110 protein-coding genes, 1 tRNA gene and 1 riboswitch (2 of these 112 only partly in view) are annotated in these 112392 nt (G+C 65.4%); of the genes, 48 read left to right on the forward strand and 63 right to left on the reverse strand.

Annotated features, from left to right (window positions below):
- Positions 1-445 carry the 3' portion of a symmetrical bis(5'-nucleosyl)-tetraphosphatase gene (locus D7S89_RS07285; protein WP_121276959.1) on the forward strand. 404 nt of this gene lie to the left of the window's left edge, so the window shows 445 of its 849 coding nt (coding positions 405-849); its start codon lies off the left edge, out of view; it ends in the stop codon at positions 443-445.
- A 52-nt stretch (positions 446-497) separates the two neighbouring features.
- Here D7S89_RS07285 and D7S89_RS07290 read toward each other — a convergent pair whose 3' ends face one another.
- The 8 genes from D7S89_RS07290 to D7S89_RS07325 all read right to left on the reverse strand — a co-directional run bounded on the left by D7S89_RS07290 (position 498) and on the right by D7S89_RS07325 (position 7220).
- A complete protein-coding gene (locus D7S89_RS07290; protein ID WP_121276960.1) occupies positions 498-1355 on the reverse strand; it encodes a lysophospholipid acyltransferase family protein in 858 nt (285 codons plus the stop codon).
- A 39-nt stretch (positions 1356-1394) separates the two neighbouring features.
- Entirely contained in the window at positions 1395-2672 is a 1278-nt protein-coding gene (locus D7S89_RS07295) for a dihydroorotase (RefSeq protein ID WP_121276961.1), read from the reverse strand.
- A gap of 55 nt (positions 2673-2727) precedes the next feature.
- The gene (locus D7S89_RS07300; protein ID WP_121277342.1) at positions 2728-3759 is read right to left on the reverse strand and encodes an aspartate carbamoyltransferase catalytic subunit; all 1032 of its coding nucleotides are present in this window, start codon (positions 3757-3759) and stop codon (positions 2728-2730) included.
- 136 nt (positions 3760-3895) lie between these two features.
- Positions 3896-4411, reverse strand: coding sequence for a bifunctional pyr operon transcriptional regulator/uracil phosphoribosyltransferase PyrR (gene pyrR, locus D7S89_RS07305; protein WP_121276962.1), 516 nt, complete (start codon positions 4409-4411; stop codon positions 3896-3898).
- Positions 4404-4832 (reverse strand): Holliday junction resolvase RuvX, encoded by a 429-nt coding sequence (ruvX, locus tag D7S89_RS07310; RefSeq protein WP_121276963.1) that lies wholly within the window; start codon positions 4830-4832, stop codon positions 4404-4406. The genes pyrR and ruvX overlap by 8 nt, the downstream gene beginning before the upstream one ends.
- Entirely contained in the window at positions 4829-5407 is a 579-nt protein-coding gene (locus D7S89_RS07315; protein ID WP_121276964.1) for a YqgE/AlgH family protein, read from the reverse strand. Before D7S89_RS07315 ends, ruvX begins: the two co-directional genes overlap by 4 nt.
- 248 nt (positions 5408-5655) lie before the next feature.
- On the reverse strand, positions 5656-7002 hold the full coding sequence (locus tag D7S89_RS07320) for a hypothetical protein (RefSeq protein ID WP_121276965.1): 1347 nt from the start codon (positions 7000-7002) through the stop codon (positions 5656-5658).
- A 47-nt stretch (positions 7003-7049) separates the two neighbouring features.
- Entirely contained in the window at positions 7050-7220 is a 171-nt protein-coding gene (locus tag D7S89_RS07325) for a rubredoxin (RefSeq protein WP_025527884.1), read from the reverse strand.
- Between the two features lie 198 nt (positions 7221-7418).
- Here D7S89_RS07325 and D7S89_RS07330 point away from each other — a divergent pair, with 198 nt between their 5' ends.
- Positions 7419-8285 (forward strand): hydroxymethylpyrimidine/phosphomethylpyrimidine kinase, encoded by an 867-nt coding sequence (locus tag D7S89_RS07330; RefSeq protein WP_121277343.1) that lies wholly within the window; start codon positions 7419-7421, stop codon positions 8283-8285.
- 73 nt (positions 8286-8358) lie between these two features.
- On the opposite strand, the gene D7S89_RS07335 is transcribed toward D7S89_RS07330, so the two are convergent.
- From D7S89_RS07335 to groES, 4 genes are all read right to left on the reverse strand, one after another.
- Positions 8359-8883 carry a helix-turn-helix transcriptional regulator gene (locus D7S89_RS07335; RefSeq protein WP_121276966.1) on the reverse strand — a complete coding sequence of 175 codons (525 nt, stop codon included), beginning with the start codon at positions 8881-8883 and terminating at the stop codon, positions 8359-8361.
- A gap of 2 nt (positions 8884-8885) precedes the next feature.
- Positions 8886-9167 (reverse strand): hypothetical protein, encoded by a 282-nt coding sequence (locus tag D7S89_RS27735; RefSeq protein WP_121276967.1) that lies wholly within the window; start codon positions 9165-9167, stop codon positions 8886-8888.
- Between the two features lie 335 nt (positions 9168-9502).
- On the reverse strand, positions 9503-11143 hold the full coding sequence (gene groL / locus D7S89_RS07345) for a chaperonin GroEL (protein WP_121276968.1): 1641 nt from the start codon (positions 11141-11143) through the stop codon (positions 9503-9505).
- Positions 11144-11187: 44 nt separating this feature from the next.
- The gene (gene groES / locus D7S89_RS07350) at positions 11188-11478 is read right to left on the reverse strand and encodes a co-chaperone GroES (RefSeq protein ID WP_085223724.1); all 291 of its coding nucleotides are present in this window, start codon (positions 11476-11478) and stop codon (positions 11188-11190) included.
- 577 nt (positions 11479-12055) lie between these two features.
- On the opposite strand from groES, the gene D7S89_RS07355 reads away from it, so the two are divergent.
- From D7S89_RS07355 to D7S89_RS07395, 9 genes are all read left to right on the forward strand, one after another.
- Positions 12056-13024: a metallophosphoesterase family protein gene (locus D7S89_RS07355; RefSeq protein ID WP_121276969.1), complete on the forward strand. Its 969-nt coding sequence runs from the start codon at positions 12056-12058 to the stop codon at positions 13022-13024.
- Positions 13021-13485, forward strand: a complete 465-nt coding sequence (locus tag D7S89_RS07360) for a cupredoxin domain-containing protein (protein WP_245982740.1) — start codon at positions 13021-13023, stop codon at positions 13483-13485. Before D7S89_RS07355 ends, D7S89_RS07360 begins: the two co-directional genes overlap by 4 nt.
- Before the next feature lie 109 nt (positions 13486-13594).
- The gene (locus D7S89_RS07365) at positions 13595-14251 is read left to right on the forward strand and encodes an RNA polymerase sigma factor (RefSeq protein ID WP_121276970.1); all 657 of its coding nucleotides are present in this window, start codon (positions 13595-13597) and stop codon (positions 14249-14251) included.
- Positions 14241-15152, forward strand: a complete 912-nt coding sequence (locus D7S89_RS07370; RefSeq protein WP_121276971.1) for an anti-sigma factor family protein — start codon at positions 14241-14243, stop codon at positions 15150-15152. Before D7S89_RS07365 ends, D7S89_RS07370 begins: the two co-directional genes overlap by 11 nt.
- A 203-nt stretch (positions 15153-15355) precedes the next feature.
- Positions 15356-15742, forward strand: coding sequence for a carboxymuconolactone decarboxylase family protein (locus D7S89_RS07375; RefSeq protein WP_121276972.1), 387 nt, complete (start codon positions 15356-15358; stop codon positions 15740-15742).
- Positions 15743-15951: 209 nt separating this feature from the next.
- On the forward strand, positions 15952-16761 hold the full coding sequence (locus D7S89_RS07380) for a CoA transferase subunit A (protein ID WP_245982742.1): 810 nt from the start codon (positions 15952-15954) through the stop codon (positions 16759-16761).
- Between the two features lie 189 nt (positions 16762-16950).
- Positions 16951-17628, forward strand: coding sequence for a 3-oxoacid CoA-transferase subunit B (locus tag D7S89_RS07385; protein WP_121276973.1), 678 nt, complete (start codon positions 16951-16953; stop codon positions 17626-17628).
- On the forward strand, positions 17625-18263 hold the full coding sequence (locus tag D7S89_RS07390; protein WP_121276974.1) for a 2-hydroxychromene-2-carboxylate isomerase: 639 nt from the start codon (positions 17625-17627) through the stop codon (positions 18261-18263). Before D7S89_RS07385 ends, D7S89_RS07390 begins: the two co-directional genes overlap by 4 nt.
- A 61-nt stretch (positions 18264-18324) precedes the next feature.
- Positions 18325-18996 carry a Crp/Fnr family transcriptional regulator gene (locus D7S89_RS07395; RefSeq protein ID WP_121277346.1) on the forward strand — a complete coding sequence of 224 codons (672 nt, stop codon included), beginning with the start codon at positions 18325-18327 and terminating at the stop codon, positions 18994-18996.
- Positions 18997-19033: 37 nt separating this feature from the next.
- On the opposite strand, the gene D7S89_RS07400 is transcribed toward D7S89_RS07395, so the two are convergent.
- The 5 genes from D7S89_RS07400 to D7S89_RS07420 form a co-directional block, all read right to left on the reverse strand.
- Positions 19034-20191: a DUF1501 domain-containing protein gene (locus D7S89_RS07400; protein ID WP_121276975.1), complete on the reverse strand. Its 1158-nt coding sequence runs from the start codon at positions 20189-20191 to the stop codon at positions 19034-19036.
- Positions 20188-21597: a DUF1800 domain-containing protein gene (locus D7S89_RS07405; RefSeq protein WP_121276976.1), complete on the reverse strand. Its 1410-nt coding sequence runs from the start codon at positions 21595-21597 to the stop codon at positions 20188-20190. The genes D7S89_RS07400 and D7S89_RS07405 overlap by 4 nt, the downstream gene beginning before the upstream one ends.
- Before the next feature lie 127 nt (positions 21598-21724).
- Entirely contained in the window at positions 21725-22207 is a 483-nt protein-coding gene (locus D7S89_RS07410) for an RES family NAD+ phosphorylase (RefSeq protein WP_121276977.1), read from the reverse strand.
- A complete protein-coding gene (locus D7S89_RS07415; RefSeq protein WP_183085117.1) occupies positions 22204-22776 on the reverse strand; it encodes an antitoxin Xre-like helix-turn-helix domain-containing protein in 573 nt (190 codons plus the stop codon). Before D7S89_RS07415 ends, D7S89_RS07410 begins: the two co-directional genes overlap by 4 nt.
- A gap of 136 nt (positions 22777-22912) precedes the next feature.
- Positions 22913-23263: a YbjQ family protein gene (locus D7S89_RS07420; protein WP_121276979.1), complete on the reverse strand. Its 351-nt coding sequence runs from the start codon at positions 23261-23263 to the stop codon at positions 22913-22915.
- Positions 23264-23587: 324 nt separating this feature from the next.
- Here D7S89_RS07420 and D7S89_RS07425 point away from each other — a divergent pair, with 324 nt between their 5' ends.
- Positions 23588-24070 (forward strand): aminoacyl-tRNA deacylase, encoded by a 483-nt coding sequence (locus tag D7S89_RS07425; protein ID WP_121276980.1) that lies wholly within the window; start codon positions 23588-23590, stop codon positions 24068-24070.
- Between the two features lie 75 nt (positions 24071-24145).
- On the opposite strand, the gene D7S89_RS07430 is transcribed toward D7S89_RS07425, so the two are convergent.
- From D7S89_RS07430 to D7S89_RS07440, 3 genes are read right to left on the reverse strand one after another with little or no spacing between them, the layout of a single operon-like run.
- Entirely contained in the window at positions 24146-24640 is a 495-nt protein-coding gene (locus tag D7S89_RS07430; RefSeq protein ID WP_121276981.1) for a periplasmic heavy metal sensor, read from the reverse strand.
- Positions 24637-25104 carry a hypothetical protein gene (locus tag D7S89_RS07435; protein WP_425470754.1) on the reverse strand — a complete coding sequence of 156 codons (468 nt, stop codon included), beginning with the start codon at positions 25102-25104 and terminating at the stop codon, positions 24637-24639. Before D7S89_RS07435 ends, D7S89_RS07430 begins: the two co-directional genes overlap by 4 nt.
- A gap of 7 nt (positions 25105-25111) precedes the next feature.
- Complete coding sequence (locus D7S89_RS07440) at positions 25112-25729, reverse strand: RNA polymerase sigma factor (protein WP_121276983.1); 618 nt, start codon at positions 25727-25729, stop codon at positions 25112-25114.
- Between the two features lie 544 nt (positions 25730-26273).
- Between D7S89_RS07440 and D7S89_RS07445 the strand changes: the two genes are divergently transcribed.
- Both D7S89_RS07445 and D7S89_RS07450 read left to right on the forward strand, forming a co-directional pair.
- Positions 26274-26489, forward strand: a complete 216-nt coding sequence (locus D7S89_RS07445; RefSeq protein ID WP_121276984.1) for a DUF3311 domain-containing protein — start codon at positions 26274-26276, stop codon at positions 26487-26489.
- Positions 26486-27961, forward strand: a complete 1476-nt coding sequence (locus tag D7S89_RS07450; RefSeq protein ID WP_121276985.1) for a sodium:solute symporter family protein — start codon at positions 26486-26488, stop codon at positions 27959-27961. The genes D7S89_RS07445 and D7S89_RS07450 overlap by 4 nt, the downstream gene beginning before the upstream one ends.
- A 124-nt stretch (positions 27962-28085) precedes the next feature.
- On the opposite strand, the gene D7S89_RS07455 is transcribed toward D7S89_RS07450, so the two are convergent.
- Positions 28086-29141: a glycosyltransferase family 4 protein gene (locus D7S89_RS07455; RefSeq protein ID WP_121276986.1), complete on the reverse strand. Its 1056-nt coding sequence runs from the start codon at positions 29139-29141 to the stop codon at positions 28086-28088.
- Positions 29142-29448: 307 nt separating this feature from the next.
- Between D7S89_RS07455 and D7S89_RS07460 the strand changes: the two genes are divergently transcribed.
- On the forward strand, positions 29449-30237 hold the full coding sequence (locus tag D7S89_RS07460) for a sulfite exporter TauE/SafE family protein (RefSeq protein ID WP_121276987.1): 789 nt from the start codon (positions 29449-29451) through the stop codon (positions 30235-30237).
- A 134-nt stretch (positions 30238-30371) separates the two neighbouring features.
- Here the strand turns inward: D7S89_RS07460 and D7S89_RS07465 are convergent, their stop codons facing one another.
- From D7S89_RS07465 to D7S89_RS07475, 3 genes are all read right to left on the reverse strand, one after another.
- The gene (locus tag D7S89_RS07465; RefSeq protein WP_121277347.1) at positions 30372-32120 is read right to left on the reverse strand and encodes a S10 family peptidase; all 1749 of its coding nucleotides are present in this window, start codon (positions 32118-32120) and stop codon (positions 30372-30374) included.
- 613 nt (positions 32121-32733) lie between these two features.
- The gene (locus D7S89_RS07470; RefSeq protein ID WP_121276988.1) at positions 32734-33804 is read right to left on the reverse strand and encodes a glycosyltransferase family 4 protein; all 1071 of its coding nucleotides are present in this window, start codon (positions 33802-33804) and stop codon (positions 32734-32736) included.
- Positions 33804-35021, reverse strand: a complete 1218-nt coding sequence (locus D7S89_RS07475; protein WP_425470755.1) for an oligosaccharide flippase family protein — start codon at positions 35019-35021, stop codon at positions 33804-33806. Before D7S89_RS07475 ends, D7S89_RS07470 begins: the two co-directional genes overlap by 1 nt.
- Positions 35022-35251: 230 nt before the next feature.
- Here D7S89_RS07475 and D7S89_RS07480 point away from each other — a divergent pair, with 230 nt between their 5' ends.
- Entirely contained in the window at positions 35252-36631 is a 1380-nt protein-coding gene (locus D7S89_RS07480) for a glycosyltransferase (protein ID WP_245982743.1), read from the forward strand.
- 72 nt (positions 36632-36703) lie between these two features.
- On the opposite strand, the gene D7S89_RS07485 is transcribed toward D7S89_RS07480, so the two are convergent.
- Positions 36704-37930, reverse strand: a complete 1227-nt coding sequence (locus D7S89_RS07485; RefSeq protein WP_121276990.1) for an acyltransferase family protein — start codon at positions 37928-37930, stop codon at positions 36704-36706.
- A gap of 334 nt (positions 37931-38264) precedes the next feature.
- On the opposite strand from D7S89_RS07485, the gene D7S89_RS07490 reads away from it, so the two are divergent.
- Positions 38265-39746, forward strand: a complete 1482-nt coding sequence (locus tag D7S89_RS07490) for a hypothetical protein (RefSeq protein WP_183085118.1) — start codon at positions 38265-38267, stop codon at positions 39744-39746.
- An 83-nt stretch (positions 39747-39829) separates the two neighbouring features.
- A complete protein-coding gene (locus D7S89_RS07495) occupies positions 39830-41035 on the forward strand; it encodes a glycosyltransferase (protein WP_121276991.1) in 1206 nt (401 codons plus the stop codon).
- A 21-nt stretch (positions 41036-41056) separates the two neighbouring features.
- Here the strand turns inward: D7S89_RS07495 and D7S89_RS07500 are convergent, their stop codons facing one another.
- On the reverse strand, positions 41057-42781 hold the full coding sequence (locus D7S89_RS07500) for an FAD-dependent oxidoreductase (protein WP_121276992.1): 1725 nt from the start codon (positions 42779-42781) through the stop codon (positions 41057-41059).
- A 148-nt stretch (positions 42782-42929) separates the two neighbouring features.
- Entirely contained in the window at positions 42930-43559 is a 630-nt protein-coding gene (locus tag D7S89_RS07505) for an LbetaH domain-containing protein (RefSeq protein ID WP_245982745.1), read from the reverse strand.
- A gap of 193 nt (positions 43560-43752) precedes the next feature.
- Between D7S89_RS07505 and D7S89_RS07510 the strand changes: the two genes are divergently transcribed.
- Positions 43753-44241, forward strand: coding sequence for a hypothetical protein (locus D7S89_RS07510; RefSeq protein ID WP_121276993.1), 489 nt, complete (start codon positions 43753-43755; stop codon positions 44239-44241).
- A 47-nt stretch (positions 44242-44288) separates the two neighbouring features.
- Here D7S89_RS07510 and D7S89_RS07515 read toward each other — a convergent pair whose 3' ends face one another.
- The 9 genes from D7S89_RS07515 to D7S89_RS07555 form a co-directional block, all read right to left on the reverse strand.
- Positions 44289-45587, reverse strand: coding sequence for a glycosyltransferase WbuB (locus D7S89_RS07515; RefSeq protein WP_121276994.1), 1299 nt, complete (start codon positions 45585-45587; stop codon positions 44289-44291).
- On the reverse strand, positions 45584-46780 hold the full coding sequence (locus tag D7S89_RS07520) for a glycosyltransferase family 4 protein (RefSeq protein WP_121276995.1): 1197 nt from the start codon (positions 46778-46780) through the stop codon (positions 45584-45586). Before D7S89_RS07520 ends, D7S89_RS07515 begins: the two co-directional genes overlap by 4 nt.
- Positions 46781-46795: 15 nt before the next feature.
- Positions 46796-47740 carry a GDP-L-fucose synthase family protein gene (locus tag D7S89_RS07525; protein ID WP_121276996.1) on the reverse strand — a complete coding sequence of 315 codons (945 nt, stop codon included), beginning with the start codon at positions 47738-47740 and terminating at the stop codon, positions 46796-46798.
- Positions 47741-47757: 17 nt separating this feature from the next.
- A complete protein-coding gene (gene gmd, locus D7S89_RS07530) occupies positions 47758-48876 on the reverse strand; it encodes a GDP-mannose 4,6-dehydratase (protein ID WP_121276997.1) in 1119 nt (372 codons plus the stop codon).
- A 90-nt stretch (positions 48877-48966) separates the two neighbouring features.
- The gene (locus D7S89_RS07535; RefSeq protein WP_121276998.1) at positions 48967-51213 is read right to left on the reverse strand and encodes a polysaccharide biosynthesis tyrosine autokinase; all 2247 of its coding nucleotides are present in this window, start codon (positions 51211-51213) and stop codon (positions 48967-48969) included.
- Positions 51214-51287: 74 nt separating this feature from the next.
- On the reverse strand, positions 51288-52436 hold the full coding sequence (locus D7S89_RS07540; RefSeq protein ID WP_220702127.1) for a polysaccharide biosynthesis/export family protein: 1149 nt from the start codon (positions 52434-52436) through the stop codon (positions 51288-51290).
- Between the two features lie 56 nt (positions 52437-52492).
- Positions 52493-53944, reverse strand: a complete 1452-nt coding sequence (locus D7S89_RS07545; protein ID WP_121276999.1) for an undecaprenyl-phosphate glucose phosphotransferase — start codon at positions 53942-53944, stop codon at positions 52493-52495.
- Positions 53937-55586 (reverse strand): mannose-1-phosphate guanylyltransferase/mannose-6-phosphate isomerase, encoded by a 1650-nt coding sequence (locus tag D7S89_RS07550; protein ID WP_245982748.1) that lies wholly within the window; start codon positions 55584-55586, stop codon positions 53937-53939. Before D7S89_RS07550 ends, D7S89_RS07545 begins: the two co-directional genes overlap by 8 nt.
- Before the next feature lie 17 nt (positions 55587-55603).
- On the reverse strand, positions 55604-56605 hold the full coding sequence (locus D7S89_RS07555) for a GlxA family transcriptional regulator (protein WP_121277350.1): 1002 nt from the start codon (positions 56603-56605) through the stop codon (positions 55604-55606).
- A 530-nt stretch (positions 56606-57135) separates the two neighbouring features.
- On the opposite strand from D7S89_RS07555, the gene D7S89_RS27135 reads away from it, so the two are divergent.
- The 4 genes from D7S89_RS27135 to D7S89_RS07570 all read left to right on the forward strand — a co-directional run bounded on the left by D7S89_RS27135 (position 57136) and on the right by D7S89_RS07570 (position 61790).
- The gene (locus D7S89_RS27135; protein ID WP_147426610.1) at positions 57136-57492 is read left to right on the forward strand and encodes a hypothetical protein; all 357 of its coding nucleotides are present in this window, start codon (positions 57136-57138) and stop codon (positions 57490-57492) included.
- 491 nt (positions 57493-57983) lie between these two features.
- A complete protein-coding gene (locus D7S89_RS07560) occupies positions 57984-60026 on the forward strand; it encodes a hypothetical protein (protein ID WP_245982750.1) in 2043 nt (680 codons plus the stop codon).
- A 45-nt stretch (positions 60027-60071) separates the two neighbouring features.
- On the forward strand, positions 60072-60542 hold the full coding sequence (locus D7S89_RS07565) for a GDP-mannose mannosyl hydrolase (protein ID WP_121277352.1): 471 nt from the start codon (positions 60072-60074) through the stop codon (positions 60540-60542).
- A gap of 219 nt (positions 60543-60761) precedes the next feature.
- Entirely contained in the window at positions 60762-61790 is a 1029-nt protein-coding gene (locus tag D7S89_RS07570; RefSeq protein ID WP_183085119.1) for a GlxA family transcriptional regulator, read from the forward strand.
- Here D7S89_RS07570 and D7S89_RS07575 read toward each other — a convergent pair.
- From D7S89_RS07575 to xdhA, 6 genes are all read right to left on the reverse strand, one after another.
- On the reverse strand, positions 61784-62734 hold the full coding sequence (locus tag D7S89_RS07575) for a LysR family transcriptional regulator (RefSeq protein ID WP_183085139.1): 951 nt from the start codon (positions 62732-62734) through the stop codon (positions 61784-61786). The two genes, D7S89_RS07570 and D7S89_RS07575, sit on opposite strands and share 7 nt — an antisense overlap.
- A gap of 44 nt (positions 62735-62778) precedes the next feature.
- Positions 62779-63420 carry a 2-hydroxychromene-2-carboxylate isomerase gene (locus tag D7S89_RS07580; protein WP_121277002.1) on the reverse strand — a complete coding sequence of 214 codons (642 nt, stop codon included), beginning with the start codon at positions 63418-63420 and terminating at the stop codon, positions 62779-62781.
- A gap of 67 nt (positions 63421-63487) precedes the next feature.
- Positions 63488-64879, reverse strand: coding sequence for a TAXI family TRAP transporter solute-binding subunit (locus D7S89_RS07585; protein ID WP_121277003.1), 1392 nt, complete (start codon positions 64877-64879; stop codon positions 63488-63490).
- Between the two features lie 113 nt (positions 64880-64992).
- Entirely contained in the window at positions 64993-65565 is a 573-nt protein-coding gene (xdhC, locus tag D7S89_RS07590; protein WP_121277004.1) for a xanthine dehydrogenase accessory protein XdhC, read from the reverse strand.
- Positions 65562-67928, reverse strand: a complete 2367-nt coding sequence (gene xdhB, locus D7S89_RS07595) for a xanthine dehydrogenase molybdopterin binding subunit (protein ID WP_121277005.1) — start codon at positions 67926-67928, stop codon at positions 65562-65564. Before xdhB ends, xdhC begins: the two co-directional genes overlap by 4 nt.
- Before the next feature lie 73 nt (positions 67929-68001).
- The gene (gene xdhA, locus D7S89_RS07600) at positions 68002-69558 is read right to left on the reverse strand and encodes a xanthine dehydrogenase small subunit (protein WP_121277006.1); all 1557 of its coding nucleotides are present in this window, start codon (positions 69556-69558) and stop codon (positions 68002-68004) included.
- Positions 69559-69936: 378 nt separating this feature from the next.
- On the opposite strand from xdhA, the gene D7S89_RS07605 reads away from it, so the two are divergent.
- The 3 genes from D7S89_RS07605 (at position 69937) to D7S89_RS07615 (ending at position 73521) form a co-directional block, all read left to right on the forward strand.
- Positions 69937-71154, forward strand: coding sequence for an MFS transporter (locus D7S89_RS07605; RefSeq protein ID WP_121277007.1), 1218 nt, complete (start codon positions 69937-69939; stop codon positions 71152-71154).
- A gap of 314 nt (positions 71155-71468) precedes the next feature.
- Positions 71469-72863 (forward strand): selenium-binding family protein, encoded by a 1395-nt coding sequence (locus D7S89_RS07610; protein WP_121277008.1) that lies wholly within the window; start codon positions 71469-71471, stop codon positions 72861-72863.
- A gap of 19 nt (positions 72864-72882) precedes the next feature.
- Positions 72883-73521, forward strand: a complete 639-nt coding sequence (locus D7S89_RS07615) for a hypothetical protein (protein WP_121277009.1) — start codon at positions 72883-72885, stop codon at positions 73519-73521.
- 108 nt (positions 73522-73629) lie between these two features.
- Here D7S89_RS07615 and D7S89_RS07620 read toward each other — a convergent pair whose 3' ends face one another.
- On the reverse strand, positions 73630-74847 hold the full coding sequence (locus D7S89_RS07620; RefSeq protein WP_121277354.1) for a pyridoxal-phosphate-dependent aminotransferase family protein: 1218 nt from the start codon (positions 74845-74847) through the stop codon (positions 73630-73632).
- 233 nt (positions 74848-75080) lie between these two features.
- Positions 75081-75569, reverse strand: coding sequence for a plasmid fertility inhibition factor family protein (locus D7S89_RS07625; protein ID WP_121277010.1), 489 nt, complete (start codon positions 75567-75569; stop codon positions 75081-75083).
- Positions 75570-75741: 172 nt separating this feature from the next.
- Here D7S89_RS07625 and D7S89_RS07630 point away from each other — a divergent pair, with 172 nt between their 5' ends.
- A complete protein-coding gene (locus D7S89_RS07630) occupies positions 75742-76569 on the forward strand; it encodes a crotonase/enoyl-CoA hydratase family protein (protein ID WP_121277011.1) in 828 nt (275 codons plus the stop codon).
- Positions 76570-76617: 48 nt separating this feature from the next.
- On the opposite strand, the gene fahA is transcribed toward D7S89_RS07630, so the two are convergent.
- From fahA to D7S89_RS07655, 5 genes are read right to left on the reverse strand one after another with little or no spacing between them, the layout of a single operon-like run.
- On the reverse strand, positions 76618-77916 hold the full coding sequence (gene fahA, locus D7S89_RS07635) for a fumarylacetoacetase (RefSeq protein WP_183085120.1): 1299 nt from the start codon (positions 77914-77916) through the stop codon (positions 76618-76620).
- Complete coding sequence (gene hmgA, locus D7S89_RS07640) at positions 77913-79253, reverse strand: homogentisate 1,2-dioxygenase (RefSeq protein ID WP_121277013.1); 1341 nt, start codon at positions 79251-79253, stop codon at positions 77913-77915. The genes fahA and hmgA overlap by 4 nt, the downstream gene beginning before the upstream one ends.
- A gap of 15 nt (positions 79254-79268) precedes the next feature.
- A complete protein-coding gene (locus tag D7S89_RS07645; RefSeq protein ID WP_121277014.1) occupies positions 79269-80645 on the reverse strand; it encodes an MFS transporter in 1377 nt (458 codons plus the stop codon).
- A gap of 3 nt (positions 80646-80648) precedes the next feature.
- Positions 80649-80927, reverse strand: coding sequence for a DUF2783 domain-containing protein (locus tag D7S89_RS07650; RefSeq protein WP_121277355.1), 279 nt, complete (start codon positions 80925-80927; stop codon positions 80649-80651).
- Between the two features lie 25 nt (positions 80928-80952).
- The gene (locus tag D7S89_RS07655) at positions 80953-82671 is read right to left on the reverse strand and encodes an FAD-dependent oxidoreductase (RefSeq protein WP_121277015.1); all 1719 of its coding nucleotides are present in this window, start codon (positions 82669-82671) and stop codon (positions 80953-80955) included.
- A 193-nt stretch (positions 82672-82864) separates the two neighbouring features.
- Here D7S89_RS07655 and D7S89_RS07660 point away from each other — a divergent pair, with 193 nt between their 5' ends.
- Together D7S89_RS07660 and D7S89_RS07665 are read left to right on the forward strand one after the other, a co-directional pair.
- Complete coding sequence (locus D7S89_RS07660) at positions 82865-83686, forward strand: EAL domain-containing protein (RefSeq protein ID WP_121277016.1); 822 nt, start codon at positions 82865-82867, stop codon at positions 83684-83686.
- Between the two features lie 172 nt (positions 83687-83858).
- Positions 83859-85058, forward strand: coding sequence for an ATP-binding protein (locus D7S89_RS07665; protein WP_121277017.1), 1200 nt, complete (start codon positions 83859-83861; stop codon positions 85056-85058).
- A 44-nt stretch (positions 85059-85102) separates the two neighbouring features.
- Here D7S89_RS07665 and D7S89_RS07670 read toward each other — a convergent pair whose 3' ends face one another.
- Positions 85103-85930: an IclR family transcriptional regulator gene (locus D7S89_RS07670; RefSeq protein WP_121277018.1), complete on the reverse strand. Its 828-nt coding sequence runs from the start codon at positions 85928-85930 to the stop codon at positions 85103-85105.
- Between the two features lie 91 nt (positions 85931-86021).
- Between D7S89_RS07670 and D7S89_RS07675 the strand changes: the two genes are divergently transcribed.
- The 4 genes from D7S89_RS07675 to D7S89_RS07690 all read left to right on the forward strand — a co-directional run bounded on the left by D7S89_RS07675 (position 86022) and on the right by D7S89_RS07690 (position 88883).
- A complete protein-coding gene (locus tag D7S89_RS07675) occupies positions 86022-87212 on the forward strand; it encodes an acyl-CoA dehydrogenase (RefSeq protein WP_121277019.1) in 1191 nt (396 codons plus the stop codon).
- Between the two features lie 251 nt (positions 87213-87463).
- Entirely contained in the window at positions 87464-87766 is a 303-nt protein-coding gene (locus tag D7S89_RS07680) for an ElaB/YgaM/YqjD family protein (protein ID WP_121277020.1), read from the forward strand.
- A gap of 170 nt (positions 87767-87936) precedes the next feature.
- Positions 87937-88329, forward strand: a complete 393-nt coding sequence (locus D7S89_RS07685) for a phage holin family protein (RefSeq protein WP_121277021.1) — start codon at positions 87937-87939, stop codon at positions 88327-88329.
- A 59-nt stretch (positions 88330-88388) separates the two neighbouring features.
- Positions 88389-88883, forward strand: coding sequence for a DUF3318 domain-containing protein (locus D7S89_RS07690; protein ID WP_425470758.1), 495 nt, complete (start codon positions 88389-88391; stop codon positions 88881-88883).
- 114 nt (positions 88884-88997) lie between these two features.
- Here D7S89_RS07690 and D7S89_RS07695 read toward each other — a convergent pair whose 3' ends face one another.
- From D7S89_RS07695 to glyA, 7 genes are all read right to left on the reverse strand, one after another.
- Positions 88998-89459, reverse strand: coding sequence for a type IV pilin protein (locus tag D7S89_RS07695; RefSeq protein WP_121277357.1), 462 nt, complete (start codon positions 89457-89459; stop codon positions 88998-89000).
- Complete coding sequence (locus tag D7S89_RS07700; RefSeq protein WP_245982752.1) at positions 89456-89929, reverse strand: pilus assembly PilX family protein; 474 nt, start codon at positions 89927-89929, stop codon at positions 89456-89458. The genes D7S89_RS07695 and D7S89_RS07700 overlap by 4 nt, the downstream gene beginning before the upstream one ends.
- Positions 89930-90027: 98 nt before the next feature.
- Positions 90028-90864, reverse strand: coding sequence for a PilW family protein (locus tag D7S89_RS07705; RefSeq protein WP_121277358.1), 837 nt, complete (start codon positions 90862-90864; stop codon positions 90028-90030).
- A 12-nt stretch (positions 90865-90876) separates the two neighbouring features.
- Positions 90877-91320: a type IV pilus modification PilV family protein gene (locus D7S89_RS07710; RefSeq protein ID WP_121277023.1), complete on the reverse strand. Its 444-nt coding sequence runs from the start codon at positions 91318-91320 to the stop codon at positions 90877-90879.
- The gene (locus D7S89_RS07715) at positions 91317-91895 is read right to left on the reverse strand and encodes a GspH/FimT family pseudopilin (RefSeq protein WP_121277359.1); all 579 of its coding nucleotides are present in this window, start codon (positions 91893-91895) and stop codon (positions 91317-91319) included. The genes D7S89_RS07710 and D7S89_RS07715 overlap by 4 nt, the downstream gene beginning before the upstream one ends.
- 157 nt (positions 91896-92052) lie before the next feature.
- Complete coding sequence (gene nrdR, locus D7S89_RS07720) at positions 92053-92535, reverse strand: transcriptional regulator NrdR (protein ID WP_121277024.1); 483 nt, start codon at positions 92533-92535, stop codon at positions 92053-92055.
- A 3-nt stretch (positions 92536-92538) separates the two neighbouring features.
- Entirely contained in the window at positions 92539-93786 is a 1248-nt protein-coding gene (gene glyA / locus D7S89_RS07725) for a serine hydroxymethyltransferase (RefSeq protein ID WP_121277025.1), read from the reverse strand.
- Between the two features lie 160 nt (positions 93787-93946).
- Positions 93947-94046: riboswitch (ZMP/ZTP riboswitch) on the reverse strand.
- A gap of 216 nt (positions 94047-94262) precedes the next feature.
- On the opposite strand from glyA, the gene ybgC reads away from it, so the two are divergent.
- From ybgC to D7S89_RS07785, 11 genes are all read left to right on the forward strand, one after another.
- Complete coding sequence (ybgC, locus tag D7S89_RS07735) at positions 94263-94736, forward strand: tol-pal system-associated acyl-CoA thioesterase (RefSeq protein WP_121277026.1); 474 nt, start codon at positions 94263-94265, stop codon at positions 94734-94736.
- Positions 94737-94890: 154 nt separating this feature from the next.
- Complete coding sequence (gene tolQ / locus D7S89_RS07740; protein WP_121277027.1) at positions 94891-95568, forward strand: protein TolQ; 678 nt, start codon at positions 94891-94893, stop codon at positions 95566-95568.
- 10 nt (positions 95569-95578) lie between these two features.
- On the forward strand, positions 95579-96028 hold the full coding sequence (gene tolR, locus D7S89_RS07745) for a protein TolR (RefSeq protein ID WP_121277028.1): 450 nt from the start codon (positions 95579-95581) through the stop codon (positions 96026-96028).
- The gene (tolA, locus tag D7S89_RS07750) at positions 96025-97005 is read left to right on the forward strand and encodes a cell envelope integrity protein TolA (protein ID WP_121277029.1); all 981 of its coding nucleotides are present in this window, start codon (positions 96025-96027) and stop codon (positions 97003-97005) included. Before tolR ends, tolA begins: the two co-directional genes overlap by 4 nt.
- An 84-nt stretch (positions 97006-97089) precedes the next feature.
- Positions 97090-98382 (forward strand): Tol-Pal system beta propeller repeat protein TolB, encoded by a 1293-nt coding sequence (gene tolB, locus D7S89_RS07755; protein WP_121277030.1) that lies wholly within the window; start codon positions 97090-97092, stop codon positions 98380-98382.
- A 19-nt stretch (positions 98383-98401) separates the two neighbouring features.
- Entirely contained in the window at positions 98402-98905 is a 504-nt protein-coding gene (gene pal, locus D7S89_RS07760) for a peptidoglycan-associated lipoprotein Pal (RefSeq protein ID WP_121277031.1), read from the forward strand.
- 25 nt (positions 98906-98930) lie between these two features.
- Positions 98931-99680 carry a tol-pal system protein YbgF gene (gene ybgF / locus D7S89_RS07765; RefSeq protein ID WP_121277032.1) on the forward strand — a complete coding sequence of 250 codons (750 nt, stop codon included), beginning with the start codon at positions 98931-98933 and terminating at the stop codon, positions 99678-99680.
- Between the two features lie 142 nt (positions 99681-99822).
- A tRNA-Lys gene (locus D7S89_RS07770) sits at positions 99823-99898 on the forward strand.
- Between the two features lie 309 nt (positions 99899-100207).
- On the forward strand, positions 100208-100387 hold the full coding sequence (locus D7S89_RS07775) for a type II toxin-antitoxin system HicA family toxin (protein WP_121277033.1): 180 nt from the start codon (positions 100208-100210) through the stop codon (positions 100385-100387).
- A 74-nt stretch (positions 100388-100461) separates the two neighbouring features.
- Positions 100462-100881, forward strand: a complete 420-nt coding sequence (locus D7S89_RS07780; RefSeq protein ID WP_121277034.1) for a type II toxin-antitoxin system HicB family antitoxin — start codon at positions 100462-100464, stop codon at positions 100879-100881.
- Positions 100882-100921: 40 nt separating this feature from the next.
- On the forward strand, positions 100922-101212 hold the full coding sequence (locus D7S89_RS07785) for a helix-turn-helix domain-containing protein (protein ID WP_121277035.1): 291 nt from the start codon (positions 100922-100924) through the stop codon (positions 101210-101212).
- 32 nt (positions 101213-101244) lie between these two features.
- Here D7S89_RS07785 and D7S89_RS07790 read toward each other — a convergent pair whose 3' ends face one another.
- Genes D7S89_RS07790 through D7S89_RS07805 form a run of 4 tightly spaced genes read right to left on the reverse strand, consistent with a single transcriptional unit; the run spans position 101245 to position 106117 of the window.
- On the reverse strand, positions 101245-102381 hold the full coding sequence (locus D7S89_RS07790; protein WP_147426611.1) for a hypothetical protein: 1137 nt from the start codon (positions 102379-102381) through the stop codon (positions 101245-101247).
- Positions 102382-102426: 45 nt separating this feature from the next.
- Positions 102427-103506 carry a hypothetical protein gene (locus D7S89_RS07795; protein ID WP_121277037.1) on the reverse strand — a complete coding sequence of 360 codons (1080 nt, stop codon included), beginning with the start codon at positions 103504-103506 and terminating at the stop codon, positions 102427-102429.
- The gene (locus D7S89_RS07800; protein WP_121277038.1) at positions 103503-105728 is read right to left on the reverse strand and encodes an FAD-binding protein; all 2226 of its coding nucleotides are present in this window, start codon (positions 105726-105728) and stop codon (positions 103503-103505) included. The genes D7S89_RS07795 and D7S89_RS07800 overlap by 4 nt, the downstream gene beginning before the upstream one ends.
- 17 nt (positions 105729-105745) lie before the next feature.
- Positions 105746-106117, reverse strand: coding sequence for a DUF805 domain-containing protein (locus D7S89_RS07805; protein ID WP_147426612.1), 372 nt, complete (start codon positions 106115-106117; stop codon positions 105746-105748).
- A gap of 169 nt (positions 106118-106286) precedes the next feature.
- On the opposite strand from D7S89_RS07805, the gene D7S89_RS07810 reads away from it, so the two are divergent.
- On the forward strand, positions 106287-107297 hold the full coding sequence (locus D7S89_RS07810; protein WP_147426613.1) for an alpha/beta fold hydrolase: 1011 nt from the start codon (positions 106287-106289) through the stop codon (positions 107295-107297).
- Positions 107298-107312: 15 nt separating this feature from the next.
- Here the strand turns inward: D7S89_RS07810 and gntR are convergent, their stop codons facing one another.
- Complete coding sequence (gntR, locus tag D7S89_RS07815; RefSeq protein ID WP_121277041.1) at positions 107313-108341, reverse strand: HTH-type transcriptional regulator GntR; 1029 nt, start codon at positions 108339-108341, stop codon at positions 107313-107315.
- Between the two features lie 166 nt (positions 108342-108507).
- Between gntR and D7S89_RS07820 the strand changes: the two genes are divergently transcribed.
- The 3 genes from D7S89_RS07820 to D7S89_RS07830 all read left to right on the forward strand — a co-directional run bounded on the left by D7S89_RS07820 (position 108508) and on the right by D7S89_RS07830 (position 111773).
- Positions 108508-109050, forward strand: a complete 543-nt coding sequence (locus D7S89_RS07820) for a gluconokinase (protein ID WP_121277042.1) — start codon at positions 108508-108510, stop codon at positions 109048-109050.
- Positions 109051-109135: 85 nt separating this feature from the next.
- On the forward strand, positions 109136-110458 hold the full coding sequence (locus D7S89_RS07825) for an MFS transporter (RefSeq protein ID WP_121277043.1): 1323 nt from the start codon (positions 109136-109138) through the stop codon (positions 110456-110458).
- A gap of 97 nt (positions 110459-110555) precedes the next feature.
- Positions 110556-111773 carry a porin gene (locus D7S89_RS07830; protein ID WP_121277044.1) on the forward strand — a complete coding sequence of 406 codons (1218 nt, stop codon included), beginning with the start codon at positions 110556-110558 and terminating at the stop codon, positions 111771-111773.
- Between the two features lie 21 nt (positions 111774-111794).
- On the opposite strand, the gene D7S89_RS07835 is transcribed toward D7S89_RS07830, so the two are convergent.
- On the reverse strand, positions 111795-112392 hold the 3' portion of the coding sequence (locus D7S89_RS07835) for an MBL fold metallo-hydrolase (RefSeq protein WP_121277045.1). The gene runs 263 nt beyond the window's last position; 598 of the gene's 861 nt are visible here — the last part of the coding sequence; its start codon lies off the right edge, out of view; it ends in the stop codon at positions 111795-111797.

The raw sequence follows: 112392 nt of genomic DNA on the forward strand, positions 1-112392 counted from the left end.
GCTAGAGTTGGCCGACGAGTTGCAGCGCGCACTGCGCGGACCGAGGTGGAGAGAAGCCTTGACCGATCTGTACGGCAACGATCCACGCCATTGGACGCCCGATTTGAAGCGGGCCGACCGTCTGCGCGTCGCCTTCAACGCCTTCACGCGCATTCGGTTTTGCACGCCGGACGGCTCGATGGAGTTCGCGTCGAACGGCGGTCCGCAATCGGCGCCGCCAGGCCACGTGCCGTGGTTCGAGGCGCCCGCGCGCCGTACGTCGGACGTCACCCTCGTGTTCGGCCATTGGGCCGCTCTGGGCCTGATGCTGCGCGAACGACTGATCGCGCTCGATTCGGGCTGTGTGTGGGGGCAGCGTCTGTCGGCCGTACGGCTCGATCAGAATCCGTCCGATCGCGTTGTCATGCAAGTCGAATGCGACGGATGCGGCGCGCTCGCCGAATGAACACGGCGGCGCGTCGGGAACTAGCATCGGCACCGCCTGACGCTCACGCCACTCAGTGACGCGGCCTCAAGCTGCCTTCGATGGCCCCATCGCCATCGCGATCGTCGGCCTGCTGCGATTCGCCGGCCTCGATCACACCTGCAACGGCATTGGGCCGTTCAAGCGCCGGACTCACGCGCGACTGCATCAGCGCCAGGCTTGCCGCCACCGCTTCATGTGCTTGCGCCGACAGTGAGCGACGGTCCGCTGCGGGCTCAATCGGTGCCCCAACATACAAATGCGCCGTCACGGGGCCACTGCGCAGGAGCGTATCGAGAGACTCGGCGAGCGACGTATCGCCGATATAAGCGGGCGCCGTCGTCTGACGGCCTTGCGCGTCCTCGTACAGCAGGCAGATGGGCTGCACGTGGCAACCGGCCGAAACGGCCGACTGGAACAGATTCGCATGAAACGGCAGCAGCGCGAGGCCGTCCGACGTAGTGCCTTCGGGGAACACGCACATCGTTTCGCCGGCAGCCAAACGTTCGGCCATTTCGTGCATCGTGCGCTTGGCGTCGCGACGCTTTTCGCGTTCGATGAATACAGTGCCGAGCCGAGTCGCGAGCCAGCCAACGATCGGCCAATGCCGCACCTCAGCCTTCGAGACGAACGGCGTCGGCCGCCAGGCATTGATCACGTAGATGTCGATCCACGAGATGTGATTGCCGACGACGAGCGCGCCATGCTCGAGCCGCGTCTCGTCGTGGTGAACGACGAGGCGCACGCCGGCGAGCCTCAGCAACTTGAGCGACCAGGTGCGCGTCATGTCACGCTGCCGCGCTTGCGACATGCGCGGGAAGTGGATCGCGACGATCCACAAACCGTGAAGCAGGTGCAATCCGAGCCGCAGCTTCGCTAGCGTAGTTCTCATCGCGATCTGTCCGTTGCTCCGTTGTATCGTATCGTCGCGTTACGCTTGCTCGAACGCCACGCGTCCGGCCACGATCGTCGTACGCACGCGTGCCGGCAATTCGTAGCCCAGGAACGGCGTGTTGTGCCCTTGGCTTCTGAGCACGCGCGGCTCGACGCGCCAATGCGCCGCCGCATCGAATACGCACAGGTCCGCCGCCGCACCGGCTTCGATCCGACCCGCCGGCAGCTTCAGCACGTTCGCGGGCGATACCGTGATGCGGCTCAACGCTTTCGCGAGTGGCACGCCCGCTTCCTCGGCCCACTTCACCGTGAGCGACAACAGCAGTTCGAGCCCCGTGGCACCGGGCGTCGCCTCGGCGAACGGCAGCAGCTTTTCGTCGTCGTCGACCGGCGTGTGGTCGGAGCAGATCGCGTCGATGGTGCCATCGGCGAGACCCGCGCGAATCGCCTCGCGATCGCGCTGCGAGCGCAGCGGCGGATCAAGCCGGAACTGCGCATCGAAATAGCCGATGTCGAGGTCGATCAGATGCACGTGATTGACCGCCACATCACACGTCACCGGCAGCCCTTCCGCCTTTGCCGCGCGCACGAGCGCCACGCCGGCCGCGGAGGAAAGTTGCGACAGGTGCACGCGCGCGCCCGTCACACGCATCAACTCGAAAATCGTATGCAGCGCGATGGTTTCGGCGGCAACGGGTACGCCCGACAGACCGAGCCGCGACGCCAGAGGGCCGCTCGCCGCGACGCCCCCCTTCGCGAGACAGGTGTCCTGCGGCCGCAGCCAGGCCGTAAAGCCGTAGGTGCTCGCATATTGCAGCGCGCGCAACAGCACGCGTGTATCGCCGATCGGCGAGTCGGCCTGCGAAAAGCCGATGCAGCCCGCTTCGGTCAGCGCGACCATTTCGGTGATGACCTCGCCTTTGAGGCCCACCGTCAACGCGCCGAGCGGATGCACATGCACGCGGTTCAACTTGCCCGCGCGAAACTTCAGCATCTCGACAAGGCCGGGCTCGTCGAGAATCGGATCGGTATCGGGCGGACAAACGAGGCTCGTCACGCCACCCGCGAGCGCGGCTGCCGTCTCCGACTCGAGCGTCGCCTTGTGCTCGTAGCCGGGCTCACGCAGCCGGGCCGACAGATCGACGAAACCCGGGGTCAAATGAAGCCCCTTCGCATCGATCGTCTTGTCGGCCTGAAAGTCGGCCGGGGCGGCGCCGATGGCCGCAATCTTCCCGCCCGCAATGAATACGTCTGCCTGTTGCTCGGTGCCCGCCGCCGGATCGATCAGCGTGCCACCTTGAATATGAATCTTCATGCGCTGCCTTTGTTGTCTTGCGTCGCGATTTCGTTCGTCGATGGTCTCGCGCGGCTCACTCGTTGTTGCCCGCGACGATGCTCATCACGGCCATGCGCACCGCGATACCGAACGTCACTTGATTGAGGATCACCGATTGCGGGCCATCGGCCACCTGCGAGTCGATCTCGACACCGCGATTCATCGGGCCGGGGTGCATCACGATCGCATCGGGCTTGGCACGCGCCAGGCGCTCCGGCGTCAGCCCCCAGCTCTTGAAGTACTCCTGCGCCGACGGCAGCAGCGCGCCGCTCATTCGTTCGTTCTGCAAACGAAGCATGATGATGACGTCGACATCCTTGAGGCCTTCGTCGAGATCGTGGAACACACGCACGCCCATCTGCTCGAGGCCGCCAGGCAACAGCGTGCGTGGACCAATCGCACGCACTTCGGGTACGCCGAGCGTCGTGAGTGCATGGATGTCCGAGCGCGCGACGCGCGAATGCAGGATGTCGCCGACGATGGCCACGCGCAGGTTCGTGAAGTCGCGCTTGTAATGGCGAATCGTGTACATGTCGAGCAGCCCTTGCGTCGGGTGCGCATGCCGCCCGTCGCCGGCGTTGATCACGTGCACGTGCGGCGCGCAGTGCTCGGCGATCAGATACGGCGCACCGCTCGACGCATGACGCACGACGAACATATCGGCATGCATCGCCGACAAGTTGTTGATCGTGTCGAGCAGCGATTCGCCCTTGCTCGTCGACGACGCGTTGATGTTCAGGTTCAGCACGTCGGCCGACAGACGCGTTGCCGCGATCTCGAACGTCGTGCGCGTGCGCGTCGAGTTCTCGAAAAAGAGGTTGAACACGGATTTTCCGCGCAGCAGCGGCACCTTCTTCACCTCACGGTCGGTCACGCTGACGAATTGCTCGGCCGTATCGAGAATGTGTGTGACGATCGCGCGCGGCAGGCCTTCGATCGACAACAAGTGTTTGAGCTCGCCGTTCTTCGTGAGCTGCGGGTTGCCCTTGAGGAAGCCGTAGCGAAAACGTTCGGCCGATGCGGCGGCGTCTGCGTTATCGGCACGCCCCGGGGTGACGGTGTTCATGATCTGCCTGATATCCAACGTGGGTTTCGTCTCTCGCGCGCCCTGTCCCGCGTTTGCGGGCACCGGTATGGCTGCCCTGGCAAAAACGCTGACGTTCGCGCGCTATCGTTCGTGTTCGTCGTGCGTAGCAAGCGTGCTAGCTTGCGCGCGGCTCCGTACGAATCGTCAATTGCATGTCGGGGCCGCGCTCGAGCACGAGCGTCGTGCCGGCATCGAGATCGACATGTCCGCCGACGAATCGTGCCGCGATCGGCAATTCCCGCCCGCCGCGCTCGGCCAGCACGGCCAGGTCGATCGCCGCAGGTCGACCGTAGTCGTACAGCTCGTTGATGGCCGCTCGCACTGTCCGCCCGGTGTACAGCACGTCGTCGACCAGCACGATGCGCCGATTGTCGACGTCGAACGGCAGCGAGGTCGGGCTCGCCTGGCTGTGCAGCCCCTTCTTCGCGTAGTCGTCGCGGTGCAGCGCGACATTGACGACGCCGAAGCGCTCGACGCCGAGATCACGCGCGAGGCGCTCGGCCAGCCACGCACCACCGCTATGTATGCCGGCGAGCACCGGGCCGTCGGACGCCCCGAACGATGCGCCGTAGACATCGCGAATCTGCCCGAGCAGGACGCGGTATAACGCTTCGGCGTCAATGCTAGTCATCGGAAAGTCCGTCCAGATATTGTTGAAGAATGATGCGGGCCGCTTCGGCATCGAGCATCTGGGCTTGCGCATTGCCTTGCCGGATACCGACCTCCGCTTCGACTGACGTATAGCGCTCGTCGACCCAATTCACGGGCAGATTGAAACGCCCGTTCAACTGATTGCCGAAGCGCGTAGCAAGCCGCGTCATTTCGTGTGGCGAGCCGTCGGGATGGCACGGAACGCCGACGACCAGCGCATCGGGTTTCCATTCGCCGATCAGCTTGCCGACGGCTTCGAAGCGGTATTCGCGGTTGTGATTGGGAACGACGACGAGTGCGCGGGCCAGACGCGTCAGCGAATTGCCGATCGCGACACCGATGCGTTTTTCACCGTAGTCGAACGCAAGCAGCGTCGCCTCACGCCCGACCGGTCTGCTCATGCGTGACCCGCGTCGCCCGAGAGCATCGATGGCGATACGCCAAGCAGCGCCAGCGCTGCCTCGAAACGGTCTTCGGCTGGCACGTCAAAAACGATCTTCGGATCGGCTTCGACAGTCAACCAACCGTTTTTGGAGATTTCTTCCTCGAGCTGGCCCGCACCCCAGCCAGCGTGGCCGAGGGTCAACAAGAAACGCTGCGGTCCCTTGCCGCTTGCCACGGCCTCGAGCACGTCCTTGGAGGTCGTCATTTCGAGACCGCCCTTGACCACCATCGACGAGGTATACGTGCTTCCCTCGACCGGCTCGTGCAGCACGAAGCCGCGCTCGGTTTGGACCGGCCCACCGAAGTAGACGGGGACGTGCAGAAGGGGCTCGATTTCGAGCTTCAGATCGATGCGGCTAAAAAGCGATTCGAGATCGATGTCGGTGGGCCGGTTGATGACGAGCCCCAGCGCACCGCGCTCAGTGTGATCGCAAAGATAGACGACCGTTCCAGAAAAAGTCGGATCGGCCATGTTCGGCATGGCGATCAGGAACTGGTTGGTCAGATTGATGCGATCGTTACTCTTAGGCATAGTTCGAATTTTAGCAAAGACGGTGCGGGATATCCGCCTCGACTGTGGGCCGAGCGCCACTGGACGAAGGTATCGAGCCCGATCAGGCCGCTCGTGCCCAGCGACGCCGGGCCTTTTACCGCACTCTATCACGCACAGGCACGGTCGCCTCTCTGCCGAATGGCCAGGTGCGGGGCCGACCGACAGCCTAGGCGGAATCCGTTGTGCGTCGACGCGAGCGATCAAGCAATGGCGGGGGCGAGCGCGCGTCAAGCGCGCTCGATAGCCTGGGTTAGCGCACTCAGAGCGAGCGTGGAATCAGGCGGCGCCACGCCGGCCGCGACGCGCAGCAGCATAGCGCGCAGCGTTTCGGCAGCCTGATCGATGGCTGTACAGACAGGGCCTGGCCCCGTCGCACCAGACTCGAGCGCGTGAGCGCGCCGACGCCATGCCAGGCCCAGCGCGTCGGCGAGCATGGCGACATGGCCGAGCCCGAGCGCCCAGGCGGCCGCGCCGACACGATACGCGGCCACGCAAGCTTGCGTGGCCGCTGCGGGGCCGGCTTCGGCTGCCCCGCCCGACCCGCCGTCGCGGCTCGCCAGTGCAACCATCGATGCGTCGGCCGTCTGGAGGAAATCCTCGTAGGCGTAAGCATTCACCGACAGCACGCCGAGCTCCCGCACGACCGAGGCATCGCCGGTTGCCGCCTGCTCCGCCGCGGCCGCATCCGCCTCCCACAAGGCTTCCGAAGCCTGCGTGCCGGCGACATGCCAAGCCACCGTCAAGCCGTAATCGTTGACCAGCTCCACTTGCTCGGCGTCTTCGGCCGCTGCGCCGAACAGCGCATAGTCGCGCCAGAGCAGCGCGAGCGCCGCGCGGACGAACGAGCGCGGTGCGAGGGTGAGCCCACGCATCTGATCGGCAAGGACGAGGTTACATCGCGCATAGAAGCGCTTGGCCTCGGCGTCGCCCGTCGTGGCGCGCCCTGTTGCGCGCAGTGCACGTGCACAGCCGGCTGCCAGGCGCCAGACGTCGTAAGGGTCGGGGCCGCCGAGCTCGGCCATGCACACGTCGAGCTCGTCGAGCGCATCGGCCATCCCGTCCGTGCCCCGAAGCACCGTGAGCAGCGCGCTTTCGTAGCGGGCGCGCACCGGCACGAGACTCGCTGCGGGCAGCGAGCGCATCGTCGCGGCCGGCATCGGTCGACCGGCCAGGGCAAAATCGTCGTATGCAACGATGAAGCCGTTCGTATGCTGCGCCACTCGGGCGTTCAATGCCTGATAGTGCGCGAAGAGCGTCGGCGAGCACGTGAGCTCACGCAAATTGCGACGCGCAAGCGCAGCCTGAAAACCGCTGAGCGCGGCACCGAATCGCGCCTCGAAATCGCCGGTCGCAAAAGGCGAAGCGAGCAGCAGCGCATCGACAAAGCGCTGCGCCGACAGCCATCCGGCTTGACGCAATGCTTGCGCGGCCCGCAGAAACGGGCCCGAGATCGTCATGTGCGCCTCGAAAGCGCGCTGCGCATCGGCCAGCGCGCTTTCCGCCTCGCGGACGGCGGCACCACGCGGATTCGGCAATGCGTCGAAGCTTGGCGGGTTCGGCGATGTCATAGGCATGCAAGGCGTAGGCTGGCGAAACGGCACCTGCTGGCCGCCCGCTGGCGTCAGATCTGCACCATCTCGAAGTCTTCCTTACGGGCGCCGCACTCGGGGCAGGTCCAGTTGATCGGGACATCCTCCCAGCGCGTACCCGGGGCTATGCCCTCCTCGGGCAAGCCGGCCTCTTCGTCGTAAATCCACCCGCAAATGAGGCACATCCAGCTTCTATATTCCATTCTTTTGCCGCGTCGAAAGCCGTTGATCAAAGAGCCATGATGGTACCGTTTTAGGCCCGCACTGGCTAGGAATCCGCCTCCGTATAGGGGACGGCGCGCGTAGCATGCCACGGAACAGGATTAAGCCGCATAATTGAGCGTTACCGCGCAATGTGCGCGCTGGCCGAAACGGCCTCACTCCTTTCGCATCAATTCCCCATGCATAGTGCCGCCCCTCCGATTGTTCTCACCTTCGGGCTCTCCGACCCGACAGGCGGCTTTGGCCTTCAGGCCGATCTGCTCACGCTTGCGAGCATGGGTTGCCACGGCGTGTCGGTACTGACAGGCTACACGGTGCGCGATTCGGCCAACTGCGACGAAGTGACCGGGCTCGACCCCGATGTCGTCGCGACGCAAGCGCGCATGCTGCTCGAAGACATGCCGATCGCCGCGTTCAAGGTTGGGGCCGCGACCCGCGCCGAAGTCGTAAGCGCGATCGCCGAAGTCGTGTCCGACTATGACGACATCCCGCTGATCCTCGCACCCGATTTCACCGTCGATGACGAACACGTGCTCGCCGCCGACGAGCTGCGCGAGTCGATCGCCGACTTGCTTGCGCCGCAAACCACCGTGCTCGTTGCCGATCATGCGACGCTCGTCGCGCTCGCCCAGCCTGACGGCGACGCCGAGCAACCGAGCCTCGATGCCGCAATCGCGCACCTGCTTTCGCAGGGCACGGAGTACATTCTGTCGACTCAAACGGGCTCGCATCGGCTCGTCAATACGCTGTTCGGCGAGGACGGACAACTGCGCCAGGATATGTGGGACCGCCCGGCCCACCGCATGATGGGCATGACCGACACCCTGGGCGCAGCCGTCGCGGCTTTGCTGGCCAATGGGCAGGAGCCCGCGGAGGCATCGCGCGAAGCGCAAGAGTATCTGTATCAGGCCGTGCGCCACGCGTTTCGTCCTGGCATGGGCGCCTATCTTCCCGATCGGTTCTTTTGGGCCCGCGATGACGGCAGTGACAGCCCCCGCCGGCAACCCAACGCGGATGCGCCGCGTCACAAGCAGACCCGGCAGTAGCGCCGCGCGCGTTCCACCGGCATTTCGTTCGGCCCCGGGCGACAATGACCCCCAATCCAATCGCTCCTTTCGCCTATAGCACGAGCTCTCGCACCTCCCGACGCATGCTCGGGACGAGTCGGCGAACCGCCTTGGCCAGATTGATCTGCATCGCGGTCGTCGCCACTTCGACCAGATCGGCGCGCAGCTCATAGGCGCCTCGCGTCTCGAGCCAGGCCAGGATGTCTGCAAGGTGCCAGATGGCCGTACTCCCGTCGTGAACCGGTGCCGGAAAGCTCTGCGCATGCGCGATCATCAGCTTGCGCATGTTTTGACGCGTGACGCCCACGGCGTCCGCAGCATCGGTGAGCCCCACATAATCGGGCACCGCTTCGATGAGGCGAGCTTGTGCGATTGCGCGCTTGACGTCGGCAAGCGCACTCATGAATGCCGCATGCGCCGACTCAGCCTCGCGGGTGAACTCGAGCGCGACACGACCCGCCTGTCCCACACCGATTAGCGCATCGTCGCAGCCGGCCTCTCCAAGGCACTCCATCAGCGCATCGGGATCGTAGCTGCGATCGGGAAGCTGGTACTTCAGGGTAAAAGTGTATTCCATCGCTATTCCTTGCTTCGTGCCGGCTTGCAACCGATTGCGAATCGCCCGTGCATGGCACAGTTATCGACGACTCGCTTCAACGCTCGCGCGTGATTGCCGGCATTGCGTGGGGTGCTCCATACGCCTGCAATGCAGAACTCACCGCAACGGCATTCGTCGCTGTTGTAAGGGCAGTAGATCTTTCCCCAGGCGTGCGCCCCGCCCACCTCCACCGACCAACCGTTCTGTTCCGCATATCTGAGCGCCTGCTCGACCTCTTTCTTCGGATGAGGCGGGCGAGTCATGCGAGCACCGGAAGGCCAACGATAGACGGGAACGAAAAAGTTGTCAAATGACAACTTTTTTGAAACAAAAAAGACCCTGAATTCAAGGGGATGGAGTAAAGGGGGAATTGTGCGAACAAGGGTTGCATCAGCGCTCTCCTGGAAGGGTTCAGCAGAAAATGTTGCCGAAGCCTCCCGGTTCGCACCATCGACCGGATGGGTAGGCGCGTCGGGGCTTTGCTCTCCGCGTTATCACCCGCGACGCGCAAATAAAAAAACCCGCATCGCTGCGGGTTTTTTCAGAGGGCGCGCCTTCCGGCACACCCTCTTCATGCACTTTCAGCTTAAAGCCGAAATTACATGTCCATGCCCATGCCGCCCATGCCGCCGGGCATACCGCCAGGCATCGGAGCATCCTTCTTCGGCAGCTCGGCAACCGCTGCGTCCGTCGTGAGCAGCAGGCCCGCGACCGAAGCGGCGTTTTGCAGCGCGGTGCGCGTCACCTTCGTCGGGTCGACGACGCCGGCTTCCACGAGGTCGCCGTACTCGCCCGTCGCGGCGTTGTAGCCGTAGTTGCCCTTGCCAGCAGCAACTGCCGCCACCACGACGCTGGCTTCTTCGCCACCGTTCGTGACGATCTGACGCAGCGGCTCTTCCATCGCACGCAGGACGATCTTGATACCTGCGTCTTGGTCGGCGTTTGCGCCCTTCACGCTGGCGATCGCAGCGCGAGCACGGATCAGTGCAACGCCACCGCCCGGCACGATGCCTTCTTCAACGGCTGCGCGCGTGGCGTGCAGCGCGTCTTCGACACGCGCCTTCTTTTCCTTCATTTCGACTTCGGTCGCAGCACCGACCTTGATCACTGCCACGCCGCCGGCGAGCTTCGCCACGCGTTCTTGCAGCTTTTCGCGGTCGTAGTCCGACGTCGCTTCTTCGATTTGCGTGCGGATTTGCTTCACACGCGCTTCGATGTTCTTCGCTTCGCCAGCGCCATCGATGATCGTCGTGTTTTCCTTACCCACTTCGATGCGCTTGGCTTGGCCCAGCTCGGCCAGCGTTGCCTTCTCGAGCGTCAGACCCGTTTCCTCGGCGACCACTTGACCGCCCGTGAGGATTGCGATGTCTTCGAGCATCGCCTTGCGACGGTCGCCGAAGCCCGGCGCCTTGACGGCAACGGTCTTCAGGATGCCGCGGATGTTGTTCACGACGAGGGTCGCGAGCGCTTCGCCTTCGACGTCCTCAGCGATGATCAAGAGCGGACGGCCCGCCTTCGCGACTTGTTCGAGCACCGGCAGCAGATCACGGATGTTCGAAACCTTCTTGTCGTGCAGCAGCACGAACGGGTTTTCGAGGATCGCGACTTGCTTGTCGGGGTTGTTGATGAAGTACGGCGACAGGTAGCCGCGGTCGAATTGCATGCCTTCGACGACTTCGAGCTCGTCAGCCAGCGACTTGCCGTCTTCAACCGTGATCACGCCTTCCTTGCCGACCTTGTCCATCGCTTCAGCGATGCGTTGGCCGATCGACTCGTCGCTGTTCGCCGAGATCGAGCCGACTTGAGCGATTTCCTTGCTGGTCGTGCAGGGCTTGCTGACCTTGCGCAGCTCTTCGACGGCTGCGAGCACGGCCTTGTCGATGCCGCGCTTGAGGTCCATCGGGTTCATGCCCGATGCAACGTACTTCATGCCTTCGCGAACGATCGACTGGGCGAGCACCGTTGCCGTCGTCGTGCCGTCGCCGGCGTTGTCGCTGGTCTTGGAAGCCACTTCCTTGACCATTTGCGCGCCCATGTTCTGGAGCTTGTCTTCGAGCTCGATTTCCTTCGCGACCGAGACACCGTCCTTCGTGACGGTCGGGCCGCCGAAGCTGCGCTCGAGCACAACGTTACGGCCCTTCGGGCCCAGCGTCACTCGCACTGCGTTGGCGAGGATGTTGACGCCTTCAACCATCTTGGCGCGAGCGATATCGCCGAATACGACGTCTTTAGCTGCCATCTTCTAACTCCTTGAAATCTTTAAAGAATACGAACCGAAGAGAGTTACTTCTGGACAACCGCCATGATGTCTTCTTCGCGCATCACCAGCAGTTCCTGGCCATCGACCTTGACGGTCTGGCCAGCATACTTGCCAAACAGGACGCGGTCGCCGACCTTCACGTCGAGCGCGATTTGGTCGCCCTTGTCGTTGCGCTTGCCCGGCCCGATCGCGAGCACTTCGCCTTGATCCGGCTTCTCGGCAGCGGCGTCAGGGATCACGATGCCCGAGGCGGTCTTGGTTTCCTGATCCAAACGCTTCACGATGACGCGATCGTGCAAAGGACGAAGATTCATACACACTCCTCTCTGATTGAGACTGAAGAACGCTGAAGTAGGCCGCCCAGCACCCGGACGGAACTTTTGTTAGCACTCACGTGCAGCGAGTGCTAATTATATGGACGCGGTTGGGCAAATTCAAGGAGGGGGCTGACCGACATGTCGAGATTCGTTGCAACGGCGCGGGAAACGAGCCAGCGCGTGCAGCCGAAACGGCCGACGCCCGTAAATGACACTGGATGCACGAGTCAGTTCCCCACCCGCAGCACTATTTTGGGGCAACATCAAATGCGGGGCCAAATCAGATGAGCGTGGTTCGTGCAGCACCGCGGGGGCGTGGATGAAGCGAAGGCGGCAGATGGTGTCCGAATGACACGTCTGCCCGAGCAACCGAGGGAGAAGCATGGCGCCCCGACGACCCAGTCCAATAGTTGGGTCGCCCGGCGCGCGATCCAGATCGACGAATGAGCGCGCGCTGGTCCGTCACCGGGAATATTCGGCCACCTGCCCCGGTAATACGTGATGAGGCGGCGCATTGCCGAGCCCGAAACGGTAGTGCGCGCCCTCCTCATCCACCCTTCCCGGAGGCTCGATCATGCAATCGGACGGCGACTCCCACGACTCTCAAGACCCGCGCACCCGGCGCGATTTCCTCAAATGCATGGCCTGGGCCGGTGCCGGCACGCTGTGGTTCATGCGCGGCGGCATACTTCAGGCCCGCACGTTGACATCCGAGGCGGATGCCGGCAGCGCAGCCGGCGAAGCGGCCAACGCCACGTTCAGCTTCGTGCAGATCAGCGATTCGCACATCGGCTTCAACAAGGCGCCCAATCCCAATGTGACGGCCACGCTGCAAGCCGCGCTGGACCATATCAACGCACAGAGCGTACGCCCCGACTTCGTCATGCATACGGGCGATCTCACGCATTTGTCCAGGCCCGACGAGTTCGATACCGTCGCCGAGCTCATGCGCGGCGTGCGCACGCAACGCGTGTTCTACGTGCCCGGCGAACACGACGTCATCGGCGACAACGGTGCCGAGTTCTTCCGGCGCTTCGGCGAGAAAGGCTCCTCGGGCGGCTGGTACAGCTTCGATCATCACGGCGTGCATTTCGTCGCGCTCGTGAACGTGCTCAATCTGAAAGCCGGTGGACTCGGCGCGCTGGGCACCGAGCAGCTCGCCTGGATGAAGAAGGATTTGGCCGGACTGTCCGCCGAAACGCCCGTCGTCGTCTTCGCGCACATGCCGCTCTGGCCGCTGTATCCCGCGTGGGGCTGGGGCACCGACGATAGCGCCGAAGCGCTGAGCCTGGTGAAACGCTTCGGCTCCGTCACGGTGTTGAACGGCCATATTCATCAGATTCAGCAGAAGGTCGAAGGCAACGTGACGTTCTACACGGCGCGCTCGACGGCGTATCCGCAGCCCGCGCCCGGCGTCGGCCCCGCTCCCGGACCGCTCAAGGAGGTACCACCCGACAAGCTCGCGAGCTATCTCGGCGTGCGCCAGGTACGCCATGTCGCCGGCAGTCATACGCTTGCAGCCACCGACGAGGCTCTATCATGAACGCGACCGTCCAATGCCCGCCCCGCGCGGCGACACTCCCGCTGCACTGCGCGACACGCCTCAAGCGGACGCTACGCCTCGCCCAAGCGATGCGTTCGCGGCCCATCGGCATCGGCCGCACGCTCCTCGCGACCACGCTGATCGCCAGCGCGGCGCTGGCCGCGACACAGCGTGCGTATGCCGCCGGGCCCGAGCAGGTAGCAGCGGCCAATACCTATCGCGTCGAGATCCGCAACTTCGCGTTCGTCCCCGCCACGATAACCGTGCCGGCCGGTGCGCGCATCGAGTGGATCAATCGCGACGAGGAGCCGCACTTGATCGTCAGCACCACGGGCGCGTTCAAGGCCTCGCAAGCGCTCGATACGGACGATGCCTTTGCGACGACGCTCGCCAAGCCGGGCACCTATGCGTACTACTGTGGCATTCATCCGATGATGGTCGGCAAGATCGTCGTGAGGTAAAGCATGCGGCGGCGCGCGTGAATCGCGTGTTCGTGTGTGCCAGTAGGCGTAGTCGGGAATAAACTCGGCGCGTGACAGGTATCGCAACGGTAACGCCTGGAGGGCCAGCGTGGCCGAGACCGACAAACACCCCGGACAGACGCACGACGACATCGCGCGCAGCCGCCGCTTTCAGCAGCTGGTTTTGCCGCATCTCGATGCCGCGTACAACCTCGCACGCTGGCTCAGCGGCAACACCAGCGATGCGCAAGACATCGTGCAGGAGGCGTTCATGCGCGCGTTTCGCTTCTTCGACAGCTTTCATGGCGACAGCGCTCGCCCGTGGCTGCTCGCGATCGTGCGCCGCACCTGGTACACGGAGTGCCGGCGGCGCACAGCCTCGCGCGAAGTCGCCGCATTCGAAGACGACTTCGACGATGAGGTCATCGAAGGCTGGAGCGAATATGCGGCCGACCCGGAAACGCTGCTGATGCGCGAGCAGGACGCGCGCCTCGTGCATGAGGCGTTGCAGCAGTTGCCCGTCGAATTCCGCGAAGTATTGATCCTGCGCGAGATCGAGGAGCTCAGTTATCGCGAGATCGCGGCGATTGCCGATTTGCCGATCGGCACCGTCATGTCGCGCTTGACGCGTGCGCGGCGCAAGCTCGCCGCGCTGCTGTGCAAAGGGCACGAACCAGCGGCACGCACTGCGTCGCCCCGCCCCGCCGGCAAGCCGGATTCGCCCGCCCAGGGCCCCATCGCCAGGGAGACGCCCGATGGACTGTAAGCAAGCACGGCCGCTCATCGACGCCGACGTCGATCGCGAGCTGCCCCCGGCCGATGCCGAGCGCCTTGCGCAACATCTCGCGCAATGCGCCGACTGCCGCCATGAAAGCGAGGCCATACGCGCACTCGGCCACGCCGTACGCCAGACGCCCTATTTCCGCGCCCCCGAAGACTTGCGCGCGAGCATCCTGGCCGCGCTGCCCGGCGAGGCGGCCAACTCGCCCGACACGTCCGGCATATCCGACGCCCCGCCGCGACAATGGCAACGACCAAGCTACTGGGCCCGTTGGCGCGAGTGGATCGATCGACTCGGCTCACGGACGCGCTCCGCGGCGCGAGGGACCCCTGGACCGCTGGCACCGGCGGGGATGCCCGCGTTCGGCCTCGGGGCGCTGGCCTCGATGACGGCCGCCGCGTGTGCCGTGGCCGTCGTCGCCACGTTGGCGGTGACTTCGCTCGGCCCCGCGCGCAACGATGCATTCGTCGACGAACTCGTCGCAAGCCACGTGCGGGCCGAGCTCTCGGGCCGCGACATCGACGTCGTCTCGACCGATCAGCATACGGTCAAGCCGTGGTTCAACGGCCGCCTCGACTATGCGCCCCCCGTCGAAGATCTTGCCGCAGCCGGCTTCACGCTGACGGGTGGACGGCTCGATTACGTCGGGCATCGCCGCATCGGCGTGCTCATCTACCGCTACCGCAAGCACGTGCTCGACGTCTACGTGTTCCCGGGCGACGACCGCGCGGCTGCTGCTCCACCTGACCGGCTCGCACGCGACGGCTATGCGCTCGCGCGCTGGCACGATCGCGGCATGACCTGGTGGGGTGTCACCGATGCCGCGCCCGAGGTGCTCGCGAAGTTCGAAGCGGCGCTCAAGGCACAGCAACAAGATCGCGACTAAAGCCGGCGCGCAAGGCGATTTCTAATCCGTGGTTTGCAATGCCACAACCGCACGGCCATTTATCGAGCCGTGCGGTGCGGCGATGATGCTCCCAAGCGACGCGCTCGCAGGCCCCACGCCCGACGATGCCAACGACGGCAAAAAACCGCGCGCCGCCCCTTGCCGCGCCCACCCGCGCGATCACAACGACAGGAGCGATCACCATGACACCCGATACCACCCTGCGCAGCCGCGGCCTCGAACTGCTCGACCAATTGCACGGCGGCCACGCTGGCGCCGCAATGGTCGCCGAGCTCGAAGACGTCTGCCCGGCCTTCGCCGACATGACGATCGACTGGGCCATCGGCTCGATCATGGACCGTCCGGGGCTCGACCTGATTACGCGCGAGCTCGTGCTGATCGCCTCCTGCGTGACGATGGGCCATGCGATGCCGCAGCTGCGCGCGCACGCCGAGGCCGCGCTGAAGATCGGCGCGACGAAGCAGCAAGTCGTCGAGACGATCCTGCAGCTGACGTTCTATGCCGGGGGGCCGGCCGTACGCAACGCGCTCGTCGCGCTGAAGGACCTACTCGCGACGAAGCCGGAGTAAGACGTCAAAGTCCCCATTCGTAAGTTGATCCCTAAACGAAGCAGGCAGCAGCGCATTCATCGCCCAATCCAATAGAAAGCGTAGCGGCGCGCGCCATCCGAGAATCAAGCAGGAATTCGATTCACGGATGGCGCGTCTCTTCACGCGCTTTCGACAACTGTCATCTACAAGACAACCCGCCGCGCCACGAACTCCTAGACTGCCCACGCATGCAGAACAAAACGCCGGCAGGCGCCAAGGAGACGACGATGCCCTACACGAACAAAGTCAAAACGATCGAGGATGCCCTTGCGCCGCTGCGTTCGGGGATGCGGCTCATGCTCGGTGAATTCGTGGGCGCCGGTGAGCCCGCGCGCTGCATCGAGGCCCTGCTCGCGAGCGGCATCCAGGACCTCACGCTGATCGCGAACACGCCGGGGCTGCGGGGCGGCTTTCTGAAGGCTAAGCTGTTCGCCTCGGGCCAGCTCGCCGAATTCATCGGCACGCACGTGGGCACCACCGACGAATCGACGCAAGCCTATCTGACCGATTCCGTGCGCGTGGCCGAGTTCTTTCCGATGGGCACCTGGGCCGAGAAGGTGCGAGCCGGCGCGATGGGCCTGGGCGGCGTGCTGGTGCCCGTCGGCATCGGCATCCTCGATCAGCCGGGCCTCTTTCCCGCGCGCGGCGCCCCCAAGGACAAGCTCGCGCTAGACGGCCGCGAGTTCTTCGTCGAGCGCCCGCTCACGGCCGACGTGTCGATCATCAAGGGCTGGCGCGCCGACACGTTCGGCAACGTCGAATTTCGCGGCACCGCACTTCAGAATCAGCGAGAGATCGCGATGGCGGGCCGCTATACGGTCGTCGAAGTCAACGAGATCGTCGAAGTCGGCGCGATCGCGCCCGAGCGCGTGGGCTGCCCCGGCGTGTTCGTCGATGCCATCGTGCAAGGCCTCTCGCTCGACGAGCAGCACGCGCTCTACAAGGCGCAATGGGTCAAGCTCGGCCGACTGCCGCGCGAAGAGGCCGCCGGCGTGTAACGCACGGCCCTTGCCGTCATCGATCGATACCCCAAGAACCCTCGAAGCAGCGCTCGCGGTTGACGATCGAGCGCCGCATGGAAGTGCTGCGGGATGGGAGTAAGGCTCTGCATGGGATGGGAGTAGGTGCTGAAGCACCTACTCCCATCGACACGCTGGAGCGCTAACCCTGGTCGACAGGAGATCACTATGTTTGCACCCACGTATCTGGAAAACCCGAAACAGCGCATCGCCGCACGCTGCGCGAAAGAGCTCAAGGCGGGCGAAGTCGTGAACCTGGGCCTGGGCATTCCGACGCTGACGTCCAACTACCTCGACCCTGACGCCGGCGTGATCTTCCACACCGAAAACGGCGCGTTCGGCTTCGGTGGCCGACCCAAGGCCAAAGAGCTCGACAGCGACCTCACGAACGCCGGCACCGAACCGATCACGCTGCCCCCCGGCGCTGCGCTGATGGACCTGGCGACCTCGCTCGGCGCGATGCGCAACGGCTACATCGACGTGACGATCCTCGGCGCGCTGCAGGTCGATGCGCTCGGCAACCTGGCGAACTGGGCCTGCGATCGCGACGGCAAATGGTGGCCCGGCATCGGCGGCGCGATGGACCTCTGCTACGGCACGCCGAAGGTCATCGCCGCGCTCGCGCATACCGACAAGCATGGCCGCTCGAAGATCCTGCCGCACTGCACGCTGCCGCTCACGGGCCGCGGCTGCGTGAAGGTCATCGTCACCGAACACGCGGTATTCGACGTCACCGACGAGGGCCTCGTGCTGCGCGAAATCATCTCCCGTGCGACACTCGACGACGTGCGCGCCATGACGGCCGCGCCGTTTGCCGTCTCGATCCGCGAAGGAAATTCCCAATGAACACTGCCGGACCCACCGAATGGTTCTTCGACTTCATCTCGCCGTTCGCTTATCTGCAGCTCGAGCAGTTCGACCGCCTGCCGGCAACGCTCGACATCGTGCCGCGGCCGATGGTGCTCGGCGCGCTGCTCAATCACTGGGGGCAAAAGGGTCCGGCCGAGATCGGCCCGAAGCGCGTGTTCACGTATCGCTACGCGCTCTATCGCGCGCAGACGCTGGGCATCACGTTGCGCATACCGCCTGCCCATCCATTCAACCCGATCAAGGCACTGCGGCTCGCGATCGCGATGGGCAGCTCGCTCGACGTGATCCGCCGCATTTTCCGTCACATCTGGCACGACGGGCATGAGGTCGGTTCTCCCGAAGGGTTTGCGGCGTTGTGCGAAGCGATGGGCTGTCGCGACGGCCTAGCTGACGTCGAAGCGCAGCAAGTAAAGGATCTTCTGCGCGCGAACACCGACCGCGCGATCTCGCTCGGCGTCTTCGGCGCACCAACGTTCGTGCTCGACGGAGAACTGTTCTGGGGTGAAGACGCTACCGGCATGCTGCTGCACTGCCTGCGCGAGCCCGGCTGGCTCGCGTCTGACGAAGTGCGTCGCGTCAGCACCCTGCCGGTGGGCATTCAGCGTGCCTGAAAAATACCCCGGCGACAAAAGCAAAGCGCCCTCGCCCGAGCCCGACGGCACGCGGCCCGGCATCGGCCGGGCGCGGCTCGCGCACATCGCGGCATGGTCGATCGATCTGCCCGACGATGAAGCGGACCGCGCGTGCGCAGGCATCATCGAGAAAGCTTACGCGCGCGGCGCCTGCATCTGTCCGAAGAACACCGTGCTCGAAAGCTGGACCGGCGTGGTGTCGGGGCTCGTGAAGGTCGGCACCGTGTCGCGCGAAGGACGCAGCGTCACGTTTACGGGCGTGCCGGCAGGCGGCTGGTTCGGCGAAGGCACCGTGCTCAAGAACGAGCCGCGCCGCTACGACATCGTCGCGCTACGCCACACGCGCATGGCGTTCATGGGCCGCCCGACGTTCATGTGGCTCGTCGAAAACAGCGTCGTGTTCAACCGCTTCCTCGTCAACCAGCTCAACGAACGGCTCGGGCACTTCATGGCGCTGCTCGAATACGACCGCCTGCTCGACGCGACGCCGCGGCTCGCACGCTGCCTCGCCTCCCTGTTCAACCCGGTGCTGTACCCGGGCGGCGGCGACCATCTCGAGATCACGCAGGAGGAGCTCGGCCTGCTGTCGGGCATCACGCGTCAGGTCGCCAATCAGTCGCTGAAAGCGCTGCAAAAAGACGGTGTCGTGCGGCTCGAATATGGCGGCATCACCGTCGTCGACCTCGAGCGCCTGCGCAATTACGGCGCGTGAAGCGCGAAGCCCAAGGTCCTGCGCATCGCACGCTGGCTCACGCCGAGACGAGTCCGTCGAGCGGCTTCGTACCGGCCACCCCAGCGAACAGCGCCGCAGCCGTGCGATGCGGGTCGAGCCCGAACGTCGCGCCGGCCGCGCCCGCGATGACGGCATCGAGCGACGTAGTCGGCTTCAGGTCGCGGCCATCGTACAGATCACCCGTGCGCAGGCCCGGCCAGTCGCCGAGCACGCGTCCCCCCGCCACGGCGCCGCCCATCAGCATCGCCACCGAACCCGTGCCGTGGTCGGTGCCGCCCGTGCCGTTGGCTGCGGCCGTACGACCAAACTCGGTCGCCACCAGCACCGTCGTCTTGTCCCACACCGGACCGAGCCCTTCGGCGAGCGCCTTCAGCATCGTATCGAGCGCCTTCAGCTGATTGCTCAGACGCGCGTTCTGCGCGCTGTGCGTATCCCAGCCCCCCGTCTCGATCATCGCGATGCGCGGCCCGTCGTCGTGCGCGAGAAAGCCGGCGGCGAGCTTGCCGACGCTGGCCGGGTCCTGGCGCGCGCCCGCCTCGCCGGCCATGCCGCGCGCAGCCATCGCCGACGCCCACAGCGGGCCGAGCTGCGCATCGTGTTCGTAGAGCTGGCCGACCCGCAGCAACAGATCGTCAGGCGCCGCGGGCAGCGCCGACGGCGCGTAGGACGCCACTTCGACCTTGCCGCGCAGCGCCATCGGCACGGTCGGCGCGAAGGCGATCGCCTGCGCACGACTCGCCGGCAAGAGCGCGACGAGTCGGTTCAGCCAGCCGTCGTGCGTCTGATACGGCGCGCTGCCGCCCGTCTCGAGCACGTTCTGGCCATCGAAGTGCGAACGGTCGCGGTACGGCGTGGCGACCGCATGCACGAACAGCGCTTGTTTGGCCTCATAGAGCCGGGCCGTCTGCGCGAGCGACGGATGCAGCGCGAACGTGCCGTCGAGCTTGAGCGCCGTCGAAGCGTCGATCGCGAGCGGGCCGCGCAGCGTCGCGTAAGCCGGCTCCGCATAAGGCACGACGATGTTCAGGCCGTCGGCTGCGCCGCGCTGAATGACGAAGACGAAACGCCGGTCGGTGGCGACATTCGCGAACGCAATGCGCGGCGCGACGAGCATGGCGCCTGCGCCTGCCGCCGAGACCGTCAGGAAGTGGCGTCGGGACATCATCGTCTTCATCTCCTTTGGAACTCGGGTGAGACCAGCAGCAGCGCCAGCGCCGTGGGCACGCTCTCGGCGCGCGCCACCGCAAGCGTCGTCGACTGGCTCGGTGCGCCTGCCAGCAGGATCGGCCCGAGCGTGCGTGGATCGACGCGATCGCCGACGCGTGCCGCCATGCGTTGCGCGAGCTCGACGCGGCGCACCAGCGCATCGGGCGCGGCCCAGCTGGCGGCGTTATCGTCATAGCCGGCCGGCGAGCCGGGTCGCCAGACGGGCTGGCCCAATTGCGTCAGCATCGGCGCTGCATGCACGTTGCCGAGCGAGCGCAGACCCAGGCCGCGCAACGCCGAAATCGTCCAGTCCCACGGCGTCTTGAACTTGGTCGCGACCGGTGTCCACGCTTCGCGCGCGGCCACGAGCGCCCGATAGACGCTCGGCAGGTCGCCGTCCGTCGTCTCGAACGTGTGCGCGAGTTGCGCGATCATCGCCTCGCTTGGGTTGTCGGCCACGAAATGACGCGCGAGCTTGCCGGCGATATGGCGCGCGGTAGCCGGCGCCGCGGCCAGGTCGTGCAGCACCGCGAGCGCCTGGGCCTCGCCGCGCTCGCCATAGCGGCGGCCCATGATGGTGCGCTCGCCGGGCTCGTGCACGCCCTGGCGGAACACGAAGCTGCCCGGGGCGCCACCACGGCCCTGCGCGCCGACGATGCTCCAGCCTGTCAGCGCGCGGGCGAATTCGGTGACGTCATCCTGCGTATAGCCCGTGCGCACGCCGAGCGTATGCAGCTCCATGATTTCGCGCGCGAGGTTCTCGTTGAGACCGTGCTTGTGCTCGGGATCGCGCGCATCGGCGCGCATCGCGGCCGTGCTGTCGGGGCCGACCGAGCGCACCTGGTCGAGGAAGATCTGCATGGCCGGATGCCGCTCGACGGCGAGCAGCATGTCTTCGAAGCGGCCCAGCACGTGCGGCCGGATCGCCTCGGCCTCGAATGCGCCGGCGAGCGCGGCCACCTGCGGCTTTTCCGTCGACACGGCAAAGTGATTGGACCAGAAGTGCACTAGCCGCTCGACGAACGGCGTGTCGGTGGCGAGCGCGCTCTCGACACGCGCATCGACGGCGGATCGATAGTCGTCGCGCACCTCGGTGCGTACGGCCGCGCGCGCGGCTTGCTTGGCGGCGCTCTGCTGCACGGCTTCGCCGGCATCGTTGCCGGGCGCCCCTTGGCGGCGCGCCTGACCGAGCGCCTCGACGATCGCTGGTGCGCCCGCAAGCGCGGCCCAGGCGGCCGGACGCGGTTCGTAGCGCTCGAATTGCGCGAGCAGCCAGGCTCGCGCATCGGCGGGTGGCGCATCACCCAGGCGCACGCCGAGACCGAACCGGTTCAGCGCGATCGCCGTATCGCTGACAACAGGTGAATCGGCCATGCTCTCCTCTCGTGGGCCGTGTAGACGCGCATTAAACGTCGCGAGCGAGCCGATTCCGTCGCCCGCCGCAAAAAATTATGGGCATCCGTTTTTTGCGGGCGATGTCAGCACGCGAAAAGCGGATGCCCTATTGCTTTAAGCGGGCGTCGTAAGTCCACTTTCTGATCTTCGTCGCGGTGATTTTCGCAGCATCCGGGTGCGCTGGATTAATGAGTACGTTCGCTTCCTCCGGAATGAGGACGGACGGCACGACGAGAAGTGCGCTTGCGCCACTATTCGCCCAGTCCGTCCCAGCGTCGATGCTCGACATGCCAGCCGGCTCCACGTCCCAACCGACGCTCTTCGGATCATCCGGATCGAAGTAGGTTGCCGCTTGCCAAACATCATCCGGCACGTCGATACGGACGAGGACCCGGTTCAGCGGCAGCGCGCCGCTGACCACGTGAACCAGCGTTTCAAGGCAAGCGAGCGAGCGATTCTCCGACGTATAGAGCACGGCAACGCCCTTGGCATTCCATCGCCCGCCCGTTGCCTTTGCTCCGCCACCAGACATATCTTCGGCCGAGTAAGCCGGTGTAAGCGCGGCGATTCGCCATAGAGGGACCGTCATGCGTATGCACCGCTCTGCATCTGGGCGATCAGCGTGCTCAGGAGTTCCAGCCCCTCGTGCGTATCGAGGTACGTCGAGGGCAGCACGCCGCCGAGCGCCGGATTCGGTTGCGAGAGCCATGCTTCGAGCCACACTGCCGCGTCGAAATCCTTCGCCACACCGGGATCGCCCGACTCGTCAACGATGGTCTGAACCAATCCGATCAGCTTTGACATGCCGAGCACGCGCTCGCTTTGATCAGCGGTCAACGTGTCGTCCGCCTGCACTTTCCGGCTGACGGTGGATTTCGACAGTCCGAGGCGCTGAAGCATCTCGTCTTGGCTGATTTTCAGTGCGGTCGCGAGGTCGTACACACTTTTCGCTGAAACCCCGGCTTTGATGACCTGGATGCGATCGGCGCTCGAGGAGTGGTAAGCCTTGCGGAAGTCCAATACATCGAAAGGCACTTTCGGTATCTCCAGCTTCTTCTGTCCTGACTCGGACTGACCTTGGACAGCTCGCTCCGCCGACACCGCGCGAGCAGCTTTCGTAGGATTTGTCGATGTCACCCTGGCTTTCGCGCTTGCCATGATCCTCTCCTGCTCCATTTGAGACTATATTTTACCCCAAATGGATCACACGCTATCCTGCTCGCTCCAGCCAGCTTCCCTAGATTTCTCCGGGTAGGCACTTTTTGCGGTCGGCACCGCCGACTGACGGAGAAAATCAGCCGGCAGCCACCGGCGTCACGCGCACGGCCGTGCCATAGCACAGCACCTCGGTGACACCGGCCGTGACCTCGGTCGCGTCGTAGCGCATGCCGATGATCGCATTGGCGCCCAGCTGAGCGGCCTGCGCCACCATGCGCTCGTAGGCGTCGGCGCGCGCCCGCTCGCACAGCGAGGTGTACAGCGTGATGTTGCCGCCAAACAGCGTTTGGAAGCTCGCGCCGATGTTCCCGACGATCGAGCGCGAACGCACGACGATACCGCGGGCGATGCCGAGCGAGCGTTCGATACGGTAGCCCGGTAACTCGAATGCGATCGTGACCTTCTGTGGATCGATAGGTGCGCTCATGTTTTGCTTATCCTCAAAAAGCAAGCGTGCGGCAAAAGCCGCGTATGGCCGGGCTAAGCGGCGCCCGCCACGGCCTGCGCGGCAAACGAGCCAGAGAGCCTAGCAGTGCTCACGCCGAAGCCGGGATAGGTCGTCTGGCCAGCCAGATAGAGCCCTTCGAGTGGCGTCCAGCACACATGGCATGCGGTTAGGGCCGGTCCAAGCCAACAACGGGCCCTGAATGCGAAGAACACCGCCGTTCGAACGCAAACGGCCTATTCTAGATAAGCGCCAACCGTTGCGCATTGAAGTCTGCCTTTACGTTCTCCGATCAGGAGGTGCGTCATGATCTCAGCCACCCTCCAGGAGTGCCTACGCAGCAAGGGCACTCGTTACGAAGTCGTGCGCCATCCGTATAGTCATTCGAGTGCCGAAACAGCCGCCGCTGCGCACGTGCCCGGCGAATGCCTGGCCAAGACAGTCCTGCTCGAGGATGAGCAAGGCTATGTCGCCGCGGTGTTGCCTTCGACGCACGCCGTGCGGCTTTCCGAGCTATGGGCAAAGACGGGGCGCCGTCTGACGCTCGCGAAGGAAGCCGACATGCGCGAGCTGTTCAAGGACTGCGACATCGGCGCCCTACCGCCGGTTTGCACGGCCTACGGCATGAAGACTTATCTCGACGAAAGTCTCACGCGGCATCCGGATATCTACTTCGAAGCGGGCGATCACGAGGAACTGGTTCATATGGATACCGACCAATTCCTCTCACTGATGGACCGCGCCGAACGGGCGCACTTCGCGCACCGGATGCAAGGCATGTCGATCTGAACCACGCCCGCCGAGGTTCGCCAACGCGATCGGCGGCGGGGTGGATGCGTAGAGGTGGCGCCGCTTGCGCGAGCGTCAATGCGCCGCTCGCGCAAGCGGCGGGGAAAGCTCGCGCCATTGCCCGTATGCCTTCAGACTTTGCGCGAACGTGACGCGTTCGGCCGGCGTCAGCGTGGCGACGAAATCCGCGACGGCCGCCTCCACGTGCGCGCGCGCAGCGCGGTCGGCATCGCGCGTCTGGGTCAGCGCGGCATCGAGCCCGGCGCGATCGAATTGCGGCGCAGCAATGATGCCAAGCACGTCGCGCCGCCCTTCCCGGCCGGCCTGCGCCAGCGGCCGGGCGTCGCGGCGCGCATGCTTCAACGCGTCGAGAAACTGCTGCTGACGCGCCGGCGACAGATCCTGCGCCGCATCGCGCAGCGCATGGGACTGCGCCTGCTCAGCCAGGAGCCCGAGCGGCGCGCGATGGTCGGCGAACCAACGATAGGCACCGCCTGCAATCGCACCGAGCAGGAACACGTTCAGCACGAGCGAGGCGATCAGGACGACGTGGAACGTGCGGCTCGTCATTCGGCACTCCCATCGGCGGAGTCGGTAGCGTCGACCGTATCGATACCGAAATCAGTGCCGAAGCCTGTCGTGAGGTAGGACGGCTCGTGCGCGACGGGCACAACCGGCACCACGCTGCCTGCCGCCACGAACAGCGACACCGCCAATGCACCGGCTACGCCGCCGGCCAGCCCGATACCGACACCGGCCACGGCAGCGCCCGGCCACCACCAGCGCGGACGACGCGCACGCGGCGGGTCCGCGGCTACCAGCACGCGCCGAACCAGCGCATGATCGGGCGGCGCGATCGCGTCGCGGGTGAGCCAGGCATCGAGCGCGGCGGCCTCATCGAGCAGCGCCTGCGCATCGTGCGGGTGACGGGCGGCCCATGCCTGCGCCGCAGCGCACTCGGCGGCCGGCCAGTGGCGGGCATCTGCGCCATAGGCGCTCACGATCTCGCCAAATCGTTGCAGTGTCATCGTCATCGATGGTTCATCCTTGCTGATCGTTGCGTGCCGGGCGCTTGCTCCGAGCGGCATCACCTGGCCGCGCCACTTGCGGCCCTTCTCGACGCGGCTCGGCAAGCAGCGCGCGCAGGCCGCGCCGGGCTCGTGCGAGCAGGCTCTCCAACGCATCGACGGAGATGCCCATGAGACCGGCGGCCTCGATGTTCGACAGCTCCTGGTAGTACGTGAGCACGAGCGCCTCGCGCTGCCGCACGGGCAATGCGGCCAGCGCCGCGCGCACGCTCGCGCCGGCCTCGCGCGCATCGAGCGTCGAATCAGGCGCCGGGTGCGGGTCGACCACCTCGGACAGCGTCTGCTCGGGTACCTCGCGACGGGCGCGCAAGCGGTCGTAGCACAGGTTCAGCGCCACGCGGTGCACCCAGGTATCGAAGCGAGCCTCGCCCGAACGCCAGTGGGGCGCCTGTTTCCAAATTCGTACGAACGTCTCCTGCGCCACGTCCTCCGCTTCCATGCGATCGCCGAGCATGCGCGCCGCCAGCGCGATCACGCGCGGCAGCTTGCGCGTCACGAGCTCGCGCGCCGCGGCCGGATCGGCCCGTGCGATACGCTCGATCAGCTCGGCGTCGGGGTCATGCTCGCTCAATGCCCACCGCCCCGGACGGCTCTTGCCATCATCGTCGCCACAAAGCGCCCACGCAGGGCCGAGCGCCGCCTCGCCGCGGCACGATCGCGTCTCACTGGATGTCGCTCCTACGTTTTCCGGTATCGGTTCGTCTTACCCTCCGACCGCGCCTCGCTGCTTAAACGCGCGAAGCGCCGTAATCCGTCGCACAGTCGCGCAACGATGCTGCAGCCTCGCAGCAAGCCAAGCCGACCTGCCCCGCTGCCCGCACGCCCAGGCTGCGGTGCGGCAATCGAATACCAGGACATTGTCGCGCGAACCGCTTGCGTTGCTGGCTGCGACCAGGTGGAGACCGACTGTACTATGCACGCGTGGCAGCTTGGTTGCATACACAACTAATCTCACGGCCTGGGAGAGGTGCGTCGTCAAGCGCTCGTCACATTCCTCTCATGCGCAACGTTTCATTTTTGAAACCCTTTACGGCCTGGACGAATCAGACATACATTGGCTGGGCAAGACTGTCCTGTCCGTCATGTCAAACACCCTTTCGAGGAGTGCTCCCATCATGGTCCTTCGCTTGCTCGCCGCCTTGCCATTCATCGGCATCCTGCTCGGCGTTCCCTTCGTCAACCGCGTCGAACCCCTGATATTCGGTATGCCGCTCGTACTCGCCTGGATCGTGCTGTGGGTCGTGCTGTCGGCCGCCATCATGGCGCTCGTCTACTGGCTCGACCCGGCCAACCGGCCGAGCGCACAACCGTCGCAGGAGGCTCGCCCATGAGCAGCGCGCTGATCATCATCGTTGTCTTTACCCTGCTGGCCCTGTCGCTCGGCTTGCGCGCCCGTCGTGGGCACAACATGAATCTCGAGCAGTGGTCCGTCGGCGGACGCAGCTTCGGCACCGCCTTCGTGTTCCTGCTGATGGCCGGCGAGATCTATACGACGTTCACGTTCCTCGGTGGCAGCGGCTTCGCCTACGGCAAGGGCGCGGCGGTCTACTACATCCTGCCCTACGCGACGCTCGCGTACATCCTGTCGTACTGGCTGCTGCCGCCGATCTGGCGCTACGCAAAGGCGAACCGGCTCGTGTCACAGCCGCACTTTCTGTCCAGCAAATATGCGAGCCCGGCACTCGGCGTGCTCGTGGCCGTCGTCGACGTCGTCGCCCTCGTGCCGTACCTCGTGCTCCAGTTCAAGGGGCTCGGCATCATCGTCGCCACGACGTCTTACGGCGCCATTTCGCCGACGGCCGCCATCTGGATCGGCGCGATCGTCGTGACGGCCTACGTGACGATCTCGGGCGTGCGCGGCTCGGCCTGGAACTCGGTCATGAAAGATCTGCTGATTCTGGGCGTCGTGCTGTTTCTCGGCATTTATCTGCCGATTCATTACTACGGCAGCCTCGGCCAGATGTTCCACGCGATCGACGTGGCCAAGCCCGCCTTCCTCGCGTTCCCCGACAAAGGCTCGAGCGTGACATGGTTCCAGTCGACGGTCGTGCTCACCGCGCTCGGCTTCTTCATGTGGCCGCATACGTTCGCCTCCTCGTACACCGCTCGCGACGAGCGCATCTTTCGGCGCAACGCGGCCGTACTGCCGCTCTATCAGTTGATCCTGCTGTTCGTGTTCTTCGTCGGCTTCGCGGCCACGTTGAAGGTGCCGGGCCTCAAAGGCAGCGACATCGACCTGTCGCTGTTCCGCCTGTCGCTGCAAACGTTCGATCCCTGGTTCGTCGGCGTGATCGGCGCAGCGGGCGTGCTGACGGCGCTCGTGCCGGGCTCGATGATCCTGAACGCAGCGGCCACGCTGATCGCCAATGACATCTATCGCGGTGCCGTCAACCGGCAAGCCAACGAGGCAAGCGTCGCGAAGATCGCGCGCGCGCTCGTGCCCATCGTCGCGCTCGTGGCGGTCGGCTTCACGCTCAAGGGCGGCGAGACGATCGTCGCGCTGCTGCTGATGGGCTACAGCTTCGTCACCCAGTTGTTCCCGGCCGTACTGTGCAGTCTCGCGGCACGCCGCTGGGTCACCAAGCAGGGCGCGTTCGCCGGCATCGTCGCGGGCGTGGCCGTCGTGACGGCGACCACGCTCACCCACGCCAGCATCGGCCAGTGGTTCCCGTTCCTGCCCGATTCACTGAAGGACGTGAACATCGGCTTCATCGCGCTGGCACTGAATATCGTCGTGATGACGATCGTCAGCGCGCTGACGCAGCCGCGCGCGGCTGCACAATCGCACGCGCACTCCGCTTGAGTGCGCGGCCGGATGCGGCGAGTGCCGCGTAGGCGAAAGCCAAGCGCGTCGGCGCATCCGGCCTGAATCAGCACATCGAGCCTTAGCGGCTTGGCGCGCGCCCCCACGCCTCGCCAACCCGCCGTCAGCCGATCACCTGCCGCGCGATGGCGAGATACCGCTCAGCCGTGTCTTCGAGCGTCAAGCCGTCGAGCGGCCGCTGTGCACGCGGCTCGCTGAAGGCCGACGACAGTGCGCGTCCGTACCGTTCGATGTCGGAGGTATCGATGAGCCGCACGCTGGCAAACGTGCGTGCGAAGCTGAACGCGGCGATCGCGTTGGCGACGATCGGGATGCCAGATGCCAGCGCTTCGAGAAAGCCGACGCTATGCGCCTCGAAGCTCGAGGGCATGGCGAATACGCTCGACGCGGCGAGGATCTCGGCGACATTTGCCTGTGGTCCCTGGATGTCGACGCGCGACACGAGCCCGAGCTCGTTGGTCAACGCACGCAACGTCGCATGGTAGGCGCGGTCATCGACCACGCCGCAAAACAGCAGCCGCGCCTCGGGCTCATGCTCATGTTCGAGCACGTAACGGAACGCGCGTAGCGTAGCGAGCTGATTCTTTTCCTCGGTATAGCGGCCGATCTGCACGATGCGCCTCGCGCGCGACATGCCGGCCACGTGGCGAAAGCGCGCTGTATCGACGCCGTTCGGCACGACGACGAGCGAGGGGTGCAAGCCGATCGCGTTCACGTATTCGTCGACGTTCTTCTGCGACACGCCGATCACGGCCTTTGCGCGCAGCGACAGGATGCGCTCGGCGCGCAGCAACCGATTGTCCTGGAAGTCGTTGACACCCGAGTGCATGACCCAGACGATGGGCACGCGCACCGGCAGCGCGCGCACGTACAACGCCGGAATCGTGGCATGCGCGAAGATCACGTCGGGCTTGAAGCGTCTGATCGCGCGATACAGAAACAGCAGCCGGCCGAGCTTCTCGTATCGATGCGCCGGGAATACGCAGGTCACGCGATGGGCAGCGAGCTCGCCTGCCGCGAGCGCGAAATCGCCCTGCGCGGGCAGCAGCGACGCAATGCAGACGCTGTGTCCGCTTTGCTGGTGATCGATGGCGATCCCTTTGACCACCATCTCGGCACCGGAAAGCCTCGGCGCGAGAATCAGCTGAAAAATCCGCATGGTGTCCTTCGGACGTCGAACGTGCTGGCGCTTCGGTCCTCGTTCGGTCCTCGTTCGGGCGGTCTCGGCCGCGCCCCTGCCCGCTCAAGGTAACGCCGTCAGGGGACCGCTCATCCGCCATTTTGTAGTAAGGTTCAGCCGCGCCACGTCATGAGCGTCGGCCATTGGCAGGGCAAGCGCCGAACCACTGGTTTTGCGACAATGACCCCACTTTCGCCGCCGGGTACGCGCCAAGCGCGGTCCGGCACCGCCCCTTTCCGGCTCACTTTGACAAGCGGTGCTTGACGCGGCCGCTCTTTATTGCGCCATGCCCCTGCCCCATATCGATCTCATGTATTCGGCGTCCGGTCTCGGCGTCGGCTTCCTTGTCGGTCTGACGGGCGTCGGTGGCGGCTCGCTGATGACGCCGTTGCTCGTGCTGCTGTTCGGCGTGCATCCGGCCACGGCCGTCGGCACGGACCTGCTGTACGCAGCCGTCACGAAAGCGACGGGCACGCTCGTGCATGGACTGAAAGGTTCGGTGCAATGGCGTATCACTGGGCGCCTCGCCATGGGCAGCGTGCCGGCGGCCGCGCTGACGTTATGGCTGCTGCATCGCTATGGCCTGCACACGGAGCGCAGCATGGCGTTCCTGCAGCACGTGCTCGGCGCCGCACTGCTCGTCACCTCGCTGGCGCTGCTGTTTCGCCCGCAGCTGGCCCTGCTGGCCGCCCGCGCGCCACGCACGCTGTCGTCGACGCAGACAGCGCTGCTGACCACCCTCACGGGCGTCGTGCTCGGGGTGCTCGTCTCGTTGACGTCGGTCGGAGCCGGGGCAATCGGCGTCACCGTCCTGCTGTTGCTGTATCCGCTGCTGCCGATCTCGCGCATCGTCGGCTCCGACATCGCCCATGCGGTGCCGCTCACGCTCGTCGCCGGTATCGGGCACTGGCTGCTCGGCTCGGTCGACTTGAGCTTGCTGCTGTCGCTGCTGATCGGCTCGCTGCCCGGCATCATGATCGGCAGCCATCTGTCGACACGCTCGCCCGAAGCGCTGCTGCGCAATCTGCTCGCGGGCGCGCTCGTGCTCGTCGGCGCTCGGCTCGTGTGGACTTGAAGGAGTCCGTGCCCGAGGCCCGACCAGGCCTGACTCAATGAAAACCGCCCGCTTTCCAGTGCATCGCAAAGCGGGCGGGATGGTGCGACCGGGTATCACGCCGGCTCGATGCCGGCGTGTGCGCGGCTAGCTCATCACTTCGAGGGCCGTTGCAGCTTCAGCACGCGCATCATGGCCGAACGGTTGGCCATCACACCGTCGTAGAACGAACCGAGGTCGGCCTTCATCGCCGTACGCGACGGGTTGTCGAGATAGATCATGTGACCCGACGGGTAACGCTTCGTCGTGATGTTGTTCTGCAGCGACGGATCGACCGGCATGCTCGCCAGCGTCAGTGCCGTCTGGAAGAACGGCGTGACCGCATCGAAGTAGCCATTGGCCGAGAACACCTTCAGGTCCGGGTTCAGCGTCATCGTGGCCGCCAGGTCGCCCGCCGTGTAGAGCGTATTGCCACCGCCCCGCGCCGCGCCCGTCGGATCGACGTGGCTGAAGTCCCAGTTGTTGAAGACCTGATCGTTCAGATCCACGAACGACGACGTCGACGTGTACTTGAGCTGGTTGTGCAGATAGTCGTTCCACTCTGTCGTATAGACACCGGCCACGTTCGTGATCGACGGATCGTTGCTCCCTGCGTCGGGCAGGATGAACGGACCGATGCCCGTGTTGATCGACGTGGCGCGGCCGTCATACTGACCAATCGCCGTGCCCGGTACCAGCTGGCCGAAGAAGTTGCCGAAGGCCGCCGGGTTGCCGTAGTCCTGAATCATCGTGACCGGATCGATGCCGATGTACTGCTGCATCTGCATCGCGACCGGAAGCGACATGTTCAGGCGCACGTTCACGAGGCCGCCGTCTTGCGGGTTCGGCGCTTGCGCGAGCGGCATCAGCGTCGTCGTCGCGTAGTTCATCGCCTGCTGCACGTACGAAGCGAGATCCGCCGGCGGCGGCGTCACGCCCGTCTTGTTGTAGTAGAACGCGTCGGCGGCGAGCGTCGGGAACAGACCGATTGCGCTGGCGGAGTTCGAATAGTCGAGAATCGACGACTGCAGCGTGATCCCGTTCAGCTCGACGCCATCTTCATGCAGCACCCACGAGAGGACGGCGCTGCGCGCGGTGCCGTACGATTCACCGAACAGGAACTTCGGCGAATTCCAGCGGTTGTAAAGCGACAGATAACGCTGGATGAAGCGGTCGATCGAGTGCGCATCCTGATCCACGCCCCAGAAGTCCTTGTTCTTATAGGGGTTGACCGCCACCGAATAGCCGGTGCCGACCGGATTGATGAACACGAGATCCGAGCGGTCGAGCAGGCTGTCGGGGTTGTCGAGCAGCTGGTACGGCGCGGGCGGCGTGAAGTTCGGGAACGACGACTGAATCCGCTTCGGCCCGAACGAGCCAAGCAGCAGATAGACCGCGGACGAGCCCGGGCCGCCGTTATAGAAGAAGGTCACGGGCCGCGGCTTGCTCGGGTCCGGATTGTCCATCGTGTACGACACGTAGAACATCTTCGCGTTGGGCTTGGACGTCGACGCGTCGATCGTCAAGAGGTGACCCGCGCGGGCCGTGTACGAGATGTTCTGGCCATTGATCGTCACGTTGTGATGCGTGACGGCGGCCTGCTCGGTCATGTCGATCGTGTTGTCGTTCGGCCCCGTGCCGTAGACCGTGTTGTCGTTGAGCGGCTGATCAGGCGGCGGCGCGGCTTGGGTCGACGGCGGCGTGGACGAGGCCAGATTGGCCGCTGAGCCGGTCGCGGCCGACGAGTCGCTGCCGCCCCCGCACCCGACGAGCAGCACGGCGGAAACGGCTGCGGCGACAAGCGGGGTCCAGAGGCTTGTCGAGCGCACTGCCGCATCCTTTTTCAATAACGCGAGTTTCTTCATGATTGTTATCGCCTTGATGAAAAGCACCATGAAATACCACCGCCCGAAACCATTCGTTCCCGGCGACTCCTGGCATTCTCAGCGCCGATTCCGCTAAAAAAATCGACACCGTAATGCATTCTTTTACCCGTCGGGTTTTGGCGGGCAATCACTCAAATCAATATCGAAAGACAAAAGATAACCAGCGGTGCTTTTAAAGCCCCGTTATTCGTTTGAAAGCGAGCCGATAAACCGCGGACAAGCGAATCCACGCGCCTCGCCTGGCCGGCGCGACGTCAGAACGATCGACAGCCACACCCCATCGCGTCAAGCGACAGGGTCGAGCCGACTCACCGAGCGCCCCGAATTTCCACGAGAAAAATATTTAAAAAAAGGAAAAATAATGATTCACCCGCACTCCTCCTTGTCGCGCGCAGCGCACGGCATTTCCGTGGCCACGACTTATCAATTCAAAAGCGGAACGCGTGAATACTATGAGTTGCCAAATATTCAGTAAAGAGAAATTTAGTGACGCCAATGACGGAACTGTCAGGACGGAATGCGCATATATCGCGTCGCCGGTGCGCGAGGCCCGGATCGAAATGCGTGCGCGGCAAGATGGGGGCGTCGGCTTTCAGGACAGGCTACGTGCCTGCGCGACCTGGCGGGCGACGGCCAGATAGCGCTCGGCCGAATCCTGCAGGGTGAGCCCGGTCAGCTCGCGCGCCGTACGGCGCTCGGCCAGGGCGGCCCGTAGCGCGAGCGCATAGGTGCGCGTGTCATTCGTGTCGACGAGCTGCACGCCCGGAAAGTCCTTCGCGAACGCGAACGGCGCGATGGTGCTCGCGACGACGGGAATGCCTGACGCGAGCGCCTCGAGAAACGCGATGCTGTGCCCTTCCGAATGGGACGGCATGGCGAACGCGCTCGCTTGCGCGAGCACCTGCGAGACGTCGGCGCGCGGCCCTTGCACGAACACATGGCCGGAGAGCCCAAGCTCGCTGGCGAGCGCGACGACGGCCGCATGGTAGTCAGGATCCTCGATCACGCCGCACAGCACGAGCTGCGCATCGGGCACTTCGCGCACGACGTCGGCGAAGGCGCGCACGGTTTGCAGTTGATTCTTGACCGACGTATAACGGCCGATCTGTACGATGCGTGGCGCCTGCTGCGCATCGGGCTGCGTGGTGTGCACAAAGCGCGCAGGGTCGACGCCGTTCGGGATCACGATCATCATCGGATGCTGGCCGACAGTGGCGACGTAGTCCTCGACGTTGGCCTGCGACACGCCGACGACGGCTCGCGCACGCGTCGATAGCAACCGCTCGACGCGGCGGAACAAGCCGCGCTTGAAATCGTTGGTGGCGGAATGCATGACATAGACGATCGGCACGCCGAGCGGCAGCGCACGAGCATAGAACGCGGGAATCGTCGCATGAGCGAATACGACGTCGGGCTGCGCGCCGCGTATCGCCTGATACAGATGCCACAGTTTCCCGGCCATGCCGCGGGGCCTGCCCGGAAAGCGGCACAGCACGTCGTCGTGCGTGAGCTCGCTGCGCAATGGCGCAAAGTCATCGTGCTCGGGTAGCAGCGACGTCATGAACACCGAATGGCCTTGCCTGCGTTGATGGACGGCCAAGTCTTTCGCGAGCACTTCGGCGCCCGACAGACGCGGGGCCAGCACCAGATGAAGAATGCGCATCAGCGGGCCTTTACGGTTCGGAGAAGCATCCACAGCATGGCCGTGCCAAGTCCTGCGGTCATGCACCAGGCGATGCCGGTCACGCCGTGGAAATGCATGGCGGGTGGCACGACGCTGAAGAGCACGACGACCTGCATGATGGATGCTTGTGCGGCGGTGCGAGCATCGCCACGCGCGCGCAGATAGGCCACGAGAACCGCGATCAGCGCGCCGAGCGCCATGTTCACGACGAAGATGCGAAACAGCGGCACGGCCGGCATCCATTGCGGACCGAGCACGAGCGCGAACAGCGGCTCGGCGATCAGGCGCAGCACGAAGACGATCACCACGAGCCCCGCCGCCGCGATCGCGAGATACAGTTTGAACAGACGTGCGGCATGGCGCGCATCGTTGCGATGATGCGCGGCGAAGGTCGGAAACAGATACTGCGACATGGCGATCGCGGCATCGGCGAGCAGCATCTGCGCAAGGCGCGAGGACATCTGATAGGCCCCGAGCTGCGCAGGGCCAAGCATCTTGCCGACGACGATCTTGTCGAATTGATTCAGCACGAGATTGACGACGCTGCTCGCCCAGATCCAGCGTGAAAAGCCGATGTAATGACCGATGCCGGACCAGCGCAGCGCCAGTGGCGGGCGCGGCCTCATCGTGACCCAGGTCAGCGTGCTCTTGAGCGCTTCGCCCAGCGTCATGCCGATCAGCACCGAATAAGCGCCCGCGCCCGTGAGCGCGAGCGTGATCCCGACGCTGCAGTCGGCCAAGGCTGCAGCAATCTCGACGGCTGCAATATGTTGAAAGCGCCGCTCGCGCTGCACGACGAAATACGTCGGCGAGGCGATGCCGCGCATGAGCGGCAACAGCGCCGCCAATTGCAGCAACAGCAGCCCACCGTCGAGATGAAACTGGCTCGCCATCAACGGCGCGAGCGCGACGAGCAGCAACGCGACGAACACGCCTCGCGCGAGCAGCGTCGTCCAGACCGCGCCGAGCTCGCTGCGTGTGGGCATCTCACGGCCCTGAATCACGGCCTGCGCGAGCCCTGTGTCCGACAGCGCCTCGGCGATCGCGACCGCCAACAGCGCCACGCTCACGCGGCCGATCGCGATCGGCCCGAGAATGCGCCCGATCGCAAGAAACTTAACGGCGACGAGCCCCCGCACGGCCACCTGCTGCAACAGTACCCAGGTCGCGGCGCTCGGGCTCAAGCCTGCGCGCATCGACGATGCCGCAAACCTGACCGATCTCACTCTGTTGCCCCACAATGTACTCACGTTGGCCGATTCGACTGCAATGGAACGAACAAAGTACCCTGTCGACGGCAGCTGGAGGCGCCATCTAGTAGTTCCGTTCCGCCAGCGGCCACGCGCCACCGGCAGCGCATCCCTCGCTGTTTTCCGCCACCGCACGCGGCAAATTGGCGGCTGCCGCGCGGACGACGGTGCTAGTGTTGACGACGTCGATCATTGCCACCCTTGCGGCCGCGCTGCTTGCCGCCGCTGCCGACACGATGGCCAACGCGATTTCTTCCATTTCCGCTGTTGCACGAGCCGCTCCTGACGCCCTCCCGAACGCCGCCGCGCAAGCGAGCGCCGCAGTGCAGGTGCGCGAATGCGTGCTGATCGTCGAGCCCAACTTCACGGGCCATCGCTGGCGCTACGCGCAATGGGCCGCCGAGGCATTCATCGAAGCCGGTTATGCATGCCTGATCGTCACCGAATCGTGCAACGAGGACCACCGCCTCGCGCGCAAAATTACGCAAGCGAACCGCGCCGAGCTCGAGATCGCGTTCATCGATCCGCCGGCGCCGCGGCGCGCCGGCCTCGCCATGCTCGAGCGCATTCCGTACCTGCGCTATCACCGCTACTTTCACCACGCGTACGAGCTCGTGAACGCGTTTCAGCCGGTCGCGCGCGTCGTCGTACCGTACGTCGATTACTTTCTGTACGCGCTGCCGTTTCTGGGCTCGCCGTTCGGCATGACGCCGTGGATCGGCATCACGATGCGCTCGACCTTCCATCACCGCAAGGTCGGTGTCAAAGCTCCGGCCCGTCCGGTCGTGAATGCGATCAAGTCCTGCCTGTTTCGCCAGGCCGTACAGGTGCGCGGCATGCGGACAATGCTATCGATCGACCCGACGCTGCCCGAGTGGAGCATACGATGGCTCGGCAAGCGCGCCGCCGAAGTCGCTTATCTGGCCGACCCTTTTCCCGACGCGCACGCCGACGATCCCGCGCAAGCGCGCGCACGGCTCGGCTTGGGGACGGGACGCCTGCTGCTCGTGTACGGCTCGATCACCGCACGCAAAGGCATTCGTGAACTCGTCGCGGCGCTGGAACAGATGCCCGATGCGCCGACGCTCGTCGTAGCCGGCGAGCAGGACACCGATACGCGTGAGTTCCTCTTCGCGCATCGCGCACGCCTGAATCCCCCACCCGTGATGCTCGATATGTTCGTCACGAACGAGATGGAGCACGATCTGTTTTCGGCGTGCGACGTCGTATGGCTAGGCTACAAGGGGCACTACGGCATGAGCGGCGTGCTCGTGCAGGCCTATCGCTTCGGCAAACCCGTCATCGCGACGGCCGAGGGCCTGATCGGCTGGTTCTGCTACGGCAGTCAACTCGGGCCGTTGCTCGACGACCTTGCGCCGCAGACGATCGAGCGCGCCATCGACGCTGTGTTCACGCAGGCGCCTGAGCAGGCACAACACAGCGCCGATACCGACTCGCAAACGCAGCAAGACCGGCACGCCCGCCTGCTCGAGCGCAACACGCTCGTGCAATTCAAGCGCACGCTGCGCGAGGCGTTCGATGACGACGCGCGTTAAAGGCGAGCTTCTTTAGCTAGGAATGAGTCGGTGGGCGACAAAAGTGCACCGGCAGGACTGCCGACGAGCCAGTCAGCCCACGACGGGCGGCACGTCATCGACACGCGCAGCACCATCGGCCTCGCTCTCCACGGCAATCGGCTTCGACACCGCGGCCGGCACCACGGCAGGAGCGGCATGCGCCGGCGCCACGATCGGGTGTGGCACCGGGAATAGCGCGTTGCGGATGCGCAGGAACGGGAATTCGATCGCGCGCGTCGTCGCATAGCCGACCCCGATCGCCAGCGCCGACTGCATGACGAGCGCCACGCCCCAGGTGAGGAGCGGCGGCACGCCCAGCGCGGTGGCTTTGGCGATCAAGATCTCGGCCGGTGCGAGCACGAGCGAATGCCACAGATAGATACCGTACGAGTAGACGCCGACCCAGGCGACCGCGCGGAACCCCATCGTGCGCGTCATACCGCCCGAATATTCGAGCATCAGCACCATCAACGCGGCGAAGCCCACTGCCTGAATCGTGTAGCCGATACTCTCGTCGAGCGCATAGTGGGGCGTCGCGAACACGAGCCACAGCACGAGCATGCCGACCAGCACGAGCAGCCACCCTTTCCGACACGCGAGACGCTTGTACAGATCAGGCTCCATCCAATAGACGACCGCCACCATGACGCCCACGAGCAGGCTGTCGATGCGGTATTGCGTGTAGGCGAACGCACCATCGAGATCGCCATGCGCGACCGCGACCGAGCGCGCCACGAGCACGGCCACACATAGGGTGCCCAGCACCGCGAGGATGGTATGGGCGCGCAGCTTCAAACGCGCAAACACGAGCAGCAGCGCCGGCAGGAACAGATAGAAGTGCTCTTCGACTGCAAGGCTCCAGGTCTGCGTGATCGAGGTGCCCAGATAGTTCTGCAGGTGCGTCAGGTTCTGCACCAGGAACGTGTCGAGCGGATGCCGCCCAACCAGAGCGTGAAACCCGATCAGCACGTAATAGGCCGGCCAGATCTTGAAGGCACGTCGCACGATGAAGCGGCGCGCGTCGATGGTGCCGGTGTCGGCGTATTGACGAAGCAGCAGACCGCCGACGAGAAAGCCGCTCAACGTGAAGAACAGGTTCACGCCTTCGCGGCCGAAATGCGTGAACGGATATTGCAGGATCGGGATGAACCAGGTGCCGGTATCGACCGAGCGAAAGTGAAACCCCATCACGGCGATGATCGCGATGCCGCGCAGGAAGTCCAGTTCGATCGTGCGCCCACGTACGATCGAACTGGCTCCTTTGAATGGATTGTCCATAGGCTTGGCCTCTTGTTTCCAACGACGTCCACAGCTACCCGATCTTCGGATGCGCGGTCTGCACGTGCGCGCCAATACCACGCCGTTCGCCGCCAGCCGTTGCGGCCGAGTCCTTCCGGGGCCACATCACTGCGCCGTCCGAGCCCGCCGAACGCTAGGCGTTTGGCGCCAGCGCGCCGCGGCACGCCCCGGTGCGGCGATATAGTCAGCCCGTGAGCCGGCCGCCGCGTGATCGATCGTGGCACGCGTTGCGATAGCGAGATGCAACGGTGCGTGCACGGCAGCCGGCCCGCACTTCGAAACCGCATTTCGAAACGAAAGGGAAACCGATCCGATGGCAGTCGCGCCGTACCGGTCAGGCGTCGCCGCACATCGTGCGACGCGCAACAGATACGCAAACCTGTGGATCTGGCTCTTCGTGTGCCCGCTTGCGATGGACTACAAAGCCGTCGACAACGCATCGAGCCACCTCGCCCAGATTCTGCTCACCCTACCGACGCTCGCCGCCGGCGCGATGCTGATGCTGATCGCCCCGCGCTTTCGCGAGCGCTCGGGCCTGCGTGCATTCGTGACGCTCGCACTCGTGCTCGCCGTGCCAGGGAGCCTCGTCACGCAATGGCTGCAGGACAACGTGATCGGTCAATACCTGCGCGTGCTGCTGCCGTTCGCGCTGTTTCAGCTGGGCTTCATCGTGGGCTGCCACGCGTGGCAGGACGCACGCATCGAGCAGTTCGAAAAGGCGCTCTTCTGGGGTAACGCCGTGGCCCTCGCGTTCACGTTCGCCTACGGGCTGGCAACGGGTGGCCCGCTCGAAGACGTACGCTATCGCATCGTGTCGGTCACGTTTCTGGGGCTGCAAGGCGTGCTGCTGCACGAGTTCGTGATCGCCAAGCGCTTCACGGTGCTGACGCTGCTGCTATTCCTGGCGACGGTCGTGATCGAACTGCTCAGCGTCACACGCAGCCTGCTCATCGGCACCGCGCTGCTGTTTGCGCTGGCCGTATGGATGAGCGCGCCGTCGCTGCGCTACGTCGTGCGCGCGCTGCTGCGCACCGCGGCAGCGGCGGTCGTGCTCGGCGCAGTGGTGTACGGGGCAGCATCGTTCTTCCCCGGCGTGACCGAGCACTGGACGCAGCGCATCTTCTTCGCGGAACGCGCGACCGAATCGGGCAAAGACCCGACGACCATCACGCGTCTGGCCGAAATGAAGTACCAATACGATGAAGTCACGTCCTCTGCACTGTCGCTGCTCGTCGGCGAAGGCTATGGTCACGACTATCGCTACTCGCCCGCCTACCTGCCCGATCTCGCCGGCCAGATCAGCAAGAAGGACTTCTACGCGATCCACGACTGGGCGGCCGGGCACAACTTCTGGGTCTATCAGCTCTTCGCGGGCGGACTGCTGTTCGGCATCGCCATGCCTGTCGCCATCCTCTACGCACTCGTGCGCTGCACGATCACCTACCGCCGTTGGCGCGTGAGCCGGCCGCACGTTCCCTACCTGCCCGTGTTGGGACGCACGATCCTGCTGACGGCCGCGCTGCCGGCAACGTCGATCGGCGGCAATCCGCTCGGGCCGCGCTTCTCGGGGCTCGTGTTCGGTCTATCACTGGGCCTGATGATCGCGATGCATATCCAGCTGCGCCGACTGCACAAGCGACTCGCTCAAGCGCCGCAAGCGGCGCACGTGCCAGACTCGCTCCGCGTGCGCGGCGACGCTCGCGCGGAGCCCCGCTTCGTACCGCTGCCGCCGAACCGCGCCATCACGCCCCCGCATGTGCTTGCGCGGGACGGTGGGCGCATCGAGCCGACGTAGCCCCAGCGCTACCCCGCGGCCTGTTCACGTGAATGACCTGATCACGCCAGTGACAAGTGACAGGCCCTGAAACACGGAGCTGCATGAAGATACTGCACCTGATCGACACACTCGACCCTACGGCCGGCGGCCCAGCCGAAGGCGTACGACAAAGCGCCCAGGCGCTCGCCGCGCTCGGCCATCACGTCGAAGCGGCCACGCTCGACGCCCCCGATGCCGCGTTTCTCGCACACGACACGCTGCCCTGCACCGCACTCGGCCCCGCGCGCGGCACCTATGGCTATACGCCACGTGTCGTACCGTGGCTGCGCGAACAGGGTCCGCGCTTCGACGCCGTCATCGTCAACGGTCTGTGGCAATACCACGGCTTCGCCGCCTGGCGCGCACTGCGCACACTTGGAGTGCCGTACTACGTCTTTCCGCACGGCATGCTCGATCCGTGGTTCAAGCACACCTATCCGCTCAAGCATCTGAAGAAGTGGCTCTACTGGCCATGGGCCGAGTATCATGTGCTGCGCGACGCCCGCGCCGTACTCTTCACGACCGAGGAAGAGCGCGTGCTCGCGCGGCAATCGTTCTGGCTGTACCGCGCCAGCGAACGCGTGGTCTCGTATGGCACGGCCGTCCCGCCCGCCGATGGCGAGCGTCTGCGCCGTTGCTTTTACGATGCCTACCCCGCGCTCGCGCACCGACGCCTAGTGCTGTTCCTTGGCCGCATTCATGAGAAGAAAGGCTGCGATTGCCTGATCCACGCGTTCGCGAACGTTGCGCGTCGCGAGCCGCAACTGCATCTGGTCTTCGCGGGTCCCGGCAGCGACGGCACGATCGCCGAGCTGAAGACGCTGGCCACGACGCTCGGCATTGCCGAACGCATCACTTGGGCCGGCATGCTGCAAGGCGACCTCAAGTGGGGAGCGTTCTATGCAAGCGAGGTGTTCGCGCTACCGTCGCATCAGGAGAACTTCGGCATTGCCGTCGTCGAAGCGCTCGGCTGCGGGCTGCCCGTGCTGATCTCCGACAAGGTCAATATCTGGCGCGAGGTGGCCGCTGCGGGCGCAGGCTGGGTCGCGGCCGATACCGTGGCCGGCACCGAGCGCAACCTCACTCGCTGGCTTGAGCAAGACGAAACCCGGCAGGCCGTGATGCGCGAGCATGCAGCCGCCGTGTTTCACATGCGCTTCACCGTCCAGGCGTATGCACACCAGTTGCTCGATGTGCTCGAGGCCGACGCGCTGCACACGCCCGAAACAGCACCGGGAGAATTCCCCTCCTACTCGTCGAAACCCTGATCGACGAACACGGCCGCCCATTCACTCCTTCGCGGCGCGCAGCAACGATTGAGCAGCAAACGGCAACGTATCGAGACCCGCTTGCGGCGGCACCGCGCGCGGTTGTCGGCCGGGCGCCAACGTCACGACGGCGTCGGGCTCGCCGAGCGAGCGCACGAGATGCTCGGCCAGACGAAGCGTCAGCGCGGTAATCGTGATGGTCGGAAAGTTGGCGCCGACGGTCGGGAACACCGAGCTGCCCGCGACATACAGGTTCGCGATACCGCGCACCTTGCAGTGGCGATCGACGACGCCTTCGCGCGGCGAGTCGTGCATCCGCGTGGTGCCCATGTGATGCCAGGTGCCTTCGAGCTTCGTCGGCCAGGGGTGGCCTTCGAGCGGCGCATCGAGCTCGACCCGCGCCACGCCGCTCGCGCGCAGTTCGTCGGCTAGAAGCGCGAACGTGCGATCGAACGTGCGCTTGACGAGCTCGTCGAGCCGCCACGCCACCTTCACGCGCGGCATGCCGAGCCGGTCGCGCGCCTCGCCCAGGCTCACACGGCTGTCGCGATGCGGCACCGGTTCGACGATGGCCTGCAGCTTCACGCCCGTAATCAACGCGCGCGGCTGCAACAGACGCGTCAGCCCGAAGCCTATGGTGTCGAGCGGATGCGCGAGCATCGTCGCGGCATCGTCGCGCAACCGCCATCCCGGCTGATCCTTGTGCAGCCAGGCCTGCTTGCAGCGGATCAGCGCCTCGGAGGCGGCGCTGCCCTCACCGTAGAACGTCGAGAAAAACCAGGCACGCGCATTGAGCAAGCGCTCGCTGCGCAGCGTCTCCGGCTGAAGCGCGAACTGCGACGAGATCGGCGTGCCGTGTGCCGAGACCGCCGCGTTCTGATAGTGGTATTTGATGTCGTAGAGTTTGTTGCGCGACCAGGTCTTCGAGAAATGCACGCTGGCCGACATGATGCGCGGATGGTCCATGAAGAAACGGCCGACGATGTCATGACCGTTGCCGAGTCCGGCTGGTTGCACGCGATTGGATGCGAGCAGCAGCCGGGCGTTTTCGATGCCGCCCGCGGCCAACACGAAGCGCTTGGCATGGACGGCGATGCGACGCCCCGTCAACGTCGCGACCTCGATGCAGGTGACGCGCGACGCGCTCGCGTCGGTGTCGATGTTCACGGCATTCGCGTGCAGAAACACGCGCACGAAGCGCGAACGTTCGAGGTCCTTGCGATAAAGCTTGCCAAAGCGCGCGGGCGGGCTGAACTGCGCGACGGTGTCTCGCACGTGGCCCGTTACCAGCGGCACGCGCCGCACGTCGCGGCGATCGATCGCCGGCTCCCAGAACGCCGGATCGAAGTTGTCGGGACCGAGCCGCAGCAGCGCATGCGTGCGCGCGTAATAAGGCGCAAGCTCCTCGAGGCCGAACGGCCAGCCGCTATGCGGCACCCAGTCGCGCTTGTGAAAGTCCCATGGATCGAGCGGACGGCACCAGCCGCCCCAACAGTTGCTGCTCCCCCCCAAATAACGGCTGCGGCTGCCATCCGCGAACGCGTAGGGCAAGCCGACGTTCTCGCCGCGATAAAGGTCGCGCGTTTCATCGTCGGGCGTGTAGCCCCCGCTCTCGAGCAAGCAGGTGTCGATGCCGAGCCGGTCCATCTCGAGCGCGAGCGTGATGCCGGCAACGCCGGCCCCGACGATGCACACGGTGGTATGCACAGCATGGCCCTCATCGACTTGGCGTGTATCAATGAACATGCCTTCCTCCCTTTTCTACTTATCTTCGAGGGTGCGCATCGCTGCCATCAGCCAACATCACGGCAGCGGCAGCCAAGTGCGCAAGGCAGGCATACGTGCTGCTCCATTGCTCCGAACAATGATGTCCGACACGGCGCACGGAGACAGCTCAGGATTCGAAGCGCTTGCCGATCAGGCGGCACGGGTTGCCGCCGTAAACGCCCTCGGGCGCGAGCGAACGATGCACGACCGACAACGGTGTGACGACAGCCGAGCGGCCGATCGTCACGCCCATCTGCACGACGCACTTCGACGAGATCCAGGCCCCGTCTTCGATGACGATCGGCGCCACGTGCAAGTCCATCGTCGTGCGCATGTCGTGCGAGCCCGCGGTCAGAAACGTGCCCTGCGAAATGCACACGTGCGAGCCGATACGGATCAAGGCCTGGTTGTAGATCCACACATCGACACCGAACCAGCAGTGATCGCCGACCTCGAGATTCCACGGCGCCTTCACACGCACCGGGTGCACGAAACGGCAACCTGTGCCGATCCGGGCGCCGAACACGCGCAGCAACGCCACGCGCACGGCCGAGCTGGGCACGAGCTTGTTGTCGATCACGCAGGCCTCGACGAGGAACCACAGCGCCTCGATCAGGCGGCCGCGCCTCGCCACGTAGTTGCCCTTGCCCGCACGGCTCAGGTCGATGACGCGCCGCGCGACTGGCGCCTCGTCGCAGTGAGGCGCGGTTTCGTCGAGATTTGCCGGGCGCTCATGGCAATCGATCGGTCGTTCCATCGTCGTCGATCCAGGGAAACGGCGAACGTCGCCGATGCTTCGATTATCGTGCGCGCAGGCCCGACTCCGCCTCGATGGCGGCTCGCACCGGTCTTTTGGCGGCGTACGCCGAGCATCGCGCGCGACCATGGACGATGGGTACAGGCGCCGATGAGGTACGATCCGCGCCGCCAAGCAAACAGGGAGGCACACCGTGAAGTTCGATCTGCGAAATATTTGCGCAGGTCTGTGCACCGCGCTCTCGCTCGTCGCAGTGGATGGGCGGGCCCAGCAGGCCGGGACGGCAGGCACTGCGCCGGCAGCCGATGCGCGCGCTGGCGCGCAGGGCCGCGACGCACAAGCCGGCGCCGCGCTCGACAGTCTGCACGGCATGCATAGCGAACAGGGCTTGCTAGGCGGGCCAGCCGCCTACTCGGACCCTTATCAGGCCGCTTACGATTCGACCGAAGGACAACGAACCGATTTGATGGATGCCGAGCGCGTGCCGCGTGGCGCGAGCGCATACGGCCCGGCGCCGGCGACCGCTGCGCGTGTCGGTACGGGGCAGCTGCGTCGCGGGCTCGACGACACAGCGACGAACAATCAGCCGGGCGCAAGCAAGGCACCTGAGACGCCGGCGCAATCCATCTATCACGACACGGGCAAACCCGACCCCACGTCGGTCTATCGTTCGCCGTGGTAACACGGCACGTCAGGGCCTGTTCGCGCTGATCACGAACAGGCCCCGGATCAATCGCCCCGCCTCGGCCGCGAACGCCGCACGAGCAACGCATCGCGACGTGCCGCTTCGCCTGCGGCAGGCGCGTCGGGGTCCAGGCACGCTTGCAGACGCTTCTCGAGCCGACTCAACACGGACGCCGGCGCCAGCGTTTCCTGCGCAAAGCGCCGTGCTTGCGCGCCGAGCCGCATTCGACTGACAGGGTCGTCCGCGAGCGCCGCTATCAAGGAGGCGAGTGCGCCTGCATCGTCGGGCGCCGCGGCCACGCCGCGCGGCGCAACAGCGTCGTACAGCTCCGTCCCCGGCCGCGCCATCGCGACGATCGCCCGGCCGCTCGCCATCATGCCCGTGAGCTTGGACGGCATCACGAGATCCGCCGCATCGGCACGCTGCGGCAGCACGTGGATGTCGGCCAGATTGAGCAGCTCGTTCAAACGTTCGGCTGGCTGCAGCGGCAGCAGCCGGCAATTGGGCAGGCCCGCGCAACGCGCCGCGAGCGCCGCCTTCGTCGGCCCCTCGCCGCACAGCACGAAGCGAATGTCATGCCGCTTCCTGAGCAGCGCCGCTGCCTCGGCCACATGCTCGAGCCCCTGCTTCGCGCCCATGTTGCCCGCATACAGCACGACCTTCTCGTGATCCTCGATACCGAGTTCGCGACGATACGCGCTTGCGCGCTCGAGCGGATAAATCGTGTCGACGTCGACCCAGTTCGGACAACAGAACACGCGTTCGGCGTCCACCCCCGCGCGCAACAGACGCGCAACCATCCTGTCGGAAATCGACGATACGACGTCGAAGCGACGCAACACCGCGCGCTCGATCGCGCGCGCCGTACGCGCGGCGCGCGCATGCTCGAGCAGCCCCAGGCCGAAGGCGGCATCGACTTCGAAGTCCTGCATATGCAGCCACGACTTCGCGCCACAGAGGCGTGCGAGCGCGAGTGCCGCAGGCGCACACAGCAGCGTCGGCGCGATCGTCATGACGACCTGCGGCCGCCAGTGCCACTGCCGCAAGAGCGGTAGCAGCGACGTAAGCGCAAACGAAGCCAGATGCACGAGCCGCGCAACGCCACCGGGGCGGGTGGGCACCCACAGCGGCGCGCGCCAGACGGTCACGCCCGCGCGCGTCTCGCGCCGATAGCGCCACGTGGACCAACCTGGTGCCACCCGCCATTCGGGGTAGTACGGCGGCGCGCAGACGACCCGCACGTCATGGCCGCGCGCCGCGAGCGCCTCGGCCATCTCGGCCGTGTACTTGCCGGTGCCGGTCAGCTCAGGCGCGTAGTTCAGACCGTAGATGAGCAGCCTCATTGGCGCATCCGCCGCGCACGCTCGAGCTCGCTGCTTCCGCTCGTGCCACTGGTGCGAGCGAGCATCGTCGCGCAGCCACGCGCGATGTTGGCCGCCGCCGCTCCCGGATCGAAACGCCCGATCGTCTCGATGCATCGCCGCGCCGTGCGCTCGGCATCGGCAAAGTGATAGGTCGCGTCGATCAACAGCCGCGTCAACGCAGGCACGTCACCGGCCGCGAACGCATGGCCCGTCACGCCTTCGACGACGAGCTCGGGCACGCAGCCGCAGCGGTCGCTGACGATGGCCGGGCAGCCGTGGCTCAACGCTTCGTTGACGACGAGCCCCCACGGCTCGCTGAAGCTCGGCAGCACGAGGCACGTGGCCGAGAAGTACTCGCGCGACAGCGGCTCGTCCTGCAAGCTGCCCGTGAAATGCACGGCGGCGCGCACGCCGCAGCGATCGACGGCCGTCTGTAGCGCGTCGTGCAGCGGCCCCGTGCCGACGATGCGGAGCTGGGCATTCGACAGCGTCTCGCGCACGCGCGCGAACGCCTCGATCAGCGTACCGATGCCCTTTTCTTCCGAGAGCCGGCCGACGTACAGAAACACCGGTGCATCGCTCCTCCGGTGCGCGATGCGCTCGGCGAGCGCATGCTCGCGCGAATACCAGGGCGGCAAGGCCGCCGCCTGGCACGGCACGAAGATCTTCTCGCGCTTGGCGCCGAGCGACATCAGGTATTCGAGACTGCGCTCGCCGAAGCCGAAATAACCGTCGCACAGCGCGAAGAACACGCGCTTCGGAATCGATGTGACGAGCTTTCGCGGTCGATCGCGCGCGGTCGAGTCGCAGAAGACGGCGCGGCGCTTGCGCGTGACGATGCACGCGGCCAGCATGGCCCAGTACTCGGGCCGGTGATAGCCGGGCAGCACGACGAGATCGGTCTTGGCCTTCAACACTTCCCGCGTGAGCCGCGCGGTCATCTTCCAGAGCGGCACGTCCTCATAGCAGCCGTCGAACAACTTGTGCATCGGATAGCGATGAAACGAATAGTCGACGTCCGAAAAGCCGATGCGGTCCATTTCGGTATCCGCGATCTGCACGATCGAGTAGCGGATCGAGCCCGCCGTCGACGACTTGTACAACGCCGACAGCACCGCACCCTTATGGCGCGACCATACGACGTTATGAAAGATCGTCACTGTTGCCGTCATTTGAAGTCTTCCGTGTCAGGTCGTCTCGAGCGCGCGGTAACGCACGCAAAAATCCGCGTAGGTGGCTTGGATGCCCGCTTCGAGATCGATCGTCGGCTGCCAGCCCATCTCTTTGAGGCGTGAGACGTCGAGCAGTTTTTGCGGCGTGCCGTCGGGCTTCGACGCATCGAACACGATCTCGCCGTCGAAGCCGACCACACGCGCGACGCAATGCGCGAGCTCGCGGATCGCTAGATCCTCTCCCACGCCGACGTTGTACATGCCGTCGACCAGGTCGTGCTCGAGCACGAAGCGCGTGGCCGACGCGAGATCGTCGACGTGCAGGAACTCGCGCCGCGGCGTGCCGGTGCCCCACACGGTCAGCGTCGGCGCATGCGCGACGCGCGCCTCGTGGGCCTTGCGGATCAGCGCGGGCAGCACATGGCTGCCCTGCGGGTCGTAGTTGTCGTTCGGGCCGTACAGGTTCGTCGGCATCAGCGCGACGTACTGCGTGCCGTATTGACGGTTGTACGCTTCGCACAGTTTCAGGCCCGCGATCTTCGCGATCGCATAAGCGTCGTTGGTCGGCTCGAGCGGCGACGTGAGCAGGTATTCCTCGCGAATCGGCTGCGGACACAGCTTCGGATAGATACACGACGACCCGAAGAACACGAGCCGATCGACGTGAGCCCGGTACGCCGCGTCGATCACGTTCGTCTCGATCTCGAGATTCTCGTAAATGAACGAGGCGGGCCGCGACGCATTCGCGAGGATGCCGCCGACGCGCGCGGCCGCGAGCAATACGACGTCGATGCGTTCGGCGTCGAAGAAGCGGTTCACGGCGCGCTGATCGAGCAGATCGAGTTCCTCATGCGTGCGCAGCACGAGATCGCGGTAGCCCTGCGCGGTCAGCTCGCGCACGAGCGCCGAGCCGACCATGCCGCGATGTCCTGCGATGTAAATGCGGGCGTTCTTGTCCATGTTCGTCACCTCACTCCTCACTCGTGATGCTCTAGCGCCGGAAAGCCGGCCATCGTCACGAGCGCGTCGCGACGCGCGAGCTGATAGTCGGCGCGCACCATCTCCTTGACGAGCGCCGCGAACGACGTGCGCGGCTGCCACCCCAGCTTCGCATGCGCTTTCGACGGATCGCCGAGCAGCGTTTCCACTTCCGTGGGCCGGAAATAACGCGGATCGACGCGCACGATCACGTCGCCTGGCGTCATACGGACGTCACGGTTCTCCACGTGCTCGACGATGCCGACCTCGTCGACGCCACTGCCTTCGAACCCCACCGTCACGCCGAGTTCGGCGGCCGCATGCTCGACGAAATCACGCACGCTGTACTGCTCGCCCGTCGCGATGACGAAGTCCTCGGGCTCTTCCTGTTGCAACATCAGCCATTGCATGTCGACGTAGTCGCGCGCATGCCCCCAGTCACGCAGCGCCGCCAGGTTGCCCAGATACAGCTCTCTTTGCAGGCCGACGGCGATGCGTGCGAGCGCGCGCGTGATCTTGCGCGTGACGAACGTCTCGCCGCGCACCGGCGATTCGTGATTGAACAGAATCCCATTGCACGCGTAGATGCCATACGCCTCGCGATAGTTGATGGTCGTCCAGTACGCGAACAGCTTGGCCACCGCATATGGACTGCGCGGATAGAACGGTGTGCTCTCGCGCTGCGGCACTTCCTGCACGAGCCCGTAGAGCTCGGACGTCGACGCCTGGTAAAAGCGCGCCTTCTTCTCCATGCCGAGAATGCGCACGGCTTCGAGAATGCGCAGCGCGCCGAGTCCGTCGGCGTTGGCCGTGTACTCGGGTTCGTCGAACGAGACGGCGACGTGGCTCTGCGCCGCGAGGTTGTAGATCTCGTCGGGCTCGACGTGCTGGATCACGCGCATCAGGCTCGCCGAGTCGGTGAGATCGCCGTGATGCAAGAAGAAACGCTGATCCCGATCATGCGGATCGCGATACAGATGATCGATGCGATCCGTGTTGAAAATCGACGTGCGGCGCTTCAGTCCATGCACCAGATAACCCTTCTCGAGCAGCAGCTCGGCCAGATACGAGCCGTCCTGCCCGGTAACGCCGGTAATCAATGCGACTTTCGAATTCATCGTTGGTCCTCTTGCTGGTGAAGGCCGCGCCTAAAAACGCGCTTGACGCGGCTTGGGTTCGATATCGCAGCGGGCGCCGCTTTCATGTCCTCATTCGGAGATGCTCTCGTAGCCGTAGTAACCGCCGTTGTACGAGCCGCCGAGGATCGGCATGGCCGGTGGCACGTCGGTCAGCAGCACGCCCTTCAGATTCACGCCGCCCGTCTCGAGACGCTTGGCGGTCTCGGTGATCTCGCCGATCGGATGGCGGCCATAGCGCACGACGAGCAGCGTCGTCCCCGCGTACTTGCCGATCACCGTCGAGTCGGTCACGGCCAGCACCGGCGGCGTATCGATGATCACGAGGTCGTAGCCGCGCGAGATCGACTCGAGCACCTCGTGAAAGCGCTCGCTCATCAAGAGCTCGGACGGGTGGCTCGGCAGCGTGCCCTTGGTCAGCACGTCGAGGCCCGGCAGCACCTCGTGCTGAATCACGCTGTGCGGTTCGACCCCGCGCAGCACGTCGGACAGCCCCGGCTGATGCCGCACGCCGAAGTGCGAATGCACCTCACCGCGCCGCATGTCGCCGTCGACCACCAGCACGCGCTTGCCGGCCGAGGCGACGAGCGCCGCAAGGTTCACGGACAGGAACGACTTGCCGGCATCGGGCCGCGAGCCCGTCAGCATGACGATGTTGTTGGGTGCCTGATCGAGCGAGAGCTGCAGCGTCGTGCGCAGACTGCGCACGCCCTCGACGGCGATGTCCTGCGGCGATTGCGCAGCCAGCACGTGCAGCCCCTGGCGCCGCATCATCACGTTCTGCTGCAGCCGCAGTTGCAGGCCGCTGCGCGGCACCACCGCGAACACGGGCACGCCGATCGCGTTCTCGATCTCGTCGGCACGCTCGACACCGCCGTACAGCGCCTTCTTCATGAACGCGACGACGATGCCGACGAATAGCCCGCCGCCAAACCCGATCAGGATCACGATGATGCGCTTGGGCCACACGGGCTCGTCAGGCGTCTCGGCAAAATCGACGACGCGTACGTTGCCGATCTGCCCCGCCTTGATCACGCGCAACTGTTGCGCGCTGTTGAGCAGGTTCGTGTAGAGCTCGGTGTCGACGCGCACATCGCGCAACAGCCTTAGCGCGGTCTGCTCGGTATCGGGCAACGCCGCGACGCTCTTCGACATCTGGCCTTGCGCGCTCTGCAGCTGAGCGATTTGCGCATCGAGCGCGGCCACGGCCGGGTGGCTCGCGGTGAAGCGCTGCGAGAGATCGGCACGCTGACGCTGCAAGTCGGCGAGCTTGGTCTTGTTGTCGACGACCTGTTGCAGCAGCAGCCGGCTTTCCTCGCTGAGGTCCACCGTGCCGTGGCTGTTACGGAACGTGTTGTAGCGCTGCTCGGCGTCGTCGAGCTCGTGACGCAGTTGCGGCAACTGCTGATCGAGGAACGCCAGCGTATGCTCGGCTTCGGCCGAGCGGCGATCCATGTCCTGCTTGATGAACTGACGCGCGACGCCGTTCACGATGTCGGCGGTGAGCTTCGGATTCGAGCCTTCGAGGCTCAACGCGATGACGCCCGATTGCAGCGCGGTCTCCGTGACCTTCAGCGCCTTCTGCAAGTGGCTGACCGTATCGACGGTCGACGCGCGCGACAGCTCGAACTGCGTCCCGGGGCGCGCCCTCAGTTGATCGACGTGCACGAGCACGGGCCCCGCCGACGAGACGCCCGTGACGTCCTCGCCCACGCGTCCGCTCGCGATCGCGATACCGTCGGGATCGGCGAGCGTGAACGTGCCGGCCGGTCCCGCCGTCAACGTGAAGTTCTTCCCGTACAGCGATGACGGCGTCTCGAACCGCGCCATCGCCATTTTCTCGTTGCCCCACGCGAAACCGCCAAGGTCCATGAACGGCTCGACGGTGAAGCCCCATTTGCCCGTCGTCAGCGCAGCCAGCAAGCCGCCGATCACCGGCAGCGTGCGCGGCTGTGCGGTGATGTCGATGTGCAGGTTGTTCACGGTCGCCTCGGTGACGAGACGAGAGCGCAGCAACTCGACCTGCGCGGCCGTCGTCGCCTTGCGTTCGAACATCCGCGAGAGCGGCTCGATGGTCTGCTGCTGGTTACCACCGCCCCCGCCGTTGTCGGCGTTTTGCGCATCCTCGACCTGAATCATCGCGTCGGCCTTGTAGACGGGCCGCGCGAGGAATGCATAGCCGGTGGCGATCAAGAGCCCGGCGAGCGTGATCGAGACGATGAGGCGCCAGTTCGCCACGATCGCCTGCAGATAGTCGGTTAGACGCAACTCGTCGGTGGCCGAAACGTCGGTGTAGCGGTTATCGAAATTCATGCCCATATCGGTTGCCCATATCAGAGGCGCACTTCGTCGCGTGCGTAGCGCGCCGAAGTGCGGATATCGCGACCCTCCCGTCACTTGGTCACGATGGCGGCCGTCAGCCCTGCGTTGATGGCTGGCAGGAACAGGTTCAGCACACGGTTGAACTTCACGAGCGCGCCGTTATCGACGTAGACGACGTCCTTCGGCTGCAGCGCGAACTGATTCGCGAGCACCATCGAAACCGGCGACGTCGCATCGAGGTGATAGATCTGCGGATTGGCGCTGGTCGAATTGCGGATCACGAACAATTGCTTGGCCTCGGCCGTGTTCGGATTGAGGCTGCCCGCCTGCGAGAGCGCTTCGGCCAGCGTGAGCCTGCCGTCGCGCATCGGCATGACCGTCGCAGGCTTGTTGACTTCGCCCATCACGTAGACGCCGTTTTCGTCGCGCGAGTCCACGCGCACCATGTCGCCCGGCTTGAGCACGATGTCCGACGGGCTGTGCCCCGCTTTCACGAGCTGGGGGAAGTCCAGCGGATACGTGGTGCCGTCGCGCACGAGCGTGACGCGGCTTTGGTCCGCGCCGTCGGTGAAACCGCCCGCGCGGCCGATCGCCTCCGTCAGCGTCATCGGTATGTCGGTGATCTGCATGCTGCCGGGCGTGCGCACCTGGCCTTCCATGTAGATCTGCGTCGCACGGAACGAGGCGATGCGCACCGTGACCTCGGGTTTCTTGTAGACCTTGCTGATGCGCTCGACGATCTTGCGCTGCACCTGCTCGACACTGTCGCCGGCGACGTGCACGGTGCCCGCATACGGGAACTGCACGTTGCCCGCCTCGTCGACGACGAACCCAGGCGCTGCATCGGACGTTCGCGTACTCTGCGCCGGCTGACCGAGTGCGGCCGCGAGCTCGGGGTGATCCCATACGGTGATTTGCAGCACGTCGCCAGGGCCGAGGCGATAACCGCTCGGCTTGCCGAACAAGCTCTGCGTCTGTGCGGGCAGCGTCTGCTGCGCCGCCTGGTCATTCATCTGCCGGATCAACGCCATGTTGATGTCGGTGATGGGCACCTGCTTGCCTTGCTCCGCCGTGGCGCTGTATTCGCCGCCGGTCTCGGCGACGGTCGCCGGCGTCACCATGCGCTGGCCAGGCACGATCGAGCAGGCCGACACCATGCCCGCCACCGCGATGAAGACATAAGGCGAAATCGCGCGAAGGCGCATCTCTGGGTAGCACATGATTTTTCCTCCATGCCGGTTGTTACGCTCGTCGTTGCTCATCGCCATCGGTACGCTCAATACGCGTTGCTGTTCACGAGACCCTTGACCACGGTCGCGGCGATGATGCGCATGTCGAGCGCGAACGACCAGTTGCCCAAGTAGTACAAATCGTGCGCGACGCGCCGCTCCATCTTTTCGATGCGGTCGGTCTCGCCGCGATAACCGTTGATCTGCGCCCATCCGGTGATGCCAGGTTTGATCCGATAGCGATGGATGTAGCCGGCGACGACTTTCTGATAAAGGTCGTCGTGCTCGAGTGCATGAGGCCGCGGTCCGACGACCGACATGTCGCCGCACAGGACGTTGAAGAACTGCGGCAGCTCGTCGAGGCTCGTGCGGCGCAGGAACGCGCCCAACTTCGTGACGCGCGGATCGTGCCGTACCGCCTGCTGGACGACGCCGGGCGCTTCCCGATGCACGCGCATCGAGCGGAATTTGTAGATCGTGAACACGCGCCCGTCGGCGCCCTTGCGCTTTTGCTTGAACAGCACGGGCCCGTGCGAGGACAGCTTGACGGCGATCGCGATCGCGAGCAGCAGCGGCGCGAGGCCGACGAGCGCGCAGGCCGCGAACACGCGATCGAACACGTCCTTCTTGAGCATGGCGCTCGGCGAGAGCGGCGAGGCGACCAGGTTGATCGCCGGCACGCCGATCAGGTCGATCACGCCGCTGTCGAACAGCGCGAGGCTGCGCACGTCGGGCATGAAGCGGATGTTCACGAGATCGTTTCGGAACTCGCCGATCACGCGCAGGATCGTGGGCTCTTCCGACAGTGGCAGCGCGAGCCACACCTCATGCAGATCGGCGTTGCGCACGTGCTTGGCGAACGCCTCGAGATCGTGGAATCGCACGGCACGCGCCTCTTCGCCCCGGCTCGAGCGGTCCCCATAAAGCAGGTCGAACCCCGGCATGCCGAACCCTGGCATGTCGTGCCCCGGCGCGGCCGTGTCATTGCCCGGCGTGTAGATGGCGCTCGCACGAAAGCCCGTGCCCGGCGCCGCTTCGATGCGACGCAGAATCGCGTCGCAGTGCGGTCCGCCACCGACCAGCGCGACCTGGTGCAGGTTCATGCCGGCATGGCGCAGGCGCGCGAGCACTGCGTGCGCGACGAGCCGATAGGCGATCAACAGCGAGCCCGCGAGCGCGCTCCAGTACACGAACCACAGGCGCGACACGAGGTCGATCTGGCGCAGCGAGAACATCGCCGTCAACGCACACCCCTGCACGACGAACCACGCGAGGGCGACCTGTCCCGCTAGTACGCGCTTGGAGCGGCCGCGCCACGACTCGTACACGCCGAATACCGGAAACAGCACGAGCGCGAATGCTGCCGTGAAGAACGCGAAGCCGTCGGTAAAGCCGCGCTGGCCCCACTCGGCGAAACGCAGATGCGATGCGAGGGCGGCAGTAGCGATGATGAGCGCGACGTCGCCCAGTCGCGCGAACAAGCCTTGTAAATCACGCATAGGGATCCTCCACGCTTCGAGGCGCGCCGGAACGCGACGCGGCCTCGTCGCCGCCTGTCGCTTGAGCAGGGCAGCGGCCGTATTGATCCTCGAAGCGCACGATGTCGTCTTCGCCGAGATACGCACCCGATTGCACTTCGATGATTTCGAGCGGCACTTTGCCCGGGTTGTCGAGCCGATGGCGCACACCGAGCGGGATGAACGTCGATTCGTTCTCCGAGAGCAGGAACTGCTCGTCGCCGCGCGTCACGAGCGCCGTGCCGCGCACGACGACCCAGTGTTCGGCGCGGTGATGGTGCATCTGCAACGACAGCCGCGCGCCCGGCGAAACGACGATGCGCTTGACCTGAAAGCGCTCGCCATGATCGATCGAGTCATAGAAGCCCCACGGACGTCGCACCTTGCGATGCGCGTCGGCTTCGGGTGCGTGCTCGGCCTTGATGCGCGCGACGAGCCCTTTCACGCGCTGCACGTGCGAGCGGTCGGCCACGAGCACGGCATCGGGCGTCTCGACGACGACGACGTTGGTCGTGCCCACGCACGCGACGAGCCGCCCTTCCGAGTGCGCATAGGTCGAGGTCGCGCCTTCCAGCACGACGCGGCCGCGCGCGACGTTGCCGCACTCGTCCTTCTCGAGGGCATCCCAGACGGCGTCCCACGAGCCAAGATCGGACCAGCCCGCGTCGAGCGGCACGACGACACCGCGGCACGGCGCATCGATGGTGCCGATGCGCTCCATCACCGCATAGTCGATCGAATCGGCCGGCGCGCGCGCGAACGACTCGGGCGCCGGCCGGAAGTGCTCGCCTTCGACCGTGCCGTCGACGAATGCCGCGAGGCAAGCGTCGTGCATCTCCGGGTGCATGGCACGGAGCACGTCGAGCCACACCGAGGCGCGCATCACGAAGATGCCGCTGTTCCACCAGTAGGTGCCCGCCGCGACATACTGCGCGGCAAGCTCAGCCGCGGGCTTTTCGACGAATCGGTCGAGTTGATGGCTGCCGTCACCGAGCGCCTCGCCGATGCGGATATAACCGAAGCCCGTATCGGGGCGCGTGGGTGGCACGCCGAGGGTCGCGATCACGCCGCGTTCGGCGTGCCGCGCAGCCAGCTCGATCGCCTGCTTGAGCGCCTGAACGTCGGCGATCGCATGGTCGGCGGGCATGACGACGAGGATGGCGTCCTCGCCTTGCTCGCACGCCAGCGCCGCGGCAAGCGTCAGCGCAGGCGCCGTGTCGCGCCGCGCGGGCTCGACGATGAGCCGAGGCACGACGCCGCTTGCGCGCAACTGCTCGTCGATAATGAAGCAGTGCTCCCCGCCGCACACGACAATAGGCGAAGCAGCGAGCGTCCAGCCGTCGGGGAAGCCGTCGAGGCGGTGCACGGTCGCCTGCAGCAGCGAATCGGAACCCACCACATCGATCAACTGTTTCGGAAAGTGCTCGCGCGACATCGGCCACAACCGCGTGCCCGAGCCGCCTGCGAGGACAACGGGGACGATGCGCTTGCACGGCGCGTACGTCGCCTCCGAAGCGGCGGGCGCAGCGTCGTGCACGGCCTCTCCCGCCTTCGCCTGGATGGCCGGCACCGGTGCCATGCCAGCATGGCCGACGCCGTCATCGCGTCGTTCGTGAAGCCTCATACCGGTTCTCCTTGTTCTCAACCGCCCGCTTCGCGGCGGCTTTGCATGCGGAACTCGGTGGGCGAGATCATCATGCGTTTGCGGAAGATCTTCGCGAGACGGTCGCCGTTGCCCATGCCGCTGCGCCGCGCGATCTTGTCGACGGGCAGTTCCGAATCGATGAGCAAGCTGCACGTGATGGCCAGACGGGCCTGCAGCAGATAGTCCGACGGCGTCATGCCGAGCTCGAGCTTGAAACGGCGCAGGAAATTGCGCTCGCTCATCGCGGCGACCTGTGCCGCATCGGCGATCGAGATCGGCCGCTCGCAGTTCTCCTGGAGCCAGCGCGCAGCCGCGCGGATCTTGTCGCCGGCGGTCGCCGCGCCGGCGTCGCCGAGCAGCGGCACGAAGCGCGAGCTCGCGCCCGGCATCATGCGTTCGGCGACGCTGCGCGCAATATCGAGGCCCAGGTCGCGCTTGACCATCGCCAGCGCACCTTTCATCGGTTCGAGCCGGTCGCTCGTGTCGGCGGCCGCGCTCACCTCGCCATTGGTCTGACGCAAGTACGAGCCGAACAGGTAATCGCGGTCGCGATTGGCGATGCCGGCCGCATCGAGCACCTCGCGGCCTTCGTCGATCGCACGCACGGCGGCCGTGTTGGTCTCTACGCGCCGCAGCCAGCCGATGAGCCGCTCGTCGCCGGCGGCGGCGCGCGCGCCCTTGCCGCCCGCAATGAACAACGCGTCGAAGCCGCTGTAGTGGCGGGCGTCGAGCCCGTCGGTCCACACGCGCACCGACGACGAACACGTCACGTTGCCGCCGCGTGCCGACAGGAACGACACGTCATAGATCCACTCGTCGCCGGCGCTCGTGGCGACGAGCTCGTTGGCGACATGAAACACTTCGGCCACGAGCCCGGTGCCGAGCAAGGCACAATCGTCGAACAAGACGATCGCGATGCGGCGCGTGGCGCACTTGATGCTCTGTGCAGGAGCATGCAACCAACCCATGAGCGCAGGTTCGATACTCGCGTAAGGCATGGCTTTTCCCTCAACAATCGTTGCCTGCATCCCGATCCGGTCTCGAACCCAACCCTGCTCGCAGTGCATCATAGACAGCGCCATTCGCCATTGCGGACGGCATGACGCAAAGTACCGACATGTTGGCGGAATACATACCGCTCGATGTCGTCTAAATATGACGCTGCAAATCATCAGAATTGCAACTCGAAGTCGAGACCAATCGGACAAATTCCAATTAATGCTGCAATTTTCACCCATCGTATTAGATGAAAATCCCCGTCTCGAGCCGGCGATGCATACCGGCACGAAGTCGTCGCCGAGCGGCGAACCCCGTTTTGTTGTTTGGCCTGAAGGGTGGTGGAAGAAGACTCGGCCTCGTGCGAGCCGATGATGTCGAATGCGCGCGGGCTACGCCCGGCGATGCCGTGTCAGGAAAGGATGGAGCAGATATCGTGCCGTGCCTGACTACCGCCGGAGCACGCCTGTTCCTGAGCGCGTTGACTCCACGATAAACGGTGCGCGATGAGCGATATGTTATGTAGAGCACATTGGCACACGACCACCCGTCAAAGAACGCCGCCGTTCTCCGGCATATCGTTCCGATTCTCCTCTACATTAAATCGTTAATCATTTATTACCTCGATCCGGATGTTTCACTTTTGATTCAATTTTTATCATTCGCCGAATTTCGCAATATGAACGAAAACACGGGAATTAGCTCGCAAATCAATAAATATGTGAAATCAAACCGCAAGTCTGTAGCGGCAACAATTTCGCGCGCTGGTTATGTGCAACGCACCATGCAAGCCCCGGGCCAGCATGCGGTGAACGGCAGTGCAAGCCGTATCTGGCCGGCACCTCGCCCTCCCTCCGGACACGGGAAGAATTTTCCGTCTATTGCATGACGAATCAAACGCAGCGAAAGTCGGCTGAAACCTTGACCCCACAAGGCTCGCCTCGCGCTGACGCACCTCGCCGGGACGACCCCGACAAATCCGCCACGCCGATTGCGTAAATCGACGGTATTGAGTACTCCCGATTTTTTCCGGTTGCCTGTAGTCTCTTGGCTGCGCGATCAGGTTTCGTCATACGCAAACGTTTGCGCATGCTTACGTGCCTATCCTCGCCCCCGATAGTTCCGAAACGCCTGCGCCTTGGCCCTCCCGGGACGCCGGCTCCTTCGCCTTGGCATGACCGCTTCCTCGCGGACGACGATGCCTTTCCCCTGCGCAAGCAGGAGGACGTGCTCCCGTTGCCGCAGTCGAAGCCTGCGCGCCATTCCCTGTTGACCCGTCGCCCGTGGGCGACAAACGTGCATCGCCGTCGTCGCGATGTGCGGCGCCGCGCCTTGACCTTTTGCTGCGCGCGGGCGCGTTTGCGACAACCAGAACGGAACATGAACGCCTTTTCGCTATTGAACGGCCCCTCGATCGGGGCACTCGCGCGCGGCGCTACCCGCTGCGTCGCGCACACGGCGGCAGGCGCCGCACTCGTCGTCTTGGCAGCCTGCGGAGGAGGGGGTGGTGGTAGCGCAGCCGACCCGACTGCACAGTCGGCGCTGGGAAGCGCCCCGGGCAGCCAGGGCAATGCGGGCAGTCCCGCACCAGTCGTCGCGGCCGGCGCTCAGGGGCTCACTTGCGGCTCGCCCTCGGCCCCTGTCAGCGCGGCTTCCGCGACCGGCGACCTCATCGAAGCCGATACGCCGGGCAGCGACGGCACGCGCACGTTCGGGCTCGGCAGCCCGTTCCAGATCGCGTTCACGACGCGCGCCACGCAACAGGACACGCTCGTGTGGCAGGTGCTCGACAACTGGAACAACGTCCGGGCGAGCGGCCGCTTCACGGTGCAAGGCGGGGCCAGCACAGTCACGTTGAGCTGCTCGTCGACGCTGGCCGGCTACTTCGCCGTGTCGGCCACGCTCGCCAGCGCAAGCGGACAGCTGCAGTCGCGCGGCACGCGTCCGAACGGCATCGCCACCTTCGGCGTGCGGCCCGACGTGTCGGCCGTGCTGCCGGCCGTCTCGTACGCCCACGAGGACCAGCACCGCTTCGGCGGCCAGGGCACCGACTATCTGAAGCCGGGGCAAACGTGCTGCAGCGGCGACGGCTATCGTCCGCTCTATCCCGACCTCGGCCTGTCGTGGGCCAACGACAACCGCAACTGGTACGTCGAGGAACCGAACGGCCCGAACACCTTCGTGCCGGGCACGAACACGCTGGCGCCCTACTTCCAGGCCGGCGACATCATGCGGCTCATTCAGCTCGACGGCATCCCCGGCTGGGCCAGCCCGACCGGCGCTCAGACGCACGCGTATGCGCCGACTTCCGAATCGGCCTTCCAGAATTACGCGAGCCGCGTCGGCACCGACTCGGCGCAAATCCGCGCGGCCTACTTCGCGTCGCAGTCGAACAACTACTATCAGATCACCTGGGAGCCGGATGCCGGTGGCCCGACGCAATGGCTCGACACCGATGCCAACCTCGTCGCGATGTATCAGGCCGCCTATACGGGCCTGCACTCGACCGACCCGAACGCGGTCGTGATGGGCGTCACCGATTCGATGGTGCGCACGAACACGCAATGGCTCACGCGCCTCGCACCGCTCGGCATTGGCCAGTATCTGGACGGTCTGTCGATTCACGGCTACTACGACGCGGGCACTTCGCCGTCGCACCCGCCCGAGCGTCTGGCGACCGACCCCGATCCGGCCACCGCCGCCAACGCCCTGCCCGCCTCGATGCGCGAGCTGCGCGCCGCCATGTCCCAATACCTGAAGCCCGGTGCACGCCTGTTCGTCACCGAGACCGGCATCAGCTACGACAACGGCACCGCCTATGGCCCCAACTATCCGACCCAGAACGTCCTGTTCGCCCATGCCGCCGTCATCGCCCGCACCCATCTGATCCTGCTCGGCGAAGGCGCCGATATGAGCTACCTCTTCTACTCCTCCGACACGCCCGACTCCCCACCCGGATACGGCCTGTTCTTCGACCTGAACGACGCCCAGGGCGCCTACGGCGCCAGCAACATCAGCCCCAAGCCCGCCGCCATGGCCGTCGCCGCCATGACCCGCATCGTCGACGGCACCTCCACCCTCGGCTATCTGAACAACGTGCCCGCCGGCGTCTACGGCTACGCCTTCCAGCGCCTGAACGGCGGCAAGGTCGTCACCGCCCTGTGGACCCACAATAACGCCAACTGGAGCGCCTCCTCCGGCTTCAGCGCCTCCTACAGCGTGCCCTACAGCCTGCAGGTCGATGCCCCTGGCTCCTCCGGCAGCGTCATGCTTCTCGATGCCATGGGCAACGCCTCTTCCGTCCCTTACGCCGACGGACAGGTCGCGCTCACCCTCACCGAGTCGCCCCTTTACGTCGTCTCCACCAACGCCGCCGTCATCAAGGCCAACGTCACCCCACCTCTAGGGTACGTCGCACACTGACGTAGCGAGGCACCGAAAACCATGGAACACGCCAAGACGCCCGCTTTGCTGACCGACGCCGAGTTCCTCGAAGCCGTCCGTCTCACCCCATTGATCTCGATCGATCTGATCGCATCGGACGAGCACGGCCGTGTGCTCGTCGGTGAACGGCGCCACGCCCCCGCGCGCGGCTCCTGGTTCGTGCCGGGCGGACGCATTCGTAAGGACGAATCGCTCGACGCGGCCTTCGCACGCACCGTCGAGGACGAGCTCGGCATCGCACACGCCGTGCGCGGCGATGCGCGTTTCGTCGGCGTATTCGAGCATCACTACGCCGACGAAAACTTCGCGGCGGCACCCGGCATCTCGACGCACTACATCGTGCTGGCCTACGCACTCGCGATTGCCGGCGATACGCCGCTCACGCGCTTTGCTCAGCATCATCGCTACGCCTGGCTGCTGCCCGACGAACTACGCCTGCGCGAGGACGTGCATGCGTTTACGAAAGCCTATTTCGACAGAGCGCAGCAACCCTGAGGCCTGACGAAAGCGCCCCAAATGAGCCGAACGAACTGCCGAGTATCGAAGACATCTGCCAAGATCTCGCGTCTTTGCGACGAATGGCGCGGTACTCATCCCCGAGCCGCATATGATGCGTCGCATCGAGTGCTGCGCGGCGCTCCGCTCGCGCGGCGTCATGGCCGGCGCAGCGTCCGCCCATCGAATGCTTCATGCCTTCGGGCGAATCCGGCATACATGGCTAAACGCATCGCTATCCTGATCTTCGACGCGTTCTCTCTGATCGAGGTAAGTTCAGTTGCGGAAGTGTTTCGGCTTGCCGACGAAATCGAAATCGAACGCTCGGTCGCGCAGCAAGATCCGCTCCAGCCTGCCTCCGACGTGGAACACGCAGGGCCGCGCGAAGCGCACGAGCCGTACTCGCTGATCGTCGTCTCGAGTACGGGGGGCAGCATCGCGAGCAACGGTTCGATGCGCGTATGGTCTGAGCCGCTGCAAGCGTATGCGTCGATGGGCTTCGACGTGCTGTTCATCGCGGGCGGCCCCGGCGCCGCGCGCCTCAAGGACGATGGCGAGTTTTTGCACCGCCTGCACGAGGTGATGCAAAGGACGCGCGTCGTCAAGGCGATCGGCGAAGGCTTCGCGATCCTCGCAACGGCTCACGCGGTCGGCGCGTATGTCGGCGAGCCGGCGGGCTCGCCGCAAGCGCCCAACGTGCCGCTCGTCGTAGGCGCTAGCGCCCGCGCGGCGCCGCTGATCGATCAGCCGCCGGCCCTCGACGATCCGCTCGGCCCGATCGCGGCCGCCCTCTCGATCGTCAAGCGCGAACGCGGCCCCGAGGTCGCGCGCGAAATCTCCGAGCGCTCGATGCCGGGCGCGTGGCGGCGACTCGGCGCCGTGCTCGGCGAACTCGACGAAGGGGGGGCGCGCGAGAAGATCAACGCTGCGGCACGCTGGATCCGCGAGAACTATGGGCAGCCCATCTCGGTCGCGAAGGCCGCGGAAGTCGCTGCCATGAGCGAGCGCAGCTTCCTGCGTCGCTTCAAATCGCAGATGGGACTCACCCCTTCGGAATATCTGTTGCGCGCGCGGCTCGATGCGAGCTGCCTGCTGCTCGTCGCGACCGATCTGCCCGTCGACAAAATCGCGCGCCGCTGCGGCGTGGGCAGCGGCGACGGGCTCGCCAAGATCTTCCGCAAGCGGCTATCAGTTTCGCCGACCGAATACCGGACCACCGAACGACGCCGCGCGCAAAGCCGTCACTGAGCGTTGACCGGGCGCTTGCTGCCGCGCGCGGTCAGCAGCACGGATACGCCGCCGACGAGCTCGCGCAGCCACGCCACGTCGCCAGGCCGATCGGGCTGCGGATGCCACAACTGATAGCACTTGATGCGCGGAAACGGAATCGGTGCCTCGCGCACGGCCAGCGGCATGAAGCTCGCATAGTGTGTCGCGAAGCGACGCGTGGTCGTAAAGATCAGATCCGACTGCAGCAGCACCTGCGGCACGAGCCCGAAATACGGCAACGTCGTGACGACGCGCCGGGCGATACCGGCACGCGCGAGGCCGAGCTCGATCGCATTGCGCTTGGCGCCGCTGTACGGCGTCGGCGCCAGGTGCGCGCAGGCCATGTATTGCTCGCGCGTGAGCGGCTCATGCGCGAGCGGATGATCGGCGCGCATCAGGCAGACGACCGTGTCGAGGAACAGATCACTGCGTGCAAAGCGCGGCTCGGGCTTGGGCCAGTTGCCGAGCACGAGGTCGACCTCGCCCGCATCGAGCGCGGCCGCATGATCGAGCGAGGGATTGAGCGAATCGATCTCGAGCCGCGCATGCGGCGCGGCCGCGCGAAACTGCGCGACCAGCGTGGGCATGAAGAAATCGTTCAGATAGTCGGGCGCGGCGATTCGAAACGTGCGTCGCGCGCCGGCCGGATCGAATTCGCCGTGCGGCGTCGCCACGAAATCGACGTCGCGCAGTGCGCGTTGTGCGGGGCCCAGCAACGAGGCGCCGAACTCGGTCGGCACCATGCCCGACTTGCCGCGTACGAGGATCGGGTCGCCCAGCAGCTCGCGCAGCTTGCGCAGCGCGGTGCTGATGGCCGGTTGCGTCTGGTTCAGTCGCAGCGCCGTCTGCGTGACGCTGCGCTCGGTCAGCAGGGTGCGCAGCACGCGCACGAGCCAGATGTCGAGGCCACCGGTCTTTTCGATCTCGTCGTCGGACGGCAGTGCGGCGCATGGCGGATCGCGCTGCGTCACGATACGAGCCCGCCCGGCAACGCGCTGATGCGCTTGACCTCCGGCGACTCGAGCCAGCCCGGCGAGCGTGCGCAATACAGCACCATCGGCAGCGCATCCTCGCCCCAGAACAGTTGACGGTTCAACCGGAACGTCGGCACGCCGAAGACGCCGAGCGCGATCGCGTCGTCGATATTGCGCTGCAGGCGTGCGTGGGTATCCGGGTGCTCGATCAACCGCTCGCCATGCGGAACGTGGAGCTGCCGGCACAGATCGGCAAAGCCGTCGGGCGTCGACGGATCGCGCCCGTCACGCCAGATGAAGCGAAAGATTGCGCAGACCGTATGCCAGTCCGCCTCGATGGCCGCGGCGAGCAGCAGCGGCTTCGTCGAATCGAACGGATGCGACGGCGGCATCTTGAAGGGAATGCCGAGCTGCTCGGCCCGAAACAAAGCATGCCGGTAGGTGAAGACACGCTTTTGCGGCACTTCGCCTGCTGGGCGCTGGCCCCAATGCTCATGCAGCGCGTAGACGGAGATGGGCATGAACGTGAACGGCATGCCGGGCCAGCTCTCGTGTTGCTCTAGCAGCAGGTAGGAGAACGGCGAGACGAAATCGTAGAACCATAGCGGCGTGGCCGCATCGATCGCTTGAGTCATGGGGCGCTCCGTTGCGTCTCAGGGGGCAGGCGATCGCCTCGCGCAGCGCCCCCATCCAAGTCGAATCTTACGCGTCGGACGGCGCCTCGTGGGCGTGGTGATATCCGTGCATGAGGCGTTCGCGCACAAAGCCTATGTGCTCGCGCAGCACATAAAACTGATCGGCGTAGGCGAGTGGCATCTTCATGCGATTGACGGACGTTTCGATCTCATCGAGCCGCTCGACGAGCGCGGCCCGCTCCGCCTCCGACGTTTCGTTGAACGCGCCGCGCTCGATCGCGATCAACGCGCCGTACCAGCGGTAGATGCGCGACTTCACACGCCACGCGTACACCGACGGCACGAGCCGCAGGCTCGGGATCAGCACCACGAGGATCGGCACGACGATGACGAGCAGGCGATCGGCCAGGCTCGCGACCCAGAACGGCAACACGCGGTACAGGAAGGTCTTGCCCGACTTGTAATAACGCGCCGCATCGTCGCTGATCGGAAAGTCGTGGACGATCGGTGCCGGGAACTGGCCCGCCGCCTGTAACCAGGTGGCGCCGCCATGCACCTCGCGTGCGGCTTCGATGAGCAGATCGGACAGCGCCGGATGCAGCGAATCGCGCGCGATGAGGTCGGCCGTCGGCGCCACCGTGCGCGCGTTCTCGGGCGGCAGATTCTTGCCGAGATCGATCATGCCCTCCGGGTATGAGATCTCGTTCAAATAGCGAAAGCGCCGCACGTAGGCATCGGCCTGCGTGAACGAGAACAACTCGACCTTCGGCGAATGCGCGAGCTTCGCCATGACGGGCGGCTTGGCCGAATCGCCGGACAGGAACGTCGCGTCGATGCGATGCTCGACGAGCGCCTTGGCCGCGTCCTCGCCCATCAAGGGCAGCAGCTGCGTCGTGCCGCCGGGCTCGATGCCGTTGGCCTTGAGCAGCGCCAACGCCAGCGCGCGCGTGCCGCTGCCCTCGGGGCCGATCGCCAGCCGGCCGCCGGCGAACTGCGACAGGCGCTCGCGCCGCGGGCCCACGTAGAACACGGCGAGCGGCATGTACGAAACGCTGCCGAGCGAGACCAGATGCTTGGCCTCCTTGGCCGGCAATGCATCTTGCGCGATCTCCCGCATGCCGCTCTGCACGAAGGCGATGTCGACGTGCGAAGCCGGATCGGCGAGCCGCTGAAGGTTCTCGAGCGAGCCCTGCGAAGGCAGCACGATGAGCTTGATGCCATCGCGTGCGAGGATCGGCTTGTAGCGCTGCGCGGCGTTCCAGAACGAGCTGTCGGGCGGGCCCGCCGAAATCGTGAGCGTGTTGGGCGGCGCGGGCTGGATCAGACGCACCGCGAGCCAGAGCGCCGCGGCCAGAAACAGCAGAATCGGGCCGAACGAGAGCGCGAGGTCGCGCCACGAAATCGCAACGAAGCGAGCGACGAGCCGCGGGGGGCCGCGGCGGTCCTTGAGCGGATTCATCGGCACATGAGCCGGTCATGCCGGCATCGCGAGTGGGGAGTCGCTGGCGATGGTACACGAATCGCGCGACAGCGAGCGCTAGTTCGGCAGCCAGGGCCTGTTCAGACTAATAACTAATAACAGGTCCTGGCGGCGGCGCCCCCTGCCCTGACGCACGTGCGCACTTGCATCAACTGCGCGCAGACGGCTACGGCGATCGATGCCGGCGCCTTGTCGACGATGCCCGGCACGCCGATCGGGCAGACCATCTGCGTCAACCGCGCGGCCTCGATGCCGCGCTCGACGAGACGACGCTCGAACTTCACGCGCTTGGTCTTCGAGCCGATCATGCCGAAGTACGTGAAGTCGCGCCGCCGCATGATCCGCAGCGCGAGCGAAAAATCGAGCGCGTGGTTGTGCGTCATCACCAGAAAATACGCGCCGGCCGGGGCAGTATCGACGATCGCATCGAGCGTGTCGGTCGCCTCGATCTGCACGTTCGCGGGCACCTCGTCGGGAAAGCACTCGTCGCGCTCGTCGACCCATTGAACGACGCACGGCATCTGTCCGAGCAATGCGATCAGCGCATGCCCGACGTGGCCCGCGCCGAAGAGCACGACGTGCAGCGGCGCGTCCTCGGGCACATGCGCTTGCGCTTGCGAGCGCGGCGAGCGTCCCGTGCTGGCGCGATCGGCGAGCACGCTCATGACGGCTGCCCTGCCATACGCGCCGTGCGCACCGCATGGACGGCCTTCAGGATCTCCTCGGCGGTCGCGGGCGCATTGAGCTGGGGATTGACTTCATACTCGCCCACGCTGGCCACCGCATCGCGAATCGCGAAGAACACCGAGAACGGCAACAGCAGCGGCGGCTCGCCGACGGCCTTCGAGCGGTGAATGCTGTCCTCGGCGTTGCGGTTCTCGAACAGCCGCACGCGCAGATCGGGCGGGCAATCGTTGACGGTCGGAATCTTGTACGTCGACGGCGCATGCGTCATCAGCTTGCCATCGCCCTTCCACCACAGTTCCTCGGTCGTGAGCCACCCCATACCCTGGATGAAACCGCCTTCGACCTGACCGATGTCGAGCGCGGGATTCAGCGATGCCCCCACGTCGTGCAGCACGTCGGCGCGCAGCACGCGCATCTCGCCCGTGAGCGTATCGACGACGACTTCCGACACCGCCGCGCCGTACGAGTAGTAGTAGAACGGCCGCCCCTGCAGCTTGGCCTGATCCCAATGCAGCTTCGGCGTCGCGTAGAACCCGTCTGACCACAGCTGCACGCGCGCCAGATACGCCTTCGCGACGACTTCGGCGAACGGGAGATGGACGTCGCCGATCGACACGCCGTCGTCGGCAAACACCACGTCGGGTGCGCGCGACTCGTCCATCGCGAAGCGCGTCGCCACGAAACGCGCGAGCCGGTCGCGCAGTTGCCGCGCCGCATCCTGTGCGGCCTTGCCGTTCAGGTCCGAACCCGTCGACGCCGCGGTCGCCGACGTATTGGCGACCTTGCTCGTGTCGGTCGCCGTCACGCGCACGCGCTCGAAGCGGATACCGAGCTCATGCGCGACCACCTGCGCGACCTTCGTATTGAGCCCCTGACCCATTTCGGTGCCGCCATGGTTCACGAGTACCGAGCCGTCCGTGTAGATGTGCACGAGCGCGCCGGCCTGATTGAAGTGCGTCACGTTGAACGCAATGCCGAACTTCACGGGCGTCAGCGCAATGCCCTTCTTCAACACCGCGTTGCGCGCGTTGAACTCGCGCACGGCCGCGCGACGGCGGCGGTAGTCGCTCGTTTGCTCGAGCTCGTCGATGAGCTCGTGAATGACGTTGTCCTCGATGGGCTGGCCATACGGCGTCACGTTGCGCTCGCGCTTGCCGTACAGATTGCGGCGGCGCACGTCGAGCGGATCGAGCTTGAGCGCGCGCGCGACGTTGTCGACGATGTACTCGATCGCGAACGCGCCCTGCGGCCCGCCGAAGCCGCGAAACGCGGTATTCGACTGCGTGTTGGTCTTGCCGCAATAGCCTTCGATCGAGACGTCGGGCAACCAGTAGGCGTTGTCGAAGTGGCAGACGGCGCGCGTCATGACCGGGCCGGACAGATCGGCCGAGAAGCCGCAGCGCGAAGTCATGTCGACCGACACGCCTTCGATCGTGCCATCGTCGGCATAGCCGACCTCGTACGCGTAGTGGAAGTCGTGCCGCTTGCCCGTGATCATCATGTCGTCGTCGCGGTCGGGGCGCAGCTTCACGGGGCACAGCAGCTTCCACGCGGCCAGCGCCGCGCAGCACGCGAACAGGGCCGATTGCGATTCCTTGCCGCCGAAGCCGCCGCCCATGCGCCGGCATTCGACGACGACGTTGTGCGACGCCAAGCCGAGCACGTGCGCGACGTGATGCTGCATCTCGGTCGGGTGCTGTGTTGAACACCACACGTGCATGCCGTCGTCGTCCTTCGGCACCGCGTAGGCGATCTGCCCCTCGAGATAGAACTGCTCCTGCCCACCCAGCGTGAGCTCGCCCGCAGCACGATGCGGCGCGTGCGCGATGGCGCCCGACGCGTCGCCGCGCGCGAGCTTCATCGGCGGCAGCACGAACTGCTGCGCCGCACGGGCTGCCTGCGCGGTCAGCACGGCAGGCAATTCCTCGTAATCGATCTGCGCGCGCCGCGCAGCAAGACGCGCCGTGTCGTGCGACGTCGCCACGACGAGAAAGATCGGCTGGCCGACGAACTGCACGAGGCCGTCCGCGAGGATCGGGTCGTCGTGAATGATCGGACCACACTCGTTGACGCCGGGCACGTCCTCGGCCGTGAATACGGCCACGACACCGGGCGTCGCGCGCACGGCATCGAGATTCATCGAAACGATCTTCGCGTGCGCTTTCGACGACAACCCGAGCGCGGCATGCAGCGTGCCGGCTACCAGCGGAATGTCGTCGGTGTAGGTGGCCCGCCCGCTCACGTGCAGATGGGCGGATTCGTGCGGGCGCGAAACGTGCACTTGCTTGAAGCTGCTGCGCTCGCGCGCTTCGGTCAGAAACGGTTCGGCTTGCTGATTCATGTCGCGTACGGAGTTCGGTTTGACGGTTCTGGTGACTGGCGTGGCAAGGCCGGTTTCGGCTTCGTCCTCGGCTTCAGGCGGGCGTATCGAGCGCGACCGAGCGAACGTTGACGGCTTCCGGCGGCAGCGGGTCGGCTGTGCGCGTTTCGAGCCAGAAGCGGTACAGCAGGTTTTGCGCGGTTTGCAGCCGGTACTCGCTCGTCGCGCGCATGTCGGACAGCGGCGCGTAGTCTTTCGCGAGCGCGAGCATGGCCGCCTGCGCCGTCGCTTCGTGCCAGTGCGCATCAAGCAGCACGCCCTCCACATGCGTCGCGCGCTTGGGCGTGGCGGCCATGCCGCCGAATGCAATGCGCGGCGCGCGGATCACCTCGCCGTCCGCCTCGAACGCAAACGCCGCGCACACGGCCGAGATGTCCGAGTCGAAGCGCTTCGCCAGCTTGTAGGTGCGAAACCGCAGATTGGCGCGCGCACCCGTGCGCGTGGGCACCTTCACGGCCGCGACGAACTCGTGCTCGGCCATGTCTTTCTTCTGATAAGCGAGGTACAGGTCCTCCAGCGGCAACTCGCGTTCGGTCTGTCCGCCGCGCAGCACGACGCGCGCACCGAGCGCGATGAGGCCCGGCATCGAATCGCCGATCGGCGAACCGTTCGCGATGTTGCCGCCGAGCGTGCCGGCGTTGCGGATCGGCAGCGACGCGAAGCGCTTCCACATCTCCGTCAACTCGGGATAGTGCCGCGCCAGCTCCGCATAGGCGTGCTCGACGGTCACCCCCGCACCGATCTCGAGCCAACCGTCCGTCACGTCGATGCGCTGCAGCTGCGCGACCTGCCCCACGTAGACGATGTCGCCGAGCGCGCGCATCTGCTTCGTGACCCACAGCCCGACGTCGGTGCTGCCGGCGAGCAGTCGCGCGGCCGGGCGCGCCTCCTTGAGCGCCGCCAGCGCATCGAGCGTGCGCGGCGCATCGAACGACTGGCCCGCATGCTCGTAATGGAACGTCTCGTCGCGCGCGATCGAGGCGAGCGCGCGTGAGAGCGCCTCGACGTCGACGGCTGCTTGCGGACGCGGCAGCTCGAACATGCGCTGCGCCGCGTCGAGAATCGGCCGATAGCCGGTGCAGCGGCACAGATTGCCTGTCAGCGCATCAGCGATGGCTTCGCGCGTCGGAACGGGCGGCTCGTTCAGTGAGTGCTCGGGGCCACCGGTGCAACTGCCGCCTCGCGCGTCGCCACCCTCATAGCCGTGCTTGCGGTACAGCGCCCACATCGACATCACGAAACCCGGCGTGCAGAAGCCGCACTGCGAGCCGTGGCACTCGACCATCGCCTCCTGCACCGGATGCAGCGAACCGTCGCTTTGACGCAGGTCCTCGACCGTGACCAGCGCCTTGCCGTCGAGCGTCGGCAGAAACTGGATGCAGGCGTTTACCGCCTTGAAGTTCACCCGGCCCGCCTCGTCGCGCTCGCCTACCACGACCGTGCAGGCCCCGCAATCGCCTTCGGCGCAGCCTTCCTTGGTGCCGGTGCAATGCGCGTCTTCGCGCAGATACTGAAGGACCGTGCGGGTCACAGGCACATTGCTGACTTCGCGAATCGCCTGGCGGTGATAGAAACGGATCGGCTGGCTCATTGTCTCGAATCGAATAGTGGTTCTCGGGGGCGGCACCCGGCAGCGGGGGGCGCACCGTGCAAGCCGGGCGCGCAGCGAGTGTGCAGATCCGGCAGCGATGTCTCAAAATTAACATCGCCAAATTGGGCAACCCATAGGCACAGCCACATGGGCAGCATATCCGTGCGCCGATATCCCCCTGGCCAGCGGACGGCCAATCTGCTTTGCCGCGACGCACAAAAACCGGTTCCATGTGACAATGACGACTTTGCGCGCCCATGCGAGCCTGCGCTCGCCCTAGCGTCGGCGCGCTCACATCACCTTGGGGCACAAGGGGCTGTTGCAGCCTTTGTGTCCCGACGCCGCACCGTTTTCCACCGCTCGCCCGTTTCGCGATTCATGTCTGCCGTTTCCACCGCCGTTACCGCTCCCTCCGACCGCGCCGTGACCGCGCGCATCGTCGCCGTCGTCTTCTTCACGTTCATCTGCTATCTCGTCATCGGCATTCCGTTGCCTGTGCTGCCTGGCTTCGTGCACGGCGCACTGCGCTTCGGCTCCGTGCTCGCCGGCGCCGCGATCAGCGTGCAATACGTCGCCACGCTGGCCTCGCGCCCGCATGCCGGGCGCTGCGCCGACACGCTGGGGCCCAAGCGCACCGTGATGATCGGCCTTTGCGCGTGCGGCGCCAGCGGCGCGCTGCTGCTGGCCGCCACGGCATGTGCAGCGTGGCCCTTGCCGAGCCTGGCGCTGCTCGTGCTGGCACGGCTCACGCTTGGTTTCGGCGAGAGCTTCGTCGGCACCGGCGCCATCCTGTGGGGCATCGGACGTGTCGGCCCCGCGTACAACGCGCGCGTCATCTCGTGGAACGGCATCGCAACTTATAGCGCGCTCGCGGTCGGCGCACCGGCCGGAGCCGCGCTGACCCACGCGTTCGGCGTCTGGGCGCTCGGCCTCGTCACGCTGGCGCTGGCCGCGCTCGGCTACCTGCTCGCGTCCCGTATCGCGTCCGTGCCGCTCGTGCATGGCGAGCGCATGGGCTATGCGAGCGTGTTCCTGCGCGTGTTGCCGCACGGTGTTGGGCTCGCACTCGGCGCAGCCGGCTTCGGTTCGATCGCCACGTTCATTGCGCTCTACTACACGGCGCGCGGCTGGTCGAACGCCGCACTCGCGCTGACGCTGTTCGGCGCGCTGTTCGTCGGCGCACGGCTGTTGTTCGCCAATGCGATCAACACCTATGGCGGGTTTCGCGTGGCCGTCGTGTCGCTGTCGTTCGAATGCGCGGGCCTGCTGTTGCTGTGGCTGGCGCAGTCGCCGCACGCGGCGCTCGCGGGTGCAGCCCTGACCGGCTGCGGCTTCGCGCTGGTGTTTCCGTCGCTCGGGGTCGAAGCCGTCGAACTCGTGCCGCCGGCGAGCCGTGGTGCGGCGCTGTCGGCGTACTCGGTGTTCTTCGACCTGTCGCTCGGCGTGATGGGGCCCCTTGCGGGCTATGTAGCGGGCGCATTCGGCTATGCGTCGGTGTTTTTTGTGGCGGCGCTGGCCGCCGCTGCGGCCGCGGCACTGTCGGCCACGCTGTATCTGCGGCACGCGCGCGTGGCTCGGGCTGCCACCCAGCGCTGACTGCGTGCATTCCTGAGTCTTGCTTGGCTGTGCGCCGCCGGCCGGCCGCATCGTGCTGTCTTTCAATATTTAGATATGACGCATGGATGCGGCCGATGCCATTTGAATTTTTGATAATCAAAAAACCCAATTAGCTTATCGGTAAATTTTATATACAACCCACAATAACCTACCAATACTAATAGGATCAAGGGCGACAGAACTTTCCACCCGGTCGATTTAGCGAGTTAATCTCGATCGACTCCTTGATTTTCCGCACCATTGGCTCTTACGATAGTCGCCTTTCCCGCCCTATAAAAAAGGAAGAGGCATATATGTCGTCATGGCAACCTGATCCGACGTTTTATCCCTCTGCGCGCCTGGCCGCCGACGCGCCGAAGGAAACGCTTGCTTATGTCGCGACGTTCGATCCGACGCGGCAAATGCCCGACGAGCTGGCTGTAGTGGACGTCAATCCCGGTTCGCCCGACTACGGCACCATCCTCAATCGCATTCCCATGCCCAATAAGGGCGACGAATTGCATCATTTCGGCTGGAATGCGTGCAGCTCACACCTGTGCCCCAACGCGCCGCACCCGCATTCGGAACGCCGTTATCTCGTCGTGCCCGGTTTGCGCTCCTCGCGCATTCACATTCTCGATACGAAACCCGACCCGCGCCGTCCCAGCATCGTGCGCGTGCTCGAACCGGATGAAGTGGCGAAAAAATCGGGCTATACGCGTCCGCACACCATCCATTGCGGCCCGCAAGGCATCTACGTCGTTTCGCTCGCGAATGCCCAGGGCGAAGCGCCGGGCGGCATCTTCCTGATGGACCACGACACGTTCGATATCCGCGGCCGATGGGAAATCGATCGCGGCCCGCAGGAGCTCGCCTACGATGCCTGGTGGCATCTGGGCTACGACACGCTCGTCTCGAGCGAATGGGGCCTGCCCGCGACGTTCGAAAATGGCCTGGTGCCCGAAGTGCTGCTCGGCGGCAAATACGGCCACCGCCTGCATTTCTGGGACCTCAATACGCGCAAGCACAAGCAGACGATCGACTTCGGTGAAGAGAATCAGCTCGTCTTCGAACTGCGCCCCGCGCACGACCCGACCAAGGCGCACGGCTTCGTCAACTCGGTCATCAGCCTCAAGGACCTATCGGCCTCGATCTGGACCTGGTATCGCGACGGCGACAAGTGGGCCGCGCGCAAGGTCATCGAGATCCCCGCCGAGCCGGCCGATCCCGCGCTGCTGCCGCCATTCCTCAAGGGCTTCGGCGCCGTGCCGCCGCTCGTGACCGACATCGCGCTATCGCTCGACGACCGCTTCCTTTACGTCGCCTGCTGGGGCACCGGCGAAATGCGCCGCTACGACGTGTCCGATCCGCATCGGCCCGAGCTCGTCGGTTCGGTGCGCGTCGGCGGCATCGCTTCGCGCGCCAGCCATCCGGCGGCCGGCGGCGCGCCGCTGAACGGCGGTCCGCAGATGGTCGAGGTGAGCCGCGACGGCAGCCGCGTCTACTTCACGAACTCGCTGTACGGCGCGATCGACGACCAGTTCTATCCGGACGGCATCAACGGCTGGATGGTCAAGCTCGATGCGGGCGCGTCGAGCGGCCTCGCGTTCGATCCCGAGTTTTATCTCGAGTGGCCGAAGACGCATCGTCCGCACCAGATCCGTCTGGAAGGCGGCGACGCGTCGTCCGACTCCTACTGCTACCCGTGACCGGCACGCCGCGCGCCTCATGAGCCTGTCCCTCACCACGAACGCCGCCACGAGCTGGGCCGCCATCTTCGGCAGCGGCGTATTTCACGGCATCAATCCGGCGATGGGCTGGCTCTTCGCAACCGCGCTCGGCTTGCAGCGCGGCAACCGCCTCGCGCTGTTCATGGCGTTGCCGCCGCTTGCGCTCGGCCACGCGGCGTCGGTGTTCGTCGTCACGTCGTCGGCGCTCGCGTTCGGTATCGTCGCCAAGGCCGGCGATCTGCGGCTCGTGATGGGCGCCCTGCTGATCGGCTGGGCGCTCTATCACCATCTGTACGGCCATCGGCACCGCGTGCAGGTCGGCATGACGGCGGGCTTTCTCGGTCTCGCGCTCTGGTCGGCGGCCACGGCCACGCTGCATGGCGCGGGCCTCATGCTGATTCCCGCGCTGATGCCGCTGTGCAGTCCCGGCGCGCCCACGCTCACCGGCTCGATGATCCCTGCCGTGCAGGCGACGCTCGTGCACACCGTCGTCGCCTCGCTGACCAGCACGGCGATCGCGGTGGCGGCCTACGAGTATCTGGGCCTCGGCATCCTGCGCCGAGGCTGGATCAACTTCGACTGGCTTTGGTCGGGCGCGCTCGTCCTGACTGGCGTCGTGTTGCTGGTGCTCGGGTGACCCTCGGGTGACCCTCGGGTGATCCTCGGGTGATCCTCGGGTGATCCTCGGGTGACCCTCGGTAATCGACACGCGCGGCGGTCAGGCACGAGCCGCCGCCCACCCTGATCAACGAGCGCGCGCGCTCCCCGACAACGACTGTTCGAGCGCGGCCACGCCGGCCGGCAAGTCGACGCCCACCCCGAGGTCGACCATCGTGCGGCCCAGTGCGTGCAGCGTGCGGAACAGGTTGTGTTCGCGGCATTGCTCGCCCATCTGTCCGATGCGCACGATCGGCAGACCGAACGAGCCCGAAATCTCGACCTGATGGTGGCGTGAGATATGGCCGCACACATCGTTGGGGCTGAAGCCGTCGGGCATTTGGATCCCGACGACCGAGTTCAGCCGGCATGGCTCGGGCGCATACAGCGCCAGGCCCAGCGCCGAGATGCCCGCTTGCAGGGCGAGCGAGCACTTCAGATGGCGTGCGAAGCGCTTCTCGAGCGTTTCGGCGCACACGAGCCGCAGCGCCTCGTGCAGTGCGAGCACGCCCGAGACAGGCGCCGTGTAGTGATAGCCCGCGTTGTGCCAGAAATTCTCGGCCAGCGACGCATCGAGACACCAATGCGCGCCCACGCGCTCGCGCGTCTTCACACGCTGCCAGGCCGCGTCCGAGAATGCGATCAGCGACACGCCCGGGATCGAGGACAATCCCTTCTGCCCGCCGGTGATGACGGCGTCGATGCCCCACGCATCCATCTCGAGCGGCATCGTGCTCAACGTACAAACGGCATCGACGACGACGAGCGCGCCCGCCGCCTTCGCGAGCGCCGCGATGTCCTTGAGCTGATGATTCCAGACCGTGTTCGAGGTCTCGCCTTGCACGATCGTGACGATCTCCGGCCGCTCGCGCGCGAGTGCCGCGCTCACGTCGTCGAGGCTCGCGACCGCACCGTCGGGCACTTCCAGCACGGCGACGTCGGCCCCGCAGCGCTGGGCCATCTCGGCCATGCGCGCACTGAAGAAGCCGTTCTTGATCGAGAGCACGCGCGTGCCCGACCAGGCGAGGTTCGAGATTGCCATCTCCATCGCGGCCGAGCCCGGGCCCGCGACGCCGAGCACCCATTTCGAGCGCGTCTGAAACACATAGCGCGCCATCTCCTTGACCTGCCCGATCACCTTCGCCATCGTCGCGCCGAGGTGATTGATGACGATCGTGTTCGCCTTGGCGACGGCGGCCGGGATCGGCACAGGGCCGGCGCCCATCATCAGCAGCGGCTCTTCGGGAAGGATGGCGTCGAGCGAGACGACGTCGGGGCAAGGAATCGAGGTCACGGATGTGGACATGGTCGGGGCATTGGCGATCGGCGTGTTGAAGGAGGAAATCGCGCTCGGGCAGCGCATGCCGCGCCGCGTGCGCCTTACAAGGGCCACATCGCGACGGGAGTCTCGATCATTGCTGCATTCGTATGCGTCACGCAAGCCTTTTTGACCGAGCGCGGTGTCGAATGCGGCGCGCCTCGTCGTCACATCGTGCGGGCTTCTCCTCGCCGCCCGCACGCCTCAGTCATGCACCTCGGTCACGCGCCGCACAAACTCATCAGCAGCTCCGCCTCGCGCTCGTGCACCTCGACCGGAAACGCGGTCGCGCCCGCATGGGCCAGATAACGCGCCCGATGCTGCCCGTTGCGAAAGGCCGCGACGCCTTCGCGCTTGAGCCCGAGCAACCCTAACAGCCCGCGCGCGTGGCGCGCGCGGATCGTCACGTAGGGCATCGCCGGGATGCGCGCATTGTCGGGGTCGAGAAATTCGCGGATGCCGCGTATCTTGCCGCTATGCCAGTCGCCGACGGGCGGCAGCACGTAGTCGGTGTCGTCACGGTCCGCGCATTCGAGCAGCTTGTGCGCGTCGACGACGACGACGCGATGGCGTGACTGATCGTCCTCGAACACCCGCTTCAGGCGAACGTGGTCGTAGTAAGGATGGCCTTGGAGGGGAACGATCCAGACCGGCTCGGAGCCGGCCGCGGGCGCGAGGGCAACCGCATGGGTCGATGCGGACGAGTGCATGACGTACGTATGATCGGTAGAACATCGAGCGCCGCGCTTAACGTTTGCGCAACGCCGCGGCGACGAAGCCGGAAAGCCGCGTAGCCTAGCGTTCCGTCATGACGGTTTCGTGACACGCAGAACGCATACATCCGATTGTCGCGCTGTTTTCGCGCCTAGGGGGACATTTGTTATGACAGAGAGCTTTGGCGAACACGTCCGTATCGAAGCACAGGCAGCCGTGGCGACGATCGTGCTCGAACGCGCGCACTGCCGCAATGCCGTCGACGGGCCCACGGCGGCCGCGCTGGAAGCCGCGTTCGCGCGTGTCGAGGCAGAGCCTGCGTGGCGCGCTGCCGTCCTGTTCGGCGCGGGCGGCACGTTCTGCGCGGGTGCCGATCTGGCGGCGATGCAGGACGAGACGCGGCGCAATGCCGTCACGGCCGACGGCACTGGGCCGGGGCCCATGGGGCCCACACGCATGCTGCTCACCAAGCCCGTCATCGCGGCCATCGCCGGCCATGCGGTGGCAGGCGGGTTGGAACTGGCGGCTATGTGCGATTTGCGCATCGTCGAGGACGATGCCGTCCTCGGTGTGTTCTGCCGCCGCTTCGGCGTACCGCTGATCGACGGCGGCACGATTCGCTTGCCGCGACTGATCGGGCTCTCGCGTGCGCTCGATCTGATCTTGACGGGCCGTGCCGTCGATGCGCACGAAGCCTATGCGATGGGACTGGCCAACCGCGTCGTGCCCAAGGGCCAGGCGCGCGCGCAAGCCGAGGCGCTGGCGGCGCAGCTGGCGGCGTTTCCGCAGGCAGCCCTGCTGGCCGACCGCCGCTCGGCTTACGACAACAGCCTGCTCGACGATGTCGCGCAGGCCCTCGCGCGCGAGGGCGCGGGCGGCTATCGTGCGTTGTTCGACGAAGGCCTGGCCGGCGCGGCGCGCTTTGCGTCCGGCGCCGGACGCCACGGCGAGCCAGCGAGCTCGGCCATCACCTCGCCGACACCGCGCGAATCCTGACGCACCATCAAAGACGGCACCAGGCTCGCGCGGCTTGCGTCCTCACACTCAGCTACGCGCGGGCAGGATCGTGCCGACGCAAGTGCCGAAGCCGACACGGTAGCCGTCGCCCTGACACCAGCCCGCGAGCGTGAGCTCGTCGCCGTCCTCGATGAACGTCCGCGTGCCGCCGCTTGCCAGTTCGAGCGGACGCGCGCCGTTCCAGGTCAGCTCGAGCAGGCTGCCGAGCGAGTCGGGCGTCGGCCCGCTGATCGTGCCCGAGCCCATCAGATCGCCGACGCGCGTATTGCAGCCCGATACCGTGTGATGCGCGAGCTGCTGCGCCATCGTCCAGTACATGTGCTTGAAGTTCGTGCGTGCGATGGTCGTCGCCTGCGGCGCGCCGCCCGGCCGCAGCTGGACCTCGAGCGCGATGTCGAACCCGTGCTGACCCTCATGGCGCAGGTACGCCAGCGGTTCGGGCTCCTGCTGCGGCTGCGCGACGCGGAACGGCTCCAGCGCATCGAGTGTGACGATCCACGGCGAGATCGTCGTCGCGAACGTCTTCGCATTGAACGGCCCGAGCGGCACGTATTCCCACTGCTGGAAGTCGCGCGCGCTCCAGTCGTTGAGCAGCACCATGCCGAAGATGTGGTCCTCGGCCTCAGCACACGAAATCGGTTCGCCGAGCGCATTACCGCGTCCGACAACGAAGCCCGTCTCGAGCTCGATGTCGAGCTTGCGGCACGCGCCGAAAATCGGCCGCTCGTTGTCGGGCAGCTTCAGCTGCCCCATCGGACGACGCACCGGCGTGCCGGAGACGACGACCGACGACGCGCGCCCGTTGTAGCCGATCGGGATCTCGAGCCAATTCGGCAGCAGCGCGTTCTTCGGATCGCGGAACATCGTGCCGACGTTCGTCGCATGCTCCTTCGACGAGTAGAAGTCCGTATAGCCGGGGATATCGAGCGGCAGATGCAGCGTCGCATCGGCTTGCGGCACGAGCACGCGCGCGCGCAGCGCCGGGGCATCGCGAAGTAGCGCGCAGTTCGCGTCGAGCAGCGTGCTCAGGGCGATGCGCACGCTGCGCCACGTCTCGCGCCCGAGCGCAATGAACGGATTGAGCACGGGCTGCGCGAATACGTCGCCGCTGCCCTCCGGCAATGTCAGCTGGCCGGCCGCCTGCAGCGCGGCCAGATCGACGATCACATCGCCGATCGCCACGCCGACGCGCCGCGCGCTGTTGCGCGTGTCGCTGAAGATGCCGAACGGCAGGTTCTGAATCGGAAAATCGCACGTCGCCTCGTTGGCGCTAGCGAGCCAGCTTTTTTTCGACGCGCTCAGCGTCGCCTGAAGATCCGCGTTCATGGGCGCTCCGGGTTGAAATGTTTGGCGAGCCCTTGCCAGCACTCGAAATAGTTGGCCTGCAGCTGGCCGCTCTCGAGCGCAAAGCGCGTCGGACGCAGCAGCGTGCGCGTCTCGAACATGAACGCCATCGTGTCGGCCACCTTGTGCGGCTTCGTCGTATCGCTCGCCGATGCCTTCTCGAACGTGCCGGCATCGGGGCCGTGGCCTGACATGCAGTTGTGCAGGCTCGCGCCGCCCGGCACGAAGCCCTCGGCCTTCGCGTCGTAGACGCCGTGCACGAGCCCCATGAACTCGCTCGCCACGTTGCGATGGAACCAGGGCGGACGGAACGTGTCCTCGGCCGCGAGCCAGCGCGGCGGGAAGATCACGAAGTCGATCGTGTCGACGCCCGGCGTATCGCTCGGCGATTGCAGCACGAGGAAGATCGACGGATCGGGATGGTCGTAGCTGATCGAGCCGATGGTATTGAAGTGCCGCAGATCGTACTTGTACGGCGCGTAGTTGCCGTGCCAGGCCACCACGTCGAGCGGCGAATGGCCGATGTCGGCGCGCCACAGCACGCCATTGAGCTTCGTGACGAGCTCGAACGCGCCTTCGCGGTCCTCGTAGGCCGCCTGCGGCGTGAGGAAGTCACGCGGGTTCGCGAGCCCGTTCGAGCCGATCGGCCCGAGGTCCGGCAGCCGCAGCAGCGCGCCGAAGTTCTCGCAGACGTAGCCGCGCGCCTCGCCGTCGGGCAGCTGCACGGCAAAGCGCACGCCGCGCGGAATCACGGCGATCTCATACGGCGCAACGTCGAGCCGGCCCATTTCGGTCGCGATCTCGAGGCGCCCCTGCTGCGGCACGATCAGCAGCTCGCCGTCAGAGTTGTAGAAGAAGCGATCGTCCATCGAACGGTTGGCCGCATACAGATGGATCGCGCAGCCCGACATCGATTCGGCCGACCCGTTGCCGGCCATCGTGACGAGACCGTCGACGAAATCGGTCGGCGTGCCCGGCATCGGCAGCGGATCCCAGCGCAATTGGTTCGGCGGCGTCGGCGGCACGTCGCCGAAGTTCGCGACGAGACGCGACGAGGGCTCGCCCGCGCGCGGCGCGAGCCGTTCGAACGGCTTGTGCACAGCGGCTGGGCGGATGCGGTAGAGCCAGCTGCGGCGATTGTGCGAGCGCGGCGCCGTGAACGCGGTGCCCGAGATCTGCTCGGCGTACAGCCCGTAAGGCGCACGCTGCGGCGAGTTGCGGCCGACGGGCAACGCGCCCGGCAGCGCCTCGGTGGCGAATTCGTTCGCGAAGCCCGACAGATAGCCGGGTTCCACGTCGCGGCGAGAGGTGTCCTGCATGGTGATGGTTCTCCGTTATGACGATTGAGCGGCGCGCGTGGCACGGCGGCCGGGTTCGCCTGGCGTGGCGCGCGTAGCGCCGGCCAGGCCGACCACGAACAGCGCCGAGCACAGCACGGGCACGGCCGCCGCCTGAAACAGCGCGGCGTTGGACCAATTGAGTGCGATCAGTTGCCCGCCCACGAGCGGCCCGAGCACCGAGCCGATGCGGCCGATGCCGAGGCTCCAGCCGATGCCGGTGGAGCGCAGCGTGGTCGGGTAGTAATGCCCCGCGAGCGCGTTGACGGCGGGCTGCCCGCCGACGACGCAAAAGCCGGCCGCGAACACGGCTACGAGCAGCCACGGCAGCGCATGCGCGACGCTCCCGATCGCGCCGACGAACACCGCCGCACACGCGAACGACACGAGCAGCACGCGCACGAAACCGAAGCGCTCGATGAGCGAACCGAGCAGCACCGTGCCGACGACACCGCCCGCTTGCAGCATCGTGCCGACGAGGACAGCCGTGCTGCTCGCGTAGCCGGCGTCGCGCATGACGGTCGGCAGCCAGTTCGACAGGAAGTACAGATCGATGAGGTTCATGAAGCTGATCGCCCACAGCAGCAGCGTCACACCCGTGCGGCCGGCGCGAAACAGCTCGGCCACGGGCGCGCCGGCCTCGTTGTGCTCGCGCACGGCAAGGCGCGTATCGCGATCGAAGGGGCGCGTCGGATCGAACTTGGCCAGCCACGCCTTGGCGCGCTCGATGCGCCCTTTCACGACGAGAAATTGCAGCGATTCGGGCAGCAGTACGAGCATCGCGATGCCGAGGACGAGCGGTACGACGCCGCCGACGTAGAACACGGCGCGCCAGCCGTACGTCGGGATCAGCGCCGCGCTGACGAAGCCGCCCAGCGCCGCGCCGACCGTGAAGCCGCACGACACGAGCATCATGCGTTTGACGCGATGCGCGTGCGGCGAAAATTCGCCGACGAGCGCCATCGCGTTCGGCATGATGCAGCCGAGCCCGAGCCCCGTGACGAAGCGCACGGCCATCAGCGCGGGGATCGTCGAGACGAGCGGCGTGGCGAGCATCGTCAGCGCGAAGGCCAGCGTCGCGCCGATCAGCACGGGCCGGCGACCGATGCGGTCGGCCAGCACCGACAGCCCCAGCGCACCGAGCAGCATGCCGACGAGGCTCGCGCTGAACACGGGGCCGAGCGCCGCTTTCGGCACATGCCATTCGGCAATCACGCTCGGCGCGACGTAACCCATCGCCTGCGCGTCGAAGCCATCGATGACGAGGCACAGCCCCATCAGCGCGAGCAGCATGAAGTGGAAGGCGGGATGGTGCGTCTCGCCGAGCACGCGTTCGACTTCTACGACGTTGGTCTTCGCCGGCTGTGGATTCATCGCTCAGGTCTCCTGATGGGTCTTGTTCTCAACTGCGGGGGAATCTTGAGGAGACGGCGCGCTGGCTGGCTCGACGTCTTGGCGCGCAAGCGCGAACGCTTCGTGCAGCACATCGGCATCGCCGATGTGATTGGCGAGCAGCAGGATCAGCTTGGCGTTCACGAGCTCGCTCGCTTCGGCCGACAGGTCGCGGTGCATGTCGATCAGCGCTTCGTAGAACGCGTCGGGGTCGGCGAGGCGCGGCTCGGTGAGCAGGTGCGCTGGCGTACGGGGTGCGGTCATCGTCATGTCTCCTCGGGCTCGCCCATCAAGCCGCGCCGATCGCGCGGTCTAGTGCCGCGCGCACGGCGCCGGCGTCGAACGCGCGCCAGCGCGCACAGACGTGTTGATCGGGGCGCAGCAGATAGAACGTGCCGGGCCGCGCGTCGTAGCGCGCGAACGCATGACCGTCGCTGTCTTGCACGAGCTCGATTCCGGCCACGCCGGGTGTACCTGCCCGCGCCGCGGTCAACCCATCGGCAACGCCCGCCCCGCCCTTTTCCGTGACGACGACCGTTCGCACCGGCACCGGTTGCGCATAGAGCGCCGCCAGCTGCTGCACGAGCGTCGACGTGAGCTCGCTGGCGTCAGCGCAAAAGAGCACACCCGTAAACGTCTGACCGAGGCGCCTGAGCAGCCACGCCGGCTCGTCGTCCTCTCGCACGGGCGCATCGAGCGCCGGCGCGCCGGGCACCATTGCGCCGACAAACGCGTCGCCAGGCCGATCGGGCGTATTGAGCGGCGATGCGCCGAGCACCGCGGGCACCGACAGCCGGCCGCTATTGACGAGCTTGCGCGCGAACGCGCAATCCTTCGCGAGCGCGAGCGTCGCATCGCGGAACTGGCGCGAGACATCGCTCTTGGGCGTGATGAAATCGGTCGAACGCGTGGAGTGGCGAATGTTCTCGTCGGCCGCGAATTCGCGCTCGCTCGCGTAGCTGTCCAGCAGCCGGTCCGGCGCCTGACCTTGCAGCACGAATGCAAGCTTCCAGGCCAGGTTGTCGGCATCCTGCACGCCGCCGTTCGCGCCACGTGCACCGAACGGCGAAACGCCGTGCGCCGCGTCACCCGCGAACAGCACGCGGCCGTGCCGAAACGAATCGAGCCGTTCGCAGCGGAACGTGTAGACACTGACCCACACGAGCTCGAACTGCGCATCGGCGCCGAGCAGCGCGCGCACGCGTGCGTTCACGCGCTCGGGCTCCTTCTCGAGCACGGGGTCGGCATCCCAGCCGAGCTGAAAATCGATGCGCCACAGGTTATCGGGCTGGCGATGCAGCAGCACCGACTGATGCGGATGAAACGGCGGATCGAACCAGAACCAGCGCTCGGCCGGAAAGTCGGCCGTCATCCTCACGTCGGCGATCAGGAAGCGATCCTTGAACGTGCGCCCGTGCGCGTCGAGATGCATGAGCGCACGCACGGCACTTCTTGCGCCGTCGGCGGCCACCAGGTATTGGGCTTCGAGCGCGTACTCGCCATCCGGCGTCTCGACGCGCACGCGGACCGCATCGGCCTGCGGCTCGATCGCGATCACCTTGTGCTTCCAGCGCATGTCGAGATTGGCGAGCTCGGCCGCGCGTTCGGCCAGATAGCCCTCGACGTAGTACTGCTGCAGGTTCACGAACGCGGGCCGCTCGTGCCCGGCCTCCGGTAGCAGGTCGAACGAGTAAACCCGTTCGTTCTTGAAGAATACGCGCCCGACGTTCCATCTGACGCCCTTGCCCGCGACGCGCTCGCCACAGCCGAGCCGGTCGAGGATCTCGAGCGTGCGCTTGGCAAAGCAGATGGCACGCGAGCCGCTCGCCAGCGTGCAATCGTCGTCGAGCAGCACCACTGGCACGCCGCGCTGGGCCAGGTCGACGGCACAGGCCAAGCCGACTGGCCCGGCACCGATCACCACGACCGGATGGCGCACCGGCTCGCGAGCAAGACGGTCCATGCTCGGGCGGTAATCGAACGTGAGTGTTTGATAATCGGTGTCCATGATTGACGATTCGGGCGCAGCGGCGCACACCCCGTGCGGCGGCACGGGATTTACGAATAGTAAAACGGATTACGCATCGTTAAATCAACGTAAACCCTGATGGAGCGGAGACCGTCAATATCGATATAAGTATTCGGTCGATCGTCGACACCGCGCAGCCTGCTACCATAAGGATTGCGCCCCATTTGTCCCCATGATCCCTCCAACTATTTCCGCGCTGCTCGCGCACGCCGCCGACCACCCTTTCCTGTGCGAGCACCTGTCGCTCGATCTCGAGCATGACGTGCCCGGGGCGGCCGCGTACGCGCACTTTCGCGACATACGGCTCGAAAGCGCCTACCAGCCGATTTTCGATGTCAGCATGAACGGCATGCAGACACTGTGGTCTGCGCCCGACAGCGCCGACCGCTTCGGGGATGAGCTGGGCTTTCAGGCACTGACGCTGCGCGCCGACGGCGCGCCGTTCGATCCGTTCGACACGGTGGAAGACGATCGCGAGCTCGTCGCGCTCGATCGCTTGGCGCGCACGCTGCACGCGATCAACTTTTTCGGCGCGCAACGTCACGGCCTGCTGTTTCTGCGCGTACACGAGCGGCTGCTCAAGAGCGTGAAATACGACCACGGGCAGCACTTCTCGTCCGTGCTGGTGTCGTTCGGCCTCAATCCGGCCCGCGTGGTCATCGAACTGCCGAGCGCGGCCGTCGCACATCGCACGTTCCTTGGCTATCTGACGCAGAGCTATCAGCGCCACGGGTTCAAGGTGGCGGGCAATCTGCCGAACGCGGGGCACATCATGTCGGTCTCGGACATGGCGCGGCTCGACTTTCTGAAGATCGACGGTGCGGCCGTGCTACGCGACGCGATGGCCAAGCCGCTGATGAGCTACGCGAACCGGCTGCGCATCCCACTGATCTTCGACCGCGTCGCCACTGAAACGCAGTTCGACGCGTTGCAGCAGTACGGTGCCCGGTTCGTCCAGGGACCGCTGTTCGAGCGGCACGCGAGCACACGCTGAAACATAGGGCCGGCCCGCTGGTTGGCCGCTGGTTGGCCGTTTTCCGGCCGGCTTGATGCAAGGTCGGGCCGTATGTCGTACGCGCCGCGATTGCGCGGTTGCCTATGCCGATTTGACCAAAGTTAGTAATTTTATATACTTAACATAAACTCGCTAACTTCCCTCAAATTCAATGGACCCGATCCGCAACCCCTATGCACCGGGTGCCGGCAGCCCGCCGCCCGAGCTGGCCGGGCGCGACGCGCTGCGAGAACAAGTCCGCGTCTGCGTCGAACGCCTGCGCCACGGTCGGCCGGCCAAGAGTGTGCTGATGATCGGCCTGCGCGGCGTCGGCAAGACCGTGCTGCTCGATCAGATGCGGCGCGACGCCGAAGCGGCCGGCATCCAGACCATCCGTATGGAGGCGCCCGAGCACCGCTCGCTGCCGGCGCTGCTGGCGCCGCAGCTACGGCTTGCGCTACTGCGGCTCTCGCGCGTTGATAGCGCGAAAGACCTCGCCATCCGGGGCCTGCGCGCGTTGGCCGGCTTCGCGGGCAAGCTCAAGGTGGCCTACCGCGACATCGAAGTCGGACTCGACTACGAGCCCGAGCCAGGCCTCGCCGACAACGGCGACCTGGAGAGCGACCTCTCGGCACTGCTGGAGCAGGCCGGACAGGCCGCGCGTAGCGCGGGCACCGTGCTCGCGATCTTCATCGACGAACTGCAATATGTGCCCGAACCGCAAATGGCTGCGTTGATCTCGGCACTGCACCGCTGCGCCCAACTGCAAGTGCCGGTCGCCATGATCGGTGCGGGCCTGCCGCAGCTGCGCGGCCGCATGGGCGAAGCGAAGTCGTACGCCGAGCGGCTCTTCGACTTTCCCGCGTTGGGGCCGCTCGCGCAAGCCGACGCACGCGACGCGCTCGTGAAGCCGGCGCACAGCGAAGGTGCCGACATCGAGCCGCAAGCCGTCGACACGATCATCGCGCAGACGGAGGGCTATCCCTACTTCCTTCAGGAATGGGGCAAGCATGCGTGGGACATGGCACCGGCCAGCCCGATCACGGCGGCCGACGTGACGAATGCCTCGCGCGAGGCCGTTGCCGCGCTCGACGAGAATTTCTTCGGGGTGCGCTTCGACCGGCTCACCCCGTCGGAGAAGAAATATCTGCGGGCCATGGCCGAGCTGGGACCGGGGCCGCATCGCTCCGGCGACATCGCCGAGCAACTCGGCCGGCCCGTGCAGTCGCTGGGCCCGACGCGCGCGAACCTCATCGCCAAGGGCATGATCTGGAGCCCTACGCACGGCGACACCGCCTTCACCGTGCCGCTGTTCGACAGGTACATGAAGCGCATCATGCCTGGCCAGGCCTGGAAACACGACGAAGCCTGAAGCCCCCCGCGTGGCGGGTGCGAATCTGCGCCCCGCCGCCTCCGCTAACGAGCCTGGCCGAACCGGCGTGCCAGCGCTCTGAGGCGCGGCGCGATGCGCTCGCGGAACACCCCCTCGCCCATCGACGACGCCGGCCCGCTGCAACTGAGCACGAGCCATCGTCCATCGCGGGGATCGCGAAACGGCACGGCGACCGCATTCACGTCCGCATGCCAATCCCGAAACGAAAAACACGCGCCATCGCGCTCGAATGCGGCGATCTCGCGCAATGCGGCCGCCACCCATGCCACCGCGCGCCCGCCCTTGCCCGCCGTTTGCTTCAACTCGGCCAACAGTGCGGCTCGTTCAGGCTCGGGCAGCACGGCCAGATAGGCTCGCCCCATTGAACTCGTCAGCATCGACAGCCGCGACCCTGGCGCGAGGCCCAGTGTCAGGGCCGTCTCGCTGCGGATCGTCTCCAGGTAGACCATATCGAGCCCGTCGCGACAGCCCAGCGACACGGCCGCCCCGATCTCGTGCGCCAACGCGCGCATGTGGGGGCGCGCGAGCTCGAGCGTGTCGGTGCCCGCGAGCAGCGCAAAACCGAGCGAGAGCACGCCAGCGTCGAGCGCGTACTTGCCGAGCGCCTCGTCAAAGCGCAGATAGCCGAGCACCGTCAGCGTATAGGCGAGCCGATTGACGGTCGCCTTCGGCAAGCCGGTACGGGCCACGAAATCGCGATTGCCGAGCATCGTCTCGCCGGGCCGGAAGGCCCGTAGCAGCTCGAGTCCGCGCGCGAGCGCGACGACGAACTTGCGTTCGTCGACGGCTGCGTCGAGCGCCGATGCCGACAGCGGCAGGTCGGCGGTGCCAGGCGGAAAGGAGGCGGACATCGTCGGTGGCGAGGTGCTACACTCAGGTGCGGTTTGCAAAACAGTGTTCCGCATAGCGGAACTCAAGTCAAGCATTGATCAGGAGAAGACGATGGCCGACGCTGCCCGGTTCCACTGGGACGATCCGCTGCTGCTGAACCAGCAGCTGACCGAAGACGAACGCATGGTGCGCGACGCCGCGCATGCCTACGCGCAAGACAAGCTGCTGCCGCGCGTGACCGAAGCGTTCCGCCACGAGCGCACCGACGTGGCGATCTTTCGCGAGATGGGCGAAGTCGGCCTGCTCGGCCCCACGATCCCTGAACAGTACGGCGGCCCCGGTCTGAGCTACGTCAGCTACGGGCTCATCGCGCGCGAAATCGAGCGCGTCGATTCGGGCTACCGGTCGATGATGTCGGTGCAGTCGTCCCTCGTGATGGTGCCGATCTTCGAATTCGGTTCGGACGATCAAAAGGCCAAGTACCTGCCCAAGCTCGCGAGCGGCGAATGGATCGGCTGCTTCGGGCTCACGGAGCCGAACCACGGCTCGGACCCGGGCAGCATGGTCACGCGGGCACGCAAGGTCGACGGCGGCTATGCGCTGTCGGGCGCGAAGATGTGGATTACGAACTCGCCGATTGCCGACGTGTTCGTGGTCTGGGCCAAGCTCGAAGAAGACGGCAAGGACACCATCCGCGGCTTCATCCTCGAGAAGGGCTGGAAGGGCTTGAGCGCGCCTGCCATTCACGGCAAGGTCGGCCTGCGCGCATCGATTACGGGCGAGATCGTGCTCGACGACGTGTTCGTCCCGCACGAGAACATGCTGCCGAACGTCGGCGGGCTGCGCGGCCCGTTCACGTGTCTGAACTCGGCACGTTACGGCATCGCCTGGGGCGCGCTCGGTGCGGCGGAATCCTGCTGGCATACGGCACGCCAGTATGTGCTCGACCGCAAGCAGTTCGGCCGGCCGCTCGCGGCCAATCAGCTGATCCAGAAGAAGCTCGCCGACATGCAGACCGAAATCACACTGGGCCTGCAAGGCGTGCTGCGCCTGGGCCGCATGAAGGACGAAGGCACGGCCGCGACGGAAATCACCTCGATCATGAAACGCAACTCGTGCGGCAAGGCGCTCGACATCGCCCGGCTTGCCCGCGATATGTTGGGCGGCAACGGCATCTCCGACGAGTTCGGCGTCGCGCGCCATCTCGTCAATCTCGAAGTGGTCAACACGTACGAAGGCACGCACGACATCCATGCGCTGATTCTCGGACGCGCGCAAACGGGCATCCAGGCGTTCTTCTGACACGGCTTGCCGCGTACGCGCGCCGGCGTCAACGACGCGCGTCGCGAGCAGCCCGACCTTTGTAATTTCACTCGATCCGAGCCACACTTCTGTTCGCTGGACGCAACTCGACTTTCGTCGCATCGGCATGCGGCACGGACCTTGCCTACCGCCCTGGAACGTTTCATGCGCGGACGGTAAGGCAACGCGCATGCTCGCGAGCCGCTCCATCTTTGGTACGATGCGCGAATAGACGAAACTAGGGGGCTCTAATGTCAGAAGTCAACAAGGAGAGATTGATGTCCGATATCCGAACCGTCCTCGCCGATGCCGAGGATCTCTTGAAGCAGGCCGCAAGCGCGACCGGCGAACGTGCTTCGGAACTGCGCGAAACGGCGCTGAGCCGGCTCAAGCAAGCGAAGGAAAAGGCGGCGGACGTCCAGGTCGTCGTGGTCGAAAAAGGCAAGAAGGCGGTGCGCGCAACCGACGATTACGTCCATGAACATCCGTGGACCGCGATCGGCATTGCCGCCGGCGTCGGCGTGCTCGTCGGTCTTCTGATCAACCGCAAGTAACGACACTCGCGCTCCGCGGGAAGCTGGCTTCGCACCGGCTTTTCGCCGCCGGCATTGGCCCGCAGCCGGCCAATGCGTGACGCATGCGCGGCGGGAGGACCCGCGCCGCCGCGCACGTCGTGCCCTGTGCTCCGCCCTCTCCCCCGTTACGCACGCTCTTCGTCCATCCCATGCCCAACGACACCCAATCGCCACATGACTCGCACGCCCACGGGCCGCTGCGCCGCATGGCCGGCTCTCTCTTCGCGTTGATGCAAACGCGGCTCGAGCTGCTCGGCATCGAGCTTGCGGAGGAGCGCGAACGGATCGTCGCGGTGCTGTTCCTGGGCATCGTCGCCGTCATGCTCGGGATGATGGCGCTGATCAGCCTGACAGCCCTGATTGCCGCCGCGTTCTGGGACACCTATCGCTGGCAAGTGCTTGCCGGCATCACGATCGTCTATGCAATCGGGGCCGTCATCTGCGCCCTGCGCGCGCGAAGCGGCCTGCGTGACGCCCCGATCGTGTTCGAGGCGACGCTGAACGAGCTGGAAAAAGATCGCGATATGTTTCGCGAGCGGTGATGCGCACCTCGCGCACACGCCCTTTGAATCGCTTTGAATCGACGAGCACCGACCCTCCTATGAGCCAACCGACATCGCATCGTGCGAACGGCCGCCGCCGCTCCCCCGTCAAGGAGATGAGCACGCCTCAGCTGCGCGCCGTTCGCAAGGAGTTGCTGCTGCTGCGCGCCGACGTCGAGCGCGCGGAATTCATCAAGGCGCGTACCGAGCTGAGCAAGACGTTCACGAGCTTCGGCTGGCTCAAGCTGCTGGTTCCGGGCTTCGTGGCCCGCAAAGCGAAGGGTTCCGGCAAGGGCATCAATACGAGCCTCAGCGAGTGGGTCGCCAACCATCCGTTGGCAAGCTCGCTCGCTTCGATGATCCTCGGCAAACCGCTGCGTGCCGCGCTGAGAGCCGGCGCGAAGCCGCTGCTGAAATGGGGCGCGCTGGGCGCGGCGGGCTTCGCCGCCTATCGCCTCTGGAGACAGTTCGCGCACCGCGACCACGGTGAGACCGGCGCCGATGCCGATGCCAAGGCCGACACAGGCACGACATCGGAGTCGACGGCGTCGTGAATCCATGCGGCTTGGGTTCGTAATCGGATCTATCCGGTCTATCGAACCACGCTGGCCACGGCAGTACGTTTCCTGACTCATCGCGTCCCCGCATTTCCGCATCTCGCGCCAGCGCTAACGCGCCAGCCAGCAATCTCCGGCACGCGCCACACCCTGCCCCATGCGATTCGTGCGTTTGCCCGATGCATCGAGTGCATAGATACCGCAGCGGTCATCGCGCATCGGCCCCGACTCCACCGGAACGGCTTCGATCGCGTAGCCACCGTTATTCCGATCCGCCGGCAATACGCGCAACAGGTAGACCGCCGCGCCGTCGGCCGGCGCTTGATCGAGACCGCTCGGCAAGGCCGCTATGCCGCGCTCATTGCCGCCATACGCTTCGATGAACCGTGCCGCGCGATGAAGCGCAATGACCGCATCGGCACGATGACCGCGCGCCACCTGTCCCACGAGCGACGGTATCGCGTACGCAGTCAGCACGGCCACGATCGCGAGCGCGACGATAAGCTCGAGCATCGACAACCCGTGATCGCATCGGCGACATCGGTGACATCGACACGACACACGGCCGCTCATGACGGCCTCGCCGCTACGCGGCGCCAATGACGTTGCTCGCGCCCCGCCTCGACCACGATGGCAAGCTGCAGCCAGACTTCGGTGGCCTCTCGTGCACCGAAGCCTCTGGCCGTCAACAGATAGGCTTGCGCCAGTGGCCGGCGCGCAAGCCGCCACGGTTCGATCAGGCACAGCGGCGGGCGGCGCGCACCAAGCCACGACGGCAACGGCGCGAATGCATGCGGGCCGTCGAACGCCGACGAACGTCGCCAGCCGGTCGGCTCGCCCGCCACAGCCGGCAAGATCGGAACGAGGCCGCCCGACTCGAGCGCATCGGCACATCGCACCAACGCGGCATTGGCTGCTTGGGTGGCGAACAGATGGTCCTCGACGTTGGACGCGCGCCGCCCATCGATCGTCGCAAGCTCGAACGATGCCGCGGAAATCACGAGCATCATCGCGACGAGCGCCAATACGACCGGTAACGCCATACCATGCATCGCGCGACGCCTGCCGTGCAATGCGTACGTGCAGCCACTGCAGCTACCGACACACCTCGAATGCCACCCGCCTCCGCTACAGCTCATCGTCATATCGCCTCGCTGTTGCGCACGACGACGTGTCGAGAAAATGTCTCGCGTGTATGTCGGTCGACATTGGGCAAGCGCGCGCCATCGCAATCGGTATAGCGGGTGGGCTGTGTCGACCAAGCCCCGCGCACTACAACGCAAACGTCGACCGCGATAACCTGCTCCCAACGATCGGCGGCGATCTCGTGAGCGCGCAACGGCATCTGTTCGCCACGCAACCAGTAGCCGATCGCCAGACGCTCTATCCCCGCGACAACGGGCTGCTTGCCGCGTACCTTGCCATTGCCTTCGCAATAGAGCTGCCACTCGCCCCCTGCACGCGGTCGATCGACGAAGAATCGATTGACGATGACGGCAGGCTCACCCGCGTTGCCAACGCGTTGCCCGAGGCAATCAGTCACTTCGCCCGCGGCACTGGGCCATGTCGACACGGTGTCGCCGACGTATCGCACAGTGATCGCATCGGAATGCTGCGCGAGCGCTGCGCAGCGGACAGCGGATGCTCGGTCCGTAGAACCCATATTCGAACAGCCGAAGATTACCGGCTCGATGTATGAACGCGGGAGCGACCAATCGGGCGGCACGAAGCCCGCCATTTGAATGTGCTGCGCGAGCAGCGTCAAAGCCGTCGCGCCGGCATCGCGCATCGATTGCGCGTCGGCAGTTCGGGCGAACGCCTCGCGCTGCGCCTGGTAGAGGCGCAGCGCACCGGCGATGACGAGCAGACTCAAGGCCAGCGCGATCATCAATTCGAGCAGCGTGTGGCCAGAGTCCGCGCTGTTGCCCCTGCCCTTGTCCCTATCGAGCGGATGGAAGGTGTAGCGACGTGCATGCATGGCAATCACCGGCTAGCGCTCCAACGGAGCGGGCGGGACGAAAGGCACCGCCACACAAGCGTGGCCAGAACGCATTGCCGAGTGCGGGCAAGCGAGCCCCGCAGGCTGGCCGACCATCGCCTCGTTGCCTTCGCTCGAACGCGGCATGGCCCAACGGACGATCGCTTGGGATATGCCCTGTGCCTCGTCGCTGACGAATACGTCGGCATTGGGCAAGCTCGCCGCGGCGCGTGCTTGCCAACGCGCGAGCGCCGGCGCCACTGGCCCATGCATCGCCTCCGCCACCGACGCGGCAATCGCGACGGCATGCGCCCGTTGCCCCGCCAGTCGCTCACCACCGGACGCCCACCATTGGCCAGCCAATGCCCCGAGCATCGTCACGGCCAACAACGCGAGCGCGATGAGCACTTCGAGCAGCGAGCTGCCCGGCGCCGAACGAATCGCTCCATGCCTCACGCGTCGCTCCCGCAACTGCCGTCGACGAATCGCGCACGGCCGCCGGCCGCGATATACACGCAGCGCGACGAATCGGGCCTACGCCCCTGCATAGATGCCGATCGCGACGAAATCTCGAAGCGACGAAAGCCACCGATCACCTGGCCCACGGGCGGCGTGAAGCCCACTTCGGCTGCGCTGCTCTTCACCAGTACGGGGCCTTCGGGCAAATACCTGCGCAGTATGGTGGCCAGACCTCCCACATCGGCGACGACTGCCCAGCCCGCTGTCCACTCGACGCCGCCGCGGTCGCGAGCCGCGCGCGCCGCGCAACGCTCTGCGGCATCGAGCCGGCAAACGACGACGCGCGTACCCCGCCGCATCGCCTCGCTCTTTGCATACGCCAGACTGGCAACCAGAGCACGCGCGCTCGCGTCCACGCGATCGCGCGTTTGCCAGGCCAGGAACGAAGGCGATGCCGCGACCGCCATCAATGCGATCAGTGTCGTTACGACGAGCAGTTCGGCGAGCGTGAACCCACCGCATCGCCTACGCCGTGTGTAACTTTCCTTGGATAGCGCATGTTTGCTTCGCATTCCGAACATCCTCGTCGATCGAATGCGAGCAATGTAACGAGCGCAAAACGTCGCCGCCATCTGCCGTTCGGCATAGTGGCGCGCGCGTGCCGTCACACGCAACAATGGCGCGTCACATCAATGGCGAGCGGGGAAAGCGATGCAGCGGAGGGAAAAATCAGCGCTTGCGCGAAGAGGACTTGGCAGGCGCCGCGCGGCGAAACTCCTCGATCACGTCCTCGAATTCGGACACGTCTTCGAAGCGCCGATAGACGGAAGCGAAACGCACGTAGGCAATCGTATCGAGCTGACGCAACTCGTTCATCACGAGTTCACCGAGCCGCTCGCTACGCACCTCACGCTCGCCGCTGCCGAGCAACTGATATTCGATGCGGGCGACCGCCGCGTCGATCGCGTCTGCCGCAACCGGGCGCTTTCTGAGCGCCAGTTGCATGCTCGCGACGATCTTGCGGCGGTCGAATTCCGTACGGCTGCCGTCTTTCTTGACGACCGCCGGCAACATCAGCTCGACCCGCTCATACGTCGTGAAACGTTTGTCACAGGCCGGGCAGCGACGCCGGCGGCGAATCGCCGCACCGTCCTCCGATACGCGCGAGTCCACGACCTGCGTATCTTCGTGCCGGCAGAAAGGGCAGCGCATGGATTAACGATAAACGGGGAAGCGCTTCGTCAGATCCGCCACTTGCGCGCGCACGCGCTCGATCGTGGCCGCATCTTCCGGGTTCTCGAGCACGTCGGCGATCAGGTTGCCGACCAGCTCCGCTTCCTGCGGGCCGAAGCCGCGCGTCGTCATCGCCGGCGAGCCCAGGCGGATACCGCTGGTCACGAACGGCTTCTCCGGATCATTCGGGATCGCGTTCTTGTTGACGGTGATATGCGCTGCGCCGAGTACCGCTTCGGCAGCCTTACCGGTGATGTTCTTCGCACGCAGGTCGACGAGCATCACGTGGCTTTCGGTGCGGCCCGACACGATGCGCAGGCCACGCTTGACGAGCGTCTCGGCCAGCACGCGCGCATTCTCGACGACGCGCTGCTGATACTCCTTGAATTCCGGCGCCAGCGCTTCCTTGAACGCCACGGCCTTGGCCGCGATCACGTGCATGAGCGGACCACCCTGGATGCCCGGGAAGATCGCCGAGTTGATCTGCTTCTCGTACTCGGCCTTCATGAGGATCACGCCGCCGCGCGGGCCGCGCAGGCTCTTGTGCGTCGTGGTCGTCACGAAATCAGCGTGCGGCACCGGGTTCGGATAGACGCCAGCCGCGATCAAGCCTGCGTAGTGAGCCATGTCGACCATCAGGTACGCGCCGACCGACTTCGCGATCTTCGAGAGACGCTCGAAGTCGATGCGCAGCGAGAATGCCGACGCGCCAGCCACGATGAGCTTGGGCTTGTGTTCTTGCGCGAGCTTCTCGGCCGCATCGTAGTCGATGTCTTCGCCTTCGTTCAGGCCGTAGCTGACGACGTTGAACCACTTGCCCGACATGTTCACGGGCGAGCCGTGCGTCAGGTGCCCGCCGTGTGCGAGGCTCATGCCCATGATCGTATCGCCGGGCTTGAGCATGGCGAAGAACACGCCCTGGTTGGCCTGCGAGCCCGAGTTCGGCTGCACGTTAGCGGCTTCGGCGCCGAACAGAGCCTTCACGCGGTCGATCGCCAGCTGCTCGACGATGTCGACGTATTCACAGCCGCCGTAATAGCGTTTGCCGGGATAACCCTCTGCGTACTTGTTCGTCAGTTGCGAGCCCTGAGCGGCCATGACGGCGGGGCTCGTGTAGTTTTCCGACGCGATCAGCTCGATGTGCTCTTCCTGACGGCGGTTTTCCTGTTGGATCGCGTTCCAGACTTCGGTGTCGACCGTGGCGATGGTGCTTTGGGCTCTGTCAAACATACGGATTCCGTTAAGGGTGTACAGGTTGGCCGGATCGTGCGCGGATCACGTAGCGATCGGACGCTTGCGCTGCTGGCGGCAGTGCCAGCCCTGACGTGGCGGGTGAAGTCCGTTACGCGGGCAGGAACAACCGCTTGCGGCACAAACGACGGCGCGCAATATCGGCTGCCCAGGCGAACGGCAAAACGGCACCCTGCGCTTCACGGTGGGTCGCTCCACCTTGACCCCGAGGGATCTTATCGCCAGTCACGCAGGGATGAGCGCGTTAGTGTATTGGAAGCGCAATCAATAGGCAATTGCGGTTCGCGAGCCCACGCCAGGCCCCGCGCACTCGAATATTGAAATGACATTGAAAGCAGAGCCGCACGCCGGCCAGCCGATATCGGTAACGACTGCCGGCCCAACTCGCCGCCGTCACCACCGCCCAGCACGATCGACCGACCTGATTTCGGGATGCTGGCTCGCGTTCCGGTAGAATGCGCGGCATGGATATGACCACCAGCCGTCCCGAGGCCGAATCGGGCTTCACTTGGCCGATCCGCGTGTATTACGAAGATACCGATGCGGGCGGCATCGTCTTCTACGCGAACTACCTGAAGTACTTCGAGCGCGCGCGTACCGAATGGCTGCGCGCCTGCGGCATCGATCAGTGCCGCCTGGCGGACGAGACCGGCATCATGTTCGTCGTGCGTCACACGGCAGTCGATTACCGCGCCCCCGCGCGTCTCGACGATCAGCTGACAATCGTCAGTCGAATCGAGAAGCTAGGGCGTGCCAGCGTCGATTTTGCCCAGCAGGCCTGGCGCGGCGATGTCCTGCTCGCGACGGGGGACATCCGCGTCGCCTGTGTCGAGCGCACTGCGCTCAAACCGGCCGCGCTGCCTGCGACCGTCGCCACCGCGCTCGAGCGCGGTCCCGTGCACCCGGATATGTCAACGGCAAACGCATAAATCCCGTTGAGTCTAGGTCCATGAACTTGTATCGTCCCGATCGATCCCCAGCCGCGCACGGCAAGAGGCCGCGACTGCTTTCAAGTCCCCGACTGAAACGTTCGCTGCGCCTTGCAGCGGGGCCCGTCCATTCGGACGTCAAAGCAAAACCCTTATGAACAACGCACAAGATCTGTCGATCATCACCCTGGTTCTGAACGCGAGCGTCCTCGCCCAGGCAGTCATGGCGCTGCTGCTGTTGCTGTCGTTGATGTCCTGGACGTTCATCTTCCGCAAGTGGTTTGCGATCCGGCGCGCGCGAGCGCAAACTGAACGATTCGAGCGCGACTTCTGGTCGGGCGGCGATCTGCAAGCGCTCTACCAAAGCGCGGCGAACAACCGCCACACGATCGGCGCACTGGAGCGCATCTTCGAATCGGGCATGCGCGAATTCCTCAAGGGCAAGGAAAAACGCATCACCGATGCCGGCGCGATCCTCGACGGCGCACGCCGCGCGATGCGCGCGGCGTTCCAGCGCGAGATGGATGTGCTCGAAGCGAATCTCGCCTTCCTGGCGTCGGTCGGCTCGGTCAGCCCGTATATCGGTCTGTTCGGCACCGTGTGGGGGATCATGAACGCGTTCCGCGGCCTGGCCAACGTGCAACAGGCAACGCTCGCCAACGTCGCGCCCGGCATCGCCGAAGCGCTGACGGCTACCGCGATCGGCCTGTTCGCCGCGATCCCCGCCGTCGTCGCGTACAACCGCTACGCGCACGACATCGATCGCCTAGCGATCCGCTTCGAGACGTTCATCGAAGAGTTCTCGAACATCTTGCAGCGTCAGGCGCATTAAGGAGTACGCAATGGCCGGCTCCACCAACCGTTCCAGCATGCGCGGCGGCCGTTCGCGCCGCGCGATGGCCGACATCAACGTCGTGCCGTATATCGACGTGATGCTGGTGCTTCTCGTGATCTTCATGGTGACGGCGCCACTGGTCGCCCCGGCGATCGTGAATCTGCCCACCGTCGGCGGCGCCGCGCCGCAACAGCAAACGCCGCCCGTCGTCGTCAACATCCGCGCCGACGGCAAGATGAGCGTGCGCTACAAGGACGACGCCGGCGCCACGCAGCAACTGGATATGACGCGCGCCGACCTGAACGGCTTCGTCACCGAACGCGAGCAGTCGCACCCCGATCAACCGGTCGTGATCGCCGCCGAGAAGACCGTGCAGTATGACGCCGTCATGAACGTCATGTCCGACCTGAAGGCGCGCGGCGTCAAACGCGTGGGTCTGCTCGTCAAATCGCAATGAAGAGCCAGAAGTCCACCTACCCGCTGCAGCCGCCTCGTGAACGAGGCACGACGCGCGCGTTCCTGTTCGCGCTGCTGATGCACGTGCTGCTCGGGCTGTTCCTCTATCACGGCATCCACTGGCAAAACAGCACGCCAGCCGGTGCCGAGGCGGAGCTTTGGACCGAGACGCCGGAACAGCCCACGCCGACGCCCGCCCCCACCCCGCCCGTTCAGGTCGCGCCCGCACCGCCGGTCAATCAGGAAGAAGCCGACATCGCGCTGCAGGAGAAGAAGCGCCAGCAGCAAGAGGCCGCACGCGAGGCACAACTGGCCGAGCAGCAGCGTCAGAAGCTGTTGGCCGAGCAACAAGCGCAAGCCAAGCGTCAGCAGGACTTGGCACGCGAGGCCGCGGCGGAAAAACTCAAGCAGCAGCAGGCGCAAGCAGAAAAGTTGCGTCAGCAGCAGCTCGCCGAGCAACAAAAGCTCAAGGAAGAGCAGCTCAAGCAGGAGCAATTGAAGCAACAGCAGCTCGACGCGCAAAAGAAGGCCGAGGCTGACAAGGCCGCGAAGATCAAGGCGCTTGCGCAGCAGCAGGCCAAGCAAAAGCAGCAGCTCGATCAGGAGCGCCGCGCCCGCCTCGCGCAATTGCAAGGCCTGGCCGGCGAAAGCACGAGCGGCAACGGGCTTGCGACGAGCGGCACGGGCAGCGGCTCGGGCGGCACGGCCACCTCACCGGGCTACGCCGACAAGGTGCGCCGACTCGTGCGCTCGCACCTCGTATGGCCTGGCGACACCAAGGGCCTCGAAACCGTGGTCGCCGTGCGCTGCTCGCCTACGGGCACGCTGCTCTCGGCGACGATCGAGCGTGGCAGCGGCAATTCGCAGTGGGACGATGCGGCGTTGCGCGCAGTCCAGGCTTCGGACCCGATGCCGCTCGACACCAACGGCCGTGCGCCCGCCTCGTTCAAGGTGACGATCCGGCCATCGGCAGGGTAATAAAGTGCATATGACAGGAACGAAACCTGCTGTCGCTAGTCTCTTTGCTGTTGTACCCACTTCTTGTTTCAGGATTTTTTGAGCATGAGTTTGATGACGAAGCTAGGCCTGAGAACGCTGTTGACGTCGTGTTTGATCGCGGCAAGCGGCGTGGCGCAGGCACAACTGAACGTTCTCGTGACGGGTGTCGGTTCGACGCAATTCCCGATCGCCACGGCAAACTTTGCCGGCCAGCAGAATTCCCCGCAGAACATCAGCCAGATCGTGCGCGACGACCTGCAACGCAGCGGCAAGTTCGCCAACGTCGACGCCGGTAGCGCGCCCGTATCGGAAACCGACTCCGTCGACCTCAGCGGTTGGAAGACGAAAGGCGCGGACGCGTTCGTCGCCGGCAGCGTCACGCGGCTGGCGAACGGCCAGTACCAGGTCAATTTCCGGCTGTACGACACGGTGAAGCAGCAAAGCCTCGGCGGCCTGTCGCTGACGAGCCCCGATAGCGGTCTGCGGATGACGGCGCACAAGATCTCCGACTACATCTACCAGAAGCTGCTCGGCACGCGCGGCGCGTTTGCCACGCGCCTGTCGTACGTCATCAAGAACGGCAGCCGCTATCAGCTGCAGATTTCGGATTCCGACGGGCAAGACGTGCACGTGGCCCTCTCGAGCCCCGAGCCGATCATCTCGCCGGCGTGGTCGCCGGACGGCACGAAGGTCGCCTACGTGTCGTTCGAGCGCAGGAAGCCGATCGTCTACGTGCACGACCTGCCCACGGGGCGTCGCGTCGTCATCTCCGACCAGAAGGGCAACAACAGCGCGCCGGCCTGGTCGCCTGACGGCCGCACGCTCGCCGTGGCGCTCTCGCGCACCGGCAACACGCAGATCTTCGCGGTCAATGCGGACGGCTCGGGCCTGCGCCGCCTGACGCAAAGCAGTACGATCGACACGGAGCCATGCTTCTCTCCTGACGGTCAATCGATCTATTTCACGAGCGATCGCGGCGGTCAGCCGCAGATCTACCGCATGTCGGTGCACGGCGAAAGCTCGGGCCCGGCACAACGCGTGACGTTCACGGGCAACTACAATACGAGCCCGCGCGTGAGTCCCGACGGCAAGGACCTCGCATACATCTCGCGCGTCGGCGGTGCGTTCAAGCTCTACGATCAGGATTTGCAAAGCGGCGTCGCAACGGCGCTGACCGACACGACACATGACGAATCGCCGAGCTTCGCGGCGAATGGTCAGTACCTCCTTTACGCCACTCAGGTGAACGGCCGTGGCGTGTTGGCTGCTGTCTCGACCGACGGTCGGACGCGGCAAATCCTGTCCGTTCCAGGCGGCAGCGTACGCGAGCCGTCCTGGGGTCCGTTTATGCAATAACACACAAGGAGAGTAAGAAATGATGTCCAAACTTCGTGCAGCGTTTGCGGTGTTGATCGTGGGCGTTCTGGCCGCCTGCAGCTCGGGCACCAAGGTCAACGAAAACCCGACGCAAGGCGCTGTCAGCACGCAGCCGAGCCCGACCGCAGTCGCACCGGTCACGGTTGACGAACTGAACAACCCGAACAGCCCGCTGGCCAAGCGCAGCGTCTACTTCGACTTCGACAGCTATGAAGTCAAGTCGGAATACACCTCGCTGCTGCAAGCACACGCGCAATATCTGAAGGGCCATCCGGATCGCCACATCCTGATCCAAGGCAACACCGACGAGCGCGGTACGAGCGAATACAACCTCGCGCTGGGTCAGAAGCGTGCGGAAGCAGTGCGTCGCGCACTGGCGACGTACGGCGTGGCCGATTCGCAAGTGGAAGCTGTGAGCCTCGGCAAGGAAAAGCCGGTGGCAACGGGTCATGACGAGGCTTCGTGGGCGCAAAACCGCCGCTCCGATATCCTCTATCAATAAACCACGGTAACGGGTGACAACGCGTATGACGCACCGTTTTTCCTGGCTGCGAGGTACCGCAGCCGCATGCGTGGCCGCTTCGGCGCTCGTCGCCGGGCCGGCGCACGCGGGCTTGTTCGATGACGATCAGGCCCGCCAGGCGATTCTCGATCTGCGCAGCAAGACCGAGAACATGGCGAGCCAGCTCGCCGCCGCGCAGCGCACGATTCTCGATCAGTCGAACCGTATCGATCAGTTGAACCAACAGATCGCGACGTTGCGTGGGCAGAACGAGGATCTGACGAACCAGGTCACGACCCTGCAGAAGCAGCAGAAGGACTACTACACCGATCTCGACACGCGGCTCAAGAAGTTCGAGCCGCAGCAGCAAACGGTCGACGGTGTGGAGGGTACGGTGCAGCCCGGCGAAACGGAGGCGTTCAACGCGGCGTCGCAGCAGTTCCGTAACGGCGACTTCAAGGGAGCGACGGCAGCGTTCCGCGACTTCATCTCCAAGTACCCGCAGAGCCCCTATCAGCCGACGGCGCAGTACTGGCTCGGCAACGCGCTATATGCGCTGCACGACTACAAGGGCTCGACGGCGACCTGGCAGAACGTCGCCAAGAACTATCCGCAGCACCCGCGCGCCCCCGAAGCGCTGCTCGCGATCGCGAACAACCAACTCGAGTTGGGCCAGAAGGCCGCGGCTCGGAAGACGTTGCAGCAGATCGTCTCGCAATACGGCAATTCGACGGTAGCGCAAACGGCGCAGACCAAGCTCTCGCAGATCAAGTAAGGTAAGCGGGAGCACTGGAAAGCGCCGGTGGTTTCGCTGGCAAGGCCCGAAGTGTGTTCAACGCTTCGGGCTTTTCTTTTTTGCGGTGCGCAGTCTGCGGTTGACATGCGCCCGAAGCTCCCGCTATAATTTTGCCTCTTTTGGGTCGTTAGCTCAGCTGGTAGAGCAGCGGACTTTTAATCCGTTGGTCACAGGTTCGAATCCCGTACGGCCTACCAAAGACACAAGGAAAGGGCTTAGCAGAGATGCTAAGCCCTTTTTCTTTGCCCTCCCTAAATCGATATTCGACATCGATTCCCACCGAGCCCTTGCGCGAAGGTACCGTCCACTTACCTCGCCTGCCGCGCAAAGCATGTCCTGTCCGCTACAACGCGGTCACACATCAAACCCACTCAGGCCGACCGTCTGCTCTCGCATCTTCGGTGGTAGCCTCAGCCACGCCATCACAACAAATATGTTGTACACTCACTTGCAAACGCAACATTTATGTTGCATATTTAACTCATTCTGATCTTCCAGAAGAACGCATGAAGTACAGCGAATTCAGGCGATGGCTTCGTGAGCAGGGGGCCGAATTCAAACCTGCTCGCGGCAGCCACTTTCGCGTCACGCTCAATGGTCGATCAACGATTTTCCCCGACCACGGCGCAAAAGAGATTGGTAAGGGACTTGTGGAAAAGATCAAGAAGGACTTAGGGCTCAAGTAGGCCAGCAGCCCTATAGAGGCTACAGTTCGAACACCAACTCCTCCCCCGGTTGAATCGCTAACGAAACGCGAACTATGTACAGCTATCCTGTCCATCTCGAAAAAGACACGAACGGTTCCTTGCTCGTGACTTTCCCGGATATTCCCGAAGCGGCGTCCGTCGGCGACGACGAGGACGAAGCGTTGCTCAACGCACTCGATGCACTCGAAAGCGCCATCGAGATTTACTTCGATGAAAAACGAGAAGTACCGGCACCATCGAAGGCACGTAAGGGACAACGGACGGTTACCCTCCCTGCCCTTGTTACCGCCAAAGTGCTCCTCGCCAACGAAATGGTGCGCCAAGGCGTGCGCAAGGCCGAACTGGCACGGCGTCTCGAGCTGCACATGCCGCAGATCGACCGCCTGCTCGATCCGCGGCATTCGTCAAAGCTCGATACGATCGAACGCGCTTTTGAAAAGCTCGGCAAACGGCTGGATGTTTCCGTCGTTTGATAGCAAACAGAGATCGCCAAGCACGTCTGTATCTAATGACATGACCGAACAGCACCGATCGGCGATCCCCCTCACCGCAAGATACATCGCGGATCAGCGCGAAAATCGCGACCTGATCCCGCACGAAGTTGTCAGTCGTACCGTCGACGGAGCGACGCCCCTGCGCGCGTGGCGCGAGCACCTTGACCTCACGCAAGCGGAAGTGGCTGAACGACTCGGGATTAGCCAATCCGCCTATGCACAGCAGGAAAACAGCGAGCGTCTGCGCAAATCGTCACGGGAGAAGATCGCTGCAGCGCTTGGCATTACAGCGGCCCAGCTCGATTTCTGAAGGCCTTCGGCATCGGGATTCCCCGCCACCCCTCACGGCATCCCAACAGGCGCCACCATCGCCTTGCGCACATCCTTCCAAGGCAGCGTCACGCCTTCCCCACGACAAGGCCGATCCGCCTCGGAGTACGAGAGCGCGGCGAAGAGCCCCTCCTTGCGCGGTGCGAGTTCAAGCATGCCGGCCCAGGTCTTGTCGCCGTAGTGGGCCCAGTTCGTGCACTGGGTGCCCTTGCACTCGTAACTCGCCAGCCCTTGCGTCAAGCAGCTGTCCTCACTGCCACCGCTTTCCTGCGAGGCCTTGCGCAGCACCATCGAGACGAGATCGTCGCCTTTCGCGTAGTCGAAGGTCTTCGTGTCCGCCGGCGGAAAGCGAAAGATACGGCTCCAGTCCAGCGCCTTACCCGTCTTCAAATCGTACGTCGTCGAGTGCCACGAACTGGACGGATGCGCGGCGCCCGGCCAGTCCCAGCCACAGGTCTCGTCGACCGTGAAAAAGCGCGCGTTCGCGAAGCTCACCTTCGAGTCACACGATGTACTGCCGCCCGGCAATGAAGCGAGCGCCTCGCTGATGTCCTCACGAAAGCCCCGCTCCAGCGACGCATTGACGGCATCCATCGCGCCCCGATCGGGCGCTGCGCTCAATTGCACCATCATCGCGCCGCTACGTTTCTCGCGGACGAACTGCCAGGCGATCGCACCGTCATCGCTATGCCCATTGCGCGCCATCACTTGCGTCGGCGCCTCGCTACGCAAGCACTCGTAAGCGCGCTCACTGTCCGAATGCGCGTCAAAGTGCACGTCACACGTCACAGCGGCGCGCTTGAGCTCGACGGGCAGCGTCTGCGCGGCGGTTGCCGTCTTGCGCCAGTTGCCCTTCACGACATCGCCTTCGATGCTGAGCGTCCAGTAACCCGTTGGCGCATCGCAGGTCTTCGGTTCATCGTTGCCACCATCGAGCGGACATTCGACGAACTGCCCGGGCTTGCCCGCTTGAACGAGGCCGATGTCGACACCCTGTGAACGATAGAAGTAACGGCCCACGCGCGCATGATCGAACTCGTAGAGCCGCAACACGATCGCCGACTTGCCCAATGTCCCTACGTAGGAATCCGAAGCATCTGCAGCATGCGCGGCCCCTGTGACTGCGCATATCGCGAGAAGAGAAACCATCGACTGCCATCGCATCGCAACGTCCCTCCCACTCGTAAGGTCAGGTCAATAGTCGTACACGTGCTCGGGCGTAAAGCCCATCGTGGGCGCATCGGCCAGAAACGTCGATAGCCGGCCGACGGGCATCAGCAGCCCCAGGCGCCGCGCATGAGCAGGCATCGTGAGCGGCTGCTCGAACAGCACTTGCCAATCCCCCTTCTGCGGATTCGCATCGTCGTTCGCCCAAACCGTCACGAGAATCGGCGACTTGTCGCCGTTGCCCGCAATGTCGACGATGCGCACACCCTGCTGCGCCAGCGTCGTCGCCGCAAGGCGGAAATCGAAATAACGTGGCAGCGACAGCAGCGCACGACCATCGGGCAAGCGGCGCAGCACCTCGACGCGCGGCGGCGGCGCCCACGTCTGCGGCAGCTGCTCGACCACCACGTCGGTCGTCATCAACGCGGGCGTGTAGGCCGCGCGCGTCGCCTTCTCGATCAGCTTGCCGTAGACCGCCTTGATCGCATACTCGGTGGTCAACGCATAGCGCCGCTCCCACTTGCGCACCATGCCCGGCCCCGTCATCGGCACATCGGTCCACAAGTGCTTGAGCCGCGACGTGAAGTCGAACAGATACCACGGCTCCTGGCGAATGAAGTCGACGTACTCCTGTGCGGCCTTGGCGGCATAACGATCTTCGTCGGTCAGCCGAGCGCCGTCGAGCAGCCAGCTCACGCGCCCCAGCGTGTTTTCGTAGACCGAACGCAGCGCATATTCGGCCGTCGTGCTCGTCGCGATGACCCAGATCATCACGTGATAGCCGGCGTTGAACGGATAGTCGCGGCGCATCTGCTCGCGCGTCACCGTCGCATACGCGGACCACAGCTGGCCGACCTGCCCGATGAACGGAAATGCCTGCGGCGGCTTGACGGCGACGATCCGCGCGTACTCGGCCGGGCTGTGCACGAGGTACCACTCGGGAAACGTCAGCAGCGTCTGCTCGGCGCCACGCCGCGCGTCGGGCGGCACCGCACTTTCCTGCGCGGCGCCGGAACCCAAAGCCGAAACCGCGCCCCACGCCCACGGCGTCGTCAACGCAGCCGCCGCCGCGATGGCGGCAAGCCCAACTCGCCAACGCCGGCTCATGCGCGTTCTCCGTGGCGCACGAACGCCAACAGCAGGTTGTCCGACGGATCGCCCTCCTGCCGCAAACGCAGCCCCGTATGACGGAAGCCTGCCGCTTCGATGCGCGCGATCCAGTCGTCGATGCTGCCGAATTGACGCAGTTCCTTCTGGTTGGTCTCCCAGGTCTCGCCGAGCCCCGCGTTGAACACGGTATGCGCGAGCGACACGAACGCGTCCATCTGCGGCGTCTTCACGTCATGGTCACGCACGATGAAATAGCCGCCGGGCCGCACGATCTGCGCGATCGACGCGAGAAACGGCGCGAGCTTGGACGGCGCCATATGGTGCAAGCCGATGAAGCAACTCACGAGATCGGCGCTTTGCGCAGGCAGCGCAATCGGCGCGTAATCGTCGAGCGGTACGTATTCGCCGATATTGCGCACCTGGCCGCGTTCGACGATGTCGACGGGGCTCATGCCGGGCGCCACGTCATGCACGAGCGTCACGCTGCCCTTCAGGCGCAGATGCTTGCGCAGCGCGCGCACGTAACGCCCCGTCGTGCCGATCTCGACGTAATCGCGCAACTCGACGTCGCCGAGCAGCGTCGCCGCCTGCCGCCCCATCTCGGTCTTTTGCGTGGCCAGCGACGGCAATGCATGCGTGAGCATCGCGAGCGCCGGCGTGATCGACTTGAGTCCGGCCTGAATGCCGCGATAAATCGATTCGTCGTCGCGATGCTTGGCGGCTTCCGTCTTGATCAGCGTGTGCAAACGGTCCTCGGGCAGCACGTTGAAGACGTTCTTCAGGAACAAATAGAAGCGGTCCGACTGGCGCGCATCGCGATAGATCGAACCGAACAGCGAGCCCGCCGCCCCCTCTTGTGCCATGTGCGCGGCCCGCGCGCCGCCATCGAGCAGCGGCGCATAGTAGCGATCCCACAGCGCCCCGCGCAGCCGGTAATGCGGATCGAGGTCGGCTTTGAGCGCGAACATCTCGCGCGCACGCGGGTACGCGCGATGAAACTGTTCGTCGGTCGCATGCAGCTGGTAGGGCAGATAGTAGGTGCCGCCCCGCTCGAGCACGGCGTCGATGAGCTCGCGCGTCCACACGGCCACGCGCTCCTTCGCGTTCTCGCGCGTGCGCTGCTTGTAGTAGAGGACGAACGCGAACGTCTCGCCGCGCGCCCATGCCATGACGGTCCCGTTGTCGCCCAGCGCGTGACGCACCGAGATGTTCACGACGTTCACGTTGTGACGGGCCAGCACCGCCCCCATCGCGCTCGCGAAGCTGCTGACGGCCGAGGCCGGCACGAAGTACTCCTGCAGCACGTAGGTGCGATTGCGCCGGTTCAACGGCTCGAGCTCGGCCACGTCGTAGCCGGCCTCGTAGTTGCGCCAGTGCACCTTCTTGCCGAGCATGATCAGCGGATCGTACAGATACTCGCGACGGAACTTGCCGAGCGGTGTTTCGGTGATGGCCCACAGAAAATACTTCGCGGCCCAGAAGCCCCGGCTCAGCGGCTGCAGGCGAGGCTCCGTCGCAGGCTCGTCGGTGACGGTCCAGCTGACCGCGCGCCCGCGCTCATAGCTGGGCGGGTACAGATCGAAGTTGTGAAAGACGATGTCGCGATGGCCACGCACGTTCGCATCGAACCACGTGGCGTAATCCTCGGTGCGCATCTTCTTGTCGCTGCGTGCGACGCGTGTGTTCGGCACGAGCTCGAGCTCGGCTTCGACGATGATGCCGATGCCGCCATAGCCGCCGATGGCCGCGTAAAAGAGCGTCGCGTTCTCGGTCGGCGTCGCTTCGACGACCTCGCCGTTCGCGAGCACGAGCGTAATCGCGCGCACCGACAGCACGACGGGCCCGAGCCCCATGTAGCGGCCGTGCGCATTGACCGACAAGGCGCCGCCGACCGTGAAATTCGCGTACGTCTGCATGATCTTCACGGCCAGGCCGTGCGGATCGATGAAGCGCTGAATGTCGCACCAGCGGATGCCCGCCTGCACGCGAATGACGGCCGCGTGCGGATCGAAGCGGATCACGCGGTTCATGTTGCGCATGTCGAGGTGCAGCGTGCCGGGGCTGGCCGTATGGCCGCCCATGCTGAAATGTCCGCCGCCGGTCGAGACTGGCAGATTCGTACGCACGAGCGTATCGACGACTTCTTGCGTGGTCGTGGGCGAGACGACCGAAAAAACGGGAGTCCGGTTGAGCTGGGTGACGTCGTTGACTGTGGGCATATCGCTGGGGCCTGGCATCACTCGGCAATGTTGACTTGAAGGTAATCGTCACGGCTGGCCGGATCGGTGCCAAAACGATTCGGATGCGCGAGGCCGCGCTTGAACAATTGAATCAGTATCCAGACCGGCCCCAGAATCGGCACGACGACAATAAAGAGCGCCGTACCCGGACGGCCGACGTCGTGCAAGCGCCGTATCGCCAGCGCTACCGCGCACCAGATAAACAGCACCGCGAACAAATCCTCGCCGCGCTCGCCGAACGTCGTGCCGGCAAGGCTGCCGAATGCCGCGCACGTAAGCGCCGCGATAACGAGCCGCGTCAGCCATTCGCTCCGGCCGATACGGCCGCGCGTCAGAAAGAACGCCGAAAACAGTGAAATGAAAGACATCTTCTTTTTGCGGTCCTGATTGAGTTGTTGCCGCAGTGCCGGCAAAATTCGCTGGTTATTATAATTGCCGCCAATCGCAAAGTCGCAAGTTGACTATTGGTAAAACGGCGCTATTTTGCGACGCGATTGGGCATATTCAACCATACGGCACATACGAGATCGATTCAAAGTGAAAGCAGTCAAGGTTCTGGCGATGGCAGCAGCCGTCGTGACGCTTGCCGTTGCCGGCACGCTCGCCGCGGCAACCTGGGCCGCCCATCAGCGCGAGCGCGATACGCAAGCTGCGGCCCCGGCCGGCGCGCGCTTCGTGCGCGCCGCCGATGTCGACATGTTGATCCAGCAACGTGGGCCCGACTCGGGCGAGCCGATCGTGTTCGTCTCGGGCGTCGGCGCATGGAGCGCGACCTGGCTTCCAACGATGGACGCCCTCGCGCGCGCCGGCTACCGCACTATCGCGATCGACCTGCCGCCGTTCGGCTACACGAGCCGCCCGGCCGCGGCCGCGAACGCCTACGACACCGAGCATCAGGCCGCACGCATTCTGGGCGCGCTCGATACCCTCGGCGTGTCGAAGGCGGTGCTCGTCGGCCACTCGTTCGGTGGTCGCGCAACGGTCGAGGCGCTGATGACGCAGCCGTCGCGCTTTAGCGCGGCCGTGTTCGTCGATGTCGCGCTGCAACTCGATCCCCCCGCCGCGCGGGCGCCGGGCATGGCGATGCGTGCACTCGAGGTGCCGCCACTGCGGCATGCGTTGATCGCGGCGACTGCCACGAATCCGTTCATGACAGGCTGGTTCCTCGACCGGTTCACGTCGCGGCACGACGCGCTGACGCCGCAAGTGGTCGACGTCTATCAACGCCCGCTCTCGCAGCGCGGCACGACCGATGCGTACGGGGATTGGCTCGGCGCCTTCCTGGGAGACCCGGGCCACAGCCGCAGCAATCGCAGCGCACAGTACGCGTCGCTAACGATGCCGGTGGCCGTGATCTGGGGGCAAACCGATTCGGTCACGCCGCTGGCGGAGGGTGAGCGGCTCGCGAAGCTGCTGCCGAATGCCACCTTGAAGACGCTGCCCGGCATCGGCCACATTCCGCATGTGGAGGACAACGCGGCTTTCGACCGTGCACTGCTTGCGTTCCTCGCGCAGGGGCACCCGGCGACGCCAACCGCGCAGAACTAAGAACGAAGGACGCGGCTAAGCGCTCTCCCGCACGATCAGTTCGAAACCGAGGTCGACGGCCGGCCGCGACGGCGGCTCGCGGTCGATCAGCGACAACAGCAGGCCCGCCGCCGTGCGGCCCATCTCGGCACGCGGCGTGCGCACCGTCGTCAGGCGAGGCACGCAGTCGGCCGAGCCGGCCAGGTCGTTGAAGCCGACGATCGCCACTTGCTCGGGCACGCGCATGCCGCGCCGGCAAGCCTCGAACAGCGCGCCTTGCGCGAGGTCGTCGTTGCCGAAGAAGATACCGTCGACGTCGGGCCGGCGTTCCATCAACTGCAGGAACAGCTGCCCGCCGAGGCCGATCGACGACGGCGCCGGCGTCAGCACTTCGAGATCGGCGTCGTAAAGACCCTTGCGCTGCAGCACGCGACGAAAGCCTTCGCCCCGCTGCATCATGCGCAAATCGAGTTGCGCCGCGACGAACGCATTGCGCCGGCAACCGCGCGCCAGCAGATGTTCGGCCACGGCCTCGCCCGCGCTGGCTTGCGAAAAGCCCACGCAATAGACGCCGGCCGCCTCGGCCAGCTCCATCATGTGCACGCACGGCACGCCGCTCGCATCGATGAGCCGGCGCGCCGTCTCGGTGCGATCGAAACCCGTGACGATCATGCCGCTCGGCGGCGAAGCCAGGTAATGGCGAATCAGATCTTCTTCGGCATCGCGCGAATAGTGCGTGTTGCCGATCAACACTTCGAAGCCGCGCGGGCGCAGCACGGCATGAATCGACTCGAGCGCATCCGTGAAGACATTGTTCGTCAGCGATGGGATCAGCACGGCCACCGCGTCGCTGCGCGCCGAAGCCAGCGCGCGCGCGGCCGGATTCGCGACGTAGTTGAGCGCGCGCGCCGCCTCCTGCACGCGCGCAACGTACTCGGGGCCCACCGACGCCAGCCCGCGGAGCGCGCGCGACGCCGTGATCGTGCTGACGCCGGCGCGCCGCGCGACCTCTTCGAGTGTCGGGCGCCCTGTGGCGCGGGTTTTCCTGGGTGTCGAAGCCGTCATGATGTAGGCTAGGATAGCGCTATCCCAGCGGCCCCGCAATGTGTACGACGTTTGCCGATGAAGCCTGCTGGAGCAAGCCCCAGCGGCCACATGGTCGCATTTTTTTCAGGCTCATGAGATAGCGCTGTCTTTGCATTTCCGAGCCACGCAGTGGAGGTCCAACCTCATGCACCCGTCCCTTTCCGCGCTCGTCGTCATGGGCGTCGCCGGCTGCGGCAAAACGAGCATCGCACACGCGCTTGCCGCCTCGATCGGCGGACGCTTCATCGAAGGCGACGCCTTTCATCCGGCCGCCAACGTCGAGAAGATGACACGCGGCATCGCCCTGACCGATGGCGACCGCATCGGCTGGCTCGACAGCCTCGCCGCCGAACTCGCGCGCGCAGCTGCAGCCGGCGAGCGTCCCGTGCTCGCCTGTTCCGCGCTCAAGCGCCGCTATCGCGACCGGCTGCGCGCGAGCGGCGCCTCGCTCGGCTTCGTCTATCTCGAGGTGAACAAACAGCAGGCGCTGACGCGCATGGCGCAGCGCTCGGGCCACTTCATGCCCGTCTCGCTCGTGGACAGCCAGTTCGCCGATCTCGAGCCGCCCGCCAAAGAACCGCTGACGCTGAGCCTCGACGCCTCGCACCCGGTCGACGCCATCGTCGCGCGTGCGCTCGCCTGGTACGAGGAGGCCGGCCCCGCTACGCAATTTGTCGTGGCCTGTTGAGATAGCGCTATCTCACGGAAGCGCTCAGGCCGCCCCCGCTAAGTCATTCGATTCCGGCCGCTCCGGAACTTTGAGGAGACACCCCATGACATCCCCCACGACACAGAAAGTCGCCAAGCGCCGTTGGCTCATCGGCGTGCTGCTCGGCATCGGCGTGCTGATCAACTATTTCGACCGCATCAACCTGTCGGTCGCCGCGCCGCAACTCAAAGAGGCGTTTCACTTGAGCCCCGCGCAGATGGGGCTGCTCTTCAGCGCGTTCTTCTGGCCGTACGCGTTGCTCCAAGTGCCGGCCGGCGTCGTGCTCGATCGCTTCGGTGTCACGCGAGTCGGCCGCTGGGGCGCGTTCCTGTGGGGGCTCGCATCGGCGATCACGGCGTTCGCTGGCGGCTTCGGCGGCATCTTCGCGGCGCGCGCCATGCTCGGCGTCGCCGAAGCGCCAGGTTTCCCGGTCAGCGCGAAGGCAACCGGCTACTGGTTCCCGCGCAAGGAGCGTGCGATGGCCACGGCGATTTTCGATGCAGCTGCAAAGTTCTCGAACGTGATCGGCGTGCCGCTCGTCGCGTTCGTGGTCGTGAGCCGCGGCTGGCGCTGGGGCTTCGGCGTGACGGCGCTGCTGAGCCTCGCCTACTTCGTCGCGTTCTATCTGATCTACCGCGACCCGAGCCAGGACAGCAAGCTGTCGGCCAGCGAGCGCGGCTACATCCAGCGCGGCGGCGCCACGCCTGAGGGCACGCCGAACGCGAGCGTGTTCGGCATGCTCGGCTACCTGCTGACGAAGTCGAAGGTATGGGGCCTCACGATCGGCTTCGCTGCCTACGGTTATTCGTTCTACCTGTTCCTGACCTGGCTGCCCGGCTATCTCGTGCACACGATGCACATGAGCATCCTGACGTCGGCCGGCTATGCGGCGATTCCGTGGGCCGTGGCGACCGTGTCCGATCTCGTCGCCGGCGGCTGGCTCATCGACCACCTGATCGCGCGCGGCCATGACGAGACGCGCGTGCGCAAGGGCGTGCTCGTCACGGGCATGCTGTTCGGCCTGGCCGTGCTGGGCGCCACACAAACGACCAACCCCGTGTGGGCCATCTTCTGGATCTCGATTGCGCTCGGCGGCCTGGCCGCGGCTGCCCCGGTGGGCTGGTCGCTGCCGTCGCTGATCGCCCCGCAGGGCGGTGTCGGCACGATTGGCGGCATCATGAACTTCGTCAACAACCTGATGGGTGTTTGCGCGCCGATCGTGACGGGCTACATCGTCGGCGCGACCGATTCGTTCACGAACGCCTTCCTCATCGCAGGGGTGATCCTCGCCGTCGGCATCGTGTCGTTCGTCTTCGTGATGGGCCGCATCGAGAACATTCCCGAGCCGCAAGAAGCGCTGCCCACGCGCCGCGCATCGGCAATCTGAGCCTGCCGCGCGCTACGCGGCTTCACCACGCTTTCACAAGAACGGCCTTTGCCAGAACGGCAAAGGCCATCAACAAGACCTGACAGGAGACCTCTTCATGAAGCAAAACATTAAGCACTCCATATCGATTACGTTCGCCGGCCTCGCATGCACGGCCCTTCCCGCGCTCGCGCAGAGCAGCCTGACGCTCTACGGCATCGTCGACGACGGGCTCGTCTATCAAAGCAGCCAAACCTCGCTGGGCTCGACGAACGGCGGCCGCTCGGTGACGAAGCTTGCTTCGGGCATCTGGGCCGGCGACCGTTTCGGCCTGAAGGGCAACGAGGACCTCGGCGGTCGGACGCAAGCCATCTTTCAACTCGAGTCGGGCTTCAACATCAATAACGGCGGGCAGCAATTCGCCAATGCGGAGTTCGGCCGGCAAGCCTGGGTCGGCATGACGAACCCGGCCTACGGCACGCTGACGGCTGGCCGCCAGTACACGTCGTACTACACGCTGCTCGCCCCCTACAGCCCGACGACCTGGCTCACCGGCTACTTCGGCGCGCACCCTGGCGATCTCGACTCGCTCGATACCGTCTACCGCGCGAACAATTCGCTCGTCTATACGTCGCCGAAATGGAACGGCTTCACGGCGAGCGGCTCGTACTCGCTCGGCGGCGTGCCGGGCAGCTTCAATCGTGGCGCAACGTGGAGCGCGGCGCTGCAGTTCCAGCACGGCCCGTTCGGCATCGCTGCCGGCGTGCAGCGCATCGACAACGGCACCTTGGGCGGCGGCGCGTGGGGCGCGGCCTCGACGACGACGACCGGCGGCCAATCCGGCGTGTCGACCGTCACGAACGGCTATCAAAGCGCGGCGGCGCAGCAGCGCTTCGCCGTCGGCGCCGGCTATCAGATCACCACGGCGCTCGACGTGACGGCGACGTATTCGAACGTGCAGTACATCCCGGGCGTCGGCTCGGCGTTCCGGCAGACGGCCATCTTCAACACGGGCGGGCTCGTTGCGCACTACAAGGCGACGCCGTTTTGGGATCTCGCGGCCGGCTACAGCTACACGCGCGCCACCAGGGCCAACGGCATCGACAGCGCCGCGCAATATCAGCAGATCACGCTGTCGCAGTACTACAGCCTCTCCAAGCGCACGGGCCTTTACGCGCTCCAGGCGTATCAGCGTGCGGGCGGCAACACGCTCGGCACGAACGGCGCCGGCAATGTCATCGGCGCTACCGCCGCCATCGGCGACGGCGTGCAGACGGCCCCCTCGTCGTCGCGCAGCCAGTTCGCGGCCGGCCTCGGCGTGATCCATCGTTTCTGACGGAATACGTCGACGACGCGCTTATATCGCGTTGAGCGGAATCTTCAGATAGCTGACGCCGTTCGACTCCGGGCGCGGCATTGCGCCCGCCCGGATATTGACCTGCACGGACGGCAAAATCAGCGTCGGCATCGACAGCGTGCGGTCGCGCGTGGTGCGCATCGTGACGAACTCGTTCTCGGTCACGCCGTCATGCAGGTGGATGTTGCCGCTCCGCTGTTGCTCGACCGTCGTTTCGCAGCTCGGCTCGCGGGTGGCGGGCGGGTAGTCGTGGCACATGTAGAGCCGCGTCTGCGGCGGCAACGCCAGCAGCTTCTTCACCGAGCGATATAGCGTGTGCGCATCGCCGCCCGGAAAATCGCAGCGTGCCGAACCCACATCGGGCATGAACAGCGTATCGCCGACGAACACGGCATTGCCGATGCAATAGGCCATGTCGGCCGGCGTATGTCCGGGCACGTGCAGGGCCTGCGCATCGAGCTCGCCGATCTTGAACGTCTCGTCGGCCGCGAACAGATGATCGAACTGAGTGCCATCTTCCTCCAGTTCGGTACCGAGATTGAATACGCCCTTGAACGTGTGCTGCACCATGCGGATGTGCTCGCCGATGGCGATCCTG

This window comes from Trinickia fusca (assembly GCF_003628145.1).
GTDB lineage: Bacteria > Pseudomonadota > Gammaproteobacteria > Burkholderiales > Burkholderiaceae > Trinickia > Trinickia fusca.

Bases quoted from the DNA above. Each gene is read 5' to 3' on its own strand.
- D7S89_RS07290 (WP_121276960.1), bottom strand. From the start codon at position 1,355: ATGAGAACTACGCTAGCGAAGCTGCGGCTCGGATTGCACCTGCTTCAC.
- D7S89_RS07295 (WP_121276961.1), bottom strand. From the start codon at position 2,672: ATGAAGATTCATATTCAAGGTGGCACGCTGATCGATCCGGCGGCGGGC.
- D7S89_RS07300 (WP_121277342.1), bottom strand. From the start codon at position 3,759: ATGAACACCGTCACCCCGGGGCGTGCCGATAACGCAGACGCCGCCGCA.
- pyrR (WP_121276962.1), bottom strand. From the start codon at position 4,411: ATGACTAGCATTGACGCCGAAGCGTTATACCGCGTCCTGCTCGGGCAG.
- ruvX (WP_121276963.1), bottom strand. From the start codon at position 4,832: ATGAGCAGACCGGTCGGGCGTGAGGCGACGCTGCTTGCGTTCGACTAC.
- D7S89_RS07315 (WP_121276964.1), bottom strand. From the start codon at position 5,407: ATGCCTAAGAGTAACGATCGCATCAATCTGACCAACCAGTTCCTGATC.
- D7S89_RS07320 (WP_121276965.1), bottom strand. From the start codon at position 7,002: ATGCCTATGACATCGCCGAACCCGCCAAGCTTCGACGCATTGCCGAAT.
- D7S89_RS07325 (WP_025527884.1), bottom strand. From the start codon at position 7,220: ATGGAATATAGAAGCTGGATGTGCCTCATTTGCGGGTGGATTTACGAC.
- D7S89_RS07330 (WP_121277343.1), top strand. From the start codon at position 7,419: ATGCATAGTGCCGCCCCTCCGATTGTTCTCACCTTCGGGCTCTCCGAC.
- D7S89_RS07335 (WP_121276966.1), bottom strand. From the start codon at position 8,883: ATGGAATACACTTTTACCCTGAAGTACCAGCTTCCCGATCGCAGCTAC.
- D7S89_RS27735 (WP_121276967.1), bottom strand. From the start codon at position 9,167: ATGACTCGCCCGCCTCATCCGAAGAAAGAGGTCGAGCAGGCGCTCAGA.
- groL (WP_121276968.1), bottom strand. From the start codon at position 11,143: ATGGCAGCTAAAGACGTCGTATTCGGCGATATCGCTCGCGCCAAGATG.
- groES (WP_085223724.1), bottom strand. From the start codon at position 11,478: ATGAATCTTCGTCCTTTGCACGATCGCGTCATCGTGAAGCGTTTGGAT.
- D7S89_RS07355 (WP_121276969.1), top strand. From the start codon at position 12,056: ATGCAATCGGACGGCGACTCCCACGACTCTCAAGACCCGCGCACCCGG.
- D7S89_RS07360 (WP_245982740.1), top strand. From the start codon at position 13,021: ATGAACGCGACCGTCCAATGCCCGCCCCGCGCGGCGACACTCCCGCTG.
- D7S89_RS07370 (WP_121276971.1), top strand. From the start codon at position 14,241: ATGGACTGTAAGCAAGCACGGCCGCTCATCGACGCCGACGTCGATCGC.
- D7S89_RS07375 (WP_121276972.1), top strand. From the start codon at position 15,356: ATGACACCCGATACCACCCTGCGCAGCCGCGGCCTCGAACTGCTCGAC.
- D7S89_RS07380 (WP_245982742.1), top strand. From the start codon at position 15,952: ATGCAGAACAAAACGCCGGCAGGCGCCAAGGAGACGACGATGCCCTAC.
- D7S89_RS07385 (WP_121276973.1), top strand. From the start codon at position 16,951: ATGTTTGCACCCACGTATCTGGAAAACCCGAAACAGCGCATCGCCGCA.
- D7S89_RS07390 (WP_121276974.1), top strand. From the start codon at position 17,625: ATGAACACTGCCGGACCCACCGAATGGTTCTTCGACTTCATCTCGCCG.
- D7S89_RS07400 (WP_121276975.1), bottom strand. From the start codon at position 20,191: ATGAAGACGATGATGTCCCGACGCCACTTCCTGACGGTCTCGGCGGCA.
- D7S89_RS07405 (WP_121276976.1), bottom strand. From the start codon at position 21,597: ATGGCCGATTCACCTGTTGTCAGCGATACGGCGATCGCGCTGAACCGG.
- D7S89_RS07410 (WP_121276977.1), bottom strand. From the start codon at position 22,207: ATGACGGTCCCTCTATGGCGAATCGCCGCGCTTACACCGGCTTACTCG.
- D7S89_RS07415 (WP_183085117.1), bottom strand. From the start codon at position 22,776: ATGGCAAGCGCGAAAGCCAGGGTGACATCGACAAATCCTACGAAAGCT.
- D7S89_RS07420 (WP_121276979.1), bottom strand. From the start codon at position 23,263: ATGAGCGCACCTATCGATCCACAGAAGGTCACGATCGCATTCGAGTTA.
- D7S89_RS07425 (WP_121276980.1), top strand. From the start codon at position 23,588: ATGATCTCAGCCACCCTCCAGGAGTGCCTACGCAGCAAGGGCACTCGT.
- D7S89_RS07430 (WP_121276981.1), bottom strand. From the start codon at position 24,640: ATGACGAGCCGCACGTTCCACGTCGTCCTGATCGCCTCGCTCGTGCTG.
- D7S89_RS07435 (WP_425470754.1), bottom strand. From the start codon at position 25,104: ATGACGATGACACTGCAACGATTTGGCGAGATCGTGAGCGCCTATGGC.
- D7S89_RS07445 (WP_121276984.1), top strand. From the start codon at position 26,274: ATGGTCCTTCGCTTGCTCGCCGCCTTGCCATTCATCGGCATCCTGCTC.
- D7S89_RS07450 (WP_121276985.1), top strand. From the start codon at position 26,486: ATGAGCAGCGCGCTGATCATCATCGTTGTCTTTACCCTGCTGGCCCTG.
- D7S89_RS07455 (WP_121276986.1), bottom strand. From the start codon at position 29,141: ATGCGGATTTTTCAGCTGATTCTCGCGCCGAGGCTTTCCGGTGCCGAG.
- D7S89_RS07460 (WP_121276987.1), top strand. From the start codon at position 29,449: ATGCCCCTGCCCCATATCGATCTCATGTATTCGGCGTCCGGTCTCGGC.
- D7S89_RS07465 (WP_121277347.1), bottom strand. From the start codon at position 32,120: ATGAAGAAACTCGCGTTATTGAAAAAGGATGCGGCAGTGCGCTCGACA.
- D7S89_RS07470 (WP_121276988.1), bottom strand. From the start codon at position 33,804: ATGCGCATTCTTCATCTGGTGCTGGCCCCGCGTCTGTCGGGCGCCGAA.
- D7S89_RS07475 (WP_425470755.1), bottom strand. From the start codon at position 35,021: ATGCGCGCAGGCTTGAGCCCGAGCGCCGCGACCTGGGTACTGTTGCAG.
- D7S89_RS07485 (WP_121276990.1), bottom strand. From the start codon at position 37,930: ATGGACAATCCATTCAAAGGAGCCAGTTCGATCGTACGTGGGCGCACG.
- D7S89_RS07490 (WP_183085118.1), top strand. From the start codon at position 38,265: ATGGCAGTCGCGCCGTACCGGTCAGGCGTCGCCGCACATCGTGCGACG.
- D7S89_RS07495 (WP_121276991.1), top strand. From the start codon at position 39,830: ATGAAGATACTGCACCTGATCGACACACTCGACCCTACGGCCGGCGGC.
- D7S89_RS07500 (WP_121276992.1), bottom strand. From the start codon at position 42,781: ATGTTCATTGATACACGCCAAGTCGATGAGGGCCATGCTGTGCATACC.
- D7S89_RS07505 (WP_245982745.1), bottom strand. From the start codon at position 43,559: ATGGAACGACCGATCGATTGCCATGAGCGCCCGGCAAATCTCGACGAA.
- D7S89_RS07515 (WP_121276994.1), bottom strand. From the start codon at position 45,587: ATGAGGCTGCTCATCTACGGTCTGAACTACGCGCCTGAGCTGACCGGC.
- D7S89_RS07520 (WP_121276995.1), bottom strand. From the start codon at position 46,780: ATGACGGCAACAGTGACGATCTTTCATAACGTCGTATGGTCGCGCCAT.
- D7S89_RS07525 (WP_121276996.1), bottom strand. From the start codon at position 47,740: ATGGACAAGAACGCCCGCATTTACATCGCAGGACATCGCGGCATGGTC.
- gmd (WP_121276997.1), bottom strand. From the start codon at position 48,876: ATGAATTCGAAAGTCGCATTGATTACCGGCGTTACCGGGCAGGACGGC.
- D7S89_RS07535 (WP_121276998.1), bottom strand. From the start codon at position 51,213: ATGGGCATGAATTTCGATAACCGCTACACCGACGTTTCGGCCACCGAC.
- D7S89_RS07540 (WP_220702127.1), bottom strand. From the start codon at position 52,436: ATGTGCTACCCAGAGATGCGCCTTCGCGCGATTTCGCCTTATGTCTTC.
- D7S89_RS07545 (WP_121276999.1), bottom strand. From the start codon at position 53,944: ATGCGTGATTTACAAGGCTTGTTCGCGCGACTGGGCGACGTCGCGCTC.
- D7S89_RS07550 (WP_245982748.1), bottom strand. From the start codon at position 55,586: ATGAGGCTTCACGAACGACGCGATGACGGCGTCGGCCATGCTGGCATG.
- D7S89_RS07555 (WP_121277350.1), bottom strand. From the start codon at position 56,605: ATGCCTTACGCGAGTATCGAACCTGCGCTCATGGGTTGGTTGCATGCT.
- D7S89_RS07560 (WP_245982750.1), top strand. From the start codon at position 57,984: ATGAACGCCTTTTCGCTATTGAACGGCCCCTCGATCGGGGCACTCGCG.
- D7S89_RS07570 (WP_183085119.1), top strand. From the start codon at position 60,762: ATGGCTAAACGCATCGCTATCCTGATCTTCGACGCGTTCTCTCTGATC.
- D7S89_RS07580 (WP_121277002.1), bottom strand. From the start codon at position 63,420: ATGACTCAAGCGATCGATGCGGCCACGCCGCTATGGTTCTACGATTTC.
- D7S89_RS07585 (WP_121277003.1), bottom strand. From the start codon at position 64,879: ATGAATCCGCTCAAGGACCGCCGCGGCCCCCCGCGGCTCGTCGCTCGC.
- xdhC (WP_121277004.1), bottom strand. From the start codon at position 65,565: ATGAGCGTGCTCGCCGATCGCGCCAGCACGGGACGCTCGCCGCGCTCG.
- xdhB (WP_121277005.1), bottom strand. From the start codon at position 67,928: ATGAATCAGCAAGCCGAACCGTTTCTGACCGAAGCGCGCGAGCGCAGC.
- xdhA (WP_121277006.1), bottom strand. From the start codon at position 69,558: ATGAGCCAGCCGATCCGTTTCTATCACCGCCAGGCGATTCGCGAAGTC.
- D7S89_RS07605 (WP_121277007.1), top strand. From the start codon at position 69,937: ATGTCTGCCGTTTCCACCGCCGTTACCGCTCCCTCCGACCGCGCCGTG.
- D7S89_RS07610 (WP_121277008.1), top strand. From the start codon at position 71,469: ATGTCGTCATGGCAACCTGATCCGACGTTTTATCCCTCTGCGCGCCTG.
- D7S89_RS07615 (WP_121277009.1), top strand. From the start codon at position 72,883: ATGAGCCTGTCCCTCACCACGAACGCCGCCACGAGCTGGGCCGCCATC.
- D7S89_RS07620 (WP_121277354.1), bottom strand. From the start codon at position 74,847: ATGTCCACATCCGTGACCTCGATTCCTTGCCCCGACGTCGTCTCGCTC.
- D7S89_RS07625 (WP_121277010.1), bottom strand. From the start codon at position 75,569: ATGCACTCGTCCGCATCGACCCATGCGGTTGCCCTCGCGCCCGCGGCC.
- D7S89_RS07630 (WP_121277011.1), top strand. From the start codon at position 75,742: ATGACAGAGAGCTTTGGCGAACACGTCCGTATCGAAGCACAGGCAGCC.
- fahA (WP_183085120.1), bottom strand. From the start codon at position 77,916: ATGAACGCGGATCTTCAGGCGACGCTGAGCGCGTCGAAAAAAAGCTGG.
- hmgA (WP_121277013.1), bottom strand. From the start codon at position 79,253: ATGCAGGACACCTCTCGCCGCGACGTGGAACCCGGCTATCTGTCGGGC.
- D7S89_RS07645 (WP_121277014.1), bottom strand. From the start codon at position 80,645: ATGAATCCACAGCCGGCGAAGACCAACGTCGTAGAAGTCGAACGCGTG.
- D7S89_RS07650 (WP_121277355.1), bottom strand. From the start codon at position 80,927: ATGACCGCACCCCGTACGCCAGCGCACCTGCTCACCGAGCCGCGCCTC.
- D7S89_RS07655 (WP_121277015.1), bottom strand. From the start codon at position 82,671: ATGGACACCGATTATCAAACACTCACGTTCGATTACCGCCCGAGCATG.
- D7S89_RS07660 (WP_121277016.1), top strand. From the start codon at position 82,865: ATGATCCCTCCAACTATTTCCGCGCTGCTCGCGCACGCCGCCGACCAC.
- D7S89_RS07665 (WP_121277017.1), top strand. From the start codon at position 83,859: ATGGACCCGATCCGCAACCCCTATGCACCGGGTGCCGGCAGCCCGCCG.
- D7S89_RS07670 (WP_121277018.1), bottom strand. From the start codon at position 85,930: ATGTCCGCCTCCTTTCCGCCTGGCACCGCCGACCTGCCGCTGTCGGCA.
- D7S89_RS07675 (WP_121277019.1), top strand. From the start codon at position 86,022: ATGGCCGACGCTGCCCGGTTCCACTGGGACGATCCGCTGCTGCTGAAC.
- D7S89_RS07680 (WP_121277020.1), top strand. From the start codon at position 87,464: ATGTCAGAAGTCAACAAGGAGAGATTGATGTCCGATATCCGAACCGTC.
- D7S89_RS07685 (WP_121277021.1), top strand. From the start codon at position 87,937: ATGCCCAACGACACCCAATCGCCACATGACTCGCACGCCCACGGGCCG.
- D7S89_RS07690 (WP_425470758.1), top strand. From the start codon at position 88,389: ATGAGCCAACCGACATCGCATCGTGCGAACGGCCGCCGCCGCTCCCCC.
- D7S89_RS07695 (WP_121277357.1), bottom strand. From the start codon at position 89,459: ATGAGCGGCCGTGTGTCGTGTCGATGTCACCGATGTCGCCGATGCGAT.
- D7S89_RS07700 (WP_245982752.1), bottom strand. From the start codon at position 89,929: ATGGCGTTACCGGTCGTATTGGCGCTCGTCGCGATGATGCTCGTGATT.
- D7S89_RS07705 (WP_121277358.1), bottom strand. From the start codon at position 90,864: ATGCATGCACGTCGCTACACCTTCCATCCGCTCGATAGGGACAAGGGC.
- D7S89_RS07715 (WP_121277359.1), bottom strand. From the start codon at position 91,895: ATGCGAAGCAAACATGCGCTATCCAAGGAAAGTTACACACGGCGTAGG.
- nrdR (WP_121277024.1), bottom strand. From the start codon at position 92,535: ATGCGCTGCCCTTTCTGCCGGCACGAAGATACGCAGGTCGTGGACTCG.
- glyA (WP_121277025.1), bottom strand. From the start codon at position 93,786: ATGTTTGACAGAGCCCAAAGCACCATCGCCACGGTCGACACCGAAGTC.
- ybgC (WP_121277026.1), top strand. From the start codon at position 94,263: ATGCGCGGCATGGATATGACCACCAGCCGTCCCGAGGCCGAATCGGGC.
- tolQ (WP_121277027.1), top strand. From the start codon at position 94,891: ATGAACAACGCACAAGATCTGTCGATCATCACCCTGGTTCTGAACGCG.
- tolR (WP_121277028.1), top strand. From the start codon at position 95,579: ATGGCCGGCTCCACCAACCGTTCCAGCATGCGCGGCGGCCGTTCGCGC.
- tolA (WP_121277029.1), top strand. From the start codon at position 96,025: ATGAAGAGCCAGAAGTCCACCTACCCGCTGCAGCCGCCTCGTGAACGA.
- tolB (WP_121277030.1), top strand. From the start codon at position 97,090: ATGAGTTTGATGACGAAGCTAGGCCTGAGAACGCTGTTGACGTCGTGT.
- pal (WP_121277031.1), top strand. From the start codon at position 98,402: ATGATGTCCAAACTTCGTGCAGCGTTTGCGGTGTTGATCGTGGGCGTT.
- ybgF (WP_121277032.1), top strand. From the start codon at position 98,931: ATGACGCACCGTTTTTCCTGGCTGCGAGGTACCGCAGCCGCATGCGTG.
- D7S89_RS07775 (WP_121277033.1), top strand. From the start codon at position 100,208: ATGAAGTACAGCGAATTCAGGCGATGGCTTCGTGAGCAGGGGGCCGAA.
- D7S89_RS07780 (WP_121277034.1), top strand. From the start codon at position 100,462: ATGTACAGCTATCCTGTCCATCTCGAAAAAGACACGAACGGTTCCTTG.
- D7S89_RS07785 (WP_121277035.1), top strand. From the start codon at position 100,922: ATGACCGAACAGCACCGATCGGCGATCCCCCTCACCGCAAGATACATC.
- D7S89_RS07790 (WP_147426611.1), bottom strand. From the start codon at position 102,381: ATGGTTTCTCTTCTCGCGATATGCGCAGTCACAGGGGCCGCGCATGCT.
- D7S89_RS07795 (WP_121277037.1), bottom strand. From the start codon at position 103,506: ATGAGCCGGCGTTGGCGAGTTGGGCTTGCCGCCATCGCGGCGGCGGCT.
- D7S89_RS07800 (WP_121277038.1), bottom strand. From the start codon at position 105,728: ATGCCCACAGTCAACGACGTCACCCAGCTCAACCGGACTCCCGTTTTT.
- D7S89_RS07805 (WP_147426612.1), bottom strand. From the start codon at position 106,117: ATGTCTTTCATTTCACTGTTTTCGGCGTTCTTTCTGACGCGCGGCCGT.
- gntR (WP_121277041.1), bottom strand. From the start codon at position 108,341: ATGACGGCTTCGACACCCAGGAAAACCCGCGCCACAGGGCGCCCGACA.
- D7S89_RS07820 (WP_121277042.1), top strand. From the start codon at position 108,508: ATGCACCCGTCCCTTTCCGCGCTCGTCGTCATGGGCGTCGCCGGCTGC.
- D7S89_RS07825 (WP_121277043.1), top strand. From the start codon at position 109,136: ATGACATCCCCCACGACACAGAAAGTCGCCAAGCGCCGTTGGCTCATC.
- D7S89_RS07830 (WP_121277044.1), top strand. From the start codon at position 110,556: ATGAAGCAAAACATTAAGCACTCCATATCGATTACGTTCGCCGGCCTC.